The organism is Streptosporangium pseudovulgare (genome assembly GCF_014648055.1).
Taxonomy (GTDB): domain Bacteria; phylum Actinomycetota; class Actinomycetes; order Streptosporangiales; family Streptosporangiaceae; genus Streptosporangium; species Streptosporangium pseudovulgare.
Genome location: NZ_BMQJ01000016.1, coordinates 56,723 through 168,974, shown reverse-complemented (window position 1 = coordinate 168,974; position 112,252 = coordinate 56,723). Strand labels below are relative to the sequence as shown.

The 112,252-nt window shown below is 72.7% G+C and carries 108 protein-coding genes and 2 pseudogenes (2 of these 110 cut by a window edge); 49 read left to right on the top strand and 61 right to left on the bottom strand.

The window, feature by feature from the left end; genetic code table 11:
* The 7 genes from IEZ10_RS28645 to IEZ10_RS28615 all read left to right on the top strand — a co-directional run.
* Positions 1-132, top strand: partial view of a nucleotide disphospho-sugar-binding domain-containing protein gene (locus tag IEZ10_RS28645; RefSeq protein ID WP_189249628.1) — the 3' portion only. It extends 1,077 nt beyond the left edge of the window; only the last 132 of its 1,209 coding nucleotides appear in the window; its start codon lies off the left edge, out of view; its stop codon occupies positions 130-132.
* Between the two features lie 85 nt (positions 133-217).
* Positions 218-706, top strand: coding sequence for a pyridoxamine 5'-phosphate oxidase family protein (locus IEZ10_RS28640; RefSeq protein WP_189249627.1), 489 nt, complete (start codon positions 218-220; stop codon positions 704-706).
* 94 nt (positions 707-800) lie between these two features.
* Entirely contained in the window at positions 801-989 is a 189-nt protein-coding gene (locus IEZ10_RS28635; RefSeq protein WP_189249626.1) for a hypothetical protein, read from the top strand.
* A gap of 241 nt (positions 990-1,230) precedes the next feature.
* A complete protein-coding gene (locus IEZ10_RS39300; protein ID WP_229811745.1) occupies positions 1,231-1,539 on the top strand; it encodes a hypothetical protein in 309 nt (102 codons plus the stop codon).
* A 17-nt stretch (positions 1,540-1,556) separates the two neighbouring features.
* Entirely contained in the window at positions 1,557-2,303 is a 747-nt protein-coding gene (locus IEZ10_RS28625; protein ID WP_189249625.1) for a class I SAM-dependent methyltransferase, read from the top strand.
* Positions 2,304-2,369: 66 nt separating this feature from the next.
* The gene (locus IEZ10_RS28620; protein ID WP_308426315.1) at positions 2,370-3,347 is read left to right on the top strand and encodes a sigma-70 family RNA polymerase sigma factor; all 978 of its coding nucleotides are present in this window, start codon (positions 2,370-2,372) and stop codon (positions 3,345-3,347) included.
* A gap of 57 nt (positions 3,348-3,404) precedes the next feature.
* Entirely contained in the window at positions 3,405-3,962 is a 558-nt protein-coding gene (locus IEZ10_RS28615; protein ID WP_189249623.1) for a dihydrofolate reductase family protein, read from the top strand.
* A gap of 91 nt (positions 3,963-4,053) precedes the next feature.
* Here the strand turns inward: IEZ10_RS28615 and IEZ10_RS28610 are convergent, their stop codons facing one another.
* The 3 genes from IEZ10_RS28610 to IEZ10_RS28600 form a co-directional block, all read right to left on the bottom strand.
* Complete coding sequence (locus IEZ10_RS28610; protein ID WP_189249622.1) at positions 4,054-4,641, bottom strand: HD domain-containing protein; 588 nt, start codon at positions 4,639-4,641, stop codon at positions 4,054-4,056.
* Between the two features lie 120 nt (positions 4,642-4,761).
* Positions 4,762-5,226 (bottom strand): cupin domain-containing protein, encoded by a 465-nt coding sequence (locus tag IEZ10_RS28605; protein WP_189249621.1) that lies wholly within the window; start codon positions 5,224-5,226, stop codon positions 4,762-4,764.
* A gap of 230 nt (positions 5,227-5,456) precedes the next feature.
* Positions 5,457-6,380, bottom strand: a complete 924-nt coding sequence (locus tag IEZ10_RS28600; protein WP_189249620.1) for an NADP-dependent oxidoreductase — start codon at positions 6,378-6,380, stop codon at positions 5,457-5,459.
* A 446-nt stretch (positions 6,381-6,826) separates the two neighbouring features.
* Here IEZ10_RS28600 and rox point away from each other — a divergent pair, with 446 nt between their 5' ends.
* Positions 6,827-8,251 carry a rifampin monooxygenase gene (rox, locus tag IEZ10_RS28595; RefSeq protein ID WP_229811752.1) on the top strand — a complete coding sequence of 475 codons (1,425 nt, stop codon included), beginning with the start codon at positions 6,827-6,829 and terminating at the stop codon, positions 8,249-8,251.
* A 22-nt stretch (positions 8,252-8,273) separates the two neighbouring features.
* Here rox and IEZ10_RS28590 read toward each other — a convergent pair whose 3' ends face one another.
* The 5 genes from IEZ10_RS28590 to IEZ10_RS28570 form a co-directional block, all read right to left on the bottom strand.
* Positions 8,274-8,834 (bottom strand): hypothetical protein, encoded by a 561-nt coding sequence (locus IEZ10_RS28590; RefSeq protein ID WP_189249618.1) that lies wholly within the window; start codon positions 8,832-8,834, stop codon positions 8,274-8,276.
* A gap of 2 nt (positions 8,835-8,836) precedes the next feature.
* Positions 8,837-10,609: a DEAD/DEAH box helicase gene (locus IEZ10_RS28585; protein ID WP_229811743.1), complete on the bottom strand. Its 1,773-nt coding sequence runs from the start codon at positions 10,607-10,609 to the stop codon at positions 8,837-8,839.
* Between the two features lie 31 nt (positions 10,610-10,640).
* Positions 10,641-10,775 carry a hypothetical protein gene (locus IEZ10_RS40095; protein WP_268246384.1) on the bottom strand — a complete coding sequence of 45 codons (135 nt, stop codon included), beginning with the start codon at positions 10,773-10,775 and terminating at the stop codon, positions 10,641-10,643.
* Positions 10,776-11,811: 1,036 nt separating this feature from the next.
* Positions 11,812-12,069 carry a hypothetical protein gene (locus IEZ10_RS28575; protein ID WP_229811742.1) on the bottom strand — a complete coding sequence of 86 codons (258 nt, stop codon included), beginning with the start codon at positions 12,067-12,069 and terminating at the stop codon, positions 11,812-11,814.
* A 336-nt stretch (positions 12,070-12,405) separates the two neighbouring features.
* Complete coding sequence (locus tag IEZ10_RS28570; protein ID WP_189249617.1) at positions 12,406-13,395, bottom strand: threonine ammonia-lyase; 990 nt, start codon at positions 13,393-13,395, stop codon at positions 12,406-12,408.
* Between the two features lie 100 nt (positions 13,396-13,495).
* On the opposite strand from IEZ10_RS28570, the gene IEZ10_RS28565 reads away from it, so the two are divergent.
* Complete coding sequence (locus IEZ10_RS28565; RefSeq protein ID WP_189249616.1) at positions 13,496-14,011, top strand: Lrp/AsnC family transcriptional regulator; 516 nt, start codon at positions 13,496-13,498, stop codon at positions 14,009-14,011.
* Between the two features lie 269 nt (positions 14,012-14,280).
* Here the strand turns inward: IEZ10_RS28565 and IEZ10_RS40090 are convergent, their stop codons facing one another.
* The 3 genes from IEZ10_RS40090 to IEZ10_RS28555 form a co-directional block, all read right to left on the bottom strand.
* A complete protein-coding gene (locus IEZ10_RS40090; protein ID WP_268246383.1) occupies positions 14,281-14,403 on the bottom strand; it encodes a hypothetical protein in 123 nt (40 codons plus the stop codon).
* A 390-nt stretch (positions 14,404-14,793) separates the two neighbouring features.
* Positions 14,794-15,645: an LLM class flavin-dependent oxidoreductase gene (locus IEZ10_RS28560; RefSeq protein WP_189249615.1), complete on the bottom strand. Its 852-nt coding sequence runs from the start codon at positions 15,643-15,645 to the stop codon at positions 14,794-14,796.
* A complete protein-coding gene (locus IEZ10_RS28555; protein ID WP_189249614.1) occupies positions 15,633-16,022 on the bottom strand; it encodes a hemerythrin domain-containing protein in 390 nt (129 codons plus the stop codon). Before IEZ10_RS28555 ends, IEZ10_RS28560 begins: the two co-directional genes overlap by 13 nt.
* A gap of 103 nt (positions 16,023-16,125) precedes the next feature.
* Between IEZ10_RS28555 and IEZ10_RS28550 the strand changes: the two genes are divergently transcribed.
* Entirely contained in the window at positions 16,126-16,485 is a 360-nt protein-coding gene (locus tag IEZ10_RS28550) for a winged helix-turn-helix transcriptional regulator (RefSeq protein ID WP_308426318.1), read from the top strand.
* Positions 16,486-16,888: 403 nt separating this feature from the next.
* Here IEZ10_RS28550 and IEZ10_RS28545 read toward each other — a convergent pair whose 3' ends face one another.
* From IEZ10_RS28545 to IEZ10_RS28535, 4 genes are all read right to left on the bottom strand, one after another.
* Positions 16,889-17,407: a polyketide cyclase gene (locus IEZ10_RS28545; RefSeq protein ID WP_189249612.1), complete on the bottom strand. Its 519-nt coding sequence runs from the start codon at positions 17,405-17,407 to the stop codon at positions 16,889-16,891.
* 770 nt (positions 17,408-18,177) lie between these two features.
* Entirely contained in the window at positions 18,178-18,516 is a 339-nt protein-coding gene (locus IEZ10_RS28540) for an SRPBCC domain-containing protein (protein ID WP_229811741.1), read from the bottom strand.
* Entirely contained in the window at positions 18,452-18,631 is a 180-nt protein-coding gene (locus tag IEZ10_RS39295; protein ID WP_229811740.1) for an SRPBCC family protein, read from the bottom strand. The genes IEZ10_RS28540 and IEZ10_RS39295 overlap by 65 nt, the downstream gene beginning before the upstream one ends.
* The gene (locus IEZ10_RS28535; protein ID WP_189249681.1) at positions 18,628-18,906 is read right to left on the bottom strand and encodes an ArsR/SmtB family transcription factor; all 279 of its coding nucleotides are present in this window, start codon (positions 18,904-18,906) and stop codon (positions 18,628-18,630) included. The genes IEZ10_RS39295 and IEZ10_RS28535 overlap by 4 nt, the downstream gene beginning before the upstream one ends.
* Before the next feature lie 68 nt (positions 18,907-18,974).
* On the opposite strand from IEZ10_RS28535, the gene IEZ10_RS28530 reads away from it, so the two are divergent.
* Genes IEZ10_RS28530 through IEZ10_RS28515 form a run of 4 tightly spaced genes read left to right on the top strand, consistent with a single transcriptional unit; the run spans position 18,975 to position 22,821 of the window.
* Positions 18,975-19,508: a hypothetical protein gene (locus tag IEZ10_RS28530; protein WP_189249611.1), complete on the top strand. Its 534-nt coding sequence runs from the start codon at positions 18,975-18,977 to the stop codon at positions 19,506-19,508.
* A gap of 26 nt (positions 19,509-19,534) precedes the next feature.
* Complete coding sequence (locus IEZ10_RS28525; RefSeq protein WP_189249610.1) at positions 19,535-20,554, top strand: hypothetical protein; 1,020 nt, start codon at positions 19,535-19,537, stop codon at positions 20,552-20,554.
* 22 nt (positions 20,555-20,576) lie between these two features.
* On the top strand, positions 20,577-21,917 hold the full coding sequence (locus IEZ10_RS28520; RefSeq protein ID WP_189249609.1) for a Dyp-type peroxidase: 1,341 nt from the start codon (positions 20,577-20,579) through the stop codon (positions 21,915-21,917).
* A 34-nt stretch (positions 21,918-21,951) separates the two neighbouring features.
* Positions 21,952-22,821, top strand: a complete 870-nt coding sequence (locus IEZ10_RS28515; protein WP_189249608.1) for a bile acid:sodium symporter — start codon at positions 21,952-21,954, stop codon at positions 22,819-22,821.
* 269 nt (positions 22,822-23,090) lie between these two features.
* Here the strand turns inward: IEZ10_RS28515 and IEZ10_RS28510 are convergent, their stop codons facing one another.
* Entirely contained in the window at positions 23,091-23,816 is a 726-nt protein-coding gene (locus IEZ10_RS28510) for an SDR family oxidoreductase (RefSeq protein ID WP_229811738.1), read from the bottom strand.
* 105 nt (positions 23,817-23,921) lie between these two features.
* On the opposite strand from IEZ10_RS28510, the gene IEZ10_RS28505 reads away from it, so the two are divergent.
* Entirely contained in the window at positions 23,922-24,761 is an 840-nt protein-coding gene (locus tag IEZ10_RS28505; RefSeq protein ID WP_189249607.1) for a LysR family transcriptional regulator, read from the top strand.
* A gap of 55 nt (positions 24,762-24,816) precedes the next feature.
* Here IEZ10_RS28505 and IEZ10_RS28500 read toward each other — a convergent pair whose 3' ends face one another.
* Positions 24,817-25,461, bottom strand: coding sequence for a TetR/AcrR family transcriptional regulator (locus IEZ10_RS28500; protein WP_189249606.1), 645 nt, complete (start codon positions 25,459-25,461; stop codon positions 24,817-24,819).
* Positions 25,462-25,598: 137 nt separating this feature from the next.
* On the opposite strand from IEZ10_RS28500, the gene IEZ10_RS28495 reads away from it, so the two are divergent.
* Genes IEZ10_RS28495 through IEZ10_RS28485 form a run of 3 tightly spaced genes read left to right on the top strand, consistent with a single transcriptional unit; the run spans position 25,599 to position 29,769 of the window.
* Complete coding sequence (locus IEZ10_RS28495) at positions 25,599-27,044, top strand: purine-cytosine permease family protein (RefSeq protein WP_189249605.1); 1,446 nt, start codon at positions 25,599-25,601, stop codon at positions 27,042-27,044.
* Positions 27,041-28,672: an amidohydrolase gene (locus IEZ10_RS28490; protein ID WP_189249604.1), complete on the top strand. Its 1,632-nt coding sequence runs from the start codon at positions 27,041-27,043 to the stop codon at positions 28,670-28,672. The genes IEZ10_RS28495 and IEZ10_RS28490 overlap by 4 nt, the downstream gene beginning before the upstream one ends.
* A complete protein-coding gene (locus tag IEZ10_RS28485; protein ID WP_189249603.1) occupies positions 28,669-29,769 on the top strand; it encodes a C45 family autoproteolytic acyltransferase/hydrolase in 1,101 nt (366 codons plus the stop codon). The genes IEZ10_RS28490 and IEZ10_RS28485 overlap by 4 nt, the downstream gene beginning before the upstream one ends.
* Positions 29,770-29,918: 149 nt before the next feature.
* Here the strand turns inward: IEZ10_RS28485 and IEZ10_RS28480 are convergent, their stop codons facing one another.
* On the bottom strand, positions 29,919-30,764 hold the full coding sequence (locus IEZ10_RS28480) for a helix-turn-helix domain-containing protein (protein ID WP_189249602.1): 846 nt from the start codon (positions 30,762-30,764) through the stop codon (positions 29,919-29,921).
* Between the two features lie 241 nt (positions 30,765-31,005).
* Between IEZ10_RS28480 and IEZ10_RS28475 the strand changes: the two genes are divergently transcribed.
* From IEZ10_RS28475 to IEZ10_RS28465, 3 genes and pseudogenes are all read left to right on the top strand, one after another.
* Positions 31,006-31,878, top strand: a complete 873-nt coding sequence (locus IEZ10_RS28475) for a helix-turn-helix transcriptional regulator (RefSeq protein ID WP_189249601.1) — start codon at positions 31,006-31,008, stop codon at positions 31,876-31,878.
* Positions 31,879-32,065: 187 nt separating this feature from the next.
* A pseudogene (locus IEZ10_RS40445) lies at positions 32,066-32,359 on the top strand (SDR family NAD(P)-dependent oxidoreductase); the annotation flags it as partial.
* 73 nt (positions 32,360-32,432) lie between these two features.
* Positions 32,433-32,906: an SDR family oxidoreductase gene (locus IEZ10_RS28465; RefSeq protein WP_308426317.1), complete on the top strand. Its 474-nt coding sequence runs from the start codon at positions 32,433-32,435 to the stop codon at positions 32,904-32,906.
* Positions 32,907-33,204: 298 nt separating this feature from the next.
* On the opposite strand, the gene IEZ10_RS28460 is transcribed toward IEZ10_RS28465, so the two are convergent.
* Positions 33,205-34,224, bottom strand: coding sequence for an LLM class flavin-dependent oxidoreductase (locus IEZ10_RS28460; RefSeq protein WP_189249600.1), 1,020 nt, complete (start codon positions 34,222-34,224; stop codon positions 33,205-33,207).
* A gap of 323 nt (positions 34,225-34,547) precedes the next feature.
* Between IEZ10_RS28460 and IEZ10_RS40335 the strand changes: the two genes are divergently transcribed.
* The 5 genes from IEZ10_RS40335 to IEZ10_RS28435 all read left to right on the top strand — a co-directional run bounded on the left by IEZ10_RS40335 (position 34,548) and on the right by IEZ10_RS28435 (position 42,981).
* The gene (locus IEZ10_RS40335) at positions 34,548-35,936 is read left to right on the top strand and encodes a nucleotide disphospho-sugar-binding domain-containing protein (RefSeq protein ID WP_189249599.1); all 1,389 of its coding nucleotides are present in this window, start codon (positions 34,548-34,550) and stop codon (positions 35,934-35,936) included.
* Positions 35,937-36,172: 236 nt separating this feature from the next.
* Positions 36,173-37,090: an arylamine N-acetyltransferase family protein gene (locus tag IEZ10_RS28450; protein ID WP_229811735.1), complete on the top strand. Its 918-nt coding sequence runs from the start codon at positions 36,173-36,175 to the stop codon at positions 37,088-37,090.
* Positions 37,071-41,264 (top strand): SDR family NAD(P)-dependent oxidoreductase, encoded by a 4,194-nt coding sequence (locus IEZ10_RS28445; RefSeq protein ID WP_189249598.1) that lies wholly within the window; start codon positions 37,071-37,073, stop codon positions 41,262-41,264. Before IEZ10_RS28450 ends, IEZ10_RS28445 begins: the two co-directional genes overlap by 20 nt.
* Positions 41,265-41,307: 43 nt before the next feature.
* Entirely contained in the window at positions 41,308-41,553 is a 246-nt protein-coding gene (locus IEZ10_RS28440) for a hypothetical protein (RefSeq protein ID WP_189249597.1), read from the top strand.
* Positions 41,554-41,649: 96 nt separating this feature from the next.
* Positions 41,650-42,981 (top strand): NAD(P)/FAD-dependent oxidoreductase, encoded by a 1,332-nt coding sequence (locus tag IEZ10_RS28435; protein ID WP_189249596.1) that lies wholly within the window; start codon positions 41,650-41,652, stop codon positions 42,979-42,981.
* A gap of 63 nt (positions 42,982-43,044) precedes the next feature.
* Here IEZ10_RS28435 and IEZ10_RS28430 read toward each other — a convergent pair whose 3' ends face one another.
* Positions 43,045-43,518: a MarR family winged helix-turn-helix transcriptional regulator gene (locus IEZ10_RS28430; RefSeq protein WP_189249595.1), complete on the bottom strand. Its 474-nt coding sequence runs from the start codon at positions 43,516-43,518 to the stop codon at positions 43,045-43,047.
* Between the two features lie 113 nt (positions 43,519-43,631).
* Here IEZ10_RS28430 and IEZ10_RS28425 point away from each other — a divergent pair, with 113 nt between their 5' ends.
* Entirely contained in the window at positions 43,632-44,714 is a 1,083-nt protein-coding gene (locus IEZ10_RS28425; protein ID WP_189249678.1) for an epoxide hydrolase family protein, read from the top strand.
* Positions 44,715-44,860: 146 nt separating this feature from the next.
* On the opposite strand, the gene IEZ10_RS28420 is transcribed toward IEZ10_RS28425, so the two are convergent.
* From IEZ10_RS28420 to IEZ10_RS28410, 3 genes are all read right to left on the bottom strand, one after another.
* Positions 44,861-45,799, bottom strand: coding sequence for an NAD-dependent epimerase/dehydratase family protein (locus tag IEZ10_RS28420; protein ID WP_189249594.1), 939 nt, complete (start codon positions 45,797-45,799; stop codon positions 44,861-44,863).
* Positions 45,800-45,869: 70 nt separating this feature from the next.
* Positions 45,870-46,979, bottom strand: a complete 1,110-nt coding sequence (locus tag IEZ10_RS28415) for a Gfo/Idh/MocA family protein (RefSeq protein WP_229811734.1) — start codon at positions 46,977-46,979, stop codon at positions 45,870-45,872.
* A 14-nt stretch (positions 46,980-46,993) separates the two neighbouring features.
* The gene (locus IEZ10_RS28410; protein ID WP_189249593.1) at positions 46,994-48,451 is read right to left on the bottom strand and encodes an NDP-hexose 2,3-dehydratase family protein; all 1,458 of its coding nucleotides are present in this window, start codon (positions 48,449-48,451) and stop codon (positions 46,994-46,996) included.
* A 260-nt stretch (positions 48,452-48,711) separates the two neighbouring features.
* On the opposite strand from IEZ10_RS28410, the gene IEZ10_RS28405 reads away from it, so the two are divergent.
* The gene (locus IEZ10_RS28405) at positions 48,712-49,347 is read left to right on the top strand and encodes a dTDP-4-dehydrorhamnose 3,5-epimerase family protein (RefSeq protein ID WP_229811733.1); all 636 of its coding nucleotides are present in this window, start codon (positions 48,712-48,714) and stop codon (positions 49,345-49,347) included.
* A gap of 75 nt (positions 49,348-49,422) precedes the next feature.
* Here IEZ10_RS28405 and IEZ10_RS28400 read toward each other — a convergent pair whose 3' ends face one another.
* The gene (locus IEZ10_RS28400) at positions 49,423-50,664 is read right to left on the bottom strand and encodes an MFS transporter (RefSeq protein WP_229811732.1); all 1,242 of its coding nucleotides are present in this window, start codon (positions 50,662-50,664) and stop codon (positions 49,423-49,425) included.
* 107 nt (positions 50,665-50,771) lie between these two features.
* Positions 50,772-51,731, bottom strand: a pseudogene (locus tag IEZ10_RS28395) (helix-turn-helix transcriptional regulator); the annotation flags it as partial.
* An 84-nt stretch (positions 51,732-51,815) separates the two neighbouring features.
* Between IEZ10_RS28395 and IEZ10_RS28390 the strand changes: the two are divergent.
* The 5 genes from IEZ10_RS28390 to IEZ10_RS28370 all read left to right on the top strand — a co-directional run bounded on the left by IEZ10_RS28390 (position 51,816) and on the right by IEZ10_RS28370 (position 54,613).
* Entirely contained in the window at positions 51,816-52,547 is a 732-nt protein-coding gene (locus IEZ10_RS28390) for an SDR family oxidoreductase (RefSeq protein ID WP_189249591.1), read from the top strand.
* 119 nt (positions 52,548-52,666) lie between these two features.
* On the top strand, positions 52,667-52,939 hold the full coding sequence (locus IEZ10_RS28385; RefSeq protein WP_189249590.1) for a hypothetical protein: 273 nt from the start codon (positions 52,667-52,669) through the stop codon (positions 52,937-52,939).
* 86 nt (positions 52,940-53,025) lie between these two features.
* On the top strand, positions 53,026-53,601 hold the full coding sequence (locus tag IEZ10_RS28380) for a TetR/AcrR family transcriptional regulator (protein WP_189249589.1): 576 nt from the start codon (positions 53,026-53,028) through the stop codon (positions 53,599-53,601).
* A gap of 101 nt (positions 53,602-53,702) precedes the next feature.
* Positions 53,703-54,062: a hypothetical protein gene (locus tag IEZ10_RS39275; protein WP_229811731.1), complete on the top strand. Its 360-nt coding sequence runs from the start codon at positions 53,703-53,705 to the stop codon at positions 54,060-54,062.
* Positions 54,063-54,352: 290 nt separating this feature from the next.
* Entirely contained in the window at positions 54,353-54,613 is a 261-nt protein-coding gene (locus tag IEZ10_RS28370) for a hypothetical protein (protein ID WP_189249588.1), read from the top strand.
* A gap of 173 nt (positions 54,614-54,786) precedes the next feature.
* On the opposite strand, the gene IEZ10_RS28365 is transcribed toward IEZ10_RS28370, so the two are convergent.
* Together IEZ10_RS28365 and IEZ10_RS28360 are read right to left on the bottom strand one after the other, a co-directional pair.
* Positions 54,787-55,392: a YdeI/OmpD-associated family protein gene (locus IEZ10_RS28365; protein ID WP_229811730.1), complete on the bottom strand. Its 606-nt coding sequence runs from the start codon at positions 55,390-55,392 to the stop codon at positions 54,787-54,789.
* A gap of 170 nt (positions 55,393-55,562) precedes the next feature.
* A complete protein-coding gene (locus tag IEZ10_RS28360) occupies positions 55,563-56,012 on the bottom strand; it encodes a carboxymuconolactone decarboxylase family protein (protein WP_031171213.1) in 450 nt (149 codons plus the stop codon).
* Positions 56,013-56,187: 175 nt separating this feature from the next.
* Here IEZ10_RS28360 and IEZ10_RS28355 point away from each other — a divergent pair, with 175 nt between their 5' ends.
* Together IEZ10_RS28355 and IEZ10_RS28350 are read left to right on the top strand one after the other, a co-directional pair.
* Positions 56,188-57,138 (top strand): helix-turn-helix transcriptional regulator, encoded by a 951-nt coding sequence (locus IEZ10_RS28355; protein WP_189249587.1) that lies wholly within the window; start codon positions 56,188-56,190, stop codon positions 57,136-57,138.
* Between the two features lie 445 nt (positions 57,139-57,583).
* Positions 57,584-59,047, top strand: a complete 1,464-nt coding sequence (locus IEZ10_RS28350) for an alpha/beta hydrolase (RefSeq protein WP_189249586.1) — start codon at positions 57,584-57,586, stop codon at positions 59,045-59,047.
* A 102-nt stretch (positions 59,048-59,149) separates the two neighbouring features.
* Here the strand turns inward: IEZ10_RS28350 and IEZ10_RS28345 are convergent, their stop codons facing one another.
* Positions 59,150-62,038, bottom strand: coding sequence for an AfsR/SARP family transcriptional regulator (locus tag IEZ10_RS28345; protein WP_189249585.1), 2,889 nt, complete (start codon positions 62,036-62,038; stop codon positions 59,150-59,152).
* A gap of 251 nt (positions 62,039-62,289) precedes the next feature.
* Between IEZ10_RS28345 and IEZ10_RS28340 the strand changes: the two genes are divergently transcribed.
* The 6 genes from IEZ10_RS28340 (at position 62,290) to IEZ10_RS28315 (ending at position 67,988) form a co-directional block, all read left to right on the top strand.
* A complete protein-coding gene (locus IEZ10_RS28340) occupies positions 62,290-63,378 on the top strand; it encodes a HesA/MoeB/ThiF family protein (protein ID WP_189249584.1) in 1,089 nt (362 codons plus the stop codon).
* Positions 63,379-63,382: 4 nt separating this feature from the next.
* Positions 63,383-64,576 carry a hypothetical protein gene (locus IEZ10_RS28335; RefSeq protein WP_189249583.1) on the top strand — a complete coding sequence of 398 codons (1,194 nt, stop codon included), beginning with the start codon at positions 63,383-63,385 and terminating at the stop codon, positions 64,574-64,576.
* A gap of 158 nt (positions 64,577-64,734) precedes the next feature.
* Positions 64,735-65,469, top strand: coding sequence for a hypothetical protein (locus tag IEZ10_RS28330; RefSeq protein ID WP_229811729.1), 735 nt, complete (start codon positions 64,735-64,737; stop codon positions 65,467-65,469).
* A gap of 135 nt (positions 65,470-65,604) precedes the next feature.
* On the top strand, positions 65,605-66,405 hold the full coding sequence (locus IEZ10_RS28325; protein ID WP_229811728.1) for an alpha/beta fold hydrolase: 801 nt from the start codon (positions 65,605-65,607) through the stop codon (positions 66,403-66,405).
* Complete coding sequence (locus tag IEZ10_RS28320) at positions 66,402-66,863, top strand: GbsR/MarR family transcriptional regulator (protein WP_189249581.1); 462 nt, start codon at positions 66,402-66,404, stop codon at positions 66,861-66,863. The genes IEZ10_RS28325 and IEZ10_RS28320 overlap by 4 nt, the downstream gene beginning before the upstream one ends.
* Before the next feature lie 237 nt (positions 66,864-67,100).
* Positions 67,101-67,988 (top strand): LysR family transcriptional regulator, encoded by an 888-nt coding sequence (locus IEZ10_RS28315; RefSeq protein WP_189249580.1) that lies wholly within the window; start codon positions 67,101-67,103, stop codon positions 67,986-67,988.
* A gap of 60 nt (positions 67,989-68,048) precedes the next feature.
* Here the strand turns inward: IEZ10_RS28315 and IEZ10_RS28310 are convergent, their stop codons facing one another.
* The 4 genes from IEZ10_RS28310 to mca form a co-directional block, all read right to left on the bottom strand.
* Positions 68,049-69,464, bottom strand: a complete 1,416-nt coding sequence (locus tag IEZ10_RS28310) for an MFS transporter (protein WP_189249579.1) — start codon at positions 69,462-69,464, stop codon at positions 68,049-68,051.
* Between the two features lie 144 nt (positions 69,465-69,608).
* Positions 69,609-70,085: a nuclear transport factor 2 family protein gene (locus IEZ10_RS28305; protein ID WP_189249578.1), complete on the bottom strand. Its 477-nt coding sequence runs from the start codon at positions 70,083-70,085 to the stop codon at positions 69,609-69,611.
* Positions 70,086-70,138: 53 nt separating this feature from the next.
* The gene (locus IEZ10_RS28300) at positions 70,139-71,038 is read right to left on the bottom strand and encodes an alpha/beta hydrolase (protein WP_189249577.1); all 900 of its coding nucleotides are present in this window, start codon (positions 71,036-71,038) and stop codon (positions 70,139-70,141) included.
* 197 nt (positions 71,039-71,235) lie between these two features.
* The gene (gene mca / locus IEZ10_RS28295) at positions 71,236-72,162 is read right to left on the bottom strand and encodes a mycothiol conjugate amidase Mca (RefSeq protein WP_189249576.1); all 927 of its coding nucleotides are present in this window, start codon (positions 72,160-72,162) and stop codon (positions 71,236-71,238) included.
* 95 nt (positions 72,163-72,257) lie between these two features.
* On the opposite strand from mca, the gene IEZ10_RS40085 reads away from it, so the two are divergent.
* On the top strand, positions 72,258-72,896 hold the full coding sequence (locus IEZ10_RS40085; RefSeq protein ID WP_189249575.1) for a TetR/AcrR family transcriptional regulator: 639 nt from the start codon (positions 72,258-72,260) through the stop codon (positions 72,894-72,896).
* Positions 72,897-73,128: 232 nt separating this feature from the next.
* Complete coding sequence (locus IEZ10_RS28285; RefSeq protein WP_189249574.1) at positions 73,129-73,791, top strand: maltokinase N-terminal cap-like domain-containing protein; 663 nt, start codon at positions 73,129-73,131, stop codon at positions 73,789-73,791.
* A 42-nt stretch (positions 73,792-73,833) separates the two neighbouring features.
* Here IEZ10_RS28285 and IEZ10_RS28280 read toward each other — a convergent pair whose 3' ends face one another.
* The 21 genes from IEZ10_RS28280 to IEZ10_RS28180 form a co-directional block, all read right to left on the bottom strand.
* Positions 73,834-77,631: an ABC transporter ATP-binding protein gene (locus IEZ10_RS28280; protein ID WP_189249573.1), complete on the bottom strand. Its 3,798-nt coding sequence runs from the start codon at positions 77,629-77,631 to the stop codon at positions 73,834-73,836.
* Positions 77,628-78,470, bottom strand: a complete 843-nt coding sequence (locus IEZ10_RS28275) for a VC0807 family protein (protein ID WP_189249572.1) — start codon at positions 78,468-78,470, stop codon at positions 77,628-77,630. Before IEZ10_RS28275 ends, IEZ10_RS28280 begins: the two co-directional genes overlap by 4 nt.
* Positions 78,471-78,483: 13 nt before the next feature.
* Positions 78,484-79,236: a VC0807 family protein gene (locus IEZ10_RS28270; RefSeq protein WP_189249571.1), complete on the bottom strand. Its 753-nt coding sequence runs from the start codon at positions 79,234-79,236 to the stop codon at positions 78,484-78,486.
* Positions 79,233-80,450, bottom strand: a complete 1,218-nt coding sequence (locus tag IEZ10_RS28265; RefSeq protein ID WP_229811727.1) for an FAD-dependent monooxygenase — start codon at positions 80,448-80,450, stop codon at positions 79,233-79,235. The genes IEZ10_RS28270 and IEZ10_RS28265 overlap by 4 nt, the downstream gene beginning before the upstream one ends.
* A 40-nt stretch (positions 80,451-80,490) precedes the next feature.
* Positions 80,491-81,432, bottom strand: coding sequence for an amidohydrolase family protein (locus IEZ10_RS28260; RefSeq protein ID WP_189249570.1), 942 nt, complete (start codon positions 81,430-81,432; stop codon positions 80,491-80,493).
* Between the two features lie 114 nt (positions 81,433-81,546).
* Positions 81,547-83,982 carry a PEP/pyruvate-binding domain-containing protein gene (locus IEZ10_RS28255; protein ID WP_189249569.1) on the bottom strand — a complete coding sequence of 812 codons (2,436 nt, stop codon included), beginning with the start codon at positions 83,980-83,982 and terminating at the stop codon, positions 81,547-81,549.
* Between the two features lie 93 nt (positions 83,983-84,075).
* Positions 84,076-84,273 (bottom strand): ferredoxin, encoded by a 198-nt coding sequence (locus IEZ10_RS28250; RefSeq protein ID WP_189249568.1) that lies wholly within the window; start codon positions 84,271-84,273, stop codon positions 84,076-84,078.
* Positions 84,274-84,439: 166 nt separating this feature from the next.
* Positions 84,440-86,260 (bottom strand): AfsR/SARP family transcriptional regulator, encoded by a 1,821-nt coding sequence (locus IEZ10_RS28245; protein WP_189249567.1) that lies wholly within the window; start codon positions 86,258-86,260, stop codon positions 84,440-84,442.
* Positions 86,257-87,387 carry an aminotransferase class I/II-fold pyridoxal phosphate-dependent enzyme gene (locus IEZ10_RS28240; RefSeq protein ID WP_229811726.1) on the bottom strand — a complete coding sequence of 377 codons (1,131 nt, stop codon included), beginning with the start codon at positions 87,385-87,387 and terminating at the stop codon, positions 86,257-86,259. Before IEZ10_RS28240 ends, IEZ10_RS28245 begins: the two co-directional genes overlap by 4 nt.
* 307 nt (positions 87,388-87,694) lie before the next feature.
* Complete coding sequence (gene rfbH, locus IEZ10_RS28235) at positions 87,695-89,008, bottom strand: lipopolysaccharide biosynthesis protein RfbH (RefSeq protein WP_189249565.1); 1,314 nt, start codon at positions 89,006-89,008, stop codon at positions 87,695-87,697.
* 33 nt (positions 89,009-89,041) lie between these two features.
* Positions 89,042-90,022, bottom strand: coding sequence for an NAD-dependent epimerase/dehydratase family protein (locus IEZ10_RS28230; protein ID WP_189249564.1), 981 nt, complete (start codon positions 90,020-90,022; stop codon positions 89,042-89,044).
* Between the two features lie 21 nt (positions 90,023-90,043).
* A complete protein-coding gene (locus tag IEZ10_RS28225) occupies positions 90,044-90,355 on the bottom strand; it encodes an antibiotic biosynthesis monooxygenase family protein (RefSeq protein WP_189249563.1) in 312 nt (103 codons plus the stop codon).
* Positions 90,345-90,674, bottom strand: a complete 330-nt coding sequence (locus tag IEZ10_RS28220) for an antibiotic biosynthesis monooxygenase family protein (protein ID WP_189249562.1) — start codon at positions 90,672-90,674, stop codon at positions 90,345-90,347. The genes IEZ10_RS28225 and IEZ10_RS28220 overlap by 11 nt, the downstream gene beginning before the upstream one ends.
* A 1-nt stretch (position 90,675) precedes the next feature.
* Complete coding sequence (locus IEZ10_RS28215) at positions 90,676-91,419, bottom strand: SDR family NAD(P)-dependent oxidoreductase (protein WP_189249561.1); 744 nt, start codon at positions 91,417-91,419, stop codon at positions 90,676-90,678.
* A gap of 205 nt (positions 91,420-91,624) precedes the next feature.
* Positions 91,625-92,146, bottom strand: coding sequence for an anthrone oxygenase family protein (locus IEZ10_RS28210; RefSeq protein WP_189249560.1), 522 nt, complete (start codon positions 92,144-92,146; stop codon positions 91,625-91,627).
* Positions 92,143-92,610, bottom strand: a complete 468-nt coding sequence (locus IEZ10_RS28205) for an SRPBCC family protein (RefSeq protein WP_189249559.1) — start codon at positions 92,608-92,610, stop codon at positions 92,143-92,145. Before IEZ10_RS28205 ends, IEZ10_RS28210 begins: the two co-directional genes overlap by 4 nt.
* Positions 92,607-92,873, bottom strand: a complete 267-nt coding sequence (locus IEZ10_RS28200; protein ID WP_189249558.1) for an acyl carrier protein — start codon at positions 92,871-92,873, stop codon at positions 92,607-92,609. Before IEZ10_RS28200 ends, IEZ10_RS28205 begins: the two co-directional genes overlap by 4 nt.
* 105 nt (positions 92,874-92,978) lie before the next feature.
* On the bottom strand, positions 92,979-94,193 hold the full coding sequence (locus IEZ10_RS28195; RefSeq protein ID WP_189249557.1) for a ketosynthase chain-length factor: 1,215 nt from the start codon (positions 94,191-94,193) through the stop codon (positions 92,979-92,981).
* Positions 94,190-95,461: a beta-ketoacyl-[acyl-carrier-protein] synthase family protein gene (locus IEZ10_RS28190; protein ID WP_189249556.1), complete on the bottom strand. Its 1,272-nt coding sequence runs from the start codon at positions 95,459-95,461 to the stop codon at positions 94,190-94,192. Before IEZ10_RS28190 ends, IEZ10_RS28195 begins: the two co-directional genes overlap by 4 nt.
* Complete coding sequence (locus tag IEZ10_RS28185; protein ID WP_189249555.1) at positions 95,461-95,895, bottom strand: cupin domain-containing protein; 435 nt, start codon at positions 95,893-95,895, stop codon at positions 95,461-95,463. Before IEZ10_RS28185 ends, IEZ10_RS28190 begins: the two co-directional genes overlap by 1 nt.
* A 29-nt stretch (positions 95,896-95,924) precedes the next feature.
* Complete coding sequence (locus IEZ10_RS28180; protein WP_189249554.1) at positions 95,925-96,248, bottom strand: TcmI family type II polyketide cyclase; 324 nt, start codon at positions 96,246-96,248, stop codon at positions 95,925-95,927.
* A gap of 223 nt (positions 96,249-96,471) precedes the next feature.
* On the opposite strand from IEZ10_RS28180, the gene IEZ10_RS40440 reads away from it, so the two are divergent.
* Entirely contained in the window at positions 96,472-96,930 is a 459-nt protein-coding gene (locus IEZ10_RS40440; RefSeq protein ID WP_189249553.1) for an arginase family protein, read from the top strand.
* A 43-nt stretch (positions 96,931-96,973) separates the two neighbouring features.
* On the opposite strand, the gene IEZ10_RS28170 is transcribed toward IEZ10_RS40440, so the two are convergent.
* The 8 genes from IEZ10_RS28170 to IEZ10_RS28135 form a co-directional block, all read right to left on the bottom strand.
* On the bottom strand, positions 96,974-97,255 hold the full coding sequence (locus IEZ10_RS28170; protein WP_189249552.1) for a hypothetical protein: 282 nt from the start codon (positions 97,253-97,255) through the stop codon (positions 96,974-96,976).
* Entirely contained in the window at positions 97,252-98,301 is a 1,050-nt protein-coding gene (locus IEZ10_RS28165) for an ABC transporter ATP-binding protein (RefSeq protein WP_229811725.1), read from the bottom strand. The genes IEZ10_RS28170 and IEZ10_RS28165 overlap by 4 nt, the downstream gene beginning before the upstream one ends.
* Positions 98,283-99,044, bottom strand: a complete 762-nt coding sequence (locus IEZ10_RS28160; protein WP_229811749.1) for an ABC transporter permease — start codon at positions 99,042-99,044, stop codon at positions 98,283-98,285. Before IEZ10_RS28160 ends, IEZ10_RS28165 begins: the two co-directional genes overlap by 19 nt.
* A gap of 104 nt (positions 99,045-99,148) precedes the next feature.
* The gene (modA, locus tag IEZ10_RS28155) at positions 99,149-99,937 is read right to left on the bottom strand and encodes a molybdate ABC transporter substrate-binding protein (RefSeq protein WP_373287428.1); all 789 of its coding nucleotides are present in this window, start codon (positions 99,935-99,937) and stop codon (positions 99,149-99,151) included.
* A gap of 12 nt (positions 99,938-99,949) precedes the next feature.
* Positions 99,950-100,360 (bottom strand): TOBE domain-containing protein, encoded by a 411-nt coding sequence (locus IEZ10_RS28150; protein WP_189249549.1) that lies wholly within the window; start codon positions 100,358-100,360, stop codon positions 99,950-99,952.
* Between the two features lie 365 nt (positions 100,361-100,725).
* Entirely contained in the window at positions 100,726-101,682 is a 957-nt protein-coding gene (locus IEZ10_RS28145) for an alpha/beta fold hydrolase (RefSeq protein WP_189249548.1), read from the bottom strand.
* The gene (locus IEZ10_RS28140) at positions 101,679-104,867 is read right to left on the bottom strand and encodes an AMP-binding protein (protein WP_189249547.1); all 3,189 of its coding nucleotides are present in this window, start codon (positions 104,865-104,867) and stop codon (positions 101,679-101,681) included. Before IEZ10_RS28140 ends, IEZ10_RS28145 begins: the two co-directional genes overlap by 4 nt.
* 5 nt (positions 104,868-104,872) lie before the next feature.
* Complete coding sequence (locus IEZ10_RS28135; protein ID WP_189249546.1) at positions 104,873-107,095, bottom strand: condensation domain-containing protein; 2,223 nt, start codon at positions 107,093-107,095, stop codon at positions 104,873-104,875.
* A 266-nt stretch (positions 107,096-107,361) separates the two neighbouring features.
* Here IEZ10_RS28135 and IEZ10_RS28130 point away from each other — a divergent pair, with 266 nt between their 5' ends.
* The 5 genes in view from IEZ10_RS28130 to rfbB are tightly spaced (at most 55 nt apart) and all read left to right on the top strand, a layout consistent with a single transcriptional unit that may run on beyond the window.
* The gene (locus IEZ10_RS28130; RefSeq protein WP_189249545.1) at positions 107,362-108,570 is read left to right on the top strand and encodes a nucleotide disphospho-sugar-binding domain-containing protein; all 1,209 of its coding nucleotides are present in this window, start codon (positions 107,362-107,364) and stop codon (positions 108,568-108,570) included.
* Positions 108,570-109,829, top strand: coding sequence for a glycosyltransferase (locus IEZ10_RS28125; protein ID WP_189249544.1), 1,260 nt, complete (start codon positions 108,570-108,572; stop codon positions 109,827-109,829). The genes IEZ10_RS28130 and IEZ10_RS28125 overlap by 1 nt, the downstream gene beginning before the upstream one ends.
* A gap of 7 nt (positions 109,830-109,836) precedes the next feature.
* Complete coding sequence (locus tag IEZ10_RS28120) at positions 109,837-110,592, top strand: 4'-phosphopantetheinyl transferase family protein (RefSeq protein ID WP_189249543.1); 756 nt, start codon at positions 109,837-109,839, stop codon at positions 110,590-110,592.
* Between the two features lie 55 nt (positions 110,593-110,647).
* The gene (locus IEZ10_RS28115; RefSeq protein WP_189249542.1) at positions 110,648-111,709 is read left to right on the top strand and encodes a glucose-1-phosphate thymidylyltransferase; all 1,062 of its coding nucleotides are present in this window, start codon (positions 110,648-110,650) and stop codon (positions 111,707-111,709) included.
* Positions 111,706-112,252 carry the 5' portion of a dTDP-glucose 4,6-dehydratase gene (rfbB, locus tag IEZ10_RS28110; protein ID WP_189249541.1) on the top strand. Its footprint extends 455 nt past the window's final position, so only the first 547 of its 1,002 coding nucleotides appear in the window; the start codon lies at positions 111,706-111,708; the stop codon falls past the right edge of the window. Before IEZ10_RS28115 ends, rfbB begins: the two co-directional genes overlap by 4 nt.

The following is a 112,252-nucleotide window of genomic DNA, read 5'->3' as shown; positions in this document are numbered from 1 at the left end:
GACCTGCTGGGCTCCGCCGAACGGCGGCGGGCGGTCGCCCGGCTGCGCGCGGAGATGAACGCCCAACCCCGCCCCGCCGACCTGGTGCCGGTGCTGAACCGCCTGGCCGAACGTTCCCCCCAGCCCGTCTGAGCCGCCTGGCCGAACGTTCTCCTCAGCCCGCCTGAGGTACGGCGCCGCCCGTCCTCACCCGCCCGCGAACTCCGAAGGAGCCGCCATGTCCCCGGTCCCCGCGCCCGCCGTTCCCAGAACCGGCCCGCCCGCCGGGCCGCCGCCCCGCCCGGCCGCCCGGCGACGGGCCGACATCGAGGAGATGTTCACCGGCGAGCGGCACCTGTGGCTGGCCACCGCCGGGCCCGACGGCCCGCACATGATCCCGCTGGCCTTCGCCTGGGACGGCACCGACCTGGTCATGATGACCAGGCGCGGCAGCCGTACGGTGGCCAACCTGCGGCGGACCGTCCGCGCCCGCGCGGCCCTGGGCACCGCCCGCGACGTGGTGCTCGTCGATGGGCCGGTGAGCCTGCGCGAACCCGCCGAGCTGCCCGGCCGGGTCCGCGCGCTGTTCGACCGGCTGCCGCTCAATCCCGACCGGGTCCCCGGTGTGATCGCGCTGTGCCTGCGCCCCGAGCGGATCTCCGCCTGGCGCGGCCTGCCGGAGATCCCCGGCAGGACCGTCATGTCCGGCGGCGACTGGCTCGGCTGACGTGCGGGATCCGCGATTCCGTGAGCAAGTGCGTCTGGTCAGGAGCACTGTCCGGGCAAGTCCGCGTGATCATGAGCTTTGATGACGCTCTGCGATGTCGGGCTTACAGGACCGGTGTCGGCGGAGTGCCTTCCACGATGAGTTCGCGGATGAACTCGGCGAGCGCCGTGAAGACGTGGAAGTCGATCAGTTTCGCGTCACGCGGGTCCGCGTCGGCCAAGTGCGCGCCGCGCCGGAATCGACCGTCGCGGCGCGCGCTGTCATCGGCATCAGGGGCCGGTGAAGGACGGATGGCCCGGCGACGGCAGAGGCTGGTACTCTGGCGGCGCAGTGACGACCGGGTCTGCTGCGGAGATCGAAGGAGGTGGGTTGATGACTGTCGTGGAGACCGCTGCCGTGTGCAGTGCCCGGATCATCCTCACTTCCCGGGCCTCGTCCTGACCCGCACCTGCCTTCCTCTCCCCTAGCGGGAGTTCTTGGTCGCACGTGCCGTCCGGAGGGGCCCCTTCCCAAGGGTCTCCGCATTGTTTCATCAACCCGCTTCTCAGCGACCTGCCTTCTTCTCTCCTGCGCGCGTCCTGAATCCGGCCGACTACGGCTGGGACGAGGAACGCGACCGTCCTTCGCCCCCTTCCGTGCCGACGGGCCGGTTCCCGGCCGGGTCGTGTGGGCCGAGCGCGGGCAAGGCCACCCTCGGCAACCGCCTGCTGGGTGAGAACGCCTATGCCGCCTCCCGCACCGACGCGCGGCTGCGCGCCGAGCAGGAACGTCCCAAGAAGGACATCGCGCGCCTGCGACGCGCCATCAACCGCTCTTCCCACCGCAAGGCATGACGGAAAGGAATCCGGTCATGGATCTTCCCCGCATCTTCACCATCCGCGAGAGCAGCCACCGCATCCACAACCCGCTGACCGCCGACAAGCTCGCCGTCCTGGGCCAGGCACTTCACCTGGCCCCCGGGGCACGAGTGCTCGACCTGGCCAGCGGCTCGGGCGAGATGCTGTGCACCTGGGCACGTGACCTGGGCTTCACGGGTACGGGCGTGGACATCAGCACGGTTTTCACCGAGCAGGCCCAGGCACGTGCCATCGAGCTCGGCGTCGCCGACCGGGTTGAGTTCGTCCATGGCGACGCCTCCGGTCATGTCGCGGACGAACCGGTCGATCTCGCCGCCTGCATCGGCGCCACCTGGATCGGGAACGGCGTCGCCGGAACGGCCGAGCTGCTCAGCCGCAGCCTCCGCCCCGGAGGTCTGATGCTGATCGGCGAGCCCTACTGGCGTCGGACTCCGCCGGACCAGGAGACCGCGGAGGCCTGTCACGCCACCGGCCCTGCCGACTTCCGGCCGCTGCCCGAGCTGATCGAGCAGTTCGGGGACCTCGGGTACGACGTCGTGGAAATGATGCTGGCCGACCAGGACAGTTGGGACCGGTACTGCGCGGCACAGTGGCTCAACCTCCGCCGCTGGCTCGACCGGAACCCGGACGACGAACTGGCGCCCGAGGTACGGGCCGAGCTCAGCACCGAGCCCGCACGCTACGCGCGCTACATGCGTGAGTATCTCGGCTGGGGAGTCTTCGCCCTGATGAAGCGCTGATCGTCAGATCCGCGCGGGGCCGGGCGGCACGCCGTCTGTCCCCGCGCGGCTCGCCGTGAGCGTCATGTGGGATGTCGCGTGCGCCATGATGGGGCGGTGGATTTCGAGCCGTATCGGGCCGAGTTGGTGGCGTACTGCTATCGGATGGTGGGTTCATTCCACGAGGCTGAGGACCATGTGCAGGAGACGATGCTGCGGGCGTGGAAGGCCCGAGACCGGTACGACGCCACCCGCGCGTCGCTGCGGACCTGGCTGTATCGGATCGCGACCAACGTCTGCCTGACCGCGCTGGAGGGCCGCGCACGGCGGCCGTTGCCGTCCGGGCTGGGCGCGCCCAGCGATGATCCCGAGGCGCCGCTCGCACCGGCCTTCGACATTCCCTGGCTTCAGCCGTTTCCCGACGCCCGGTTCGAGGTGGGGGTGCGGGCCGACATGCGGCTCGCGCTGGTGGCGGCGATGCAGACGCTGCCGCCGCGGCAGCGGGCCGTGCTCGTGCTGCGCGAGGTACTGGAGTTCAGCGCCGCCGAGGTGGCGGTCCAGCTCGGCACCACGGTCCCGGCCGTCAACAGCGCCCTGCAGCGGGCCCGCGCCGCCCTCGCCGAAGCGGGCGAGGCCACGGACGCCGGCGAGGTCAGCGAGCCGGACGACCCGAAGGTACGCCAGGTGATCGAGCATTACATGCGGGCGTTCGAGGCGGCCGACGTTCCCGCACTCGTGCGGCTCCTCACCGACGACGCCGTCCTGGAGATGCCGCCCGTGCCGCTGTGGTACCGGGGCGGCCACGACTACGGCCTGTTCATGCGTCGCGTGTTCGACATGCGCGGGACCGGCTGGGGCCTCAGGCGCCTCACCGCCAACGGCCAGCCCGCGCTGGCCGCGTACGCCCCCGAGCCCGGTGGCGGGCATCGCCTGCACACGCTCCAGGTCTTCACGGTCACCGGCGGCCGGATCGCGCGCAATGTCGTGTTCGCCGATCCCGGCGTGTTCGAGGCGTTCGGCCTGTCCCAGGAGATTGTTCTCAACACGTTCGACGGGTCGCGATGAGTCCGGCTGATGCCGCCGGTACGTACGGGTGAGCATCCAACGAAAGGGACACCCATCGTGAGCGTCATCGTCATCGAGTTCATCACCCTGGACGGAATCGTGTCCGACCCGGACGGTTCCGCCGGCACGCCGACCGGGGGCTGGGCGTTCCGGCACGGGCCAGAAACGGTCGCCGGGGACAAGTTCCGGCTCGGCGGCGTCCTCGACGACGGCGTCATGCTGCTGGGACGCCGCACCTGGCAGCTGTTCTCACGGCTCTGGCCCGGACGTGACGACCCGTTCTCCGCGCGGATGAACGCCGTGCCGAAACTGGTCGCCTCCCGCACGCTGATCGACACCGCAGCCTGGGCCAACTCCCAGGTCATCGACGGCGATCTCATCGACGCCGTCAAGCGCGAGCAGCGGGATGTGATCATCACCGGAAGCCTGAGCGTCGTCCATGCACTGATGGCCGAGGACCTGATCGACGAATACCGGCTGCTGACCTTCCCCACCATCCTCGGCACCGGCGATCGGCTTTTCCCCGCCGGTGGACCACCCGCCTACCTGGAATGCTCGTCGGCCGCACCGGTCGGCGCCGCCGTCCTGGCCCGGTACGGGCGGGAGGCACGATGACCGCTCGTTTCCCGGCCCGGTACGAGACGTCAGCCGACCCCGCGGCGTTCGATCGGCGCCATCGCGAGGTCCACCGAAGTGACCGTGGAGGTCAGGCGGATGGGCGGCCTTCGAGAGGGTTGGCGGCGATCCGCCCCGCGACGTCGCTCCTGACCGACGCGGCGGCGGCGCTGTCCGGCTTGCGCCTCGCCTGGTCCTCGAAGCACGCCAGGAACTCCGCGCCGAATCCCAGCCGGGGATAGCGGGCGAGCACCTCCGCCCTGGCGTCCGGCGGGAACTCCTCCGGCCGCCGTCCGGCCACCTCCCAGCTTGTGGCGACCTGCAGCAGGTGGGCCTCGGGGTCGACGGCCGGGGACACGTCGTCGCGCATGTGCAGAATGATGATCTCGGTGACCCTGGCGGCCCGCTCCGCCGGCCAGCCGGCCGCCACGCCGAAGACCCAGGCCAGCTGCCCTCCCGCCTCCTCGAACGGCAGCCTGTGGCTGTCGAAGGCCTCCGTCAGCCCGATGTCGTGAAGCAGCGCCGAAACGTGGTAGAGCTCGTCATCGAAGGCGATCCCGTGCGCTGTGCCGTACATCGCTCCCCACAGGTAGGAGCGGACGCAGTGGTTGAACAGCGCGGGCGAGCAGAAACGGGTGACCACCGACAGCGCCGCGGCGGCGGGAGTCTCCGGAAACACGGGTCCAGTTTCTCAGCCGGTCGCCAAGTCTCGATGTCCGGCCTCGGTCGCATGCCGGGGTGGTACCCGATGCGGGGTTCGCGCTGACCGGGCCCGCGCCGTCGCGCCCGGCCGATGGCCCTACCTTGGCGGATCGTCGACCTTGAGCTTGTCCCCCGTGTCGGAGATGAAGACGACCAGCAGCTTCGCCGGTCGTGTCCGGCTGGTGTTCTCGGTGAGCAGATGGTGGGCGCCCGGCCGCTCGACCCAGTTCTCGCCCGGGTGATACGTACGCACCGGCTCGCCACCGAGCCGGCTGCGCACGATGCCCTCCAGTACGTAGGCGTAGACGAAAGCCCTGCCGTGGCGATGCGGTGCCGCGCGTGCGGCGGGCGGGAAGTTCACGATCGCCGCGGTGAACGTCTTGCCCTTGACATCGGGAAGCGCCTGTTCTAGGAGAGGCGACAGCGTCTCGGACGGTGGCTGCGTGACCATGGCGGCCACCGGCGCCTGACCGGTCGCGCGCTCCGCGGTGGGCGCGCACGCCACGGACGCGACCACCGTTCCGGCGGCCAGAAGGCCACCGGCGAACCGTACTCGGATCATGACCGCTCCCATCCTGCTCGGACCTTTCAGGTGCATCGGGTGATCGCGATGCGTCCCGGGTTCCGTCCCCACGCAGCGGAAGTGGTTCGGGTCCCGGTCAGGAGGAGTGATGACTACGCTGTCCAGTCATCTCGGAGGTCAACCGCGGGCGAATTCAAGTCTTGGTGATGGTCTGCTCAAATGCGGCCGAGCCGGTACAACGCCGCCGGCACCTGGGCCGGCCCTGCCGGTTATTCGCCCTCCGTGACCCGGATGATCGTCTTGCCGGGGGTGCGCCGGGCGGGTGCGAACGCGGAGGGCGCCTCGGCGAGCGTCCATACGGCCCCGACGATCGGGTGGAGCCGTCCGTCCCGGACCCGTCGTGCCAGGTCCGCGAGCCGGGCGCGATCGGGCTCGACGACGAAGAACATCGCCCGCCCGTCACGGGGCCGGACCGTGGGCGGTGAGGCGATGGTGACGAGCGTGCCGCCGGCGCGCACCAGCGCGGCCGAGCGGTCCAGGACGTCACCGCCGATCACGTCGAACACCACGTCGACCTGACCGGCGTCTTCAAGGGGATCGGTCTGCAGGTCCAGGAAGGCGCCCACGCCGAGGCCGAGTGCCGTGTCCCTGTCGCCGGCCCTGCCGGTGCCGATCACCCGGGCTCCCGCCTCGCGTGCGAGCTGCGCCGCGATGGAACCGACACCGCCCGCGACGCCGTGGATCAGGACGGTCTGGCCGGCGGCCAGGCGGCCGTGGTCGAACAGTCCCTGCCACGCGGTCAGTCCCGAGATCGGCAGTGCGGCGGCCACGGTGTGGCCGACATCGGCCGGCAACGGCGCGAGGTCGCGGGCTTCCACCGCCACGTACTCGGCCAGCGAGCCGTTGCGGGTCCAGTCGGTCAGCCCGAACACCCGCTGGCCGACGGTCAGGCCGGTCGTTCCGTATCCCAGCTCGGCGACGACACCCGACACCTCGTGCCCGGGCACGCTGGGCGTCCGGTCACGGCCGGCGCGATCGGACCACGTCCCCGGCCAGTCGAGTTCTCCGGGGGTGAACCCCGCGGCATGCACCCGGACGACGACGTCGTTCTCGGCGGCGTGCGGGTACGGCTCTTCCGTCAGGGAAAGCCCGGCCAGACCGGCGGCGCGCTCTCGAACGGTGATGGCTCGCATGACGGGTCCTCGCTCACGGCGGAGATGTCGAACAGGACGAACGTAAAGGCGTTCTCCTCCCGGACGTGTCCTGACACGATGCAACGCGCCGATCCGTTTTCAAAAGTGCTGCCGCACGGGCCCCTTCGGAGTCGTGATCATGTGGCCGGGAAAGAGCTGGACGGGATGATGTCCGGGCTTGTAGCTTGCAGTTGACCGTGACACCGCCCGAGGAGGTGAGACCCATGAACGCTGTATCGATGTGGGTGCTCCCCTTCCCGTCACGGCCGGGCGACTGACGTAGGTGTCGCCGGGAGCGCCTCCCCACAAGGCACTCCCGAAAGGCAACACCTGTGCACTCTCAGTTCACCGCCGATCCGTCGTCGAACGATACGGTCGAGCGCGACCTCACCGTGGGCGACGTCCCCGATCTCCGGCCACCGGCCTCCGGCGCCGATCGCGCGCCCATGTTCGACGTGATCATTGCCGGGTGCGGGCCGACCGGTGCGATGCTGGCCGCCGAACTGCGGCTGCACGACGTGCGGGTACTCGTCCTGGAGAAGGAGACCGAGCCCAAGTCGTTCGTCCGCATAGTCGGTCTGCATATTCGCAGTCTTGAGCTGATGGCGATGCGCGGGCTGCTGGAGCGCGTTCTCCGGCATGGGAGACGGCGTCCGGCCGGCGGTTTCTTCGCCGCCATCCCTAAACCCGCGCCCGAGGGCCTGGATTCCGCGCACGCCTACATGCTGGGCGTTCCGCAGCCGGTCATCGAGCGCCTGCTCGAAGAACATGCGGTCGAACTGGGTGCGCAGGTCCGGCACGGTCGCGCGGTGACCGGTTTCGAGCAGGACGACGAGGGTGTGACCGTCGAGCTGGCCGACGGGGAACGGCTGCGTTCGCGCTATCTCGTCGGCTGTGACGGCGGGCGCAGTACGGTGCGCAAACTGCTCGGTGTCGGCTTCCCCGGCGAGCCCTCGCGGACCGAGACGCTGATGGGCGAGATGGAAGTGGGCCTGCCGCAGGAGGAGATCGCCGCCAAGGTGGCCGGAATCCGCGAGGCCCCTCACCGGTTCTGGCTCCGGCCCTTCGGCGGAGGGGTCTACAGCGTCGTCGTCCCCGCCGCGGGAGTCGGCGACCGCGCGGAACCGCCCACTCTCGAGGATTTCAAGCAACAGCTGCGCACCATCGCCGGAACCGATTTCGGCGTGCACTCCCCGCGCTGGTTGTCCCGCTTCGGGGATGCCACCCGGCTGGCCGAACGTTATCGGGTCGGGCGGGTGCTGCTGGCCGGCGATGCGGCACACATCCACCCGCCCACCGGCGGGCAGGGCCTCAACCTGGGCGTTCAGGACGCGTTCAACCTCGGCTGGAAACTGGCCGCGCGGATCCGCGGCTGGGCGCCGGAAACGCTGCTGGACACCTACCAGGCCGAACGCCGTCCGGTCGCCGAGGAGGTGCTGGACAACACCCGCGCCCAGATGGAGCTGCTGTCCGCCGAACCGGGCCCGCGGGCCGTACGCAGGCTGCTCACCGAACTGATGGACTTCGACGAGGTGAACCGCCGTCTGATCGAGAAGATCACCGCTATCGGCATCCGCTACGACTTCGGCGAAGGCCCCGACCTGCTCGGCCGCCGCCTGCGCGACATCGACGTGAAACAGGGCCGCCTCTACGGTCTGCTGCATCGCGGCCGCGGCCTGCTGCTGGACCGCACCGAACGCCTGACCGTCGGCGGCTGGTCAGACCGGGTCGATCACCTCGCGGATCACACTGCGGCACTGGATGTTCCGTGCGTCCTGCTACGCCCCGACGGCCACGTCGCCTGGGCCGGCGACGATCAGCAGGACCTGGACGACCATCTCTCCCGCTGGTTCGGCGAGCCCGCCGGCTGATTTCGCCGACACCGGGGTCGTGTCACTCGGCCGCGGTGAAGTAGGCGGCCGGGTCAAGGGAGTTGAGCGCGATCCAGCGTTGCGCCGTCGCTTCGGCGGGCGCTTGGCCGCCGCCCGCCGAAGCGCGGAAGAAGCCCTGCACGTCGAGAGCGATGCGGGGATCGTCGTCGATGCGCCGCGCCATGTCGTAGTAGACGGCCAGCTCATGGGCGCACCGCGGGGCGCCGGCCGGGCAGGAGCAGTCGACGCTGTCGAGGACCGGCGCGGGCGGATGGCCCGCGTCGGCGATCGCGCAGTACAGATCGTCGGTGAGCAGGGGCTGAATGCCGCTCAGCCGACGGGAGATCTCGGCCGTCACCCCCGCGGACATCGGCGCGACCTCGATCGTGACCACCGAGGTGCCGCGACCCCGGTGCACGACGGCGCGCACGGTCCGGCCGTCGAACGTGATCTGCACCTTCCCGTCGCGCGCCATGCGCCGCGCGCTCGGCAGCTGGGGATCGGGACGGGTCTGGCGCAACGACTCGGCGAACCGGACCCAGTCCTTGCCCCACTTCGTGTAACCGTAGTCGCGGTCGGCCATGGTCAGTTGACTCGCTTCCGGCGCAGGACCTCGATGAGACGGTCGTCGTCCAGGCGGGTCAGCTCGGCGACGCTGGACATGTCGGTGATGTCCGACAGCGCGGACTTGCGGTCGTGCATGGCCGCGATGTGCTCCTCAACGGTGGTTCCGGTGGTCAGGGTGGTGACGGTGACCGTGCGGGTCTGACCGATCCGGTGGACCCGGTCGGACGCCTGGGCCTCCACGGCCGGGTTCCACCACCGGTCGAAGTGGATGACGTCGGCCGCGCGCGTGAGCGTGAGCCCGGTGCCCCCGGCCTTCAGGCTGAGGACGAGCACCTTCGGACCGTCGTCGGACTGGAACCGGCGGACGATGTCGGCCCGTTGCCCCTGGTTCAGGCCGCCGTGGAAGAACGGCGTACTCACCCCGAACTGTTCGGCGAAGTGCCGGACCAGCAGCTCACCGGTCCGCCGGTACTGGGTGAAGACGAGGGTCGGAGAGTCGTTCTCCAGGTTGTTGGCCACGATGTCGGTGCACAGGTCGAGCTTTCCCGACCTGCCCGACAGCTCACCGAGATCGTCCGTGATCAGGCCCGGATGGTTGCAGACCTGCTTGAGCGAGGTCAGGGCGGCGAGCACCCTGGTCTGCCGCTGGGCGCCACTGCCGAAGCCGTCGTCGATGACCTGCTCCAGCAGCCGGTCGTACAGCCTCTCCTGCTCCTCGGTGAGGTCGCATATGAGATCGGCGTGGATCTTGGGCGGGAGCGACCCCGCGACCTGCGACTTCTTCCGCATCAGCACGACCGGCTCGATGGCCCCGCGCAGCCGGGCGGAAGCGGCCGAGGAGCCGTCCGCGATCTGCCGCACGAAACGACGGCGGAACTGCGTCCGGTTCCCGAACAGGTGCGGTGCGACCAGATTGAGCAGGGCCCACAGCTCGTCGAGGTGATTCTCGACGGGCGTCCCGGTCAGGGCGATCCGCGCGTCGGCCGCGATGGTGCGCGCGGCCTTCGACACCTGCGTACGGGGGTTCTTCAGGGCCTGCGCCTCGTCGAAGACCGCGGTGCTCCACTGGATCCCCGCCAGGGCCGGGCCGTGCGTGCGCAGCGTGGGGTAGCCGGTGAGCACCACCGTGCCGCTGCCCACCGCGGGCAGCGGCCCGCCGCGCCAGATCGTGGTCCGCAGGCCGGGTGCGAACCGTGCGATCTCGTGCGCCCAGTTCCCCACCAACGACGTGGGACAGACCACCAGTTGCGGCCCCTTCTCGGCGCGTCCGGCGACACAGCCGATGGTCTGCAGGGTCTTGCCGAGTCCCATCTCGTCGGCCAGCACCGCGCCGCCGTGCGTGTCGATGGTCTCGCGCAGCCAGCTCACCCCGCGCACCTGATACGGGCGCAGCTTGGCGGTGAGCGCCGTACGCATCTCGGCCCCCACCGAGGTGGTGCGGCGGAAGACGCCGCTCGCGTGTTCCGCCGTCGTGACGACGACACCCGTGGCGTCGGGGACCGCGTGCGCGGCGATCGGCAGAGCCGGCTCGCCGCCCGCGATCCACGACCGCCAGGCGTCCACCGACCGGCCGGGTGAGTCGAGGGGCGCGTCCACGAGCCGGTCCGGCTCGATCAGCACGCAGTCGACGTCGGACACCTTGAGCCCGCCGAGGTCCGGCGTCGGAACGACCAGGGAGACGGTCTCGACGTCACCGACCGGCGGGGCCGCCCCCACGGCGCCGTCGGCCCAGGTCCACAGGGCGAACATGTGCCGGTCGGGCAGGTACGTGGCCTGACTGTCCGACCGCATCTCGGGGAGTTTCTGCCTGGTTCCCATGGCGTCAGCGGGCTCCCACGGCGTCGCCCTCGCGGGCGGTACTCAGGACGGTGTCGTCCAGCCGGATCAGCAGCGAACACACCATGAGAACGGTAAGGATCAACTGCTGCCGGGACTTCGGCAACGTGGATGTAGTCATTAATGCCTTCGGACGCGGTCTGAAAAGCTGGCAAGCGGACCTTAGGCAACCATCGGGCATGTGTCAATTCCTGGGCGGCCGGTAACGGTCGGCGATTCTTCGGCGCTCCCGAGGGCATGCCGCCACGTGTTCTGTCAATTCTTGAAGATGTGAGCGGACCGGCGGTTCGGTGCGCTTCCGTGGGCATGCCGCCAAGCGCCCTGTCAATCTCTGATCCTGTTGTTCGACCTCGCGCGAACTCTGTGCCCCACCCCGTGTTCCGCCTCTGTCCCGCCCCACGTCCCGCGCCGCACCGGCAACGGAGCACGATGGTGAGGTGCCACCGCCGTGCGGCCGCTCCTGGAGCCCGTCCCGGGGGCGCCGGGAGCGGCGGGGCACCCAGACGGCCACCCCGTGCGGGCGGCCCTTTCGGCCTGCCGGTTCAGCGGGCCGAACGTTCTTACCGGCGTATTTTTGAATGGCGGGATTGGAATTCACCCGGGTCGGTGGAACGGAAGTCGCCGGAGCATGCGCGGAGAGGCGGGGGATGAAATGCCGGGAAGTTAATAATCCTGGCGGATCGTCAAGGGATCTTGGGTTGTCGCCCGGACATGGAGAACGGAGGTCCAGTGAGGCCATCTCAGCGACTTCTGTGCGAGGTGGCCGTTTCCGAAATGGGTGGGATAATCTCAATGGGCGCACCGGAGAATGCCCGAGACATAGCTGTCGCTCTCGCTCCGCCATCGGCCCTGCAGGGTGTTGCGGTCAGTCCTCGGCGGGATCCGGGCGCCACCGCAGGATGACGTCAGCCATGGCAGGCGGTATCCGCGCAAAACCGCGTTCCGCCCGTCCTGGTCTCCCCACGCGCGTTGTCGTGCGCGACCCGAGATCGGACGCGCGGCCCGGTTCTGCGGTGGTATGGGTAATGCCGGTCACCCTGCTTGGTCGTTCCGGGAAGCGGGCGACTGCGGCGCCGCGCGAGGGTATCCACATGGAGACTTCCGTTGGGCCCGCGCTTGCGTGCGATGGCGGCAGCGGGTCTTTCGGGCGCGGCCCTTTACCTGAGGTCGGCGAGGAGGTCATCGAGGGCCTGGGTGAGGGCTTCGGAGTTGGCCGGCGTGAACCAGGTGGTGCGGATGCGCTCGTTGTTTCCCTTCGGGGTCTCGTGGTCGGCCGCGAGCTGCTGCAGGGTGCGGGTCTCGTCGCCCAGGGCGCGAGCGACCTCCTGGAAGAGGCCGCGGACGTAGCGGTCCGCGTCGCCGGAGGCGATGCCGTCGCTCGGGTCGGTGTCGGGAGCGCTGCCGCCCGCGCCCATCGCCTGCGGAGTCCGCCGGAGCCGGCGTCACACCGGCCGCGGCCGTCTCCACGACAACGCGACCGCCAGGAGCCCTGCCAGGCAGGGCGCCATGCCGGCCCAGCCCAGCGCCGACGCAGACCGGTCTCACCGGAGGCGTCCCACTGAGGCGCGTCCCGCCGCGGGTCTTCCCGGCGCGCACGACGACGCGCTCATCGGTCACGCGAGCCACCAGGTCATCGGCACGGGAGTGCGGGACGGCCGCACGTGACCGTCCTTTCGAACCGGTCACCGTCCCGTGTTCGACCGACGGGACGGCCTCGGCGCGGCTGCTTCAGGCGGCCATCGGGCTGAGGTTCACATGTCCGGGACGGGCCGTGCGAGCCGGGCCGCGAGTTCGCCGGCCTGTTCGGGACGTGGGTTGGCGCCGGTCAGCACCGTCGCCGGCCGATCGCCGGGGACCGCGCCCTCGGCGATCGCCGCCAGGCCCGCCGCCCCCGCCGGTTCCAGGACGATCCCGAGCGTGCGCGCCGCCAGTTCCATGGCGGCGGCGATGGCCTCGTCCGTCACCAGGACGATCTCGTCCACCAGCGCGCGGGCCCGTCGCACCGAGGCCTCCAGCGGGGTGCGCACCGCGATGCCGTCGGCGAAGGTGCGAGCGTGTTCGATGGTGACCGCACGGCCGACGCGCAGGCTTTCCAGCATCGATGGGGCACCTTCGGCATTGACTCCCACGATCCGGGTGCCGGGTGCGTGCTCCTTCATCCAGCGCGCCACGCCGTTGATCAGCGCGCCGTCGCCGACCGGGAGCACGACGGCGTCGAAGCCTGGACCGCCCGCGCCGCCTGGCGCGCCGCGGGTCAGCTCGACCCCGATCGTCCCGGCGCCCTCGGCGATCGCCGCCTGGAGACCGTCCTGCAGATAGACGCGGTCAGGATGACGCTCGGCGTGGGCGGCCGCGGCCTTCCGCGCCGACGTGCCGTCCGTCCCGGCCATGACGACCCGGGCGCCGAAGGTCTCCATCCGCTCCCGCTTGGCGGGATTGACCGTCTCGGGCACGAACACCTCGACCGTCATCCCGCGGGCCCGTCCCGCGTAGGCGACGGCCTGCCCGAAGTTGCCCGAGCTCGCGCACACCACCGGTGTGCCGGGGGCGAGCGTGCTCAGCATCAGATCGGCGCCCCGGCCCTTGAAGCTGCGCACCGGATTGGCCGTCTCCAGCTTCACCGTCACCGTGCGGCCGCCCAGCGCCCGGCACAGTTGCTCATCGATGTACTGCGGAGTGTTGAGGAACACCGGATCGATCACCTGCATGGCCTTCTCGATCCGCGCCACGTCCAGATCCATGCGCGTCGCCTTTCCTCGGGGCTTCCCGACCCGGCCGACGCTAATCGAGCACCCGATCGAGGCGATTGAGAGTTTCCGCGCCGGAACGCAATAATCTTGCGTGCCCGAACCGCCGCCACCCCGCCTGGACGAGATCGACGTGCAGCTCCTGGACCTCCTCCAGCGCGACGCCGGACGCACCCTGCACGACCTCGGCGAATGGGTCGGGCTCTCACCGAGCGCCGTCCAGCGGCGGATCGCCCGCTACCGCAAGGACGGCCTCATCACCAGGCAGGTCGCCGTCCTCGACCCACACCGCTTCGGCCCCACCGTCCTGGCCGCGGTCCTGGTGACCCTCGACCAGGAATCGTTCGAACACCACCGTGCCTTCGCCGAACGGATGCGCTCCACCCCGCAGGTCCAGCAGTGCTACCAGGTCGCGGGACCGTGGGACTACGTGGTCGTCCTGGCCGCGCGGAGCATGCGCGAATGCAGCCGCCTCGGCAACCGCCTGTTCAAGGCGGACGACAACATCAGGCGCTACGAGACCCTGCTCGTGTTCGACACCGTCAAAACCGGCCTGGCCCTCCCGCTTCCCGCGTCCCAGCCTTCTCGATCACAGGACGGGCGGTCATGAGCGGGGAGGCCCGGGTGAAGACCGGATCGGCGGCGGACGTCACCGTCGCCAACGCCGGCCGGGCGGGCCACACCGGAGCGGCCCGGTCTCCTGCGCGGCGGCCATGAATCCTCCCGGCCGTCGCGGAGCCGGCATCGAGCACCGGGTCGTCCCCGGGTGAGGCGACGTGTCGGCGTTCCCAGGACCATCCGCCCCCGCCCCCGGCAACCGGGCGCCGAAACGTGGAGTGCCGTCACAGGACCTTCGTGACACTGACATCTGCTCCGCATCTAGCCGGTGCCAGTGCCGATCTCCAGGATGCGCATGCCCGTCAGGTCCACCTCCCCCGCGGCGCGCAGGATGTCCCGCTCGATCGCGGCCTGCGCGGTGGTCTGCGGCGGGCTGCCGTGCACCGGGTGGTCGGTGTAGTGCTTAGACGACGACTCATTTGATGAGGCGGCGATGGCAAATATGGAACAGGAGCCAACATCATCGGCCCCCTCCCCCGCCCGATAGATGACCAGGGTGAGGGCGGATCGTTCACCGCCCCCAGCACTTCACCTACGTGCTCGACGCCACCGGTACCGGCGGCCGCCGCGACCGCGGCATCGTCCAGGGCCCCGACACCCACGGCACGACCGCGGTGATCGCCGTCGAAAGCGCCCGCCGTCTCATCGCCGACCCCGCCAAGCCGGGAGTACTCGCACCCGCCCAGGCCTACCACCCGACCGCCTTCCTCTTCCCACATGGGATCCAGTGGATCACCGAGGACGCGCCGGCCCCCGGCCGCGCGGGCCGCGCCCTCACCGGGGAAGGCCGGGCAGCACCCTCTCCGCGAAGAGCTCGGCCTGGCTCAGCACGTCCGCACCGAAGGGCGCGAACACCACCGAGTCGAACCCCAGCTCCGTGGTGTAGCGGCCGATCATGTCCACCCAGAACCCCGGCGGCCCCTGCAGGGGCCGCGTCTCCTCCTCCGAGCCCCGCCCGCCGGCCGTGATCGTCCCGACCACGTTGTAGCTGCGGTGGATCTCGCGTGGATCCCTTCGCGCCGCCATCGCCGCCGCGTCGATGAGCCGCTGCCGCTCGGCGACCTTCGAGGGGGGCACGTAGATGTTCGCGGGGGCCTGCCAGCCGTCGCCGTACCTGCCGGCGAGCGCGAGCGCGCGCGGCCCGTGGGCGCCGACCCAGATCGGCACCTCACGGACCGGGCCGGGCATCGCCTCCTCCAGCCGGTGGTGACGGCCCGCGAAGTTGACGGGTCCCGGCTCCCGCATGAGTCTGAGCACCTGCAGGGCCTCCTCGAACGCTCCGAGTCCCGGTGCGGCCGCGCCGTACGAGGGGGCGTCGCCCGCCGGGCTGCCGGCTCCGACTCCGAGCAGCACCCGCCCGCCGCTGATGACGTCGAGGGTGGCCGCCGCCTTGGCGAGCATGGCCGGCGGCCTGAGCGCCAGGTTGGCCACGTTCGTCAGTACTTTGAGCCTGGTCGTGCGGGCCGCGACGGCGGTCAGCAACGTCCAGATCTCCAGGTGGCCGGGCATGTACGGGTGGTCCTGCATGGCGGCGAAGCCGAAGCCCGCCTCGTCGGCCAGCCGGGCCGCGGCGAACGCCGTCTCGTGGTCGGCGGGGTCGACGTAGAGCCCGATCACGACGGCCACCTGTCCAGTTGTGCGAGCAGCGGCGTGAGCTGCTCCTCCTCCCAGTCGAGGTGCGCGAGCAACTCGTCGGCCAGCCGGTCCAGTTCCTCGCGGAAGTCCGCCGCCCGCTCGATCGCCCGAAGGATCTCCGCGACCTTCGCGTGCTCCTCCTCCAGCCGGTCGATCACCTCTCCGGACGTGGGGAACCGTTCGCGCAGCGCAGTGAACAGGTAGAGGCTCTCCACGGTGTGGTGCGTCTCGACGTGGTGGCAGTAGTACATGCAGCGGACGCGCAGGTCGTGGGTCACCCGTTCCGCGCCCCTGAGTTCCTTCAGCTCGCGTCTCAGCCCGTCGTGCACGGCGATCAGCTCACGCACCAGCGCATGATCTCTCGACATGGCATCTCCTACAGTTATTTCTGGTAACTAACCACACCGCCGACTACTGTCGACAGATCGCACTTTTTCCTGTGTTAGTGACATGGAGAGAACCGTGCAGTTCATGACCGAGACCGAGGCCAACTGCCGGGCCCGCGAGATCCTCGACCGGGTGGGCGACAAGTGGTCGGTCGTCGTGCTCTACCAGCTGAGCACGGGCACCATGCGCTTCACCGAGCTGCTGCGCGCCATCCCCGGCATCAGCCAGCGCATGCTCACCGTCACCCTGCGCGGACTCGAACGCGACGGGCTGGTCCGCAGGACTGTGCATCCGGTCATCCCGCCGCACGTGGACTACGACCTCACCCCGCTCGGCGAGACACTGCGCGAGATCGTCTCCGCCCTGCTCGACTGGACGCACGAACACCTGGAGGAGATCGGCCGGGCACGCGACAGCTACGACGCCGGCGTCCCGACGGGGTGACGACCGGGCATCGTGACATGCCAGGGCGTGATCACGTGCGGAGCGGAGCACGGCCGGCGACAGCGGGGCGGCATCGGCACCGCCCCCCACCACCCCGGGCCCGCCGTACGGCCGGGCCGGACCGGACGGTGTTGTCATGCGGCAGCCGGTGGCGGCACTCGCTGCCCACCCACTTCGGCGTCCGGTGCTCAGGCCTGGGTCGGTGAAGATGAGTGCGTTGGCCGCTGTGATGGATCGCGTGGCTGGACGTCCTGTGCGATCTTCTTACTCTGGGCTGGTCCGGCGTTCGGTGATGACGAGAAGCCGTATCGGTTCTTGGCGGCTTGACCGTTGGGACGGTGGTGCGCTGGATACCTTGGTCTGGCTTCTGTCAGCGGCCGGCAGGTCTTTCGCCGCAAGCTGCTCAACCCGCGCCGAGGCTCGAATGCCGGTGCCGCTCCGCGAGCGACTTCAGGTTCAGCAACTGCCGTCGGGCCATGATCAGATCGCCAACGGACAGCCCGAAGGCCACCCACCGGCTGGTTTGCATGACGACCTTGAGCAGCAGGCGTGTCGTGTCATCGGCCTGCGGCACGAGGACGTAGGACATGAAGGCACCCATGATGGTGCCCGTCATCTGCTTTCCCAGGTCGACCGAGACGATTCGGCCCAGCTTGCGCCCGCCGGCGCAGGTGAATCTTTCTCCGACCCGAGGTGCGGGAAGGCCGACCAGTTCGCGTGGTGAGCGACGGCCGAGGTTGTCGATCCAGTCGTAGGCGTACGGCGCAAGCCGCACTTGTGCCACCCATGGCCACACCGCTTCGGCGGGCGCCGCGACAGTCACGCCCCGCCAGGCCCGCAGTGCGGGCGAGGCGACGAAATCGTCGCACGGGTAGGAGCGCACGGTCTCGTCCTCGTTGACGCCCCACCGGTCACCGATCATGCATCCATCCCCCATCAACGTTCCGCTGCCCGCTGTCCGCTGTCGAAGCTCCATGCGCCCGTCGGGCAGGAGGCACGGATCGCGCCGTTTCCCGCGGTTGTTGCGCAACGTATCCCTGCACGGCCCGACAACTCCCCACCAGCTGGTCATGCTGAGGCGAGCGGGGGCCCACGGTAGCAGCGCTCAATGCGGGCCCGACGGCACGTGCACCGGGTGTGGCCGTGGGAGAGATGCACACCGCGATCGTGGCGCTGAGGGCAGCGGAGACGAACGCGGCGGCGGGAGACGCGGGGTCGGCCAGGGTTCCGGCGAGTGCCGAGCCTCCGGCGTTTCCCGCGCCGAGGGCGGTGATCACCCAGGCGTGGGCCTCGGTGAGCGTTCCCTCCGGCGCCAGCCGGGCGACGAGGGCGAACGCGGAGGCCGGCCCGGCGGCCAGGACCAAAGGAGCCATCCCGCGAAGGGCGGGGGTCAGCGCCAGAGGTAGGTAGCCGACCGCCGACAGGGCCGGCAGGAGGAGCAGGCGGCGATCCTCCCGCTGGGGCACCGGCATGGCGGTGTAGAGGACCCCGCCGGCCGCGAGGCCTACCGCCACGTCCTGGGTCAGGCTCTCGCCCCCGGCGGCATCGTCATCCTTTCCACCTTCGCCCCCGACGGACCCGCCCAGTGCTCGGGCCTGGACGTCGCCCGCTACGACGCCGACGGCCTGGCCGCGCAGCTCGGCGACGACTACACCCTCACCGGCCACCTCCACGAGGGCCGCGGACGTGCGCTCAGTCGAAGAGCGCGGCGTACCGGTCCAGGTAGAGCGGCCAGCCCTGATCGTTGCCGACGCCCTCGGCGAGGGACTCCCAGCCGGGCCCATGCCGGTCGATGTGCCGGTGCTCCAGCTCCACCCGGGTCCGGGCGGGCGACGCTTCGATGAAGCGGACCTCGACCTCGCTGGCGTTCGCGGTGTCGGCCTCGATCTGCCACTGGACGCCGATGTCCCAGGAGAACACCACGCGGGAGGGCGGCTCGTAGGCCAGGACCCGCGCCCACCGGCACTCACTGCCGTCCTCGGCGCTGCCCGCCGACCCTCGCCTCGAAGACAGTCTCGGCGATGGGCGCACCGAGCAGGTTGTGCTCGCGCGGCTTGAAGTCGCCGAACCGCTCGCTGAAGACCTTGAAGGCGTGCTCGACCGGTGCGTCGATCACGACGCTCCGGTTCACGGCCGTCTGTGTCATTGCTGCTCCTCGTGCTGGCCTGGAGCGGCCGGATGGTCCCGCTCGGCCGCGTCCTGGAAACCGGACAGCGCCCGGTCCCAGAACAAGTCGAGCTGATCGCGCAGCGCCGCCACGCTCACCGGATTCAGCCGGTAGATCCGGCGGGTCCCCACAGCGGTCTCGTCCACGAGCCCGGCGTCCTTCAGCACCTTCAGATGCTGCGACACCGCGGGATGGGCGCAGCGGAAGACGGGTGCCGCGTTCGCGTGTGAGATTGGGACTCGGCGCCGCACCATGGGATGATAGGGCCAGTCGGGTCGCTTCACCCTTCCTCCCATGAGCACGTCGACGGGAGAGGACGGCCATGGAGATCAGGCCGCAGGCGGTCGTCATCCCGAAGGAGACCGACCACCTGGAGCAGGGAAAGTACGGGCCCGTCTTCCCACGCAGCCCCGCGTGTTACGGATTCACCATCATCGCCAGGGTCAAGCCCGGCCGGGCCGATGCGATCCGGGGCTACGGCACCACGCTCGCCGAGGCGCTGGAGGACGACCCCGGCCTGCTGGCCCCCCTGAAACTGCACTACCTGCGCTGGGTGCTGTTCGACGACGACACCCGCTTCATGTACCAGGGGATCTTCGACACCGACTTCGACAAGTACACCGAAGACGCCATCGCGCTGTTCACCAGAGCGGGAGTGAACACCGTCTTCGAGAACCTCGAAGGTTTCCCCGAGGACTGGAAGACCAACCCGGAGGCGTTCGTCAGGTTCGTCCGCGCGCATCACTGCCCGAGCTTCATCGAGTACGGCGAGTACCCGTACGTCACCGCCGACGAGATCAAGAAGGCTCTACGGATCAAGGGCGCCCTGTCGGAGATGCTCGACCAACTGCAGTGACGCCCTCGGACAGCGCAGGAGATCAGATGAGTGAGTTCGCAACGGCGCGCACCTACAACCAGAACCACGTGCCGCGCCCGTACGCCCCCGGCCGGCGGCGGATGAGCATCTACGTCGCGTGGAGCTACCCGGCCGAAGCAGGCAGGAACACAGCCGAGCTGGACAACCGGTTCTCCACGATGACCGAGGTGCGCCGCGTACAGTGGCCGGCCTACGAGGACCCGCAATGGTCGGATCCCCTGCGCTTCCAGCAGGGCATCGCGGGCGGCCTGGAACTGTTCTTCTGGGGCTGGCTGCCCTTCCAGCAGTTCGTCCGGGAGGCCACCGGGTATCCGGTGCCGGTGTACCAGCGCGTCGACCAGGCCGGGTTCCACACCCCGCTGGACGAGCGGGTGCTGGCCGACACCGACACCCTGTTCGTGTGGGGGCTGGACCACATGATCACGGGGCAGGAGGCCACGGCCGCGGAGATCGAGGCGGTGCGCGCGTTCCTCACCCGCGAAGGGACCTGCCTGGCCCTGGGGCCGCATCATGACGTCGGCGCGACGGACGACCTGGCGATGCGCGACGTGGAGTACCACCATCACGGCGACGCGCTGGTGCCCCGGCAGCAGCGGTTCGGCAGGTACACCCGGTCGCTGATGGCGGGCCTGGGGCTACCGGTGGAGAACCGTTACGGGCTGCGTCCCGCGGTGATGGGAAAGGGGCAGAACGTCCCGCTGTCCATCGCCAGGGATCTGGACGCCAAGGGGTGGCTGGAAGGGGTCTCCCACTTCAACTTCCACATGCACCTCCCCCACTACGCCGTCACCACCGACGACCCGGAAGCCGTCCAGGTGCTGGGCCGGCAGCCGATCGACCTGACCAGGCCGCCGCACCCGTTCGTCGAGGCCGGGAACACCGAGTTCAACATGTTCCTGTGGCTGCCTCCGCGCGGCGACCGGGCCGGGGATGTGATCTTCGCCGACTCCACGATCTTCAGCTCGCTGTTCGGCATCGACGACAGCCTGCGCGCCTTCTGGAACAACCTCCTCAGAGCCAGGTAGCACGACAGGGAGGCGCAACCCGGTGAACGAACACACTCCGGCCACGCTCGAACTGGACGACATCCAACGCGGAGTCCTCAGCCCGCGGCCGACCCCGTACGCGGCGACCTACATCCTGTTCCGGGTCGACGACCGCGCACAGGGCCGGGAGCTGATGCGGCGCCTGAGCGTGGCGGTGACCTCCGCCGCCGACTCCATGAGCCCTTTGGGGGACACATGGGTCAGCGTCGCGCTCACCTACCAGGGCCTCAAGGCCCTCGGCGTGCCGCAGGCGTCGCTGGACACGTTCGCGTGGGAGTTCAGGCAGGGCATGGCCGCGCGCGCCGCCGCGCTGGGCGACGCCGGCGACAGCGGTCCGGCCCGTTGGGAGCCGCCGCTCGGCACGCCCGACGCGCACGTGCTGCTGGTGGCGCTCGCGCCCGACAGCGCGCGGCTGCAGGCCGCCGTCGACAGCGCCCGCCCGGCCTACGAGGCCCTGCCGGGCGTGACGGCGATCTGGCGGCAGGACTGCCACGCCCTGCCCACCGAGACCGAACCCTTCGGCTACCGCGACGGCGTCAGCCATCCCGCCATCCAGGGCAGCGGCATCGCCGGTTCCAACCCGTTGGAGGCGCCGCTCAAGGCGGGCGAGTTCGTGCTCGGCTACCCCGACGAGCTCGGCGGCGTCCAGGCACCGCAACCCGACGTGCTGGGACGCAACGGCACCTACGTGGCCTTCCGCAAGCTTCACCAGCGGGTCGCGCTGTTCCGGCGCTACCTCAAGGACAACGCCACCGGCCCGGAGGACGAGGAACTGCTGGCCGCGAAGATCATGGGCCGCTGGCGCAGCGGAGCGCCGCTGGCACTGTGCCCGCTCCACGACGACCCGGACCTCGGCGCCGACGCCGCACGCCGCAACGCCTTCCTGTACCAGCAGAACGACCCGGCGGGCTTCACCACTCCCGGCGGCTGCCACATCCGCCGGGCCAACCCTCGTGACGCGGCAGTGGCCGGAGTCCCGAGGCTGCACCGCATGATCAGACGCGGCACCGTCTACGGGCCGCCGCTGCCCGACGGCGTCCTGGACGACGACGGCGCGGACCGGGGGCTGATGTTCGCCTTCATCGGCGCCCACCTCGGGCGGCAGTTCGAGTTCGTCCAGACCGAATGGCTGAACGACGGCGTCTTCTTCGGCGCGGGCCCGGCCAGGGACCCCCTCACCGGCTCCACCGACGGCTCCGGCGATTTCACCATTCCCCGGCGTCCCGTCCGGCGGCGCCTGTGCGGCCTGCCCCGGTTCGTCGTCACACGTGGCGGCGAATACGGCTTCATGCCGAGCCTGACCGCACTGCGCTGGCTCGGCGACCTCACAGACCGAGCGTGATGACGCCGCTCAGGCTCGCCGGCCGGAGGCGTCGATGAACACCCTGCACCTGTTGTTCAACGCCGTCACCGTCATCTTCATCGCGGCCACCATGTTCGCCGCCGGCCTCGGCACGACATGGCCGGACCTGCGGGCCGTCCTCACCGACGGCCCGCTGCTCGCGCTGGTGCTCCTGGTCAACCTGGTCGCCCTGCCACTGCTCGGCTGGGGCATCGCAGCGCTCTTCGGCCTGCCCACGCCGGCGTTCGTGGCGCTACTGCTGATCGCGTCCTCACCCGGCGGGCCGTTCGGCGCCAAGCTCGGCATGGTGCAGCACGGTGACGTGGCGGCGGGAGCGGCGGCGCAGGTCCTGCTGGCCGCCGTCGGCAGCATCACCTTCGGCCCGACGGTGAACGTCCTGCTCGACGCGGCGAACATGGGCGGCGGGGTCTCGCTGGAGGTCGCCACGCTGATGCTGACCGTGGCGGTCCTACAGCTCGTTCCGTTCGCCGTCGGCCTGGTCATGCGCCATCACGTGGCGCCCACGGCACGAGCGTGGCACCCCGCGGCGGCGACCGTGTCGAACGTGACGTTCCTCGCGGTGCTGGCGGGCATGCTCGTGGGCAACTGGCGTGACATCGTCGCGCTGATCGCCTCACTCAGTCTGCTGGCGGGCTCCCTCCTCGCCGCCGCGGCCTTCGTGCTCGGCACGGTACTGGCCACCGGGCCACGGCCACGCCGCACCACCATGGGCGGCGTCGCGGCCGTGCGCAACGCCGGGCCGGCCCTCGCCGCCGTCGGTATCGCCTTCGATGACGAGCCGGCCGTTCTGGGCGCCCTCGCGGCCGTCCTGCTGAGCGGCCTGGCCACGGCCCTGCCCATCGCGACGGTGCTGAGCCGTCGCCGGAACGGCCCCACCCCCTGAAGCCCTCTGCCTCCTCCAGAGGCCGTTCTTGAGACGGCTGGAATGAAGTCGTGGACACGCCCGGCCTGCCGTTGATGGTGATGGTCACCCCAGCCGGACAGCCTGACCGAGATGCCGTACGCGAGATGCCGGTCCGGCCGCGGGGGCCGCATCCGCAGCTCATCTGGTCTGGGGTGACGGCGCCTACGGCGGGACGCTCTTCACGGGGTGTACGTGGGACTGAGGGGCGGCCGCGGTCTGATCGACGGGGAAGGCATCCGAAGGTCAGGTCACCAGGGTACGACCCCGTTCTCGTCGAACAGCCGGCCGGTCGGGCCGTCGTCCGGCAGGGTCGCCAGCCGGATGGCGATCGCCGCGCCCTGCTCAGGGGTCTGGGTTCCGCTGAATCCGTTGAGGTCGGTGGCCACGTAGCCGGGGCAGGCGTTGTTGATCAGGATGTTGGTGCCGCTCAGCTCCTTGGCGTACTGGACGGTGACGGCGTTGAGGTAGGTTTTCGTCGGCGCGTAGGCCCCGCTGATCCCCCCGAGGTCGACGCCGGGCGCGGTCTGCAGTGTCAGGGAGCCGACGTGGCTGGACTGGTTGACGATCCGCGGGTGCTTCGAGCGGCGCAGCAGCGGCAGCATCGCGTTGGTGACCCTGATGACGCCGATGACGTTGGTCTCCACCAGTCGCCGCACGGTCTCGAGGTCGATGGTCGTGGGTTCCTCCGGCCAGCCGCCGGCAACGCCGGCGTTGTTGACCAGTACGTCGAGCCGTCCTGCCCGCTCCTCGATCAGTCGGACCGCGGCGGTCACGCTCCCGCCGTCGGTCACGTCCAGGGGTACGCCGAACGCGTCGGCGCCAGCCGCGCGCAACGTGGCCACGGCGTCCTCCCGGCGCTGCTCGTCCCGGGCGCCGACACCGACACTCCAGCCCCGCGCACCCAGCCCGGCCGCGATCTCGTACCCGATTCCCTTGTTCGCGCCAGTGACCAGCGCGATCGCCTTCTCGCTCATGACAGCGAGCATGCCCGCGCCGCAGTCGGGCACCAACACCACCTCGGTAGTGCAGCGATACCCGAGCGATATCGATCCGGCGTCTGCCGTCATTAGCCTGGGCTCATGGAAATACGCGAGCTGCGGTACTTCGTCGCCGTCGCCGAGGAGCTGCACTTCGGCAAGGCTGCCCAGCGCCTCGGGATAGCCCAGCCGCCCCTGTCCCGCACGATCGTCCAGCTCGAACGGCGGCTCGGAACCGCACTGCTGGAACGCAACAGCCGCAAGGTCACGCTCACCGAGGCCGGATGCGTACTGCTGGCCGAAGGGCGCGCGATCCTCAGCGCGGTGACCGCAGCTGAGCGGCGTACCCAACGGGCCGCGGCAGCACGCCCCAGTCTCGTCCTCGCCGTCAAATCCGGCACCGCCGGCGAGCTGCTGACGAAACTGCTCGACGCCTACGCCGCGGAACCCGGCGCAGCCACCGTCGAGCTGCTGCTCTGCGAGGCACACCAGCACCAGCGGCTGCTGCAGGACGGGCAAGCCGACGTGGCTCTGCTACACCTGCCCTTCGACTCAGCAGCCGGGCTCGACACCGAAACCCTGTACACCGAGGGACAAGTCGCGGTCCTGCCGGCCTCACACCCGCTCGCCGGCCGCTCCGAGGTCCGGATGGCCGACGTCACCGCACTGCCGAAGCTCCCGATGGCCCGCTGGCCCGGTCCCGGCGGCAGCTATCCAGAAGGGCCGGGCGCAGAGGTACGGAACCTGACACAGCTCTTCCAGCTGATCGCGCTCGGCCGTACCACCGCGGTCATTCCCGAGTCGGCCGGCGCCGACCTGCGCCGGGACCTCGCCGCAGTGCCGGTCCTGGACGCTCCGCCCGTGACAACGGTGATCGCCTGGCCGCCGCACAGCCGCCTTCGTGCCGTTGCCGACCTGATCCGCGTTGCAACACGTCTTTGAACTCGGATGAGGAGGGCGGCCACCCAACGACAGCCCCGATCAGGCACCTGTCAGCTCAATGCTCCTGCATCCTCGTGCTGCCGCGAAGACCTCCTTGCGGCAATCCGAGTTCCCGCTCCGCGATGGTGAACACCAGATCCACGGTCGCCGGGTGCGGGGCCGAATCATCGTTCGAGTACGAGTCGAGTCCGTCGATCACGACGAGAATCACCACGCACGCGCTCTCGGGATCATCGGTGATGAAATCGCCGGTACGCACGCCCTCTCTGATCACGGCGGTCAGGGCATCGCGGGTGATGGTCTCCTGCTCGGCGACGATCTGCCGCAACCTGGGGCGGTACCGGGAGAGGTGCCGCGCGTTGAGCCAGAGCCGCCCGAGGTTGAGGAACTGGGGGTCGTTGATGCGTTGCAGGAACCGGGCGAGTTGTTCCCGCGGTTCCAGATCCCGCTCTGCGGGCGGCAGCAACGCCTCACGTTCTTGCGAGGCCGCGCTCTCGAACGCCTCGCAGAGGAGCACGTCGATGGTCGCGAAGTAGTGGCTGATCAGTCCGGGTCTCACGCCGAGCGCGTCCGCCACGGACTTCATCGTCACACGTTCCAGGCCGTGCTCCAGGGCGAGGCGTCCCGCGGTCTGAAGAATCTCCGTTCGACGTTGGACGGGGTCCTTGCGAGTGCGAGGAGCGCGAGGGCTTGACGTCATATAGATCACACTATTGAATTGGCAGCCAATAGTCTATTGGCGTCAGCACCAACAGGCTGTGGTCATAGCGGCTCATCCACTCGTACGCGGAAGGCGGCGAGGACTCCATCGTCTCGCTTCGTTGAAGGAAGTACCTGATGACTCAGCCCTGCACCGCCCGCGACGCGAACCCCGAAGCCGCAAGCCTCGATCGCGCCGGACGCATCGAAACCCGCGGCATCGATGTCGTCCCGGACAGCGAGCGGCATGGATCGCCACGAGAACTCTTCGCCATCTGGGCGGCACCGAATGTCAGCTACCTGAGTTTCGTCGTCGGCGCCGCCCTCATCCTCATGGGGCTGTCCCTGGTCGAGTCCGTCGTGGTGATCATCGCCGGCAACCTGCTGTGGATCATCACGGGATTCATCTCCGTCAGCGGACCCGTCGCGGGCACCACCGGCTCGGTCGTTTCCCGCGCCATGTACGGGGTCCTCGGGAACAAGGTCGTGATCGCCGTCACCGGCTGGCTGATCTCGGCACTGTATCTCGCCTTGAACTGGTCGGCGGCGTCCGTGGCCGGCATCGGACTGGCCAAGCAGATCGGTCTGCCGGACTCCGCCGCGCTGGACGCGGTGGTGATCTGTGTGATCGCCGCCGCCACAGTGCTCATCGCCATCTACGGGCATGCCACGATCGTCCGCCTGTACACGGCGCTGACCGTCCTGCTGACCATCGTGTTCCTCGTGATCTCAGCCCTTGTGCTCAGCCGCACCGACTGGTCGTACGCGCCGGCCGAGCCGCTCACCGGGCTCACCCACCTCGTGGTCCTGGCCTCGGGATTCACCATCGTCGCGTCGACCCCGCTGTCGTACGGCAACAGCCCGGACCTCGCCCGCTACCTGCCACGGAACACAAGCGGCACGGCCATCACCCTGTGGGCCGCCGCCGGCGCGTTCCTGCCGAGCATCGTGTTCACTTCCATCGGCGCGTTCGCCGCGACGACCCTGGACATGAGCGACCCGCAGGCGGCCCTGGAGAGCATCATGCCCGCCTGGTTCGCGCCGATCTTCGTCATCGCCGTCGTGGTGAACACCATGGCGAACAACGGCATGACCGCCTACAGCGCCGGCCTGTCGATGCAGTCGATCGGCGTACCTCTCCCCCGTGTGCCGGCCGTGCTGGTCGTCGGCGTCATCGGCACCGCCATGACCCTGTTCGCGATCCTGGTCTTCGACTTCCTCGCCACCGTCAACACGATGCTGGAACTGGTCGTCGTCATCACCGGCCCCTGCATGGCCGTCTACGCCACCGACATCATCCTGCGCCGGAACCGCTACGACGGTGTGGCACTCCACGACCAGAGCCGCACCGGCCCCTTCTGGTATCGGGGCGGCGTGAACTGGGCGGGCGCCCTGGCCACCGTACTGGGCGCCGTGGCGGCCACCCTGTGCGCGAGCTCCAGCTTCTGGTCCGGACCGATCTCCGCGCGCATGGGCGATCTGAACCTCGCGCTGCCCGTCGGCGTCCTGGGGGCGGCTCTCCTCTACTGGGTTTTTTCGAAGGCACTGCGGACGATCCCCGCCAACGGAACAGGAGCAGCATGATCGCCGATCACATCCTCCGCGCCGCGGGGATCGAGAACTTCGACGACACCTGCGAACCGGGCGCGGCCCACGCCCTGGCCATCAAGGACGGCACGATCATCGCCGTCGGCGGCGACGAGATCCTCGACCACCTTCACGGGCACGACACCGTGCTCCATGAGTTCCCCGGTGCGACGATCACCCCGGGGCTGACCGACGCCCACGCCCACCCTGTGTGGGGATCGATCGAGATCGGAGGCGGCCTGGATCTCGGGAGCGCCCGGACGCTCGACGAGGCGTGCGCCGTGATCGAGCAACGACTTCACCGGCTCCCGGAAGGAGCATGGATCACCGGATTCAATCTCGACATCAACGTATTCGGCGGTGATCCCACCGGCGCGGTGTTCGAGGAGCGTTTCCCGGGCGCCCTGATCTCACTGATGACCCGCGACGCTCATGCCCTGGTCGTCAGCCCGGCCGTCGTGGACGGGATCGGACTCACCGGAAATGAGACCTTCGACGACGCGTCACAGGTCGTCGTCGGCGCAGACGGGAAACCCGCCGGCTTCATCGTCGAACTGCAGGCGATGGCCCTCGTCCTCGATCACTATCCGGACATCCCGGTCGTCACCGCGGCCGGCTACGTCGCGCATCAGCTGCGCCTGCTGGCCGCGACCGGTCTGACCGGCCTGCACGCCCTGGACTTCACCGACCCGTCCGAGGCGGTCTACCGGGAGATCGAGGCCACCGGTGAGCTGCCGGTACGGGTGCGGTGTTCACCGCTGGTCCCCGCCGACTCCGGTCGCGGCGTGTGGGAGACGATCGCGGCGCAACAATCACTGGCCGGGCGACGCTGGTCTGTCGAGGGCGTGAAGTTCATGCTGGACGGCACCGCGGACAACGGATCAGCCTGGTTCGAGCACCCCGACGTCTTCGGGCAGAACCAGAAGCCTCTGTGGAAGGACGTCGGAGCATACCGAGACGCCGTTCGCTTCTTCACGGAGCGCGGAATCCCGACCGCCACCCACGCGATCGGCGACCAGGCGGTCCGCTTCGCGCTCGACGTGATCGAGGAGGTCGGCCGTCCAGAGGCCGGCCCGCACCGGATCGAACACATCGAGTCCATCCCCGACGACCTGCTGGACCGTTTCGCCGCGCTCGGCGTCGTGGCGAGCCTCCAACCCGTCCACGGGACACGGATGACGAACCCCGACCAGAGCGACAACTGGTCACACCGCATCGGACCGGAACGGGTCGCTCACGGATGGCGTACCAGGGATCTGATCGACCATGGAGCCGTGGTCGCGCTCGGGTCGGACTGGCCCATCGGTCTCGGCGACCCCCGGGTCGCGCTGGCCGACGCCCAGCTGCGACGTCCCGTTGACGCCCCCGCGGCGACGCCGGTCCAACCCGATCAGCGCATCACGGCCCGTGAAGCCTACGCGGGAATGACGCGAGCCACCGCGTTCGCGGCCGGTGCCCAGCACCGTCTGGGCCGCATCGCCCCCGGCTATCTCGCCGACCTGACCGTCTTCGCCGACAATCCCCTGGCCCTGTCCCCCGAGCAGCAGGCCATGAACCCGGTACTGGCGACCGTGGTGGATGGTGAAGTGCTGCTCCACACCCTGAACGAGGCCCCCACGAAATGACGCAGATTCCGTTTCATCGCCCCGAGGCCAGGTTGCACGTCACGGCCGAGGACACCCGGCCACGTCACCGCGGCCGGAGTCGCGGCAGGCAGCTCGCCGCCACCCTGCCCGGCGCCATCGACGCCTACGACCGCCTCTTCGCCGCCGGCGGCATCGACCCCGACGTTGTCCGGGACGACGCCCACCGTACTCTCGACGCCGTCAACGCCTTCCGGCCGAACCTGGCCGAGCAGATCGAAGGCATCGCGGATGGTGCCGGCGTCGAGACCTGGCGCGTCGCGGCCCTGAACGCGCGCACCGAGATCCTCGCCCGCAGCCGCACCGTCCCACCCGGCGAGTGCTCGACGATCGTGCGGGAAGTCACCGACGCCGAGGGCGGGCGCACTCACCTCGGTGTGCAGACGTGGGACTGGCACGTCGAACTCAGCCCCTACTGGCACACCATCGATTCCGGCGGTGGCGCCCACCGCTACGTCGGCATCACCGAACACGGGATCCTCGCCAAGATCGGGGTCAACAGCGCAGGACTCGCACTCCATTTCAACATCCTCGGGCATCAGGATGACCGCACCGGCGGCATCCCCATGCACGTCCTGGCAGCGCTCCTTCTCGAAGAGGCCGATCACGTTGATCACGCACTCGAGATCCTCCACGAGGCCCCCATCACTTCATCGGGGTCCTTCATGCTGTTCGAGCAGGAACGCGCCGTGCTGCTCGACCTCAGCCCTGCCGGAGTGTTCGAGGTACCTGCGGTGGCGCCCGGGACATGTCTTCGCACCAACCACTTCCTCACGCCGACTCCCGCCCGGCACGAGAAGACCTGGCTCTACCAGCCGGACTCCGGCGAGCGCTTCACCTTTCTGAAGGACCGCCTCGCACGCACCAGACCGGCCAGTGCCGATGAGATGCTCCAGCAACTCGTCACCGGCCCCGGCGAACCCGGAGTGACGCTCCTCCCCGATATGAGCAGGGAACTCGGGCTGCGCTGGGCCAGCCTCGCCACGGTGCATCTCGACCCGGCGGCGCGAACTGCCCGGGTGCTCGACGGCACTCCAGCCGAACACGGTGACCGCCCCTGGTACGACCTTCACGCCTAGGGTCTGTTTTGTGGATCACTGACCCGCAGGCCGCTCTTCGCCGGGGATCGTCCAGTGCCCGACCAACTCGTCGATACGCATCGGGGGGTGCGTCATGTCCGCCCGGCATCGACCAGGCGAGTCACAACAGGATCAACGCCGTTCGGGGCTCACTGGCTTCTTACCGGCTCCCCAGGCCGGGTGGCCAGCGTGCCCAGCAGGGCCAGGGCTTGGGCCGAGCGGGAGTCCGGCTCGGCCGGATGGGCGACGAGCCGCAGGCCCGGCGCGCTGGCGATGGGAAAGGTCTCGGTGCGCAGGTGCAGGTCACCGACGTCGGGGTGGTAGAAGTGGCTGCCGGGCGTGAGCCTGCCGGGTGGCTCGGCCGCGGCCCACACCCGGCGGAAGCCGGGGCTGCTGATCGCCAGTTCGCCGACGAGTTCGCGCAGGTAGCGCTCGTCGGGGGTTTGGCGGGCCGCGTGGCGCAGGTCGTGCACGGCCGCTCGGGCGGTGCGGGCCCAATCACCGAAGAACTCCCGTCCTGCCGGGTCGAGGAAGATCATGCGCAGCAGGTTGCCGCTGAAGATGAAGCGGTTGTGGAGCACGTTCGCCAGCGGGTTGCGGACGAGTACGTCGCCGGACCAGCCCAGGATGTAGGCCGGGGCCACCGTCCAGTCGTTGAGCAGGGCCAGCACTTCGGGTACGACGCGCTCGACGCGGTCGGGGCGGCGGCGCCCGGCGGTGGGCCGGGCCAGCCGGTACAGCTCCACCAGGGCCTGCTCCTCCAGGCGCAGTGCCCGGGCCAGGCTTTCCACGGTCTGGCGGGTGGGACGCTCCCGGCCCTGTTCGAGCCGGGCGTAGTAGCCGACGCTGAGGCCGGCCAGGTGGGCGACCTCGTCGCGGCGCAGCCCGGGGACCAGCCGGCGGCCGCCTGCCGGCAGCCCGGCCTGCTCGGGCCGCACGAGCGCGCGGCGCTCCCGCAGAAACCGCCCGAGCAGGTCGTTGCACTCACTATCCATGACAGCTGAGGGTAGGCAACGCGCCGCCGCGGAGCCTGGGTGCGTTGTTCCCAGCCTGAGCGCCTGCGGCGGAACGCTCATCGGGGCAGGCGGAATGCGCGGTGATGCGCCGGGGCCGAGCTTTCTGAAGGACTCCGCACGTTGAAAGGACGGACATGACAGCCCGCACGAGCACGCTCGGTACGGTCATGCAGGCCGCGCCGGCCATGGGCCGGACCAAGGGCCCGGCTGGGGGCGCGGCATGACCGGAACCCCGCTGGGCGACTTCTTGCGCGCCCGCCGCGACGCGCTCAAGCCGCAAGATGTCGGCCTGCCCGAGTACGGCCGCCGCCGGGTCAAGGGCCTGCGCCGCGAGGAGGTGGCGATGCTGGCCGGCATGAGCAGCGACTACTACGTACGGCTGGAGCAGGGCCGCGAGTCCAGCCCCTCACCTCAGGTGGTCGACGCGGTCGCGCGGGCGCTGCGACTGGATGTGCCCGCCACCGAGCACCTGTGGCGGCTGGTCCAGTCGCCGGAGTCGCGCACCTGGCGGCGCGCGCAGGACACCACCGTCAGCCCGCAACTGCTGCAGCTCATGGCCGGCTGGTCCACCTCGCCCGCCTTCACGCTCGGCCCCGCGCTGGACATTCTGGCCTGCAACCCCATGGCCGCCGCGCTGCACGAGGGCTTCCACCCGCCCGACAACCTGGCCCGCATGGTGTTCGCCGATCCGGCCGGACGCGAGTTCTACCAGGAGTGGGAGCGGGCGGCGCACTCGTGCGTGGCGGAGATCCGTGCCGCCTACGGCCACGACCCCGACAATCGGCGCATCGCCGAGGTCGTGGCGGACCTGTCGGCCGTCAGTGACGAGTTCGCCGAGCTGTGGGGCCGCCACGACGTCAAACCCAAGACCCAGGAAGGCAAGCACCTGCGCCATCCGGTCGTGGGCGACCTGCACATCCTGTTCTCGGCGTTCACCGTCAACGGCGCGCCGCACCAGCAGCTCGTCGTCTATCAGGCCGAGCCGGCCACGCCCACCGCGCAGGCGTTCGAGCGGCTGCGCGCCCGCGCCGACGAAGCGCTGTCGAAGGCGCTGCAGGACCCCGATCAGGCGCTGGCCGGAAGAGCCGACTGACCCACCACCCCACGACACGAGAGGCCGGGGCCATGCCCCGGCCTCTTACGGATGCGCGGCCGGTCCGCCGCGCGGCCCGGTTCCTAGGTATGTCCCTCCCAGGAAACTCGCGACCTTCTCCCGCCCCGCTGACCTGGACAAAACTCCTAAATGTCAGTCAAACGGAACGGAAGCGAAGGACACCGTCATGGCCACCTGGTTCATCACTGGAGCATCCCGCGGGCTCGGCGCCGAGATCGCCCGCTCCGCCCTCGCCCAGGACGACAACGTCGTCATCGCGGTCCGCAACCCGGCCCGCGTTCCCGACGATCTCGCCAAAGCCGGCAACGTGCTCACCGTCGCCCTCGACGTCACCGACAGCGCGGCCATCCCGGCCGCCGTCCAGGCCGCCGTCGACCGGTTCGGCCGGATCGACGTGCTGGTCAACAACGCAGGCCGTGGCCTGCTCGGCGCGCTGGAGGAGATCAGCGACGCCGAGGCCCGCTCTCTGTTCGACCTGAACGTCTTCGCCCTCATCGACATGACCCGCGCGGTGCAACGCAGGCGTCCAGCTCATCTCACCGATCACCGACCTGCGCCAGGACGACTGGCAGCGCCAGATCGACCTGAACATCACCGGCGTCATGAACGTCATCGGCGCCTTCCTGCCGCACCTGACCGCCGCCGCCGAGGCCGGTCGGCCCGCGGACCTGATCACCACCTCCTCGATCGCGGCGACCCGGATCCTGGAGAAGTTCTCCGTCTACTCCGGCACCAAGGCCTACATCAGCCACCTCACCCGGCTGCTGCGCGTCGAACTCGGGCCCAAGAACATCCGGGTGGCCACGATCGAGCCCGGCATGGTCGACACCGAGCTGCCCAGTCACGTCACCGACCCCGACGCCAGCGCCCTGATGGAGGGGCTGCTCACCGAGATCGACCCGCTGCGGTCGGCGGACGTGGCTGAGACGGTGGCGTTCATCGCCGCCTCGCCCCGCCACGTCAACCTCACCGAGATCACCGTCCTGCCCACCGCGCAGGCCGTCTGACCTGGCCTCCTGCCCGGCTCCCCCGCGAGGAGCCGGGCTGGCCCCCTCCCCAAGCCGGGCGAGGAGACCTCCGCTCCGGCGACAGCTTCAGCGGCTGGACCAAGACCTTCACAGACCCCCGCCTCTGCGCCGCAATCGTCGACCGACTCACCTTCGGCGGCGACTCATCGAAACCGGCACCGGCTCCTACCGCCTCACTGCCGCGGCGGCGTGCCGGTCTGCTGAGAAGCGGGGCCGGGCAGGTCAAAGCCGTCGTAGGGTCATCAGCCGGTCCGTGACGGAGCCGGGCCCGGCCGGTTCACCCCCGCTGCAGCCGCAGCGCCTCCTCGGCCACCCGCAGGGTCTCCAGGTGGCCGTCCAGGGAGGTGGCCAGCGAGGTCAGCCCGAGCGTGGTCACCCCGGCCGCCGCGTACTCGGCCATCCGCGCCGAGATCCGCTTGGCGTCGCCGACCAGCGAGGTCCGGTCGATCAGCTCGAACGGCACCGCCCGCGCCGCCCCGGCCCGGTCCCCGGCGTGGCAGCGGTCGTGGATCTCCTCGGCCGCCGCGCCGAACCCCATCGAGGCCGCCAGCGTGAAGTAGACGCTCCGCTCCCTGCTGCCCATGCCGATGAAGTTGGCGAAGTACGGCCGCAGCGGCTCGGCCGCCCTCTCCGGGTCGTCACCCACGCCGATCGGGATCGACGGCATCACCTCGAAGCCCTCAAGTCCCTTGCCGGCCCGCGCCCGCCCGGCGCGCACGTGCCCCAGCGACTCCGCCAGCCGCTCCGGCGGGCAGAACACCCCGATCCAGCCGTCGGCGATCTCCCCGGCCAGCTCCAGGCTGCGCCGTCCCACCCCGGCGAGGTAGATCGGAATGTCGGCGCGGACCGGGGCGGCCCGCAGGTGCGCGGCCTCCCGGGTGCCCGGCGGCGGGAGCCGGAAGTGCTCGCCGCTGTAGCGCACCGGGCCGCCGGTCAGCGCCAGCCGTACCACCTCGACGTACTCGCGGGCGCGGGCCAGCGGCGCGTCGAAGTCGACGCCGTACCAGCCGCGCGAGACGTCCGGGTTGGACACCCCGAGGCCCAGGCAGAACCGGCCGCCGGACAGCCCGTCCAGCGTCGCCGCGGCCAGCGCCGTCATCACCGGGGTGCGGGCCGGGATCTGCATCACCCCCGGCGCGAGGCGGATCCGCTCGGTGGACGCGGCGACCGCGCCCAGCACGCTGACCGCGTCGGACCGGAACCCCTCCGGCGCCAGCGCGTAGGCGAAGCCGAGCCGCTCGGCCTCCCGGGCCACCGGCACCGCGCCGTCGTAGTTGAGGAAAATCCCCAGTTCCATGAACCGCTCCCTTTTCTCGCGGATGTCCTGCGGACGTTCCGCGGACGCTCTCCGGGCGTTCCCGCCGGCCCGGACGTGGCCCGCCGGGCCCGCCTCGACCTGTCCGCGCGGACACCGTCGCCGGGACACCGTCACCGGGACGACGACGGCGTCCGCGCGTTGCTCGCGCCACTGTGCGCCACGCCGCTCGAGGATCGCCCGAGCGATCGAGCGGCGCTTGAGGGCGCCGCGAGTCCGGACGCCCACGATGGCCCGGTCGCCACCCCGGGACGGGCCGCGGCGACCGGTCACCGATCCGCCGTCACACCGATACGGAGGCAGGCGTGCGAGTTCTCGCCGCGACCTGGGACATGCCCGGGCACTTCAATCCGCTGGTTCCGCTGTGCTGGGCGCTGCGCGCCGCCGGCCACGAGGTGGTCGTCGTCAGCAACCCCGGCCTCGTCCCGGCCATCGTCCAGGCGGGGCTGCCCGCCCTGCCGGCCGGCGACCCCGGTTTCGACTCCTACGCCGTGCTGCGCGAGCAACTCGCCGCCCGGTCCTGGCGACCGGTCCCGCCCGCCGACACCGCGGCCACCGGTACGGCGAACGCCTCAGGTACGGCGGGCGGCCCGGCGAACACCACCGCGAACACCGCGGGTACGACGGGCGGTCCGGCGGGCGCGGGCGAGACGGACGGCTCCGCGGCGGCGCGGCCCTCCGCAGACGGAAGCACCGGAGCAAACGCCGGGGGAAGCGCCGGTGGAAGCACCGGTGGAGATGCCGGGGGAAGCGCCGACCACACCCGCCGCCGCCTGCACGGGTTCCGCGTCGCCACCCGCTCCGCGCTGGCCCAGGCCGACGACGCCGCCGCGTTCGCCCGCCACTGGCGTCCCGACCTGGTGCTGTTCGAGCCGGTGGCGTTCGTCGGCCCGCTCATCGGCAAGCTGTGCGGCGTCCCGGCGGTGCGGGTGCTGTGGAGCGTCGACTTCACCGGACCGATGGCCAGGTTCGAGGCCGACGTGGTCGGCGACCTGCTGGACCGCTTCGGCCTGGAGCGGCTCGACGTCAACGGCGACCTGACCCTCGACCCCTGCCCGCCGGAGCTGCAGTACGACCTGGACCTGCCGCGCAGGCGCTTCCGTTTCGTGCCCTACAACGGCGCCTCGGTGCTGCCGGCCGACCTGGAGCCGCCCACCGGCCTGCCGCGGGTCTGCGTCACCTGGGGCACCTCGCAGGAACGGCTCGGCTTCGACCGGATGATGATCGCCCCCCGGGTCGTCGAGGCCCTGGCCGGTCTGAAGGCGGAGGTCGTGGTCGCGGTGACCGACGGGCAGCGGGCGGCGTTCGACCCGCTGCCGGACAACGTCCTGCGGATCGGCCGGATGCCGCTGGACGCGCTGCTGCGCGACTGCGACCTGCTCGTCCAGCAGGGCGGCGCGGGCGGCACGATGACCGCGCTGGTCAACGGCGTGCCGCAGCTCGTCGTGCCGCACATGCCGGACGAGATCTTCCACGGCCGCCAGGTCGAGCGCGGCGGGGTGGGCCGCTGCCTGCCCGGCGCCGAGGCCACCGTCGAGGCCCTGCGCGAGCAGATCACCGCCGTGCTGGACGACCCCTCCTACCGCGACACGGCCCGCCGGCTGCGCGAGGACATGCTCGCCCTGCCCACCCCGGCGCAGCTGGTGCCCGAGCTGGAGGAACTTGCCCGCGCCGGCGTCCGGCCCGGAGCCTGACCCCAGGCCCAGCGCCCAAGTCCAGTGTCCCGGCCCGGTGTCCCGGCCCGGTGTCCCGGCCCGGTGTCCCGTCCCGGCCCCGACCCCGTCCCGGCCCCGGTCTCGGGCGCGGTCTCGGGCGCGGGGCCGGGACCGGGGCTCGGCACGGGGCTCGGCGCGGGGGTCGGGGCGGGGATCGAGCCGGGCTCCACCGCGGCTCGCGCCGGCCTCTAGCGGCCCTTCCTAGCCTCGCAGGCGTGAGTGGCATCGACATCTCCGCATACCTCGCCCGGCTCGGCCTCCCCGCGGCCCCGCCGTCGGCCGGCGCGCTGGCCGCACTGCACGCCGCGCACGTCGAACGGGTGCCGTTCGAGACGCTGGACCGGCCGCCGGACATCGACCCGCGGCGGTCGCTGACCCGCATCGTCGGCCAGGGCCGCGGTGGGGTCTGCTACCACCTCAACGGAGCCTTCCACCTGCTGCTGCGCGAGCTGGGCTACCGGGTCGGCATGCACGCCGCCGGCGTGCAGAGCGGCTACAACCCCAACCCGGCCGGCGCCAACGGGACCCACAACGTGCTGACCGTCTCCGGCCTGCCCGCGCCCGGCAACCCCGGCGGCCGCTGGATCCTGGACGTCGGCTCCGGCGAGGGCTTCCACCGGCCGCTGCCGCTGGCGCCCGGCACCTACACCCAGGGCCCCTTCACCTACCGGGTCCGCCCCTCCGAGGCCACCCCCGGCGGCTGGCGCGTCGACTACGACCGGCTGGAGTCGTGCAGCGGCGTCGACTTCACCCTGGAGGAGGCCACCACCGAGCAGTTCGCCGCCACCTTCGACCGGCTCGCCGACCAGGAGATGTCGATCTTCTTCGTCTACGGCTGGGTCAAGCGGCACCACGCCACCGGGTTCGACGAGCTGATCGGCTGCCAGCTCAGCGCCGTGGGGCCCGCGGGCCGCACCACCCGCACGCTCACCACCGCCGAGGACTACCTGGCCGCGCTGTCGCAGATCTTCGGGCTGACCCTGCCGCACCTGACCGACGAGGAGCGCCACGGCATCTGGGAGCGGTTCCACCACATCTGGACCACCCGGGACTTCAGGAAGGACATGTTCCCGGCCGGGAACCGACGGCATCGACCGCAAGGAGACAGAAACCGTGAACTCTCGCCTCAATGACCTCGAACCGCTGCTGCTCGGTCTCGACGGCGTGCTCGACGGTGTCGTCCTGCGACGGAGCCGGCCGGACCGGCCCGCCGAAGACGACCCCGGCCGTCCTCTCGGCGGAGGCGGCTCCGGCCCCGCGGCCGCCGGGACCGCCCCGGCGCTCACGGTGGCCTACCCGGTCGCCGCGCACGACACCGACCTCGGGGAGCTGCGCGAAAGGGTCACCGAAGCTCTGGCCGGGCACGCGGCCGGTGCCGTGGCGACCGTACCGGTCCGGCGCGTCCCGCGTACCGGCGACGGCGAGCCGGACCTCGCGGCGCTGACCCGGATCCCGGTGCCGGCCGCCGAGGCACTGGACGCCTTCGCCGCGCGGTGGGGCGTGCGCGCCGAACCGGTACCGGTCGGCGAGGAGGCGCCGCGGGTCGTCCTGGCCGACGACGACGCCCCCGCCCGCACCACCGGCACGGGCACGGCACCGGACACCCCGGACGGCGTGGACGGCGCGGCCCGGCCCTCCCTGGCCGAGGGGCCGCCGCTGGAGCGGCTCGCCGGCGACCCCGAGACCGTCACCGAGGCCGTCGTCTCGGCCGCCGAGCGCTTCCCCCACCTGGGCGTGCGGGCCGTCACCCGCGACGGCGACACCTTCGTCGGCTACCCCGAGCTGCTGCGGCGCGGCCGGAGGATCCTCGGCGGCATGCGCGAGCGCGGCATGCGGCCCGGCTCCCCGGCCATCCTGCTGGTGCCGAACCTCACCGACTACTTCCCGGCCGTGTGGGCGTGCGTGCTGGGCGGCGTCACCTGCGTGACCGTCACCGCGCCGCCCTCCTTCGACGACCGCCACCCGGTGCTCGACAAGCTGATGCACGCCTGGCGCGCCCTCGGCCGCCCGCCGATCATCACCGACGACGCCTCCGCCGACGGCGTGGCCGGTCTGGCAGCCCTCTACGGCGAACCCGAGCTGAACTGGCTGTCGGTCGCCGAGCTGGAGGTCTCCCCCGAGAGCGACGACGTCCACCCCGCCCGGCCGTCCGACGTGGCGATCATGGCCCTGTCGTCCGGCAGCACCGGCGCCTCCAAGGTCATCCCGGTGACGCACCGCGCCATCGTGGAGAACGCCCTGTCGGCCCGCCAGGTGGACCTGGTGCGGCCCGGCGAGACGAGCTTCAACTGGCTGCCGTTCGACCACGTCGCGCCGCTGGTGATGTACCTGCTGCGCGACGTCGTCCTGGGCTGCGACGGCGTCCACGCCCCCACCGGCCACATCGCCGAGCAGCCGCTGCGCTGGCTGGACGTGCTGAGCCGGTACGGCGTGCACCACACCTGGTCGGCCAACTTCGCCTACCGGCTGGTCGCCGACGCCCTGCGCGACCTGCGCCGGGACGGCGGCGACCCGACCGGCAGGTGGGACCTGTCGTCGGTGCGCACCATGCTCAACGCCGGGGAGCAGTGCCTGCCCGCGGTGATGCGCGACTTCCTCGCCCAGGTCGCGCCGCTCGGCATCGACGAGCGCGCCGTCGTCCACATGTGGGGCATGGCCGAGACCGCCACCGGCGCCACCTGCAAGTTCTTCGCCGAACCGGCCAGTGTGCTGCGCGTCGCCAAGTCCTCGCTCAACGGCACGCTGCGCCTGGCCGGCCCCGGCGACGCCGCGGCCGACCGCCTGGAGTTCATGAGCATGGGCCCGGCCGCCCCCGGGGCGAGCCTGCGCGTGGCCGACGACGAGGGCCGCGTGCTGCCCGAGGGGGTGATCGGCCGCTTCCAGGTCAGATCCGCCCGCGTCACCCCCGGCTACCTGGACAACCCGGCCGCCAACGCCGAGGCGTTCACCGCCGACGGCTGGTTCGACACCGGCGACCTGGCCTTCATGCTCGACGGCGAGGTCGTCATCAGCGGACGCGCCAAGGAGCTCATCGTCATCAACGGCGAGAAGTACTACTGCCACGAGATCGAGGACGTCGTCGGCGGTCTGGACGGGGTGGCCCCCGGGCTGGTGGCCGCCTGCGGCGTGCCCGACCCGGCCACCGGCAGCGAGGTGCTGGCCGTCTTCTTCGTTCCCCGCCCCACCCCCGGCGAGGAGGCCGCGGACCCCGGAGGCCGGCCGCCGGCCGCCGTCGTGGAGACCGTCGAACGGGTCCACCGGGCCGTCGCCGAGCGGATCCGGCTGACCGCCGCCCACGCGCTGCCCATCACCGAGGCGGAGTTCCCCCGCACCACCAGCGGGAAGATCCAGCGCGCCGCCCTGGTGCGGCGCATGGAGTCCGGCGACTTCGACGAGACGGTCCGCGCGATCGCCGCGGCCCGCGGCACCGCGGCCACCGTGCCGGACTGCCTGTCGCGGCCCGTCTGGCGCGCCGCCGAGCCCCGCCCGGTCGCCGCGCCGGTCGCGGACGGCGTCACCGTGGTGTTCGCCGACGACCTCGGGCTGGCCGCCGCGCTGGAGCCGCCCGGCCCCGTCGTCGTCGTCCGCCCCGGCCCGCGCTTCAGCACCCTGGACGACGGCGGCTACACCATCGACCCCGCCTCCGCCGTCGACTGGTACGCCCTGCGCGACGCCCTGCGACTGCGCCGGACGCCGCCCGCGACCCTGCTGTACCTGTGGAGCTACCTGCCCACGCCCGACCCGGCCGGTCCCCGCGAGCGGGTCGAGGAGGCGCTGCGCCGCTGCGGACGCGACCTGCTGACGGCCTGCCGGACCTTCCTGTCCGGTGGGCCGGGCGACCCGCGGCTGGTCACCGTCAGCCGTGGGCTGCGGCCGGTCACCGGCGAGGAGGACCTGTGCTACCCCGCCGCCCAGGCCGCGCTCCTCGGCGCGGTCGCCGGGCGGGAGAACCCCGCGAGCCGCGCCTGCCACGTCGACCTGGCCGGCGCCTCACCCGCCGAGGACGCCCGCGACCTGCTGGCGGCCCTGTCCGACCACGCCGCCGGGCAGGGCGAGGTGGCCTGGCGGCGCGGCCGGCCGTACACCGTGCAGCTGGAGCCGCTGACCGGCGCCGGTACCGACATCGGTGAAGGCGCCGGAGCCACCGGGACGGGCCGGGCCACCCGGGCCGCCGGGGGGCGGGACGCGGTGCGCCGCGGCGGCCGCTACCTGGTCACCGGCGGCGCGGGCGGCGTCGGCGCCCCGCTGGTCGCCTCCCTCGCCGACCGCTACGGCGCCCGCTTCCTCCTCGTCGGGCGGCGTGACCCGGAACGGGACGCCGCGCTGCGGACCGTCCTCTCGGGCCTGACCGCCCCCGGCCGCGACGTGCGCTACCGCGGCGTGGACGTCCGCGACGCCGAGGACCTGGAACGGGCCGCCGCCGAGGCCGAGGCCGCCTGGGGCGGGCCGCTGGACGGCGTGCTGCACCTGGCCGGCGACTACCGCTTCCGGCCGATCGCCGAGGAGGACCCCGCCGACTGGGACCCCGCCCGGCAGCCCAAGGTCACCGGCCTGCTGAACCTCGCCGACCTGGTACGGCGCCGCCCCGGCGCCCGCCTGGTCACCTTCTCCTCGCTGCTGGGCCACCTCGCCTCGGCCGGCTGCGCCGCCTACGGCGCGGGCAACGCCTTCGCCGACGCGTTCACCGAGCACCTCGTCGCCCGCGCCGGCGTCATCGCGCACAGCCTGGCCTGGGGCCTGTGGCGGGGGCTCGGCGTCAACGAGGACAACCCCTACGAGGCGGCCGCCGTCCGGCGCGGCGTGCTGTCCCTGCCGGCCGACCAGGGTCACCTGCTCACCCGGGTCCTGCTGCGCCGGCCGCCCGGGGTCCTCTACGCCGGGCTCAACCCCCGCGCCGCGGAGATCCGCACCCGGATGAGCGGCACCGGCCCGCTGGAGCGCCTGTCGTGCCCCTCCCCCGGCCTTCCGGGGGAACCACCGGTCTACACCGACCCGTTCGGCGTCACGGCCGAGGTGGTCCGCGAGGAGAACGCGTCCCCGGCGGACGGGGACGGGTCCCTCACCCCGGCCGAGAGCGCCGCCTGGGAGACCCTGCGGCAGACGATGACCGACTTCACGGGCCGGCCGGTGCAGCCCGGCGACCGGCTCTACGAGCTGGGCGTCAGCTCCATCCAGCTGTTGCAGCTGCGCGCCCGGCTGGAGGCGGCGCTGGGGGTGGACGTGCCCAACGCCGCCCTGTTCGAGCAGCCCACGCTGTTCGACCTGGCCTGTTCCCTCACCCGCCGGCCCTCTCCCTCCCCCGCCTGACCACCCGCCCCGGCCCCCGCGCCGTACAGATCGGAGAGAACCCGTGGGTCCCCTTACCCGCGAGATCCTGACCAGCTGGCTCCACACGTTCTGGGGCGCGCCCACCTGGCCCCTCGACGACCCCGACGACCTCGACCACTCCGCCGTTCCCGCCGTTCCCGACCGTGGACACCCCGCCCCCGGCCCGGCCCGCCTCGCGGCCGCCACCGGCGGCGACGTCCCGCTGTACCGATCCCCGAGCGGTCCTTCAGGGGCCGCGGGGATCCTTCCGGAAGACGCGCGCCCGTGACCGCTCGCCTAAGCGTGACCGCTCGCCTGAGCGTGGCCGCTCCCGCGCCCGTGATCGCACCCGTGAATGCTCCTAGCCGCAACGAGGGGAAGTCCAATGTCTAGCCGACAGTTCGACGTCATCGTGATCGGCGGAGGCCCTGCCGGCAGCTCCGCGGCCGGCCTGCTCGCGAAGAAGGGCGTCAGCGTCCTGCTGCTGGAACGCGAGAAGTTCCCCCGCTACCACATCGGCGAGTCCCTGATCACCGGATGCATCGACGTGCTGGAGGAGCTCGGCCTCCGTGACCGCGTCGAGGCGCTCGGCTTCGTCAGGAAGTACGGCGGCAGCCTCGTCTGGGGCAAGGACGGGCGGTGGAACTTCTCGTTCGACCACGGCCAGCCCGAGTACCCCCACGCCTACAACGTCCGCCGCGCCGACTTCGACGCGCTGCTGCTGACCCGGGCCAGGGAGCTGGGCGCCGAGGTGGTCGAGGAGGCCGTCGTCAAGGAGCCCGTCATCGAGGACGGCCGCGTCACCGGCGTCCGCTACGCCGTGCGCGGCGGCGGCGAGCAGGAGGTCCGCGCCTCCTTCGTGCTGGACGCCTCCGGCCAGGGGCGCGCCCTGGGCCGCCATGTGTCCGAGGTCCAGTGGCACGACGACCTGCGCAACGTCGCCGTGTGGACCTACTACCAGAACGGCGAGAGCCTCACCGGCGACGAGGCCGGCAACATCTTCATCGAGCACGTCCCCGGCGGCTGGTTCTGGTACATCCCGCTCAACGACGGCACCCACAGCGTCGGCTTCGTCACCCCCGTGGACGAGGCCAAGGCGAGCGGGCTGGATCTGCCCGCGCTGTTCGCCGCCAAGCTCGCCGGGTCGGTCCACGTCAAGCACCTGCTGGCCGAGGGCAGGCAGGTCAGCGCCTTCCGCAACGCCCGCGACTGGTCCTACACCTGCGAGCGGTTCACCGGTCCCGGCTGGATGCTCGTCGGCGACGCGGCGGGGTTCGTCGACCCGCTGTTCTCCACCGGCGTGACCCTGGCCATGATGGCGGCGCGGGCCGCCGCCGACGCCGTGCCGCACATCCTCGCCGACCCGGCCAGGGAGGAGGCCGTCCGCGAGCGGTACGAGAACTCCTACCGGGAGTTCCTGGGGAACATCATCTCCTTCGTCCGCTTCTTCTACGACGCCGGGCTGGACCGGAAGGCCTACTACGAGTACGCCCAGGCGCTGGTGGACCCGAAGAAGCTGTTCTTCCCGCGCGAGGACTTCGTGACGCTGATCTCCGGCCTCAACCGGCTGCGTCCCATCTTCGACCTGTCCGACGACCCGGCCCCGGCCGCCGCCGGCGCCACCGACGCCGCCCCCGCCGGATCCGGCTCCGAGGCGGGTCCGGCCGACGCCGTCCCCGACACCGTCCCCGACGAGCCGGTGCCCGCCCCCGCCTGACCCCCGTACCGCCTGACCCCCGTCAGGCGGCGGGACGGGCCTTGATCACCCACGCGCTCCCGGTCAGCGCCCCGGCTCTTCGGGGATGCGGGTCCGCCGGTCATGGTGATCCCGCAGCCTGGACAGCAGCTCGGCCAACCGCTGTCGCTCCTCGGGCGACAGCGGAGCCAGCAGTTCGTCCTGGCATTCGGCCAGCCGCTTCTCCAGCCGCCGCAGCTGCCGCTTGCCCGCCGAGGTCAGCGAGATGATGTTGCGCCGCCGGTCGGAGGGGTCCGGGGCGCGTTCGACCAGTTCGCGATCGGCGAGCTCGTTGATCGTCGCGACCATGTCACTGAGGTGGATGCCACTACGGCGGCCCAGCGCGGCCTGACTGGCCGGGCCGGACTCCTCCAGCGTCGCCAGCAGGCGGTAGTGGTAGCCGCGGGCGCCGACGGACGAGAACCCGTCGCTCACCAGGCGGTGCGCGTGGTGGGCGGTCTGGCTGAGCAGCCAGCTGGGCAGGCCCTCCCACCGGGCGGGTGTCTCCTCGCTCTCCATGCGGCAAGTCTAACGAGTCGTTCGGCGCGCTAATGATTGTGTTATCGTTCGGGAGGTAAACGTTAGGAATACAAACATTGGGCTGCCGAATGAACCCCTCCGCGACCGAGGCCATGATCAGGCCGTTCCGCATCGACATCCCCCAGGCTGACCTCGACGACCTGGCCGACCGGCTCGCCCGCACCCGCTGGCCCAACGAGGTCGCCGACGCCGGGTGGGACTACGGCTTCCCGCTGGCGCGGCTCAAGGAGCTCGCCGAACACTGGCAGACCGGGTACGACTGGCGCGAGCACGAGGCCCGGCTCAACGAGCTCCCGCACTTCACCACCGAGATCGAGGGGCAGAACATCCACTTCGTCCACGTCCGGTCCGCGAAGCCGGACGCGCTCGCGCTGATCCTCACCCACGGCTGGCCCGGCTCGTTCCTGGAGTTCCTCGACGTCATCGAGCCGCTGTCGCGCGAGTTCCATCTGGTGATCCCGTCCATCCCGGGCTACGGCTTCTCCGGGCCGACCCATGAGCGCGGCTGGGACATCGTCCGGGTCGCGCGGGCCTGGGCCGAGCTGATGCGCCGTCTCGGGTACGAGCGCTACGGCGCGCAGGGCGGCGACTTCGGCGCGGGCATCTCCCTGGCGCTCGGCGCGGTGGCACCCGAGCGGGTCGTCGGGGTGCACGTCAACTACCTCCCGACCCGGCCGGTCCCGGACGCCGGCCTCGAACTGTCCGAGGCGGACGAGGCCCGGCTGGACAAGGTCAGGCGGCTGATGGCGAACCGCCCGCCGTACCAGGCCCTGCAGGCCCTCACCCCACAGACCATCGGCTACGCGCTGACCGACTCGCCGGTCGGCCAGCTGGTCTGGATCGCCGAGCGCTTCGCGCACTGGACCGACCCCCGCTCGCACATCGGTGACGATCGGATGCTCACCGACGTCTCGCTGTACTGGCTGACCGCCACCGCGGCCTCCTCGGCGCGGCTGCACCACGACGCCCCGCGGGGGACCGAGCCGTGCCCGGTGCCGGTCGGCGTGGCGGTGTTCGCGCACGACATCACACAGTCGGTGCGGCCGCTGGCCGAGCGGCTGTACGACATCAGGCACTGGTCGGAGTTCGAGCGCGGCGGCCACTTCGCCGCGATGGAGGTGCCGGAGCTGCTCGCCGAGGACGTCCGGGACTTCTTCCTCACCCGCATCGGGTAGGGCCACCGGGTCGTCACCCACCGGAGAACACCGGAGGACACCGGAGGACACCGGGGGACGCTGCCGGCCGCGAACTCCCGGGCACCCGAGAGCTTCGCGGCCGGCAGACCGTCCGCCTCCGTCGAGCGGGTCTTTCCCCAGCCGGCTCACCGCCGCGCGCCGTCGAGCAGGTCCTTCCAGAAGTCGTCGAGCGCGTCCCGCAGCGTCCGCCGGGCCGTCCAGCCCAGCACCCGCCGCGCCGTCGCGGGATCGACCTGGAGCCATTCGGCGATCGCCCCGGGCGAGACCTGCGCCGCCGAGGCGGGCTCACGCTCGACGATCTCGGCGCGGACCCCGCTGACCTCGATCAGGTCGCCCACCAGCCGTCTGATCGGCACGGCCCGGCCGGTCCCGATGTTGACGACCCGGCCGCTCGCGTCGGCGCCGGCCGCGGCCACGACGGCCTCGGCCAGGTCGCGCACGTCCAGGTAGTCGCGCACCGCCCGCAGCGGCGCCAGCTCCAGCGTCGCGGACCGGCCCCGCCGTACGGCGTCCAGCAGCGCGTGGCCCACCTTGCCCAGCAGGCTGGAGGGATGGGCCCCGGGGCCGACGGAGTTGGTCACCCGCAGCACCACCGCGTCGGCGTCCGCGTCGAGGACCGCGCGGGTGGCGGCGTACTTGGTGCGGCCGTAACCGCCGACCGGGTCGATCGGGGCGTCCTCGGTCAGCGGCCTGCCCTCGGGCAGCGGGCCGTACTCCAGGACGGTGCCGAGCTGCACCAGCCGCGGCCGCCGTGCGGCGAGGTCCGCGGCGGCCAGCACCCGCTCGGTCACGGTGACGAAGGAGTGGCGCATCCGCTCCTCGCCCAGGCCCCAGTAGTCACCGGCCGCGTTGACCACCGCGGTGGCGCGGTGCCGGTCGAGGGCCGCGGCCAGGGCGCGCGGCGGGGCGGCGGTGAGGTCGAGCGCGACGTCGGCCGCGGCGGTGCGGCCGACGGTGAGCGCCTCCCAGCCGGCGGCGGCGAAGGCGGCGTGGACGTGCCGGCCCACGAAGCCGGTTCCCCCCAGGACGACGACTCGTTTCTCCGGGTCGTGGTGAGCGCGCACCGTGCCTCCTTTGCGGTCGGATATCGGTCGGGTGCCGGTCAGGTGCCGGTCAGGCACGGCCGGCTGCCGGTCAGGCGGGGACCCGCCGGGCCGTCTCGCGGATGCGGTCGACCAGCCGCGCCTGGGCCAGCGACGCGGCGGCGTCGCCGTGGCGCTCCCCGGTGCGCACCGCCCGGGCGAAGCTCCGCAGCAGCGCGGCGAACTGGTCGTCGGCCCGCAGCGGCAGCTCACCGGTCCGGCCGTCGAGTCCGGTACGGCGGGCCACCGGCGTCAGGTCGGCGGGCGGGGTGAAGGCGCGGTCCAGCAGCAGCCCGCCCCGGCTGCCGCGGATCTCGTAGGAGCTGCGGTAGGGCCGGTCGAAGCCGAACTCCACCTGCGCGGTCACCCCGCGCGGGGAGACCAGCAGGGCGGCGCCGCCCACGTCGACCTCGTCGCCGCAGCGCAGCACCGCCCCCAGCACCTCCAGGTCGCCGCCGAGCAGGTGTTGGGCGGCGCGCAGCGGGTAGACGCCGGTGTCCAGCAGCGCGCCGCCGCCGAGGCCGGCCCGGTAGCGGATGTCGCCGGCGTCGCGGGGCGGCACGGTGAAGGCGGCGGTGAACGCCAGCGGGGTGCCGAGGGCGCCGCCGTCCAGCAGCCGGCGCACCTCCTCGTGCTGGGCGTGGTGGACGAACATCATCGCCTCCATCAGCACCAGGCCCCGCTCGTCGGCCAGCCGCTGCAGGCGGGCGGTGTCGGCGGCGCAGGTGGTGAGGGGCTTCTCCGCCAGCACGTGCCGGCCGGCCCGCAGCGCCCGCTCGGCCCAGGGGGCGTGCAGGGCGTTGGGCAGCGGCAGGTAGACGGCCTCGACGTCGTCGCGGAGCAGCGCGGTCTCGTAGTCGCCGGCGGCCTCCACGCCGAACTCGGCGGCGAGCCGTCCGGTCTCGGCCGGACGGCGGCCGGCCACCACGACCGGTTCCACCCCGGCGACCCGGGTCATGGCGGGCAGCATGCGGCGCCGGGCGATGTCGGCGGCGCCGAGCACCGCCATCCGCACGGGCCGGGACGCCACGTCCACGCCGCCCATGGCGCTCAGGCCCTCCATGGCGTTCACATCGCCCGTGGCGCTCATGTCGCCCGCGTCGCTCAGGTTCCCCGCGGCGTTCACGTCGGTCACGGCGTACACGTCACCCGCGGCGCTCATGCCGTCCACGGTCCTCACGCCAGCGACAACAGACCGGCGAAGAGGCTGCGCGCCTGGATGCTGACGTAGTAGCTGTGCCGCAGCAGCGCGCTCACCTGCCGCGGGGTCATCCAGCAGAACTCCGGCGGCGTCTCCAGCGGGAAGCCCTCCCCGACATCGATGATCATGCTGCGGTTCTCGGCGTGGTAGAACCGGCCGCCCTCCTCCGACTGCACGGTGTCGTAACGCAGCCGGGCGGGGTCAGGCCGCAGCGCCTCCTCGCGGTAGCGGGGGACGCGCTCGGGCGGCAGCCCGGCGTAGTTGCCCGGCTGGAGCTGGACGGTGGGGGCCAGCTCCACCACGTCGCGCGACCCGGCCTCGGCCCGGGCGTGGACCAGCAGGTGCGTCACGCCGCCGATCGGCCGGGTGAGGAACGCGTTGACGCCCCGCTCGACCGGCTGGACCAGCGGCTGGGTCCAGGCGGGAACCTCCCGGTTGCCGGCGTGCACCTCGGTGGCGATCACCCTGAAGTACCGGCCGCTCTCGTGGGCGATCTGGTGGTCGTCCCGGTGCCAGCCCTTGACGGTGTCGAGCCCGTCCTGCCGCTGGACCAGCTCGTGGCGGGACTTGAGGTCGGTGAGCCAGTGCAGGATGTGGGCGTCGGTGTGCAGCGCCCACACCGACGGCGACAGCGACGCGCGCAGCGCCGCCCGATAGTGGTCCGGGTCGTCCCCGATCCCGTCGCCGTCGCCGTCCGGAAGCCGCGGAATGCACGACAGGACCGTCCGCGCGTCCATGTTGATCACATTGTCCCGGCGGAGCAGCCGGTGGATCTGCCCCAGCGTCAGCCAGCGGAAGTCAGGGTGCTCGGGCACATCACCGGTCGTCTCCACCACCATGTTGCGGTTGCGCTTGCGCAGGAACCACGACCCCTGCTCGGACTGCAGCACGTCGACGAGCACGGCGGCGCGGGAGCGGTCGGTGAAGAACTCCAGGTAGTCGATCGGCCGGCCGCCGTGCACGCCGGTGTAGTTGCTGCGGGTGGCCTGCACCGTGGGCGACAGCTGGATGGTGTTGACGTTGCCCGGCTCCATCTTGGCCTGCATGAGGAAGTGCGGGACACCGTCGAACTCCTTGACCAGGAGACCGAGGATGCCGATCTCCGGCTGGTTGATGATCGGCTGGGACCAGTCGCCGCCGCCTTCGAAGTCGGTGCGCACGTGCAGGCCCTCGATGCTGAAGAACCGGCCGCTGTCGTGCGTCAGGTTGCCGGTGCCGGGCCGGAAACGCCAGCCGCGCAGTCCGGAGAACGGGATCGGGGCCACCGAGAAGCGGTTGGCCCGGTGCTGCTCGGCCAGCCACGCGTCGAGGTGGTCGTTGGAGGAGACCCAGCTGTCGGTCACGCGCGCCGACCGGGCGAACCGGCGGGCGAGGTCGAGGCCGCCGACCGCGGCGGGCTGGGCGGGGTGCCGGGTCAAGGTGGCGTTGCTCATGGACGTTCCCATCCTGACGGTGGCGAACAGGGCGACGCCCCAAGCGTCGGCGCACCCGGTCGAGAACCGCTCGCGGATCCATCAGAGCCGCGGCGCGCGGGCCGGTACCGTCCGGGGCCGGCGGATGTCACCCGGAGACCGCCGCGAACCCCGCCGGGCCGCCGCCCGGCCCCGAGCGGCCCCGAGCGGCTCCGCGCGGCTCCGCGCGGCTCCGACCGGTACTCGAACCGGCTTCGAGCACGCCCTCCTAACCTGCCGCCATGGCTGTTCGCGACGTTCACACCCGCAGCATGCATGTCCGGCAGATGGCCGTACCCGGGGCGTTCCTGGTCACGGCCGAGAGGTTCGACGACGAGCGCGGCACGTTCTACGAGGCCTACCGGGAGGACGTCCTGGCCGAGGCGCTGGGCTACCCTCCGAAGGTGGTGCAGACCAACTTCTCGGTGTCGCGCCGCGGGGTGCTGCGCGGCGTCCACGGCGCGGTGGTCCCGCCGGGGCTGGCGAAGCTCGTGACGTGCGTGCGCGGCGCGGTGCTCGACGCGGTGGTCGACCTGCGGGCCGGCTCCCCCACCTTCGGCCGGTACGAGGTGACCGTGCTCGACCACCGCAGCCGGGCCTGCGTCTACCTCGCCGAGGGACTGGGCCACGCGTTCCTGGCGCTGGAGGACGACACCTGCGTGCAGTACCAGTGCTCGGAGACCTACCGCCCGCAGGACGTGATCACGGTGAACCCGCTCGACCCGGAGATCGGGCTGCCGTTCCGGACGCCGGAGCCGCCGATCCTGTCGCCGGGGGACGCGGCGGCGCCGACCCTGCGGGAGGCGCTGGAGCGCGGCCTGCTGCCCTCCTACCAGGACTGCCTGGACCACCACCGGGCGCCCGCCGCCGGGCGCTGATCCGCGGCGGCCCTCAGCACCCGTCGACCCGGCGTCGGCTCGGCCGGTGGCGGGTGCGGGCCCGATGCGGCCCGGTCACGCGCGATGGTAGGCGAGCAGCGCGCCCGCGGCGAGCGCGCACGCACCGGCGACCACGGCCATCACGGTGCCGTAGCCGGCGACCTGGGCCAGGGCGATCGCGCCCAGCGGGGCGGCGGCCCTGTTCGCGACCGAGAACAGCGCGACGCGGCCCGACAGGCCGGCGTAGGCGGCGGTGCCGTAACGTTCGGCCAGCAGGTGCGGCAGGGTGATGGTGCCCACCCCGAACCCGGCCCCGAAGGCCAGCACGCAGCCGATCGCCCCGGCCGGGGTGCGCCCGGCCAGCGGCAGCAGCGCCGCCCCCGCGCCCTGCAGCACGAACACCGCCGCCGCCACCGGCGCGGCCGGCCAGCGGCGGCGCAACGTCGTGGTGACCAGGCGCCCCGTCACCGACAGCACCCCCAGCAGGCCGGCGACGGTGGCGGCGAAGGCGGGGGGATGCCCGAGGCGGATCAGGTAGGTGACGAGCAGCACGGCGATGGTGGCCACCGCGCCGCTGTGCGCGGTGAACGCCAGGACCAGCAGCCGGAACGGCCGTGTCCGCGCCACGGCCCGCACCGGTTCGCCTCGCCGGGCGGGCTTGACCGCGGCGGTGTGCCGGCGCCGCAGCACCAGGGCGTGCAGCGGCACGGCGCAGGCACCGTAGATGACGGCGAGGACGACCAGGGCCATGCGCCAGCCGTAACGCTGGACCAGCATCCCGCTCAGGGGAAGGAAGATCGAGGAGGCGAATCCGGCCACGATGGTCACCGCCAGCAGCGCGTTCGCCCGCCGACCGGCCTCGGGCCCGTCGAACCAGGCGACGATGACGGCGAAGGCCGGCTCGTAGAGCACCAGCGCCGAGGCGACGCCGATCGCGGCGAGCACCCCGTACAGCTGGGGCAGACTGCTCACCTGGGACCACGCCAGGAGGGCGAGTGTGGCCAGCACCGACCCGGCGCTCATCGGCACCCGGCCGCCGTGGGCGTCCAGCAACCGGCCGACCAGCGGCGCGCACGCCGCGGTGGTCAGCACCGCCAGCGTGAACGCGGCGGCCACCTGCGGGCCGGTGGCGTGCAGGTCGGCGGTCATCGGGATGAGGAAGACCGAGAAGGCGTAGTAGAGCGCGCCGTAGCCGATGGTCTGGGTGACGGCCAGCGCCGCCACGATGCGCCGGCCGTGGGAGAGGCGGGACCGGCCGTCGTCACCGGCCGGGACGGCGGCGCGGGCGGCCCCGCTCATGTCGTGCCCGGAGGACACGTGCCGCGCTCCTCCTCGCGTTCCCTCCGGCGCTCCTTCCCGCCGTCCCTCTCGCGGTCCTTCCGGTGATCCCGAAGGTGAGCCGGTCGTGCCGGCCGACGCCGTACCGCCCCGCTCACGGCGTCGGCGCAGTGCCGCGACACCTGCCGCAGCGCCTCCAGCAACGCGGCCGGCCCGTCCACGGTGAACGGCAGGCCGAGTGCGGCGAGATAGACGGCCAGCGTCAGCGGAGTGGCGGCGCCGATGTGCAGGAGGCACCGTTCGTCGTCGAGATGTTCGACCCTGGCCACCGGCGGCACCCGCTCGCTGACGGCCGAGGCCGGGGCGTGCACCGTCGCGACCGTGCGGCAGGGGCCCAGTGTCGAGGCCACTCCCCTGGTCACGACGTCGATCGCGTCTTCCGGCGGCAGCCACCGGCCGGGGAAGACCGGCCCCAGGGGCGTGCGCGGCGTGAGCCGGTCGATGCGGAACGTCCGCCAGTCGTCGCGGTCGACGTCCCACGCCACCAGGTACCAGCGCCGCCCGGTCGGCACGAGCCGGTACGGCTCGGCGTCCCGCACGGTGGCGTTCCCGTCATGGTCTCGGTAGTCGAACCGCACCCGCCGCCGGTCCCGGCAGGCCGCGGCCAGCGTGGCCAGCACGCCGACGTCCACCGCCGGATGATTTCCGGGCATCGGTACCGTGGAGGCCGCCAGCGCGGCCACGCGGGGACGCAGCCGGGCCGGCAGCACCAGTTCGAGCTTGGCCAGCGCGCGCAGTGACGTCTCCTCGATGCCGTCCACCGCCTGGGCCGCCGCCGTACGCAGGCCGATCGCCACCGCGACGGCCTCCTCGTCGTCGAGCAGCAGAGGCGGCAGCCGGGCGCCGGGGCCCAGCCGGTAACCGCCCGCCGTACCGGAGACGGCCGACACCGGGTACCCGAGGTCGCGGAGGCGTTCGATGTCGGAGCGGATGGTCCTGGTGCTGACACCGAGCCGGTCCGCCAGCTCCGGTCCCGGCCAGTCGGTGCGGGACTGCAGCAGTGACAGCAGCCGCAGCAACCGCCCCGCGGGATCTCTCGTGGTCATGGCATCCAGCTTCCCCCACGTCGCGGAAGCTCTGCTTCCGCGACGCCTGCCATGGTGAGGCACCTCCTAGGGAAAGGGACATCCATGCATGCGGCAGTGGTGACGGGCGGGTCACGCGGGATCGGACGGGCCGTGGTCGAACGGCTCACGGACGACGGCGCCACGGTGGTGTTCAGCTACGCCGCCGACGAACGGGCGGCCCGGCAGGTGGAGGAGGCGTGCGGCGGGCGGGCCGTCGCCGTGCGCGCGGACGCGGCCGACCCGGACCAGGTGGAGCGGTTGTTCGCCGCGGCGGACGAGGTGTTCGCCGCCAGGTCCGCGGGTCCGCTGTCGGCGCTGGTGAACAACGCGGGCGTCATGGACCACACGCCGATCGACGAGCTCACTCCGGAGGTGTTCGAGCGGGTGATGGCGGTCAACGGGCGCGGTGCGTTCTTCGCGGTACGGGCGGCTGCGCGCAGGATGGCCGACGGCGGCCGCATCGTGACCGTCTCCTCCGTCGGCACCGCCTGGCCCAGCCCGGGAGAGTCGGTCTACGCCGCGAGCAAGGCGGCGGTCGAGCAGCTCACCCGGGTCGCCTCCCGGGAACTGGGGCAGCGTGGGATCACGGTCAACACGGTGTCGCCCGGTCCGACGGACACCGACATGCTGCGCGCGGGATTCCCGCCGGAGGCGGTGGCCGGGGTGGCGCACATGACGGCCCTGGGCCGGGTGGGCAGGCCCGCCGACATCGCCGCCGTCGTCGCGCTGCTGCTCAGCCCGGACGCGGCGTGGCTGACCGGCCAGAACCTCACGGCCGACGGCGGCCTGGTGTGACGCCGGCCACGCCCTCCGCCGGGCTCCCCCGCACCGGACCGGCCGCCACCCCGCCCGCGCCCACACAGGCTCCGCCGCCGCACCGTCCGGCGCCGGCCGCCGCACTCAGCAGGACACAGTTGCGCAGGGCGCTCACCGCCGGACGGCTCAGCCTGGCCGAGGTCTTCCGGCGCGACGACGAGATCACCCGCCGCACCCCGATCCGCCGGATCCTGCTCGCCCTGCCCGGCGCCACCCCCGTCACCGTCCACGGCCTGCTGCTGAGCACCGGACTCGATGGCAGGCAGTGGGTCGCCGACCTCACCGAACGGCAACGGCGCGCCCTGCTGACCGCCCTCGCCCGAAGACGCGATCCCCCGCCGATCCCGGCCGCCGACCCCGCGTCCGGTTGAGGGCCGCCGAGGGGCGAGGCGGTCGCCTCGCCCCTCAGGACACCAAGGGCATACGCCGTACACCCCGATGGTTTAGGTTGTACACCATGAGCGCGACAAGGGAGCGGGTCGCCGAGGCCGCGCGGACGATCCTCGTCGGCGAGGGGGCCGACGCGGTGACCATGCGGAGAGTGGCGGAGATGGTCGGCGTCACCGCCATGGCGATCTACAAGCACTATCCCGGCCGCGAGGCCCTCCTCGCGGCCGTGGCGGACCGTACCTTCGACGAACTGGGCGAAGACTGGGGAACGAAGGTCCCGGACGGCGACTGGGAGACCCGCTTGATGTGCCTGCTGGAGGACTTCCTGGACTTCGCCCTCGGCCGCCCGCATCTGTACACGTTCCTGATGACCGACCGGCGCGACCGGGCCAGGCGCTTCCCCGACGACTTCCGGCGGAACGGGTCACCGGCGTTCGCCCGCGTCGTCGAGCTGGCCGAGGAAGGCATGCGCCTGGGCCTGCTGCGCCCCGACGACCCGCTGGAGACCGCCCTGGCCCTGACCTCGCCCGTCCAGGGACTCGTCCAGCTGTATCTCGGCGGACGCATCGGCCTGGAGGAGGACGACTTCAGAGCCCTCTGCGCACGCACGGTGAGGAGGAACCTCCGCGGCCTCCGGGTTTAGGGCCACCGTCGCCGCCGGCGCGTCGCTCGTCCCGGCCGCGGTGACGGCGTCCGCCGCCTCGCCTCCGCCGCCGGGAAGGGCCGCCGAAGCGGATGAGGCCCGTGCGGTGGCTCACCGTCGACCGGCGGACGGGCTGCCTCCGGATCCTGCAACGATCCTTCTCGCCCCCTTTTCTTAACGGCACCCCGTCCAAAGGTCACGGGGCCGTGTTATTTTCCTGCTGCCTGTGGCAGCCGGCGGATGGGGCGATGATGTTCCGGTACGAGTTCGGCATTGTCGAGTGGTTATGGGATCTGGAGACCATCCGGGTCAACATGCCCGGGAGTGACGAGCTTAAGTTCTCCGGCAGCTACGACGAGGTGGTCGCGGTGCTTTCCGAACTCGGCGGTCAGGGGTGGGACGTGGCCACGTGCGCGGCCAACGGCAACTGGTTGTTCTGGACTCTGCGGCGCCAGCGCTGAGAGGTCTCGGTGGCATCGGCGAACTGACGGCCAGGAAACATATCCGGCCGAAGACCGCCAGGCCGGGCGTACGGTCTTTGCCGACCTGTTTCCGGCGTCGCCCGGCCCGCTCCGGAGAACCGGACCAGATCTTCGAGGCGGTACGCGCGGTCATCGCCGAAACCGGCGCGCTGTGGGAAGCCGGGCGCCGGTGATCGCGGATGCCGTCCTATATGCGAAGGGCATATTGGGTGTGAGGCTCCGCCTGGATCGATACGCTCCGATATCGGGACCACGCGGAGGGTGAGAGCATGGCGAAGTGCAACGGTTGCGGCAAAGAGGTGTCGGAGGGAAGGCTCTGCGCATTGTGCGCCGCGAAAATGGTCAATTACCACAATGGGGACTACGACGACGAAAACGACCCCGCTGTGAAGCTCTACCACGAGACCGCCGCCAAAATGAACTCGCCGAAACCTCCCTCGGGCGGGTGCGCTCTCGTCGTGCTCGCCATCACGTCCCTTTCCGCCGTCCTCGCGGCCGCGGGGATCGGTATAGAGAACCTCATCGGCTGAGCTTGCCGACCGGACGGAGGCGGCCGGCGCCCCTTGCGCCCGGCCGCTGTTGAGCCGAGCCTGCGCCCATGACGGGTTCTCGGGGCTGGGTAAGGTTCCGGGTCCGGCCGAACGCCGAGCCGCCATGTGCGTGGGCTTGGAGGAGCGAGGCGGGGAGAGGAGTGGGACGGCCTTCAACCGCCGAGGGTGCGCTTTTGCGGGTGGATCGCCTCGCCGCGGGCGAGCATGTCAACGAACTGGGTGATACGGCGGGCTCGGGTCTCGGCGCGTTTGGCGTTCGCGATCCGATAGAGAACGGCGTAGCGGTTTTGGGAGGTGAGGATGTCGAACATCGCTTGTGCCTGGGGTTTCGCGGCCAATGCGGCGGCCAGGTCGGCTGGTACCTCGATGCCGGCCTGTCCCGCGTAGGCCGTGTCCCAGCGGCCGTCGGCCTTGGCGCGTTCGACTTCGGCCATTCCGGCCGGATGCATCCGGCCCTCGCTGATCAGCCGGGTGACGATGGAAACATTCCGCGCTGACCAGGGACTTCGCCTTCCGCGAGGGGTGAAGCGCCGGCAGAAGGTGATCTCATCCCGCCGTCGTAGCCGACCATCGATCCAGCCGTGGCACAGGGCTTCGTCGAGCGCCTGGTCATAGGTCAGGCTGGTGGGGCGGGTCGTGTTCTGCTTGGCGAGGACCAGCCACACCCCTGCCGAGCTGTCGTGGTGTCCGCTGAGCCACTCCCGCCAGGCTCGGGCATCGGTAACGGTCAGTTCCAGTGGTTCGTTGCTCATCGTCATGTGCCCCTGATGATCATCAAAGGTATGGTTGCCGGCGGTCACCCGAAGGTGGGCGCCCAGGACGGGGGCCTGCCGGAAGTGGCGCTGGATCGGTCAACGGTGGAGCCGGCCGATCACGTCCTTCGCCACGTCGCCACCGCGGCCTCTGGACGGATGACGCCCGCCCGCCTTCACCAGGTCTTGCCGGCCTGCTCCCGGATCGTGTGGTTGATCCGGTTGAAGAAATTGGTGATTGCGATGTTCAGGATGATCGCGGACATCTGGTTCTCGTCGAAGTGGGTGGCAGCAGCGTCCCAGATCTCGTCGGTCACGCCCGGCGCGCCGTCCTGGATCCGGGTGGCGGCCTCGGTCAGCGCGAGCGCCGCCCGCTCCTCCTCGGTGAAGAACGGGGTCTCGCGCCAGGTGACCACGTTGTGCAGCCGCTCCTCGGTCTCTCCATGCTTCTTCGCCGACTGGACGCCGGCGAACACACACGGGCTGCAGCCGTTGATCTGGCTGGCCCGCAGATGGACCAGCTCGAGCACGAGCGGGTCGACGCCACCGGCGTGAATCGCCTTGTGGAGATGCTGGATCGCTGTGATCACGTCGGGATTCGCCACGCTCTTCATGCGTGCTTCCATGGGTCCTGCCCCTCGTCGGTTACGTGCGCCCATCCGGGCCCGCCATCTAACGCACCTTGGCGGAGGTCATCGTCGTCGTAATGGACTTTTCGGCCGAGGAGTTCTCGGTGATGCCGGCGACGTTACGGTATGACCCGGTCGGAAACGGTCCTGGTTATCGAGCAGACTGTCAGCCGTGGTCAACACCTCGGCGCGGCTGCTGCGGCTGCTGTCTTTGCTGTCAACGCGGCGGTCCTGGACGTGCGCTGATCTGGCCGCCCAACTGGGGATCACCGAACGGACGGTTCGCCGGGACATCGCCCGGCTACGTGAACTCGGCTACGGCATCGAATCGGAGATGGGCCCATGGGGCGGCTACCACCTCGGGCCCGGAACCAGCATTCCGCCACTGATCCTTGACGAGGAGGAGGCCCTCGCGGTCACCGTCGGGCTGCGCACCGCCGCCTTCAGCGGAGTCTCCGGCAGCGACCAGGCAGCCCTGTCGGCGCTGCTGAAACTACGCCAGGTGCTGCCGGCCAGGATCGCCGACCGGCTCGGCGAGCTGGACGCCGCGTTCACCCACACCGCACGACCCGACGACAGCCAGATCTCCCCCGCGTTGCTGCTCGACCTGGCCACCGCGTGCCGACGAGGCGAACGCACCCGGTTGACCTACCGCGACAGGGGCGGAACGACGTCCACTCGCCGGGTGGACCCCTACCGGCTCATCTACACCGGCCGCCGCTGGTATCTCCTCGCCTACGACCTGACGCGGCAGGACTGGCGCACCTTCCGTACCGATCGCATCATCGATGCCACGGCCACCGGGCAGGCCACTGCCCTGCCCGACCCACCGGATCCAGCACAGATGGTCAGCACGGGCATCGCGCTGAAGCCCTACGCGGTGCGGGTGACCATCCGACTGGCCGTACCGGCCGATGAGGCCCGCAGGCTGGTGCCGCCAACGGTCGGCGTCCACCACCCGGACGGCGATGACGCCACGATCATCGACATCGGCGGGCCAGACGCCGACGGCCTGGCCCGCTACCTGCTCAGCCTCGGCCGACCACTCCGGATACTGCACCCGGAAGAGGTCCGCCAGGCATTCCTCACCCGCACACGACAACTCCTCGAGGACAACCAGTGACACGAACACCCGCCGATCGCCGACACGGCTACCTGCAGTGACGGATGTCGCCGGCCATCACGAAGTGAGACTGTGATCTTGACTGTCCCAATCGAGGTTCGCTCAACGAGACACGCCGCACTGCCGGTCCGCGGTTGGTCTTTCGGCCAGGACTACCGGGACCCCATGAAGGAGCGGCGTGAGCCGGCCCTCCGGTTCGGCAGGACACCCGACGGCTGTCTGACCTGCCCGCACCCGCGCGGAGCCGTCTTACGGATTCGAAGCCTCCGGCCGGCCTGAAGATCCGGACTCCGTACAGGCTCTGGTGCTGCCATGTCACCGACTGGGCGTTCTGTCCCGTTCGTGATGACGTCATGGGTCTTCGATGACCAGGTCTCTGGGTTGGGGGTCAGCGGTGCGGCAGTCTCGGTGACGCAAGCCGAACGATCACTAAAAGGAAATCCTGATGCGAACCCTCGCGAGACTGTCAGCCGTCGGAGCGTCCACCGCCATCCTCGCCACGGCTCTGATGACCCCCGCCCAGGCGGCGGGCACCTCGTGGGCCGCCTGCCCCGCGGGCTCCGGCGTGGATCCGCGCCAGGAATGCGCCACCCTGCAGGTCCCCATGGACTACCGGAAGCCCGGCGGGCCGACGATCTCGCTGGCCGTGTCGCGGATCAAGACCGCCAAGCCCGCGTCGCGCCGTGGCGTGCTGCTGCTCATCCCCGGCGGACCGGGCAGTCCCGGCCTGAACCGCCCCAGCGTCCAGGTCAAGAAACTGCCGCAGGACGTGCTCGACCGCTACGACATCATCGGGTTCGACCCACGCGGCGTGGGCCAGAGCTCACCCGTCTCATGCGATCTCGCAACCGGCGACCTGTCGGTCACCAAGCTCAAGCCGTATCCCGACGCCGACGGCGGCATCGCGGACAACCTCGCCTGGTCACGCAGGATCGCCGAGGCCTGCGCCCGCAACGGCGGACCGCTCATCCGGCACATCAGCACCCGCAACGAGGCCCGCGACATCGACAGCATCCGCCAGGCGCTCGGCGAGAAGAAGATCTCCTACTGGGGCGTCTCCTACGGCACCTACGCGGGCGCCGTCTACGCCACCATGTTCCCGCAGCGCACCGACCGGGTCATCCTGGACAGCAACGACGATCCCGATCCGCGCCGCGTGGCGCGCCGGTGGCTGGCCAACTACACCGTCGGCGTGGAAGACCGCTTCCCCGACTTCGCCGCCTGGGCCGCGACCCGCGACGGCGAGTACGGCCTCGGCACCGACCCGGCGCAGGTCCGCCGGACCTTCCTCGACCTCGCCGCCGAGCTGGACCGCAATCCCCTGCCCTGGCCGGGCGCCAATCCGGAAGAGCTGAACGGCAACCTCCTGCGCGAGACCATGCTCAACGCCCTGTACTCCGACGCGAACTTCCCCATGCTCGCCACCCTCATGCACGCCGCCCTGACCGCCGGCGAATTGCCCCCGTCGAACACGCCCCCGGCCGCCGCCATGCAGAACACCGCCGCCACCGCCGGCGCCACCATGTGCAACGACGTCGAATGGCCGGGCTCGACCAGCGGGTACGAGCGCCAGGTGGCGAACAGCCGGTCCGCCCACCCGCTGACCGCGGGCATGCCCGTCAACGCGGGGCCGTGCCAGTTCTGGCCCTTCAAGCCCGCCGAACCCCCCGTGCGCGTCACCTCGCGTGGACCCGCCAACGTCCTGCTCATCCAGAACCTGCGTGACCCCTCCACGCCCTACAGCGGAGCGCTGAAGATGCGCCAGGCGTTCGGGCAGCGGGCTCGCATGGTGGCCGTCGACTCCGGCGGCCACGGTGTCTACCTCGCCAACGGCAACGCCTGCGGCGACCGGACCGTCACCTCCTTCCTGACCACCGGAAACCTGCCCACCCGCGACGAGCGTTGCTGATCGCATCGCCGGGCACGCCGGAGGAGGAGACGTCACACACCCTGGCCGGGCCCCTACGCCCGGCCGCGCGGGCCGTGGCGCGACCACAGGCACCGCGACCGGTCAGCCGAGGGCGGCCCGGGAGCGGGCGATCTGGTCGCTGGCGCGGGCGGACCAGACGTGTTCGTTGAGCGGGTCGAGCCGGTGGAGGCAGGTGGTGAAGTGGGCCAGCGCGGCCCGCTCGTCGCCCCGCCACCGGCTGATCTCGCCCAGCGTGTAGGAGATCAGTGCCTCTCCCCGGGTGTCTCCGGCGTTGACGAACATCTCCGCACACCGGGCGAGAAGGCCGGTGGCGGTGTCATGGCGGCCCAGCGCGGCCTCGGCCTGGGCCAGCCGATGCAGCGCCAGCCGTTCGCCGGTGGTCCACCGCAGGTCCCGGCAGAGGTCCAGGCAGGCCCGGTAGTGGCCGATCGCCTCCTCGACGTGGCCCGTCTCGTAGCAGGCGATGCCGAGCATTCGTAGAAAACGGGCCCGGTGGACGGCGCTGTGCCCCTCCGCGTGGGCGAGGGCCCGGCGGCAGGTCGCCGCGGCGGCGTCGTGGCGGCCCAGGTAGAACTGGACCCCGGCGACCTCGGTCCACGCGCTCAGCAGGCCGTGCCGGTCGCCCAGCGCGTCGAACCGTTCGGCGGCCAGGGTGGCGGCGGCGAGCGCGGACCCCAGGTCCGCCTCCAGGGTGGCGGCGACCCCGAGCAACGCGTACGCGGCGGCGTGCTGATCCCCGGCCTGTGAGCAGCGGTCGAGCAGGCGGCGGAACTCGTCGGCGACCACGCCGGCGCGTCTGCGGTCCACCTCGGCGTCGGCGCGCACCAGTCGCAGGCGCGTCTCGGCGGTGGCGTCACCCGCCGCGGCGGCGGCGTCGGCGGCCGTCCCCAGCATGCGGACGGCGTCGTCGTGGAAACCGCGCACGATCAGGAACGGCGCCAGCGCGCAGGCGAGTTCGGCCGCCTCGCGCACCAGCCCGGTGCGGGCGGCGGTCTCGGCCACGGCGACGAGCACGCCGCGCTCCGCCGTCAGCCAGGCGCCGCCCTCCGGACAGGGCGGCGTCCGGGCCGGGACACCGGGCGGCGGCGGGGCGAAGGCGAGGGGCAGCTCGCGAGCGGCCTCGGCGGCGTGGCCCCGGGCCGTGGCGGCGACCCGGCGCAGCGCCGCCGCCCGGCTCTGTCCGCTCTCCTCGGCGGCGAACAGCTCGGCGGCGAAGCCGCGCAGCAGGTCGTGCATGCGGTAGCGGGGTTCGGCCGCGGCGTCGGCGTCACCGGCGGTGACCAGCCCGGCGGCGGCCAGCTCCTCCAGGGAGCCGTCCACGTCGTGCGTGGTCGCGCCCGCCAGCGCGGCCACCGTCCAGGCGGCCACGCCGTCGACGGCCACCGATCCGAGCAGCCGGAACGCGCGCCGCGCGGGCGCCGACAGCGCCGCGTAGCTCGCCTCGAACGTGGCGCGGACGTCCAGGTGGCCCGCGCGCAGTTCGTTCAGCGCCGAGGCGTCGGCGAGCCGCCGCGCCAGCTCGGCCAGCGGCCAGGCCGGACGGGTCACCAGCCGCGCCCCGGCGATGCGCAGCGCGAGTGGCAACCGGCCGCAGGCGCGTACGATCGCCTCCGCCGATCCGGGGTCGCTCGCCACCCGCTTCACCCCGGCCACGCCGGCGAGCAGGTCATGGGCGTCGGCGGCCGGCGGCACGTCCAGCGCGTACGCGATCGCGCCGGGCAGCGCGGGCAGCGGCCCACGAGAGGTGACGAGGACCGCCGATCCGGGGGTCCCGGGGATCAGCGGTTCCACCTGGGCCTCGCCGGCCGCGTCGTCCAGCAGCACGAGCACCGCCCGGTCGGCGACCTTGGCCCGGTACATCGCCGCCCGCTCCCCGACGGAGGAGGGCATGCCGGCGGAGTCCACGCCGAGCGCCCGCAACAGCTCCGCGAGCGCGTCGGACGGGTCGCGGGGCGACGCCGAGGCGTCGCACAGCCGGACGAACAGCTGGCCGTCGGGATACCGCTCCCGCACCAGATGCGCGACGTGGACCGCCAGCGTGCTCTTCCCGACCCCGGGCGGCCCCGACACCGTCACGATCACCGGTGCCGTCCCGGTGCCGTCCAGCGCGGCGACCAGGTCGCGGGTCTCGCCCTCGCGGCCGGCGAAGTCGGCGATGTCGGCCGGGAGCAGGCAGAGCCCCGTCCAGGCGGGTTCCCGGACCGTCTCCAGCCAGGCCGGTTCGCGGATCGTCTCCAGTGCGGGAGCCGGGACGGGGGCGTCGTCGAGGATCGCCGCCTGCAGGCCGCGTAGTTCCTGGGAGGGTTCCACGCCCAGCTCGGCGACGAGCGTCGAGCGGGCCCGCCGGTACGCCTCCAGCGCCTCGGCGCGCCGGCCCGCCCGGTGCAGCGCCAGCATGAGCCGGTGCCACAGGCGTTCGTTGAGCGGCGCGGCCTCCACCAGCGGCGTCAGCTCACCGACGAGCTCGTCGTGCAGGCCGAGCCGCAGGCGCACGTCGATCCAGCCGAGCCGGGCGTTCTCCCGGCGCTCCTCCAGCTCGGCGATGCGCGCCTGCGTCGTCGCGGCCAGCGGCACGTCCTCGGCCGGCCGGCCGCGCCACAGCGCCAGCCCCTCCGCGAACAGCCGGTTCGCCGCGGCGGCGTCGCCGCGCGCCGCCTCCAGCCGGGCCTGCCGCACGGCCTCGTCGAAGGCGAGCAGATCGAGCCGGTCGGGGCCCAGACACAGGCGGTAGCCGTACGGCACGGTCTCGACCTCGATCGCGGCGCGGCGCAGCGCGGTCAGATACGTCTGGAGGTTCGGCAGGGCGGACCGGGGCGGGTCGTCCCACACCGAGGCGATCAGCCGGTCCCTGGACAGGACGGTGTCCGGATGGAGCAGGAAGACGCCGAGCACCGCACGGGCCTTGGAAGCCAGCCGGATCGGCTGCCCGGCGTCGGTGACCCGGACCGGCCCGAGGACCGCGAAATCCACCTCGTCTCCCCGAACGATCAGCGGTTCTGTCCCTTCTATGGCGACCATATGCGGTTTATGTGGGCGAAGGGAGGACCTTGATCAAGGACATCGGAAAGAAGGAGGTGGACAAGGTGAAGATCGAGGTTCGCAAGGTCGAGGCCGTCAAGGCGACCCAGTTCATGACCTGAGGCACCGCCTCTCAGTAGGCCGGGAGGCGGCTCTGGCCGCCTCCCGGCCCTCTCCCTCCCGACGAGCGATGCGGATGAGCGATGCAGGTGATGTTGAAAGAGTGCGCCTGGGAGTCTCTCGGTGACGAACTGGTGGTGGTCCACGACCCGCGCGAGGCGTACACGCTGGCCGATCCGGACGGCCGGATCGCGGCGCTCCTCGACGAGCTGGCCCGCGGACCGGCCACGGCGGAGGAACTGAGCGCGGCGCTGAGCGCGCGGGGCGTACCCGTCACGGAGGACGACGTCCGCGACGGTCTCGCCGGGCTCGACTCCCTCGGCCTGGTCGAGGACGCCGCCGGACGCCTGCTGGGCGACCCGGACGCCGACGAGCGGCACTTCTCCAACCTGACGTTCTTCGGGGTCTTCGCCCGCCTCGGCAGGCCGCGGGCGGAGTTCGTCCGGCGGCTGCGCGACTCCCACGTCCTCGTGCTCGGCGCGGGCGGCGGCGGCTCGTCCCTCGTGCAGTGCCTGGCCGGGCTCGGCGTCGGCGCGCTGACACTGGTGGACCGCGACGACATCGCCCCGCGCAACTTCGCCCGCCAGTTCCTCTACCGGCACGCCGACATCGGCCGCTCGAAGGTGGACCGCGCCGCCGAATGGGTGCGCGAGTACGACCCGGGCATCGAGGTCCGCGCCGTGGACCGGTGGATCTCCGGCCCGGACGACCTCAAGGACCTCACCGAGGACGCCCACCTGATCGCCGGCGGCCTCGACGGCGACCCGGACGCGAACCTGTGGGTCAACGAGGCGGCGCTGCGCGCGGGCGTCCCCTGGGTCGCCGGCGGGATGACCCGCACCCAGCTCATCTACTTCTCCGTCGACCCGGGCGTGAGCGCCTGCCTGCGCTGCGACGAGTCCGACCTCCCCGATCCGCGGGAGCGCACGACCGCGGCGGTCGCCCAGCGGCTCACCCGCGGGCTGCGGCTCGCCAACGGCCTCACCGGGCCGATGGCGATGCAGGTCGGGTCGCTGGTCGCCTACGAGGCCATGCGCTACCTGACCGGCGTCGAGCAGCCGCGCGCGGCCGGGTCCCGGGTCGTCATCGACCTGCTCGACGGGCTCGTCCCGGTGTGGCAGCCGTTCCCCCGCGACCCCGGCTGCCCGGCGTGCGCGCTGGCCCGGCGGTGAGCCGATGAGCGGCACGGTCCGGCTGCGCCCGCTCAGCGTGGTCGAGGAGGGCGACGAGGTCCTGGTCGGCGATCCCGCCACCGGCACCTTCGTGTCCATGCCCGCCGTGGGCGGAGTGGTGATCTCGGCGCTGCTGCGCGGCGCGACCGAGGAGGAGGCCGCGGGCGAGGCCGAGGCGTTCGCCGGTGAGCCCGTGGACATGCCGTCGTTCGTGGCGACCCTCGCCGAGCTGGGATTCGTCGACGACCGGCCCGACGCGGAACGCCGGGTCGTGCGCACCGCGCCCATCCAGATGCGGCGCTGGATGGCGGGGGTGAGCCGGCGCGCGGCCCGCCCCTTCTTCGGACCGGTGGCCTGGATCTGCTACGCCGTCCTCGCACTGTTCTGCCTGGTCGTCTTCGCCGTCTCGCCGTCCCTGTTCCCGGACCCGGCCCAGGACGCGTTCCTGCTCGACGACATCGGGCTGAGCGCGCTGCTGCTCATGCCGTTCGTCCTGGTCTCGACGTTTCTGCACGAGTGCGGGCACTGGCTCGCCGCCCGGGCGGTCGGCGTCGAGTCCCGGTTCGGGGTGGACCGGCGGATGATGCTGCTCGTCCTGGAGACCGATCTCTCCCAGCTCTGGACGGTGCCGCGCCGTCGCCGCTACGGGCCGCTGCTCGGCGGGATGGCGGTGGACGTGGTCCTGCTCAGCCTGCTGCTGGGCGCCCGTCTGCTGATCCGGCAGGGAGTGTGGTCGCCGGACCCCGTGGTGGACGCGACGCTCTCGACGTGGGTGTTCGTGAAGCTGGCGGGCCTGCTGTGGCAGTGCATGGTCTTCCTGCGCACCGACCTGTACGGGGTGCTGGTCAACGCGCTCGGCTGCCGCGACCTGTGGCGGGTCAAGACGCTGCTGCTGCGGCGCGCGTTCGGCGGGCTCACCCCGGCGCAGACGGCGGAGCTGGACTCGGCCGCGCCCGCCGACGTGCGGGCCGGGCGGTGGTTCCGGTGGGTGTGGCTGGCCGGGTTCGCCGTGGTGCTGGCCTGGTTCGTCTTCTTCGTGGCCCCCGTCGCGGTGGCCGTGCTGGCGTGGGCGGCCGAGGGGCTGCTGCTCGGACCGCTCAGCTCGCGGTTCTGGTACGCGCTGCTGTGCGCGGTCCTGCTGCTCGGCCCGTACCTCCTGGCCGTCTCCCTGGCCGTCCGGGAGTACGTCCGGCGGTAGCCTCCTCGCCGTGCGCCCGGACGGACGGCTCACCCGCCACCGGCCGGTCGTCCTCACCGTCGGCCGGCGCCGGTGACGTGGAGCCGGGAGACCGATCGCTCGTCTCGGATCCGATATCGCCGTCTTCTGGGAGGACAGCGGGCCGATGTGGAAGGATCTTGTCCCATGGCACCGCCTCCATCCGCCGCCCCGAGCGCGCTCCGGACCTGATGGCGGGCAGGCGCGCCGCGCGGGCCGGCCGGTCGATCGACGTCACCCGCCTTCCCGAGGACGTCCGGGCGCTCATCGACGCCCTCGAACCCGGGCAGGAGCTGGCCGTCACCCGGGACGGCGAATCGATCGCGGTGATCTCCAGCACCGTTCGCGTGCTCCACGGCGCCATCATCGACGCCGCCGTCGCGGAGGAGGCAGACGAGGCTCCTCCGGCCGACTACGACGGCGTGACGGTCGTCGCCACGGCGATGAAGCTGTCGGCGTCGGCCCGGGTGTCGCTGTCCGAAAAGCTCGGCCCGGACTACGTCGTGCTCGACATGCACGCCGCTCCCAGGACGGCCGACGTACTGCTGACACCGCCGATCAGCCCTCAGCTGATCGGGAGCCTCCGATCGATGTTCCCGGAAGCCCGGCTCGTCATCACCGAGATCGACGACGACGAGCTCGGGGTCAGCTACCACGGCCCGGTACGGCGCATGCTGGACGCCGGCGCGGAGGCGTACCTGCCGCCGGCGACCATCCCCCACCTGGCGACGCAGCTCGACCACACCATCACCCGGCTGCGCCAGATCACCGGCGGCGCAACCGGCGCGCCGGAGATCGAGCCCGCCGCGGCGGCGCCGGGTGACGACGGGGACGGCATTCCGGCGGCGCGGCAGATATCCGGTGGATCCGCGTGACGTGTCGCAGGTGACCCGCGCGTTCGGCGGCCTGTGACGCAGGCCGGACGTATCGCCGGCCTGCTCGCCGTGGTCGGGTCGCCGATTCGCAACGGTCATATTCGCTATATTTAGATTATGGTAAATCTAACCTCCGTGCTTTCCCTCCGTGGCTGTGACCTGCGGTACGCCGACAGCGGCGGTGACGGCGTGCCACTGGTGTTCACCCACGGGGCCGGAGCCGACCACGTGATGTTCGACGCCCAGCGGGAGTACCTGCTGGAGCGCGGACATCGCGTCGTCACCTGGGACCTGCGGGGCCACGGCCTCTCCCGCCCGGCCGGAGCACGGTTCACCGCGGAGGAGGCGGTCGCCGACCTGTGCGCGCTGATCGAGCACCTGGGAGTGGACCGGCCGGTGCTCGTGGGACAGTCCCTCGGCGGCAACGTCAGCCAGGCCGTCGTCCGGCGGCACCCCGGTCTCGCCCGGGCCCTGATCGTCATCGGCGCGACACCGAACACGGCGCCGTTGTCCCGGAGGGAACGCCTGCTGCTGCGGGCGGCCGCGCCGACGCTGTCGATGATCCCGGCGAAGGTTCTCCCGCGGATGATGGCCGAAGCCTCCGCGATCACCCCGGACGCGCGAGCGGATGCCCGGCGGGCCTTCGGTCGGTTGCCGAAGAAGGAGTTCGTCCAGGTGTGGCGGGCGACCGTCGAACTCCTCACCCCGGACCCGGGCTATCGCACGCCGGTGCCCCTGTGCCTGATCCGTGGCGAGCGGGACCGCACCGGCAACATCGCCGCGGCCATGCCCCGGTGGGCCGAGGCCGAGGGCGTCGAGGAGATCGTCATCCCCGGCGCGGGCCACATCGCCAACCAGGACGACCCATGCGCGGTCAACGCGGCGATCGACGCGTTCCTGCGTACGGTCCCGGCTGCGAAGCAGGCGCGGCGATGAGCGCGGCCGGGCGCCGGGCGTTCATCACCTCGGTGGGTGACCTGCTGGCCTCCTGGAACCTGCCGCACGCGACCGGGCGCGCCTACGGGCTGCTGCTCCTCAGCGAGGAGCCGATCTCCCTCGACACGATCGCCGCCGAGCTCGAGCTGAGCAAGGGGGCGGTGAGCACCGCGGTGCGGCAGCTGGATTCCTGGGGACTGGCCAGGGTGATCCCGCAGCCCGGCAGCCGGCGGCTCCTGGTCGAGGCCACGGGAGGGATCGAGTCGCTGCTGGAGGCCAGCCAGGCACGGGCCAGGACCCTGATCGCCGCCCTGCGCGAGGGCGAGGCCCTGGTGCGGGGCGGCCCGGCACGGGAGCGGCTTCATGATGTGATCGACCTTTTCGCCGGCTATGTCGACGTCGGAGGTCGGATCCTCGCCGGACACCGCCACCGGCGGACAGGGTCCGCCGGGACCTGACGTGATCCTTCGGAACGGTTCCGCGCCGGAGGTACCGCCGCGTCCGGTCCGGGCGTTCATTTCGCCGTTCATCTTCGACTATGGTTCATCGGCACCGCACATCACGTTCGATGAACGGAAGGCGGCCGTCACGGCACTCATCGGCCTGCTCTGGGGCGGCGCCGATGAGCGGAGGACCCGGCGGCGGAGCCGTGGGCCGGAGTGGCGGTAGCGAGGCCGCGGAAGGCGCGGGGTTCGGTGGAGCGGCATGAGATCGAGACGTTCCTGGCCCTGGCCGAAGAGCTCAACTTCACGCGCACGGCCGAACGTCTGCTCGTCTCGCCGGGCCGGGTCAGCCAGACGATCAAGAAACTGGAACGCCGCATCGGCGGCCCGTTGTTCGAACGCAGCAGCCGTCACGTGGCCCTCACCCCGGTCGGCCGACGACTCCACGCCGAACTGCTCCCCGCGTATCGACAGGTTCAGCAGGCCGTCGCCAACGCGTCAGCAGCCTACCGGGGCCTCGGCGGTGTGCTGCGCGCCGGCTTCTCCGCCCTATGGTGCGGCGACCTCATCGTGCGGGCGGCGGAGGTGCTCCAGGCGCGCCATCCCCAGTGCACCGTCGAGATCCATCGAATGACGTTCGCCGCCGCCTTCACAGGGTTGCGGGGCGACGAACTCGACATACTGGTCAAAGAACTTCCGGTCGACGGACCCGACGTCATCGCCGGGCCTGTTCTCTTCTCCGAACGCCGCTCCCTCGTGGTGCCCGCCTCCCACCGGCTCGCGGCCCGGGAGACGGTCTCGCTGGAGGATCTCGCCCTCCTGCCGCTGATCACGCCCGTCGGTGCGTCCCAGGACTTCCTCGATGCCCACTATCCACGTCGTACACCGGGCGGCCGATCCGTCCCCCAAGGCCCGGCCGCCTTCGGCTGGGAGGAGATGCTGTCGCTGGTCGGGGCGGGCAAAGGGGGCACTCCGGTCGGTGCGATGGCGGCTGACTACCACGCCCGGCCGGACATCGCCTACCTCTCGTTCGACGACGCACCGCCTGTCGACTATGCGCCGATGTGGCTGAAAGGCCATGAATCCGCAAGGCTCCAAACCTTCGTGGAAATCCTCCTTGAGCTCGCCCCCACCCGGTGAGACGGACTTCCGGTCAGACGGCGTGCGGAACAAGCCGGCCCCGCCGTGACACCGCCCGGCTCACGCCTTCGCATCCCGGCGCCCATTCCGCGGCAGCGTCAGCGTCGTGCCCGCCGTCAGTGCGAGCCCGGCCGCCGCGAGCAGCATGCCCCACCGCATGCCCGCCAGGAAGGTGTCCGCGCTCGCCAGCAGTGCCCCGAAGACGGCCACCGCGATGGCTCCGCCGGCCTGGCGGCCGGTGTTGAGCACGGCGGAGGCGGTGCCCGCCCGGTCCGCGGGCACCGCGTCGAGCAGCATCGCCGTCAGCGCCGGCACCGTCAGCGCCCCGCCGAGGCCGACCGGCACCATCAGCGCCGCGACCACCCACACATGGGTGTGCGCGCCGACGGTGAGCAGAGTCAGCAGCCCGGCCGTCCCGACCAACTGTCCCGCCACCATCGGCGCGCGCGGGCCGAACCGTCCCGCCAGCCTCGCCGAGGCGAGGTTCACCACGGCGACCAGTGCCGTCATCGGGATGAACATCAGGCCCGCGTGCAGCGCCGACTGGCCGCGCTCCTGCTGCAGGTACAGGCTGAAGACGAACACCCCGCCGTAGTAGGAGGCGTTGAGCATGAAGCCCACCACCAATGACACCGCCACCACCCGCGAGCGGAACAGCGGCAGCGGCAGCATCGGGTGCGCGCCCCGAGCCTGCACGGTGAGGAAGGCGACCGCCGCGACCACGGCCACCAGCAGCGACACCACCACGAGCGGCCGGCCGAAGCCCCCGTCGCCGCCCTCGATCACACCGTAGGTCAGCGCGCCCATCGCGGCCACCGCCGTCACCTGACCGGCCATGTCCAGCCGTGCGGGCAGCCGCGGGGAGGCCGGCACGCGGGTGAGCAGGGCGAGCGCCAGCAGACCCGCGGGGAGATTGACGAAGAAGATCCACCGCCAGCCGGCCGAGGCGGTGAGCGCCCCGCCGAGCACCGGCCCGGTCGCGACCGCGACCGCGCCGCCCACGGTCCAGACGGCGATCGCCCGCGCCCGTTTCGCCTGGTCGGGGAAGCCCTGCCGGACCAGGGCCAGTGATGCCGGCATCATGACCGCCGCCGCGGCCCCCTGCACCAGCCGGGCGACCACCAGCACGCTGAGGTCGGGTGCGAGCCCGCACGCGGCCGAGGCCAGCGCGAAGAGCACCAGTCCGCCGCCGTAGGCGTTCCGGGCCCCGATGCGGTCGGACAGGGCTCCCGCGGAGAGCATCAGGGCGGCGAACACCAGCGTGTATCCGTCCACCATCCACTGCAGGCCGGACATGCCGCCGCCGAGGCTGCGGCCGATGTCGGGCAGTGCGACGGTGACGATCAACGCGTCCAGCGAGATGAGGAAGAAGCCCAGCAGGGCGGCGCCGAGCACCACGGGGGATCCGCCGCGGGCCGCCTGTGGTGCGGCGGCCGCGGCACCGGAGGCCGGAGAGGGCCTGAGCCGGGATTTCATGACACTCCTGAGACGTTCTTGAGGGCGTGCGACCGAAGGGGCGGCCGCTGACAGCCCGGCTGGTGGCCGGAGCGGCCTGGCGCGGTGAAGCGAGGGGACGCCGGGCGGCGCGGACCGCGCCGCCCGGCCCAGCGGTATGTGCGGTCAGCTTGCCGCCTGTGCGGGCAGATCCTTGTTGCCGTCGCCCCAGGTCGCCGTCATCACCACCGTGGTGATCAGCCATCGGCCGCCGACGCGGGCCAGTTCCCAGCGGTAGTCGCCGCCGAGCGTCCACAGCGGCGACCCATGGGCGGTGGCGAGGCGGTGCGTGGCCTGGAAGGACGCGGTGCACACGGCGTGGTCCCCGTCGACGCGGACCAGGTGGTTGGCGATCAGGTGCTGGGTGGCGTCGTAGCCGCCGAGTGTCGCCGACCAGGCGTCGACGATCTCCTGAGGAGTGAGCCGGACCGGTTCGCCGCCGCCCAGGCTGGTGTAGTCGAGGAGCACCTTGTCGGCGAACAGGTCGCGCAGGAGCTCCCATTCACGCCGGTCGGCGTGCACGGCCATCCGGGTGCAGGTTTCGGCGATCTCGATCCTGGTCTCGGCCGAGGACGGCGCGGTGGTCGGAAGGGAATCGGTCATGGCGAGGTGGTCTCCTGCCGGGGCGATGAAGAGGGATCGCGGCTGCGGGGTGTTCACAGCGTGCGGGCGAAATGCTCGGCCGCCGCGTCCGCGGCGAAGCCGACCTGGGACGGCTGGTCGTAGAAGTCGAACTGGGTGCCGTCGGTCCACAGGAAGTGCCGGGGCCCGGTGAGGCCGTCGTGGAAGCGTCGGGCGCCGTCCGGGATCGCGGCGTCCTCGCTGTGCACGAGCAGCACGGGCGCGGTCACCTTCGGCGCGATCGCGATGGCGTCGAAGTCCAGCCACCCGGTCCAGGCCATGACGGCGAACCGGTTGGGCCACCGCGGGATCCCGCCGCGCCGGGGGTTGAGGTAGAAGTCGATGTCGAAGGGCATGGCCGCGTCCGGGTCGCTGCCGCTGACCACCGGGACGTAGGCGACCTCTCCGGTCTCCTCGTACCTGCGCCGTGCCTCGGCGGCCGCCGCCTTCTTCGCCTCGACGCCCTCCGGACCGCCGTAGTTGTCCTCGCGGATACGGCGGTCGTGCAGCCACGGCGCCACCAGGGCGAGCGACCCCACCCGTGGGTCCTGGGCGGCCAAGGCGCTCACGTACATCGCGCCGGCGCACACGCCCAGCGCGCCGATCTGTGCCTGGCTCACCGCTGGATGCCCGGTCAGGAAGTCGGCCGCCGCCCGGAGGTCGTGGACCTTCGCCTCCGGCGACTCGACGTCGCGCGGCTCACCGCCCGACTCGCCGTACCCGGTGAAGTCGAACGACAGGGCCGCGAAGCCACGCCGGGCCAGTTCCTCGGCGTACCGGTCGGCCATCTGTTCCTTGACGCTGGTCCAGGTTCCGGCGACCACGACACCCGGAGCCTGAGCGGTGTCGTCGGGGCCGGCGTTGTCGGGGAGGAAGAGGTGCCCGGCGAGCTTCGCCGCATCACCGGCGAAGCCGACGTGTTCACGCAGGGGCATGTCGGGACTCCTTCGGAGCAGGAAGGGGATATGGCATGTCGGCGATCGGCCGCCGCGCGACGGGCGACTGAGCAGGCCGTCGCCTGAGCACGCCGCGTTGATGGACGGGCGGGATCGCCCGATCGCCGCTCACGACACGTTGGCAGCCGGCGCTCCGGCCCGGCAACACCCAATGCCTCAAGGCACGTTTAGCGCGGCTAACAGCCTGCGGCCGGGCGCGGGCGGTGGGAAGCGGCGCCTTCGGCGTCCTGGGGGCGCAGGCCGGCGAAGAGATCGTCCTCGGGCAGGACCACCTCGACGTGCGAGCGCGCCAGGTGGTAGTCCTCGGTGGGCCAGGCCTCCCGCTCGACGTCCCGGTCGTGCAGCATGAACCCGCCGTCCGGGTCGATCTGGGTGGCGTGCGCGAGCAGCGCCCGGTCCCTGACCTCGAAGTACTCCGCGCAGGGCACGCGCGTGGTGAACTCCGGCCCGGGAGCGTCGTCGGGGAACTCGGCCAGTACGGCGTGCATGGCCGAATCCAGGCCGCGCGCGGTGAGCGCGTCGTGCATCGTCCGGAACCACGCCTTCGACAGGGCGCCGTGGTAGTACAGCTTGGCCGGCCTCCAGGGCTCGCCGGCCCCGGGGAAACGGCCGGGGTCGCCGGCCGCCTCGAAGGCGGCCACCGTCACCCGGTGGGTTCCGACGTGGTCGGGATGCGGGTAGCCGCCGGTCTCGTCGTAGGTCACGACGACGTGCGGGCGGAACTCGCGGATCAGCGCCACGAGCCGGCCCGCCGCCTCCTCCAGCGGAGTGACGGCGAAGCAGTCCTCGGGTAGCGGCTCACCCGCGGCGGGGAGCCCGGAGTCGGTGAATCCCAGGAAACGCTGCCGCACGCCGAGGATCTTCCGGGCGGCGGCCATCTCCGCCCGCCGGATCCGGGCGAGGTCCTCCCGCACGCCCGGCCGGTCCATCGCGGGGTTGAGCACGTCGCCGCGCTCTCCTCCGGTGCAGGTGACCACCAGGACGTCCGCGCCCTCGGTGGCGTATTTGGCCAGTGTGGCGGCGCCCTTGCTCGACTCGTCGTCGGGATGGGCGTGCACGCTCATCAGGCGCAGCGGTTCTCCCGGGGTGATGCGCAGGTTCATGCGGGTTCCTCTCGTTCGGGGTGCGGCCAAATTTATGCCGAGCCTAAATTTGTGTCAATCACATATTTGTGTCGGCCCATGAGAGGATGGGCGCCATGACCGCAGGACTCCGCGAGCTGAAGAAACAGCAGACCCGTCAGTCGATCTCCGACACCGCGACCCGGCTGTTCATCGAGCACGGCTTCGAGAAGGTGACCATCGCCGAGATCGCGGCCGCGGCCCAGGTGGCCAAGATGACCGTCACCAACTACTTCCCGCGCAAGGAAGACCTCGCCCTCGACACCCACGAGACCTTCATCGCGAGCCTGGCCCGCACCGTCGCCGCCCGGGCCGAGGGCGAGTCGGCGCTGGCCGCCCTGCGCCGGGAGTTCATGGCCGCCGTCGAGCGGCACGACGCCGTGACCGGTTTCTCCGGCCCGGACTTCGCCCGGATGATCGCCGACAGCCCCACCCTCACCGCCCGGCTTCGCGAGCTGCACGAACTGCGCGAGGACGCCCTCGCCCGGGTGCTCGCCGCCGACACCGAAGCCGCCCCCGGCGACCTCACGCCCCGGGCCGCGGCCGCCCTGCTCACCACCGCCCACCGCACCCTGTTCCAGCAGGTCATGGACCTGTCCCTGGCGGGCAGGGACAACCGGGAGATCGCGGCCGTCGTGGCCGGCGCCGCCCACCGGGTCTTCGACCTGCTGGAACCGTCCCTGGCCGGCTACGCGGTGCGCCCCCGGCCGTCATGACGACCGGATGCGCCCCTCCGGCTCACCGTCATCGGCGCGGCACCTCACCGGCACGCCCCGGAACGGCCGCCACGCGGTCACCGCGGTGTGGCGACGCCACCCGGGCCAGGCGCGCCCGGTCACTCCTTGATCGATATCGTGTTCGGCGCTGGACCACTCCGGCCTTCCGCTCGTCAGGTTCCGGCCTCGACGATGTGGAGATCGTCCTCTTCGACGAAAGAGAATCCTCGGCATGGCCGTCATCCACCGCACCTCCCTCAAGCCGACCAAGCTGGAACTGCTCACCTCCTGGCTCCCCTCCCGGCCGTGGTACTCCGGCGGCGCGGGCGCACCACAGCTGACCAAGGCCGGCGGCTTCCGGCTGGACGACCCCCAAGGTGAGGTCGGCATCGAGTTCATGGTGGTCACCGACTCCTCCGGCGCTCACCCGGCCGGCTACCTGGTGCCGCTCACCTATCGCGGCGCCCCGCTCGACGGAGCCGAGCACGCCCTCATCGGCACCACGGAGCACGGGGTGCTGGGACGGCGCTGGGTCTACGACGGCTGCCACGATCCGGTGCTGGTCGCCCAGCTGCTGGCCCTGATCGAGGGCCGGGTCCAGGCCCAGGACCAGAGCGTCAGCGACACCCCCGACAGGGAGGTCACCCGCTCCTTCAGCGGTGACGGCCTCGCCTCCGCGGGCTTCCCCGCCACTGCGATCGACGATCACGAGGGCACCGAGCTGCCGGCCCCGGATGGTACGGCCCTGCGTCTGCACCGGGTCCTGCGTCCGGCCCCGGACAACGCGCCGCTCCCGCCGGACGCGACGGGGCATGTCGCCGGCTCCTGGCGGACGCCGGACGGCACCGGCGCGGGGGGCCTGTTCGTCGTCGTGCGCACCGGTCCTCGCGGCTGAGAGGCGCCGCCTCCCCCGAACTCCGGCGGGGCCCGGCCGGGCTCACCGCGTGGCGGTCCGGTGCCACATCGCGGCGTAGTGGCCGCCCGCGGCGATCAGCTCCTCGTGGGTGCCGGTCTCGGCCAGGCGGCCGCCGGCCAGTACGGCGACGCGGTCGGCGGCGCGGGCGTCGGTGAGATGGTGGGTGACCATGACCGTGGTGTGCGCGGCGGCGGCCCGGCCGATCGCCGCCGTGGCCCGCGGGTCGGCGTGGGCGCCCGCCTCGTCCAGCAGCAGCAGGCCGGGACGGACCAGCAGGGCCCGGGCCAGGCAGATGAGCTGCCGCTGCCCGACGGGCACCGAGCCGGCCCCTTCGGTGACCACGTGGTCGTAGCCGCCGGGCAGCGCGGCGATCATCTCGTGGGCGCCCGCGGCGCGGGCCGCCGCGCGGACCTCCTCGTCGGTCGCGCCGGGCCTGCCGTAGGCGATGTTGTCGCGGACGCTGCGGGCGAACAGGAACGGCTCCTGTGGCACGTACCCCAGCCGGGCGCCGCGGCCGTCCGGGACGCCCGGCCCCGTCCCGCCGCCGAGGCGCAGCCGGCCCGCCGTCGGGTCGTGGAAGCGGGCGATGAGCTTGACCAGGGTGGACTTGCCGGCTCCGGAGGGCCCGACGACCGCCAGGGTCTCCCCCGGGCGGACGGCCAGGTCGATGCCGGTCAGCACGTCGCGGGCGGCGCCCGGGTAGCGGAAGCCGACCCCGGCCAGCTCCAGGCCCCCGTGCGGAGGACGCGGCGGCTCGCCGTCCCCGGCGGGCGCGGCGGTCGGCGGCTCGGCGAGCAGCCCGTCGATCCGGTCCAGTGAGACGCGGGCCTGCTGCCAGGCGTCGAAGAACCCGAACGCCTGCTGCAGCGGGGTGAAGATCAGGGCCAGGTACAGCACGGAGGCCACCAGCTCACCGGGGGCCAGCTCGCCGGAGGCGACCAGGGACGCGCCGATGACCAGCAGCAGCGCCGTACCGGCCTCGGCCAGCAGTTCCAGCAGCGGGAAGAAGGTGGCGATCAGGCGCTGGGTGGCCAGCCTGGCCCGGGCGTAGCCGTCCGCGGCGCGGCTGAACTCGGCCTGCCTGCGATCCTGCTGGCCGAACGCCTGGGACTCGCGGGTGCCCGCCAGGCTCTGCTCCAGGTGGGCGGTGACCTCGGCGGTGTGCTCGCGGGCCCGCCGGTAGTTCGCGACGGAGCGGCGGCCGCACAGCGCGACGAGCGCCAGCAGCGGGACGAGTACGGCCAGCACCACCGCGGCGAGCAGGAGGTCGACGGCCGCCAGCACGGCCAGCGCCGTGACCGCGGTGAGGACCGCCACCACCGTTGTGGCCAGACCGGAGGAGATGACCTCCGACAGCGTGTCCACGTCGGTCACGACGGTGGTGAGGAGGTCGGCGCCGCGGCGGCGCTCGTGGGCCTCGACGGGAAGCCGCTGCACGTGCGCCCAGACCCGCAGCCGCAGGGCGTGGACGATCCGCTGGCCGACCGTGCCGGAGACCACCAGGGCGGCCCAGGTGATCAGGTACCCGGCCGCGGCCACGGCCAGGAACCGGCCGGAGGCGGTCAGCAGCGCCCCCGCGGAGCCGCTGACCATGCCCTCGTCGACGCCGCTGCCGGTGAGGTACGGCCCGGCCGCGCCGGTGAGGGCGCCCAGCGCCACCAGGGCGAGGACGGCCGCCGGTCCGCGCCGGTCTCCGCGGAGGAGTTCACGCGCCGACAGCCGCGCCGGCCGCCCGGCCGCCCGTCCGGGGACGTCCGGTCGCCCGGTGCCGTCCCCCGGGAGCCGGGCGGCGGGCGGCTCGTCTCCGGGCCCCTCCCCCGGTTCCGCCGACGCGGCGGGCGGGAGCCGTCCCGGGAGGTCCTCGACGGCACGGCGGGGCGCCGGCACGGCCGGGACCGGCTCGGCCGGAGGCGGTTCGGCCGGGACCTGCTCGGCGGGAGCCGACTCGGCCGGAACGGGTTCGGCCGAGTCGGGCTCGGCCGGGGCGGGCTCGGCCAGCGCCTCGCGGTAGTGCTCCGACCTGGCCCACAGCTCCTCATGAGCGCCCTCGTCGGCCACCCTGCCGTCCCTGAGCAGCACGACCCGGCCGGCCAGGGCGAGCGTCGCCGGGCGGCGGGTGATGAGCAGCGTGGTGCGGCCCCGGACGGCCCGCCGCAGCGTGCCGGCCATCCGCCGCTCCAGCGCGGGATCGACCGCACTGGTGACGTCGTCCAGCACCAGCACGCGCGGCCGGGTCAGCAGGGCCCGGGCCAGCGCGACCCGCTGGCGCTGGCCGCCGGACAGGGCGGAGCCGCGCTCGCCGACGGCGGTGCCGTACCCGGCGGGCAGTCCGGCGACGAACTCGTGCAGCCCGGCCGCGACGGCCGCGGCCTCGATCTCGTCGTCACCCGCGTCCGGCCGGCCGTAGGCGATGTTCTCCCTGATCGTCCCGGTGAACAGGAAGGGGTCCTCGAAGGCCATGCCGATCTGCGCGCGCAGCGACTCCAGGGTCACCCGGCCGACGTCCGCGCCGTCCAGCAGGACGCGGCCGTCCCGCACGTCGTGGAAGCGGGCCGCCAGCAGGCCCACGGTGGACCTGCCGCTGCCGGGGGCGCCGACCAGGGCGACGGTCTCCCCCGGCCGCAGGCGCAGGCTGAACCCGTCGAGGACGGGCGGCCGGCCCGGGTGGCCGAACACCACCCGGTCGAAGACCAGCTCGCCGGGGCCGGGCGGCAGCGGGCGGGCGTCCGGCCGGTCGGCGACGGTGGGCAGCGCGTCGAGCACCTCGAAGACGCGGACGGCGGAGGCGCGGGCGCGGTGGGCCAGCACGACCATTCCGGCGATCATGTTCGCCGGGTTGACCAGGAGCGCGAGATAGCTGGTGAAGGCCAGGTAGGCGCCGACGGTGATCTGGTGGCGCAGCACGAGCCACCCGCCGGCCGGCAGCATCAGCGCCTGGCCGAACACCGGGATCGCGGTCAGCAGCGCCTGGCTGCGGCCCTGGACCCGTACCGCGCGCACCCGGGCCCGCAGCAGCTCCGCGGAGCTCACGGTGATCCGCGCCAGCTCGCGGTCCTCCTGGCCGAACGCCCTGACCACCCGGATGCCGCCCAGCGCCTGGTCCACGGCGTGGGTCAGCTCGCCCTGGCGGTGCTGCGCCTCGGCGGTGGCGGGTGTGAGTCTCCGGCGGGTCCTGACGGTCACCAGCGCCATGGCGGGTACGGCCGAGGCGGCGCACAGCGCCAGCGGCCAGGAGATGGACGCCATCATCGCGAACCCGAAGACGGTGAACAGCACCGCGCCGGACAGCTGCGGCACCATCCCCAGGACCCGGACCAGCGCCCCGGTGTCGGAGGTCACCCGGGAGACGATCTGGCCGACGGTCAGCTCGTGCCGGGCCCGCGGGTCCAGCCGCTGGGCGCGGTCGTGGACGGCGGCGCGCAGCCGGTACTGCACCCGGGTGATGACCTCGGCCTGCAGCGCCAGGCACAGCCGCCGGGCGGCGAACGCCCCGGCGGACAGCAGCAGGAAGACGGCGAGCCAGGGCAGCAGCGGGGTACGGCGGGCCAGCACCGCCTCGTCCAGGATGCGCTGCTGCACCACGGGGACCGCGGCGGCGAGCAGCGCGCTGAACCCGGCCGCGGCGAACGCCGGTGCCAGGCGGCGGCGCTGGTCGCGCAGGTGGGGCCACAGCCGCCGCACCCAGCCCGCCCCGCCGTCCCCGTCCGATCTGACGGCCCCGTCGGCCCCGCCGTCCCCGCCGGATCCCGCCGCGCCGGTGGCGACGGGCGGGGCGGCGACGGGCGGAACGGCCGCCACGTCGCCGGGCAGGGAGGTCATGCGCCGGGCCAGGCCGGCGACACGGCGGCGGGGCCAGTGGGCACGAGGGTCACGGCGGGCACGGCGGGCACGGCCGTCTGGCTCTCCCGCGCGTCCCGCTCCGCCGTACCCGCGGGTGCGGCGTCGCCGGCGGCGGCCGGGACCACGGCCTCGGAGGCCCCGGTCGCTCCGGTCGCCCCGGTCGTCCCGGCGGGCTCGGCGGCGGCCCTGGCGTGCAGCGCCGTCAGCAGCGGCGCGCTGAGCGGCCGGGTCACCAGGATCAGGATCACCAGCCCGCCCAGGGTCGGCACCTGCCCGGCCACCACCGCCACGGCCAGCGGCACGTTGTAGACGATCACGACGCGCAGCACCGCGCTGGTCAGGAAGCCGACCCCCCAGAGCAGGTTGATCAGCCGCAGCCGGCGGGCGAAGGCCGCGTCGTTCTCCCAGCAGTCCTCCCAGCCGGCCGTCAGCCGCTCGTCGCCCTTGGTGACGAAGGGCGTCACGACGTCGTTCAGCACGGTCCGGCCGAAGAACGTGGTGAGGATCCCGTAGGCCCCGCCGAGGGCGGGGATGACGGCGCTCTTGGCCAGCAGCAGCCGGGGGTCGCCGGTGACGAACACCAGCAGCAGGGTCGCGGCGAGGATCAGCAGCATCATCGCCGGGAAGGCGCTGAGGCGCCGCTCGCGCACGCTGCGGTAGAGCGTGCGCCCCCCGGCGACGACGGCGCCGGCCGTCAGCGCGACGACGGGGCTCAGGCCGAACAGGAAGTGCAGCAGGAAGAAGCCGACCGCCGGAGCGGCCATGTCGAGCAGCAGCGGCAGGGTGGCCCGCAGGCGCGGGTTGTGGACCAGGGACATGGCGGATCGCCTTTCACCGTGGGGGAATCGGCTGGGAGCCCTCCGCCGCGGGGCGGCCGTTCCCGGCGTCCCCGGTCTCTCCGGTCTCTCCGGGAGCGCCGGAACCGGCCGGGTTCGTCTGCCGCTGGACGCCGTCGACGATGCGGCGCAGGGCGGGCACCTGCAGCCGGAACGACAGCAGGACCAGCGCGAGCAGCACGATTCCCGGCAGCTGGGAGAGCAGGAAGGACTGTTCGATCTCGGCGGCGGAGTAGTGGTAGACCACGACCACCCGCAGGATCGACTCCGCCAGCAGGAACACCGCGAAGGTGGCGGTCATCAGGCGCTGGCGGGCGCGGAAGGACGGCGAGACCGTCCAGGCGGCCCGGTAGGCGGCGGTGCGCACCGGGTCGCCGCGGGTGGCCAGCGGCTGCGCGGCGACGTAGGTCGCGGGCCGGCCGACGAAGCAGGTCAGGAGGAGGAACACCGCGGCCAGGGCGGTGTAGAACGACGGCTTGATCGCGACGATCCGGGGATCGTCGGTGACGAACAGCAGGGCGACCGACAGCGCGATCTCCAGCAGGACCAGCACGCCGAACATGTCGAGCTTGCGACGGCGGACGGTGTGCACCGTGACCGACACGCCGGTGGCCAGGCCCGCCAGCGTCAGGGCCCAGAAGTCGCCCACCCCGAACCGCTTGAGCAGCAGGTAGAGCACGATCGGTACCACGACGTCGGTGAGCAGGGGCAGAAGCAGGCGGAACCTGTCGGTGAACGCGTTGGTCATGCGTGGGCGCCTTCCGTGGAGGGGGTACGGGTGCCGAAAAGAGTCTCCGCGCCCCACAGCGAACTGCTGATCGCCTCGTAGGCGTAGTCGCGCATCTGGGCTTCGTAGTGGTTGATCGCCGAGATCAGGCCGCGCCGTCCGGCGTCGGCGTCGGCCAGCGCCGCGGCCAGCAGCGCCGCGTCGCGCAGGGCGGCGTTGGCGCCCAGCCCGCCGACGGGTGTCATGGCGTGGATGCAGTCGCCCAGGACGGTGACGTTGTCCGACGGCCACGCGGGGGTGGGGATCATGGTCTGGATCGCCAGGGCCACCGTCGTCTCCGGGCGGGACTCGGCGATGATGCGGCGCAGCAGCGGGTGCCACGCGCGGGTCGCCTCGGCGGCCAGGCCGTACAGCTCGGCCGGCGCGGCGGCGCGCAGGGCCCCGGGCGGGAGCGGTTGCGTCTCGGCCGAGGCCAGGAGGGTCCACTGCAGGTAGGCGGGCACCGGCTGCAGGGCGGTGCCCGGGGCGGTCTGCGCCAGCGCGTCGGCGGTGGGCATCTGCGGCTGGAAGGCGCCCAGCACCATGGTCCAGCCCTCCGGCGACAGCACCGGGCGGGCGCCGCCCAGCAGCTCGGGCGGGATCCACGTGAGGGCCTCGTCGTCCAGGGGCAGGTGGCCGTAGACGCCGCTCAGGTCCAGGTCCAGCACCTCGGCCTGGGGCAGCCGGCGGCGTCGGACCGCCGAGCCGACGCCGTCGGCGGCGACCAGCACGTCGCCGGTCGCGCTGCCGCCGTCGGCCAGCAGCACCCGCACCTGGTCGCCGACGTGCTCGTAGTCGACGACCGGCTGGCCGAACCGTACGGCGTCGCCCAGTCCGGTGAACAGGATCTCGCGCAGGGTGCGGCGGTCGACGACCATGGCGGCCGCCGCGGGGTCGAGCGGCAGGTCCGGCGGCCGGGCCGTGACGACCTCGTTGAGCAGGTGGTCGTAGACGGCGCCGCGCGGGGTGTAGAGCCTTCCGGCGGTGGCCTGGGCGAGGTCGTAGAGGCCGGCGGGTAAGCAGGAGACCAGGGCGCCGCGACCGGACCGGTCGACGCGTAACCGGAATCCCCGCTGCCAGGGACCCAGGTCGTGCTCGCTTTCGAACACCTCGACGCTGACGCCGCGCTTGCGCAGCCCCTGTGCCAGGCACAGGCCGCCGATGCCGCCACCGGCGATGATCACTCGCAGGCCCACTGCATTCTCCAGGTAGTAGTCGGTTCGTCGGCTCCGCCGGTCAGACGCAGGCGGCCAGCCGCCGTGCGACGCCGGGGAACAGACCGAGTGCGTTGTCGCGGTCGATGAGGGCGCGGCTCGGCTCCGGCAGGTCCCAGCGGCCGGAGTCGAGATTGCGCACGCACTCGGTGACCGCGGCGCGCGGGGCCGCGCACCAGTCGGTGCCGAAGAGGATCCGGTCGGCCGAGACGGTCTCCAGCAGGCTCGGCAGGGCCGACGGGCCGGTCAGCGCCAGGTCGTAGTGGAAGCGCCGCAGCCCGGCGGTGATCCGCTCGGGGTCGGCGCCGAAGAACGGCGGGCCGAGCAGCTCCACCCGGGAGGCCGCGTACGGCAGGAAGCCGCCGCCGTGCGACAGGATGAAGGAGATGTCCGGGTAGCGGTCCAGCGCCCCGGACAGGATGAGGTTCAGCGCGCCGCGGGTGGTGTCGAGCAGGAAGTCGGCCAGCACGGACGGCACCGGGACGGGTCCCGCGCCGGGCAGCGGCATGGGGTGGACCAGCACGACGGCGCGGCGGCGGTTCAGCTCGGCGAACAGCGGGTCGTACGGCGCGTCGCCCAGGTAGGCGTCCCCGGCGTGCGGGACCAGCACCACGCCGTCGGCGTGCAGCTCGTCGTAGACGTACTCCAGCTCGGCCAGGGCGGCGTCCACGTACGGCATGGGCAGCGCGGCCAGCAGGCCGAACCGGGCGGGATGGTCGGCGACCAGTTCGGCGGTCGACTCGTTGGAGGCGCGGTTGAGTGCGGTGGCGGCGTCCCGGCCGGGTGAGAAGTCGGGGATGGCGTTGGACAGCAGCGCGAACTCGGTGGAGGTCTCCTCCATCACCTCCAGCGTCTCCGCGAGCGACCAGGGGATGACGTGCGGGGCGCCGGCCCGGCGCATCAGCTCGGCCTTCTTGGGCGGGATGGCGTGGTGGTGGACGTCGATCCGGCGGGGATCGGGCATCGGGGGGCTCCTTGCCGGGGTCGCTCGGTCACGGATCGTCGGATGCGGGTCACACGGCCGCCCCGGCCGGGTCGCCCTGTGGCGGGTCTCCCGGGCGCGGGGCGCCGGCGCGGGTCACGGGTCGCCGGCGGGCCGGACCAGGCCGGTGGTGCCGTCGACGGTCAGCAGCTGGTCGTCGCGGAAGGCGGTGGTGGCGGTACCGGTGGCCACCACGGCGGGCACGCCGTACTCGCGGGCGATGATCGCCGGGTGCGACAGCAGGCTGCCGCGGTCGGTGACCAGCGCGCCGACGCTGGGGAACAGCACCGCCCACTGGGCCGTGGTCTCCGGGCAGACCAGCACGTCGCCGCGGCGCAGTTTGCCGAACTCGGTGACGGAGGTGATGACGCGGGCCGGCCCGGTGTAGCGGCCGGCGGAGGCGGCGACCCCGCGCAGCGCGCCGGCCTCGGCCTGCCCCGCGCCGCCGGGGCCGCCGAACAGCCGCATCGACCACTGCATGACCGCCATGACGTGCTCGGCGCCCGCGGAGGGCGGCGCCATGCCGGGCGCGAGGGCCATCGGGGCGGGCGGGGTGCCGTAGAAGGGCGGGCCGGGGTGGGCCAGCGCCCAGGCGTGCTCGCCGCGGCCGCGGCCGACCTGGTCGTGGCGGGGCCGGTGGTCGGTCAGGGCGGCCAGCGCCTCGGGGTGCTCCAGGAAGAACACGTCCCCGGCGTCGCCGACCGTGCCTGCGGCGGCCAGCCGGCGGCCGATCTCCAGGGCTGCGTAGCGCACCAGCGCCCACAGCGACACGGCGTAGAAGACCTTCTCGTCGCGGACCGGGCCGCCCAGGTCGCTGCCGGCCAGCGCCGCCGCGAAGCGCTCGCGCTCGGCGTCGGTACGGCCGGCCAGCGCCTCCCGGGCCTCCTCCATGGCCTCCTGCCGGCGGGCGTCCAGGCGGGCGCGTTCGGCGGCCAGGTCGTAGGGGGCGTCCAGCTGGGCGCGCACCAGGTTGAGCAGCACCTCGGGCTGCTCGGCGAGGGTGGGGTCGGTGAGGGTGAAGCCGATGGTCCGGTGGCCGTAGTCGCGCACGTAGTCGTCGAAGGCGTCGGCGAATCCGGGGTCGGTCTCGCGGAGCCGCCCGGGGGTGAGCGGCTCGCCGGACTCCAGCAGGGCGCGCGTCGCGGGCCGGGCGGCGGCGGTCCTGGCCAGGTCGCCCAGCCCGGTGGTGGCCGGCACGTGGTCGCCGGTCAGGCCGCCGCGCAGCCGCAGCGTCCGCGCGGGGTCCCAGCCGAGGAGTTCGGCGCAGGCGACGCCGAGTCGCCCGAACAGGAAGACGGCGGCTCCGGTGAGCCGGAAGTAGACGTCGTGCATGCGGGCGAAGTGCCGCATCAGCTCGCCGAAGTGGGCGGCGAGGTCGACGTCGGACAGCGCGGCCGGGTCGATCCGGCGCAGGCCGGCCAGGTCGGCGGCGACGCGCGGTTTGATCTCCTTGTTCCACTCGCGGATCAGCCGCTCGGGCTCGTCGTCCTCGATCCGCGCGGCGATCTTCTCGACGCGGGCGACCATGTCGGTGATGGTGTCGGGCGGGGTGGTGACGTAGGTCCAGCCGCCGATGGCGCGGGCGCTGGGCGTCACGCCGGTGCTGAAGGCGAAGACGTGGCGGGCCGCGTCGCTGAAGACGGGCATGAAGACCGAGCGCTGCAGCGGGACCCAGGGCCGGTCGGTGTTGCGGTCGCGGCTGGAGAAGCCGGGCGGCGGCTCCCCGATGGCGATCGGGATCTGCTGTTGCGGCCGTCCGGGCAGGCCGGTGATCGGACGGGCCTGCACCAGCCACACCCGCTCGTCGTCGATGACCCATTCGATGTCCTGGGGGGCGCCCAGGTGGGCGGCGACGGACCGGGCGAGGCCGGCCACCTCGCGCGCCTGTTCGGGGGTCAGGGCGTCCTGGTCGCCGGAGGTGTGCTCGGCGTGCTCGCCGCGCACCACCCACTCGTCGGCGGTGACCTCGCCGGACATGAGGCGCTCGCCCAGGCCGCGGACCGCGCTGATGACGACCTCGCCGTCGTCGCCGGTCACCGGGTTGACGCTGAAGGCGGCCCCGGCCGCGCGGGCGGCGACCATCCGCTGCACCAGCACGCCGACGCCCTCCGGCGCGTCACCGCCGCGGTAGGCCCTGACCCGCTCGGAGAACCCGGAGGCCCAGCAGGTCCGCACCGCCTCCGCCAGCGCGTCCGGGCCGCGCACGTCGAGCACCGACTCGTACTGGCCGGCGTAGGACATCCCGGCCAGGTCCTCGGCGACGCCGGAGGAGCGCACCGCGACCGCCTCGGCGCCCAGCCGGTCCAGGGCGGCGGCCAGCTCCCCGGCCAGCCCGTCCGGCAGGGGCGCGTCGGCGGTCCACCGGCCGGCGCCGGCCGCCGCCAGGCTGTCCTCCAGCGCCCCGGTGGTCACCGCGAACCCGTCGGGCACGGCGAACCCGGCGCGGCCGAGCTCTCCGAGCACGGCGGCCTTGCGGCCGACCCCGGACACGTCGTCCAGCCCGATCCGCGACAGCGCCAGCACGTAGCTCACGTCAGCACTCCTCTCGACGAACGTCGCTCCCCGCCACTTCAACAGGTCCACCTCGAGGATGACTTGAGCGGCACTCGAACGGGGGTCGAATGATCATTTCTGTGAGATCGTTATCGCCTGGACCGGGCAGCCGGTGGCGGCCCGGCTGACGGCGGCGCGCCGCTCCTCGGCGGGGCCGGGGTCGCGCAGCAGGACGTGACCCTCCTCCTCGCACTGGCCGAAGACGTCGGGCGCGGCCATGACGCACTGGCCGGAGCCGATGCAGCGCTGCTGGTCGACGGTGAGGCGCATCCGGGGTCCTCCTTTCCGGTTCCTCGCGGCGGGGGCCGCGGCAGGGGTCATGACGGGGCTGTCAGGGGGTTCGCGGTGGTGGTCACGGCGGGGCCGGCACAGATGTCACGGGACTCCCCCGGCCCGGTACGGAGGTCACGGCGCTCCCCCGGTCCGGTACCGGAGGTCACGGCGCTCCCCCGGCCGGTGCGGCCTGCGTCAGGGCGTAGGACATCACCGGCTCGGGCAGGGTGAAGGCCGTCTCCTCCCGGCAGAGGGCGTCCAGTCCCTCGGGGCGCAGGAACCGCTGCTCCACGAGCTGCTCGATGAGGGACTCGGCGTCGTTGAGGTCGGTGCCCAGCAGCGCGGCGGCGCGGCTGGCGGTCAGCGTGCCGGCGTCGTGCTCGGCCAGCAGCCGCAGGGTCCGCTGGGCGCGGGGGTTGAGCCGCAGGTAGCCGGGGGCCAGGCGGGCGGCGACGTCGAACCCGCCGAAGCGCAGCTCGGTCAGCAGCCGGCGCCGGTCGCCGAGCCGGTCGGCGAGTCTGCGCAGCGGGTAGTTGGGGTCGGTGCCGAGCTTGGCCCCGGCGGTGCGGACGGCCAGCGGCAGCCGGCCGCACCGTTCGACGATGGCCAGGGCCGCCTCCTCCTCGGCCTCCACGCGGGCGCGGCCGATGGCCGTGCACAGCATCCGCAGGCACTCCTCGGGGCTGAGGGCGCCGACCTCCAGCTGGCGGGCGCCGGGCAGAGAGGACAGGCCGTTGGAGCCGGTCACCAGCACGGCGCACCGGGAGCCGCCGGGCAGCAGGGGCAGCGCCTGCGCCGCCGAGACGGCGTCGTCGAGCAGGACCAGCAGCCTGGACTCGGCGGTGCGGCTGCGGAACAGCTGGGTGCGCTCCTCCAGCGTGGCCGGCAGCTGCGCGGTGTCGATGCCGATGGCCTGCAGGAAGGAGCCCAGCACGGTGAAGGGGTCGACGGCGCCGGCGCGGCTGCCGCCCAGGTCGGCGAAGAGCTGGCCGTCGGGGAACTGCACCCGCACCCGGTGGGCCACCCGGGTGGCCAGCGTCGTCTTGCCCGCTCCGGACATCCCGGTGATGGAGACCAGGCGCAGCGCGGTGCTCTGCGGGGTGTCGGTCAGCAGCGTGGTCAGGGTCTTGACGAGCTGGTCGCGGCCGGCGAGGTCGGCGATGTCGGGGGGAAGCTGGGCCGGGGTGACGAACGAGGCGGCCCTGGCCGGGGGCGGCGTCTCGGCGGCGGACGGCGACAGTTCGGCGTTGAGCAGTTCCCGTTGCAGCTCGCGCAGGGCGGTGGAGGGTTCGATGCCGAGCTCCTCGCGCAGGTTGCGGCGCAGCGTCTGGTAGACCTCCAGCGCCTCGGAGCGCCGTCCCGACCGCTGCAGGCTGATCATCAGCTTGGCGTGGAAGCCCTCGTGGAAGGGGTGGTGGCAGATGAGCAGCTTGAGCTCGGAGATCAGCTCCCGGTGCAGCCTGAGCTGCAGCCGGGCCTCCACCCGCATCTCCAGCGCCTGCAGCACATCCTCGGCGACCTGGTTGACCTGGGCGCTGAGCACCGGGCCCAGGTCAACGTCCACCAGCGGGGCGGCCGGGCACATCGCCAGCGCCCGGTTGAGCGCCTCCAGCGCCTCGCGGGTCTCCCCCTCGCCGAGCAGGGCGCGGGCCTGTTCGACCAGTTCGTCGAAGACGTCCTTGTCGAGCGCCTGGGGTTCCAGGTGCAGGATGTAGCCGAGCGGCTTGGTCTCCAGCACCTTCTCGCCGCCGCGGTCGACCGCGGTCAGCGTGCGGCGCACCTGGTAGACGTAGGTCTGCAGGGTGGCCAGCGCGCTGACCGGCGGGTTGGCGCCCCACAGCTCCTCGATCAGGGTGCCGGTGGTGACGACCCGGCCCCGGCGCAGCGCCATCAGGGCCAGGACGCTGCGCAGCTTGGGCGCGCTGGGGGTGACGTCGACGCCTTCGTAGGTGGCCTTGAGCGCACCCAGTACCGAGACCTTCATCGGGCGCCCACCTCCATGGGGACGCGCTCGGCGATGGCCTGGCTGTTGACGACGACGACCCGGATGATCTCGCAGATCTTCGCGACCTGCGTCCGGGTGACGCTCATCCCGGTCGGCAGGGCCAGCACCCGTTCCGACAGGTGCTCGGTGGCCGGCAGCGGGGGCCGGTCCGCGTACGGCGCCATCCGGTGGCAGCCGGGGTGGAAGTAGCGGCGGGCCAGCACGTTCTCCTGGTGCAGCAGGTGCCGCAGGGTGTCGCGGCTGATCCCGGCCCGCCGCGGGTCGACCTCGATGACGACGTACTGGTAGTTGTGGCGTTCGCCCTCGTCGAAGGGGATCAGCCGGATGCCCGGCACGCCGGCCAGCCCCGCCCGGTAGCGGCGGTAGTTGTCCAGGTTGCGGGCGACGAAGCGGTCGATGCTGTCGAGCGAGGTCAGCCCCATGGCGGCGGACGCCTCGTTCATCTTGGCGTTGATGCCGACGTGGCTCACCTCGTCCTCGGCGGTGATGCCGAAGTTCCTGATGCTCTGCACCCGCCGGGCCAGGGACTCGTCGTTCGTCACCAGGGCGCCGCCCTCGAAGGCGTTGACGAACTTGGTGGAGTGGAAGCTGAAGATCTCGGCGTCGCCGAACCCGCCGACCGGGCGGCCGCCCCGGGTGCAGGCGAAGGCGTGGGAGGCGTCGAAGAACAGCGCCAGCCCGTGCCGGCGGGCGACGGCCTCCAGCCGTTCGGCGGGCGCCGTCCTGCCCCACAGGTGGACGGCCAGGATGGCGCTGGTGCGCGGCCCGATGAGGGTCCGGGCGTGGTCGGGGTCGATCTGGCCGGTCAGCGGGTCGACGTCGCAGAACACCGGGGTCAGCCCGAGCCAGGAGACGACGTGGGCGGTGGCGGCGAACGTCAGCGACGGGACGATGATCTCGCCGGTGAGGTCGGCCGCCCGGATCGCCAGTTGCAGGGCGGAGGTGGCGTTGCAGGTCGCCACGGCGTACCGGGTGCCGGCCGCCTGGGCGACGCGTCGTTCGAACTCCTTGGCCAGGGGCCCGTCGTTGGACAGCCAGCCTCTGGCGAAGGCCGCGTCCAGGCGGGCGGAGAAGCGTTCGCGGTCGCCGATGTTGGGCGCTCCCACCCGGAGAGGGTGCTCGAAGGCCGGCGCTCCACCGAACCCCGCTAAATCCTCCAAAATGCGCTTCACAGACTCACCGTCGCATTCCACGGAGATCACCTATCTCTGATGCGTCCGATGGTGGTCCCCCGTACTCGCGGGCCGCTGTGGCGCTGCTCGGACCGAACTTGAGCGAAACTCGATCAGACCACCGCGAATCGGACAAAGCCAAGGCCGCGGGCGGCGGCGAGCCGGCCCACGGCCTTGACGATCGGCGCATCCGGCGGATATGGCCCGCCCACGGCGTCGCCGGTCGGCGGGTACGGCCCGCTCAGGGCCTGCCGCGCCCGGCGACGAACTCCCTGATCGAGCCGACCATGTAGTCGGTCATCTCGGCGGTGATGCCCGGATAGACCCCGACCCAGAACGTCCGCTCGGTGATGAGGTCACTGTTGGCCAGGTCCCCCACCTTCACGTGCGGCGCGTCCCGGTAGGCGGGCTGACGGGTCAGGTTGCCGGCGAACAGCAGCCGGGTGGCGATGCGCCGCGACTCCAGGAAGTCGACCAGCTCGCGGCGGGTGAACGGCGCCTCCGGCAGCACGGTGACGACGAACCCGAACCAGCTCGGGTCGCTGCCCGGCGTGGCCCGCGGCAGCAGCAGGCCCGGCACCCCGTCCAGCCCTTCGCGCAGCCGGCGCCAGTTGCGCCGCCGCGCCTCGACGAAGTCCGGCAGCTTCCTCAGCTGGCTCAGCCCCAGCCCGGCCTGGATGTCGGTGGTCTTCAGGTTGTAGCCGACGTGGGAGAAGATGTACTTGTGGTCGTAGCCGGACGGCAGCGCCCCCATGTCGTGGCTGAAACGGCGCAGGCAGCGGTTGTCCTCGCCCGGCTCACACCAGCAGTCCCGCCCCCAGTCGCGCATCGACTCCACCACCCGCGCCAGCGCCAGGTTGTCGGTCAGCACGCAGCCGCCCTCGCCCATGGTGATGTGGTGGGCCGGATAGAAGCTGACGGTGGCCAGGTCGCCGAAGGTGCCGGTGTTGCGGCCCTGATAGGTGGAGCAGACCGCGTCGCAGTTGTCCTCCACGAGGAACAGGTCGTGCTCCTCGGCGAAACGGGCGATCTCGGCGACCGGGAACGGGTTGCCCAGCGTGTGGGCCATCATGATGGCCCTGGTCCGCGGCGTCAGCGCCGCCTCGACCCGCTCCAGGGTCGTGTTGTAGGTGCCGAGCTCCACGTCGACGAAGACCGGGACCAGGCCGTGCTGCAGGATCGGGTTGACCGTGGTCGGGAAGCTCGCCGCGACCGTGATGACCTCGTCGCCCGGCCGCAGCCGCCGGTCCTCCAGCTCCGGCGCGGTCAGGGCGGCCACGGCCAGCAGGTTGGCCGAGGACCCGGAGTTGGTCAGATGCGCCTTGCGCAACCCCAGCGTCTTGGCGAACAGCCGCTCGAAGCGCAGGGCGGTCGCGCCCGAGGCGATGCGCATCTCGATGGCCTGCTCGGCCAGGGCTACGCGGTCGTCTTCGTCCAGGACGGCGCCTGAGGTCTGGATCGGCGTGACGCCGGGGACGAAGACCGGTGCGGTCGTCCGCTCATGATGGAGTTTGCGGACGTGCTCAATGAGGATCTGCTTGACCTGATCAGCCACGGCCGGATGCCCTCCATTTCGATGCGTTTGCGGTCAGCCTGACGCGGCCCGCCGGTGAAGCGCTGGAGTATCGCTGGCAGTTCGCCAGAGGGCGTGCAGCGACTCCCCCGGCCTGTGCTGGGGGATCCAGCGCAGCGTGCGGCGCGCGGCGGAGACGTCGACGAGCTGCGGGCCGGAGTCGGCGTCGCGCCGCCCCGCCGGGCGGGGCACGGTGACCGTCCGCACCGGCACCCCGCTGATCCGGATGAGCCGGTCGACCAGGCCGGCGACCGAGGACGGGCGCCCCCGGGCGACGTTGAGGACCGGCGGGGTGGCGGAGATCTTCACCGCCTTGACCACGGCGCAGGCCGCGTCCCGCACGTCCAGGAAGTCCCGCTCCCCCGACAGCTCGGGCACCTCCAGGGTCTCGGGTCGCCGCGCCAGCCGCCCGGCCAGCCCGCCGAACAGGCTCTCGGCCGGCGCGTGCGGGCCGATCGTGGCGCTCAGCCGCAGCACCACCCCGTCGAGGCGGCGGGCGGCCACCGCGTCGGTGACGATCCGGGTGCCGGCCAGCTTGGAGCGCGCGTACGGCGTCACCGGGTGCTCGGGGGTGTCCTCCGTCAGCACCCGGCAGCCGGCGGGCTGCGCGCCGTACTCGTAGACCGAGCCCAGGTGGACCAGGCGGATGTGCTCGCGGCCCGCGGTGATCACGCCCACCAGGCGCGCGACGAGCTCCCGGTTGGAGCGCGCCATGTCGTGCTCGGTGACCCGCCACAGCGCGCCGGCCGCGTTGACCACGACGCGGGGCCGTACCAGGTCCAGGAAGCGGCCCAGGTCCGCGGTCGTGGCCGCGGCCAGGTCGGCGAGGTACAGGTGGCAGCCGGGCGGCAGCGCCGCCGCCCGGCGGGCCACCGCCGTCACCTCGTAGCCCGCCTCGGCCAGGCCGGCGCAGACGAACCGGCCGAGGTAGCCCGTCCCGCCGACCACCAGCGCGGCCGGGCGGGACGGCCGTGCGATGTCGTCCGTGAAGTCCATGAGGCGCTCCTGTCCGCCGCGTCAGCTGTAGTCCGCGACGACCTCGTAGATGCCGAACGTCTCGGCGCGCCCGCGGTCCTGCAGAGGCCGCAGCGGCGAGGTGGTCCCCCGGTGGCCCGCGCCCTCCTCCCAGGCGCGGAAGGAGGCCATGTCGCGCCACCTGCTCAGCACGACGAAGCCACCGGTACGGCGGGCGTCGCCCAGCAGCTCGTTGCCGAGCAGGCCGGGTGTGCCGGCCAGCCGGCCGCTGACGGCGTGGTAGGCCCGCTCCACCGCGCCGGGGTCCCCGGCGGGCGCCGCGGCGTACAGCAGGACCCTGACCTCACCGACCATCGCCGGCCCCGGCCATGGAGTGGACGACGTTCATGGTGACCATCGAGCCGCTGCTGCGGTAGGGGTGCAGCGTCCTGCGGTGCTCCAGGTGCTGGTCGCTGCGCTCGTACTCGCGGAAGCGCGCCTCGTCGGTCCAGTCGCTGACGATGTAGTAGACGCCCTCCTCCTCGGCGCTCTTCGACAGCCACTGGCCCAGGTTGGCCGGCTGGCCGGTGATCACATCGGCGCCGGCCAGCCAGGCCCGCTCGAACTCCTCCTCGCGCCCCGGCACCAGCTCCATGCGCAGCAGCACCCGGAAGGCCGTCTGACGCCCCGCCATCTCAGATCCCCCCGTCGACGTTGACGGTCTCGCCGGTGATGTAGCCGGCCAGGTCGCTGGCCAGGAACAGCACCGTGTTGGCGATCTCCTCGGTACGGCCCAGCCGCCGCACCGCCGTCATCTGCCGATAGCGCGCCAGCACCTCCGGTGAGAGCTCGGCCTCGGTGGCGATGACGCCGGGCGCCACCACGTTCACCCTGATCCCGCGCGGGCCCAGCTCCTTGGCCAGCGAGCGGCACAGCCCGGCCAGGCCCGCCTTGGCGGCGGTGTAGTGGGCGCGCAGCGGGATGCCGACGGTCGCGACCCGGGAGCCGACGTTGACCACCGAGGCCGACTCGCCGAACAGCGGCAGCGCCTTCTGCGTGACGAGGTAGGCGGCGGTGAGGTTGGTGTCCACCACCCGGTGCCACTCCTCGACGGGCAGGTCGGCGAAGGGGACGTGGCTGATGACGCCGGCGTTGTTGACCACCACGTCCAGCCGGCCCAGCCGGGTGCGGCACTCGCCGATGAGGCGGTCGATCTCCTCGGGGCTGCCGACGTCGGCGCGCACCACGTGGTGGTCGCCGCCGATGGCCTTCAGCTCCCGTTCGAGGGTCCCGACGTGCTCGCTTTCGTTGCGGTAGCAGGTCAGCACGTCGGCGCCGGCCCGGGCCAGGGCGAGGACGACGCCCCGCCCGATGCCCCGCGTGCCGCCGGTCACGAGCACTTTCTTTCCCGCCAGTGAGATTCCTGCGTTCGCCGTCATGGCGCTTCGGCTCCTTCGGTCGTTCGGGTGCGGTCGGTGGGTCCGTTCAGGGATCCGTACGGGGATCCGTACGGGGATCCGCACGGGGGTCCGCACGGTGGGTCGTTCGGCGGGCGCGGCCGGAGCCGGCCGCGCGGTCGTGCGATCGTGCGTCATGCGTCGTGCGGTCGTGCGCCGATGCGGTGTCGGTGTGGTGCCGGTGCGGTCAGGCCAGTTGCGAGGTCGTGACGACGTTGACGAGGAAGGCCAGCAGCGCCAGCGAGGTGCGGAAGGCGTTCCACGCCCGCCAGCGGCGGCGGGGGTCGATGGACTCCCAGTCGCGCGGCTGCCGGTCGGGGTCCAGTGCCCTGACCATCCGGTTGACCGGGACGTTCCGGGTGACGGAGACGCCCATGACGGCCGCCTGCAGCAGCGCCGCGGCGGCGAAGGCCCACCGGGCGGAGCCCTCGACCAGCACCGCGGCCAGCACCACGTCCAGCACGAGCGTGGCCCCGTTGGTGATCGGCATGATCGGGTCGAACCGCGGCCACATGAACTGCACGAGCTGGACGTAGCGGCCGTAGGGCAGGCTGAGCATCATCGGGGCGATGCCGATGACGGTGGACAGCATGATCCCGGCGGCGACGCCGTTGGCCAGCACGGCCACCGCCGCGACGGTCTCGCCGTCGACGAGACCGCCGGCGGTGGTGCCGGCCAGGACGCCGGCCGCGTGCGCGGCGACGCTCATGACACCGGGCTCGCCGTCCGGGCCGCCCGCTCGACCAGGCTCTTGATGCGGCCCATCTCCCGGACGCTGTTGCGGTTGATCCGCTCGGTCATCCGCTCGTCGTCGACGGGCGCCTGGGGCTTCATGTGGAAGTCCTGGGTCCAGCGCATCCGCACCCCGCCGGGCGTCTCGGTGTACTCCCAGCGGATGTCCATGTACTCGAACGGCCCGGTCTCCACCCGGCGGGCCCGCACGGTGCGGGTCACCGGGTCGGGGGTGCGCTCCGACACCCAGCTCCACACCTTCCCCTGCTCGTCGGGGCGCATGGTCAGGCGGAACCGCACGGTGTCGCCGTCGCGGTACAGGATCTCGGCGGAGGCGTACTCGGTGAACAGCCCCGGCCAGGACTCCACGTCGTTGGTCATCGACCAGACCAGGTCGAGGGGGGCGTCGATCACGACCTCGTTGTCGGTGTGGCCGCTCATGCCGCGACCCCCTCCTCCAGCAGGCCGTTGATGTACTCCAGCGTCCGGCGCGGGGTGGCCATCGTCTCGTCGAGGGATTCGTCGGGGACCTTGACCGGGTACCTCGCCTCGATCTCGCGGGCGACGTTCATCACGGCCAGCGAGTCGAACCCCAGGTCGCCCATGGGCTCGTCCAGGATGTCCTGCTCCAGGTCGATCGACTCGTCGTAGCCGACCGCCAGCAGCATGCACTCCCTGAGGTCGTCCAGCGTCAACTGCGTCATCTTCTCCTCCTGTCCGATCGGGCCGATCGGGCTGTTCTGGCTTTTCGGGTTGTTCGGGCTGTCCGAGGTGTGTGGGATGCCGGGTCTGATGGGGCCGTCACCGGCTCAGGGCGCGGTGAGGACCATCGCCGAGTTGAAGCCGCCCGCGCCGCGCGCCAGCACCAGCGCCGTGCGAACCCGGGCGTCCCGCGGCCCGCCGTACACCAGGTCGATGTCGCAGGCGGGGTCGAGGTGCGCGGTGCCGACCGTCGGCGGGATCACCGCGTCCCGGATCGACAGCAGCGCGGCGGCGGCGTCCAGCGCCGACCCGCCGGCGTACAGCCGTCCGGTCATGGTCTTGGGGGCGGTCACCGGGACGCCGCGCGGGCCGAACACGGCGGTGATCGCCTCGGCCTCGGCCCGGTCCTGCTCCGGGACCCCGGCGGCGTCGGCGAAGACGACGTCCACCTCCTCCGGGGCGCGGCCCGCGTCGGCCAGGGCCTGGACGATGGCCCGGCGCAGCGCCGGGGGCCGTCCGCTGCCCGGCCGGGGGTCGAACGTCGCGGCGTACCCGGCGATCTCCCCGTAGGGGTTCGCCGCGCGCGAGCGCGCCGACTCGGCGGTCTCGACGACCAGGATCGCGCCGCCCTCGCCCGGCACGTGGCCGCGGGCCCGCCGGTCGAAGGGCAGGTAGCACTCGTCGGGGTTGCGCGCGTCCGACAGGCGGCCGCTCTTGATCTGGCAGACCAGCGCGTACGGCGACAGCGGCGCCTCGGTGCCGCCGGAGACGACGACGCCGCCGTCCTCGCGCAGCACCCGCCGGGCCTGGCCGAGGGCGTCCAGCCCGCCGGCCTGCTCGGAGACGACGACGCCGCAGCGGCCGCGCGCCTTCTCCCTGATCGAGATCTGCCCGGTGGTGGCGGCGTAGAACCAGGCGATCGACTGGTAGACGCCGACGGCGCCGGGCCCCTGCGACCACAGCCGCCCGATCTCGCGCTGGCCGAACTCGTTGCCGCCCGAGGAGCTGGCCGTGACCACGCCGACGCCGTACTCCGGCATCCCGGCGGCCTCGACGCCGGCGTCACGCAACGCCATGGTGGTCGCCGCCAGCCCGAACTGGGTCCAGCGGTCGGTCTGGACGATGAGCCGGCCGGGCACGAACTCGGCGGCGGCGAACTCCTCGACCGACCCGGCCAGGGTGGTGGAGTAGCCGGAGGGGTCGAAGGCGCTGATCTGGTCGATCCCGCTCTTTCCGGCCAGGGTGGCGCTCCAGTACGCCTCGGCGCCCACGCCGTTCGGCGCGATGATCCCCAGGCCGGTCACCAGTGCTCGTGTGCTCATGTCTCCCGCCGCTCCGGTCGTCGCAGCAACATCGCCGTCTGGAAGCCGCCGAACCCGCTGCCGACGGTCAGCGCCACGTCCACCCGCCGCCTGCGGGCGACCTTGGGCACGTAGTCGAGGTCGCACGCCTCCTCGCCGTTCTCCAGGTTGGCCGTGGGCGGCACCACGCCGTGCTCGATCGCCAGGGCGCACGCGGCGATCTCGATCGAGCCGATGGCGCCCAGGGAGTGGCCGACCATGGACTTGATGGAGCTGACCGGCACCCGGTAGGCGTGCTCGCCCAGGCTCGCCTTGAACGCGGCGGTCTCGTGGCGGTCGTTCTGCTTGGTGCCCGAGCCGTGGGCGTTGACGTAGTCCACGTCCTCGGGCCGGAGGTCCGCCCGGCGTAGCGCCACGGTGATCGCCTCGGCCATCTCCCGTCCGTCGGGCCGCAGACCCGTCATGTGGTAGGCGTTGCCGCGGCTGGCGAACCCGGCGATCTCGCTGTAGACGCGCGCGCCGCGCCGGGCGGCCGCCCCGGCCTCCTCCAGGACGAACACCGCCGAGCCCTCGCCGATGACGAACCCGTCGCGGTCGCGGTCGAACGGCCGGGAGGCGTGCCCGGGGTCGTCGTTGTTGGGCGAAGTGGCCTTGATGGCGTCGAAGCAGGCCACGCTGATCGGGGAGATCGGCGCGTCCGTCGCGCCGGCCACGACGACGTCGGCGCTGCCGTCCTCGATGAGCTGTACGGCGTGCCCGACCGCGTCCAGGCCGGAGGTGCAGCCCGTGGAGATCAGCGCGACCGGTCCCTCGGCGCCGCAGCGCCAGGCCACGTCGCGGGCGATGCTGCTGGGCACCAGGTAGTCGTACAGGTGCGCGGAAGCCCTGGACTCGTCCACCAGCCAGGTCCGGCCGCCGTCGCTGACCGCGAGGTAGCCCTCCTCCAGCCGCATCGTGCAGCCGACCGCGCTGCCGATGACGACCCCGAGGCGCCCCGGGTCCGCCGCGGAGAGGTCGAGGCCGCTGTCGGCGATCGCCTCGTCGGCGCTGACCAGCGCGAACTGGGTGGCGCGGTCCTTGGTGGCGGCCTCCTCGGCGGTCAGGCCGCAGGCCACGGGGTCGAAGTCGCACTCGGCGGCGATGCGGGACCGGAAACCCTCCGCGTCGAACAGCGACAGCGCCCGCGTCGCGGTGCGCCCGCCGGTCAGCAGGTCCCAGAACCGCGCCACGCCCACCCCGCCGGGCGCGACCACGCCGATGCCGGTGATGACGGCTCTGCGGCGGCCCATCACACCCTCGCGATCTCGGGGTGCGGCGCCTCCGGGTGCGGCAGCTCCTCGGTGTCGACGTGCCCCAGGCTCGGCTCGGGCGCCAGCGGGCACAGGTGGAAGACCACCTCGGCCGGTTCGGCGGCGAGGTTCGTCACCCGGTGCCGGGCGCCGATCGGGACCAGCAGCCCCTCCCCCGCCGCCACCGGCGTGTCGGCGCCGTCCACCCGGACGGTGACCGCGCCGCGGACGACGTAGAGGAACTCCTCCGAGTACGGGTGGTAGTGCTCGGAGACGTACTCGCCGCCGAGCAGGGTCAGCACGCCCAGGAAGCCCGTCGTGGCGCCGGCCGTCTTCGGGCCGAGCACGACGCGGATGTCGCCTCCGCGGCGGCGGTTGGCCGGGACGTCGCACAGCCGCACTGCTCGCGGCGCGGCCCGGGGCGGCTCGGTCATGGGTCCTCCTCGCGTCGTTCTGTGGTCGCTCACGGGCGCCGCCACTCGTAGAAGGGGGCGGCCATGGCGTCGGCGGGCTCGCGCCAGCCGGGGTCGTAGGGCCGCACGTACTCGGCGAGGCCCTCGTCGACCGAGCGGAACAGCGGGTGACTCCGCACGTCGCGCAGCGGCCCCGACAGCTCCTCGTCGGTCTCCACCAGGTGGAAGTACAGGTCGTGGAAGGCGAACAGGGTGCGCCGGGTCACGCCCAGCATGTGAGGGAGCTCGGTGGCGTCCGACTCGGCGAACAGCCGGGCGACCGGTTCGGTGTGCCGCCGCTCCAGCCGGGCCACGATGAGCTTGCGGTGGGACAATCTGCGGCCTCCTCTGCTCCGCCGGCCCGCTCGCGGCCGGCCACCCGCAAGTAGCTGATGGGCAAATGCTGACCGCGCCCGGTGGTGGCCGGATCGAAGATGCCTTGCGCCGCTCTGGCGAGCCGTCGGAACCCGGCACCGCCGTCGCCGCGCGGCGGCGTGACAGGCGCAAGGGGGCCACCGGAATACGGCGGAAACGGGCCGCGGGCTTGGTCGCTGATCGTTGAGATCCCGGCGTTCCGGCTGCTACCAGACCAGGAGGCTTGAGGAACAACAGAACGCCGGTGGCGGTGACCGCCGGAGTACCGCGCCGGTTGGTCGACGCGTTCGGGGCCCGCGGAGACCGCGCAGGTTCAGGGATGTTCACAGCCGCCCCGCTCAAGCGGGGAGGGGCCGGTCCCACGTTCCGGCCGCCGGACTGGCCGAGCTTGCGGAGACCGTCCACGCACCCGCCGTCTACATCCACATCGATCTCGACGTCCTCGACCCCGCCGAGTTCGGATCGGTCGGCTTTCCCGAACCCGGTGGCGTCACCCCGGACGCGCTTCTCGCAGCCGTCCGAGCCCTCAGTGCCCGCAGCACCGTCGCGGGCCTCGGCATCACCGAATACCAGCTCGGCGACCCACGCGACGAAGAAATCCTGGCTTCTCTCGTCCCGGCGCTCGTGAAGGCCGTGCGATGACCGGCGGTATTCCGGCGGCACCCCCAGGGCGGCCTTCGCCGTCTCAGTGTTCCCGGTGGCGGTCGGCGAGGGCGGCCCCGGGTTCCCGGGGCACGCCGGGGCAGGCGGCTCCTAGGCGGTCCTCGTCGGTCCAGTGCAGGACGACGTACGGCTCGGCGTGCCCGTGGTAGCGGACGCGTTCACCGGTGACGCGGTAGCCGGCGTCGCGCGCCGGCTCGTCGGGTGAGCGGCGCGGAATCGGCACGGCCAGCAGGCCGACGTCCTGGTCGATCCGGGTGAGCAGGCCGTGGCAGGGCCCGCCGAGGCAGATCGCGGGGCGGTTCATGCCGGGTAGGCGTGGGTCTCGGTGGCCTTGACCGAGGCCCAGACCCGCAGGCCGGGGGTCAGGTCGAGGTCGGCCAGGGCGGCGGGGGTGATGTCGGCGAAGGCGGTGACGGGGCCGTCGAGGTGGACGCGGACGTTGTCGCCGTGGCGTTCGACCCCGCCGATGACGGCCTGCCACAGGTTGCGCGGGCTGCCGTCGGGGCGGGAGCGGTAGAGGGCGACGGCGGCGGGCGGGAACGCGACGAACACCGCCCCGTCCAGCCGCTCGGACGTGCTGAGCGGCAGTTCGCCGACCCTGACCCGCGTGCCGTCGGCCACGCCGCGGTACAGGTTGAGCCCGACCAGGCGGGCGACGTAGTCGGTGCGCGGGTGCCGGGCGACCTCGGCCGGGGTGCCCTGCTGGACGACCGTGCCGTTCTCGATGACGATCAGACGGTCTGCCAGCACCATGGCGTCCAGCGGGTCGTGGGTGACCAGGACGGTGGCGCCGTCGAAGTCGGCCAGGTGGCGGCGCAGCCGGGAGCGGATCTCCAGCCGGGTGTGGGCGTCGAGGGCGGCCAGCGGCTCGTCCAGCAGCAGCAGGCGCGGCCGTACGGCCAGCGCGCGGGCCAGCGCGACCCGCTGCGCCTGCCCGCCCGACAGCTCCCGGGGCCTGGCGGCGGCACGGTCGGCCAGGCCGACGCGTTCCAGCAGCTCGGCGGCCACCCGCCGGGACTCGGTCTTGGAGAACCCCTGGCAGCGGGGGCCGAAGGCCACGTTGTCCAGCGCCGTCAGGTGCGGGAAGAGCAGGTAGTCCTGGAAGACCACGCCGATCGGCCGCCCCTCGGCGGGCAGGGTGTGCAGCGCCCGGCCGTCCAGGCTGATCCGCCCGGCGGCCGTCATGGCGGTGAGCCCGGCCAGGGCGCGCAGGGCGGTGGTCTTGCCCGCGCCGTTCGGGCCGAGCAGCGCGACCACCTCGCCCGGCGCGACCTCCAGCGTCAGGTCCAGCTCGAAGGCGGGCCGGGTGACGACCAGGCGGGCCCGCAGGCTCATGACGCGCTCACCCATCGATCGCGCAGGCTGGCCAGGATGACGACGGAGACGGCCAGCAGGACCACGCTGAGCACGATCGCCGCCTCCGGCTCGGTCTCCAGGGCCAGGTAGACCGCCAGCGGCATGGTGCGGGTGGTGCCGGGGAAGTTGCCCGCGAAGGTGATGGTGGCGCCGAACTCGCCCAGGGCCCGGGCCCAGCACAGCACCGCTCCGGCCACCACGCCGGGCGCGATCATCGGCAGTGTGACGCGGCGGAACACGGTCCACCGCGAGGCCCCCAGCGTGGCCGCGGCCTCCTCGAAACGCCGGTCCGCGCCGCGCAGCGCGCCCTCGACGCTGATGACCAGGAACGGCATCGCCACGAACGCCTCGGCGACGATCACGCCGGCGGTGGTGAACGGCAGCGTGACGCCGAACGTGGCCTCCAGCCACTGCCCGATCAGGCCGCGCCGGCCCAGCACCAGCAGCAGCGCCACGCCGCCGACCACGGGCGGCAGCACCAGCGGTACGGTGACCAGGGCGCGCACCAGGCGGCGGCCGGGGAACTCCACCCGGGCCAGCAGCCAGGCCAGCGGCACGCCGAGCAGCAGGCAGGCGGCGGTGGCGACGGTGGCGCACACCAGTGACAGCCGCAGCGCCTCCAGCACGTGCGGCTCGGCCAGCCGCTGCGGCAGCGTCGGCCACGGTGCGCGGATCAGCAGCCCGGCCAGCGGCAGTACCAGGAACGCCAGCCCGAGCAGCGCGGGCAGCAGGAGCATCCACGGCAGGCGGCCGGAAAGCCGGCCGGGCGACGGCGACGGGCGGCCGGTGAAGCCGCGGCGCGGCTTCACCGGCCTGATGTGCTCGGTGGTGGCCATGCGGATCAGGGCGCCTCGAAGCCGGCCTTGGTCAGCACGTCCCTGCCCTGCTGCGACAGCACCAGGTCCACGAACTGCTCGGCCAGATCACCGGCCGGCGCCTTGGCGAGCGTCGCGATCGGATAGTCGTTGATCGCCTTGTCCGCCTCCGGGAACCCGATGCCGGTCACCTTGCCCGCCGAGGCGATCACGTCGGTCCTGTAGACCAGCGCCGCGTCCACCTCGCCCAGCTCGACCTTGGTGAGGGTGGCCTTGACGTCCTGTTCCAGGGTGACGGGGGTGACCTTGAGCCCGGCCGCGTCCAGCGCCTTGACCGCCGCGGCGCCGCAGGGCACCTGCTCGGCGCACAGCGCCACCTTCACCTTCGCGTCGGTCAGGTCCGCGAGGTCGTCCACCTTGGCCGGGTTGTCCTTCGGCACGGCGATCTGCAGCGTGTTACGCGCGAACGTGGCCGGCGCGCCCGCCAGGGACGCGTCCGTCACGGTCTTCATGGTGGCCGGGCTGGCGGCGGCGAACACGTCCACCGGGGCGCCCTGGGCGATCTGCTGCGCCAGTGTCGCGCTGGAGCCGAAGTTGAACTTCACCGTGGTGCCCGGGTGGGCGGCCTCGAAGGTCCTGCCGAGCTCGGTGAAGGTGCCGGTCAGTGACGCCGCCGCGAACACCGTCACCTCCCCGGCCCCCGCGCCGGCGGCCGGGGCCGTCGAGGCGTCCGGTCCGCCGGAGCCGCACCCCGACAATCCCAGCACGAGTACGGCGGGCAGGGCCACGGCCCATCGGGAAAGACGCCTGAACACCAAGGGGGCTCCTCACGGATGACTGGCCACGCGCTCGTGGCCGGGGATCTCCACGACGACGTTGGTGGACTTGATCACGGCGACCGCCACCACCCCCGGCTCCAGGCCCAGTTCGTCGGCGGCCTGGCGGCTCATCAGGGACACCACCCGGAACGGCCCGGCGGCGATCTCCACCTGTGCCATCACCGCGTCCCTGATCACCTCGGTCACGATCCCGCGGAAGCGGTTACGCGCCGAGGAGCGGCCGTCGTCGACCGACTCGACCTGGGTGCGGGCGAAGGCGGCCAGGTCGGCGCCGTTCACCTGCCGGTGGCCGTGCTCGTCCCGCTCGGCCCGCAGCCGGCCCGCGTCCACCCACCGGCGGACGGTGTCGGCGCTGACCCCGAGCAGCGCCGCGGCCTCGCTGATCCGAAACGTCATCACAACCCCTCACCTTACCCCTCGCACATTCCAGCCTGAATACCTGTCTTCCTCCGCAACAGCGGCCTAACCTACGGATCTGGTGTTGCATCCGCGAGATCAGGTGAGATCGTCGCGAACGCCGGTTCTCCGTGTCGCCGGGCCGTCACGTCCGTGGTCGTGACCGTCTCACCGGTCACGCTCCCGCCCGCCGCCACCGGTGCCACCGAGGCTGTCGAGGCCGCCGCCGTTGCCGGCCCATCCTCCCGGTAACGGGCCGTCATCGGCACCACCGGCGTCCCCGCTCCGGCCTGGCCGTGACGGGAGGCACACCGCCGCGGCGGGCCGGCCTCTCCGGCCGGCCCGCCGCGGGGCGAGGGATGTCGGTCTCAGCCGAGGAAGAAGTCCGCCAGGATCTCCCCGATCTCGTCGGTGGCCTTGATCAGGGCGTTGGCGTGCGCGACGTCACGGATCATCTCGAAGCGGGCGTCGCGGATCAGCCCGGCGGCCTGCCGTACGGCCTCCGGCGGCAGCAGCAGGTCGTGCTCGAAGGCCATCAGCAGGCACGGCACGTCGATCTTGTCCCAGAGGGCGTGGCGGTCGGCGCGGACCAGCCACTCGTCGCCCGCCCGGCCCTGGTCGTGGAACCCGTCGGGGTAGCCGCCCCGGCGGGTGATGAACGACAGCCCGGTGCGCGCCATCGGGGTGTCGTCCCGCAGATCCTCGGCGGAGACGGTGATGAGCAGCTCCAGCAGCCGGTTCACCGCGTCGGAGCGCGACGACGAGCGCGCCTCGGCGTAGGCCCGCTGGAAGGCGGTCGGGACCGAGGTGGAGGCGATGAGCGCGGCCCGGGTCACCACGTCGGGCCGCAGCGCCGCGAGGCACTCCCCCACCATGCCGCCCAGCGAGACGCCGGCCAGGCCGGTCCGGTCCCAGCCGAGACGCCGCAGCAGCGCGAGCAGATCCTCGGCGAGCCGCGGCACCGAGTACGGGCCGGGCGGCGCGGAGGAGTCACCGGCGCCGCGCTGGTCGTAGCAGAGCACCTGCAGGCCCGCCTCCACCAGCGCCGGCACCACGGTGAGCTGCCACATGGCACGCGTCATGCCCTGGCCGCAGACCAGCACCAGCCGGGGGCGGCCGTCCTCGCCGTGGACGTCGTAGGGCAGGACGGCTCCGCCCACCTCGGCCCGGCCGCCCGCCACACCGGCCGCACCGGTCATGCCCGCCGTGCCGGGACGGGTCGCTCCGGTCATGTCCGCCGTGCCGGGACCGTTCGTTCCGGCCCTGCCCGCCGTACCGTGACCGGCCGCTTTCTCCGCGCCGGGCGCGCCGGCCGTCGCGTTCACCGCGCCACCACGGCGTGCGCGGCGGCGAGGGTCTCCAGCTCCGCGCGCCACAGCGCGGCCAGCTCCTGGGCGCCGGCGGAGGAGATGACGTCGCCGCGGTACCACAGCCGCACCTCCAGCCCGGTGCCGCACCACAGCTCCAGGGTCACCTCGAAGCTGGAGGCGGTGCGCTGGTGGCGGCGCTCGGCGCAGGCGACGCCGTCGAACTCCAGGGTGGGCGGGACGTTGTTCTGCACGACGAACCCGGCCTGGCAGAACGGGTTGCGGCTGCGGTCGCGCGGGGCGTCCTCGCGCAACAGCCGCTCCATCGGGGTGAACTGGAAGCGCAGCGCCTGGCCGAGCTGCTCGGCGGCCGCGGCGATGTCGGCCGCCGGGTCGGTGTCGTGGCCGCCGGTGAACCGGACCGCCACGGCCGAGGCGAAGCAGCCGATCACATCCTGCGCCGCCGGGGTGGTACGGCCCGCGACGGGGATGCCGACGGCGAAGTCGTCGGCGGCGGTGAAGCGGCGCAGCGCCCGTGCCCAGGCCGCCAGCAGCGTCGCCTGGAGCGTGCCGCCGTGCGGCGCCGCGGCCCGTTCGGCGGCGGCCCGCAGCGCGTCGGGCACGTCGATCCACACCTCCCGCACCGGGCCGAGCGGGGCCAGCTCGCCCTCGGCGACCAGCGGCAGGTCGGGCACGCCGACCAGCCGCCGCCCCCAGGCGGCGAGGTCCGCCCGGTCCCGCTCGGTCTCGCCGAGGTCCTGGTCGAGCCAGGTGTCGGCGAAGCGCAGCGGGGCGCGGTAGGGGACGGCCCGGCCCGCGGCGTGCGCCCGGTAGGCGTCCGACAGGTCGCGGCACAGCAGCCCGGCCGACCAGCCGTCGAAGGCGGTGTGGTGCACCGAGATCGCCAGGATGTGCTCGTCCGCGCCGACCGGGACGACCAGCGCCCGGATCGGGATGTCGGCCTCCAGGTCGAACGGCCCGGCCAGGAACTCCCGGACCTTCCACTCGGCCACCCGCTCCTCGCACGGAGCGCCGACGGTCAGCGGGTCGGGCACGTGCCTGGCGGCCACCACGTCGGCCCGCACGTCCCGCGCCCCGACCCGCACCAGGCGGGTGCGCAGCGCCTCGTGCCGGCCGACCACGGTGCGCAGCGCGGCGGCCAGCGCGGCGACGTCCAGCGGTCCGCTCAGCCGGAACTCGAAGGGGCAGCGGGTGTCGTCGGTGCCGGGGTTCATCATCTCCAGGTACCAGAACCGCCACTGCGGCACGGGCAGCCCGGCCAGCCAGCGCTCGGCCGACGGCTTCGCCGACCGCCTCGCCCGGCGGGCGTCCGCGCCGGAGGAATCCCGCGCGGCCGCGGCGGCCTCGACGGCCGCGGCGATGGCGCGGGGGGTGGCGGCCTGCATGACCTCCATCGCGTTGACCTTGACGGAGGCGTGCCGGCTGAGCCGGTGCGCGAGCTGGATGGCCATGATGGAGGTGCCGCCGAGCTCGAAGATGTCGTCGCCGGGGCCGAGCCGCACGTCGAGCAGTTCCTGGGCCATGGCGGTCACGTCGCGCACCAGCACCGAGTCCGCCTCCGCGCCGGAGCCGCCAGCACCCACGCCCGCGCCGGAGCCGGCGGCATCGGCGGTGGCGGCGCGGGCGGCCCGCTCGGCCCGGTGCCGCGCGGCGAGCCCGGCCAGCGCGGCGTGGTCGGTCTTGCCGTTGGCGTTCAGCGGCAGCTCGGTGACCGAGAACAGCTGGTCGGGCACGAACGCCGCCGGCAGGTGGTCGCGCAGCGCCCGCCTGATCCCGGCCAGCTCGGCCTCACCGAGGTTCCCGCCGACGCAGGCGGCCAGGTGGGTCTTGACGGGTTCGCCGTACGGCAGCGGCACCACGGCCACCTGGGCGGCGCCGCAGACGCGGCCGATGACCGCCTCGATCTCCGCGGGTTCCACCCGGACCCCGCGGATCTTCACCTGCCGGTCCTTACGGCCGGCGAAGACCAGGCCGCGGTCACCGTCCAGGCGGCCCAGGTCACCGGTGAGGTAGACCCGCACCGGCACGGCGTCCCCGTCCTCCGGCTCCAGATGCACGAAGGCCGCCCGGGTGGCCTCCTCGTCGTTGACGTACCCGGCCGACAGGCCGTCGCCGGAGACGGCGATCTCACCGGTCCCGCCGGGCGGGACCGGCCGCAGCCGCTCGTCGAGGAGGTACACGGCGGTGCCGGTGACCGGCAGGCCGATCGGCACGTCCCCGCCGGGGCCGTCTTCGAAGTCGTCGCCGGTGACCGGGTACGCGGTGGTGTAGACGCAGCTCTCGACCGGCCCGTAGACGTGCAGCAGACGCAGGTCCGGGTGCTCGGCGCGGCAGCGGGCGAAGCAGCCGGGAGTGGCGCGCTCACCGCCGACCATGAGCGTCTCCAGCCCGGCGAAGGCCCCCGGGTCGGTCTCGGCGACCACGTTGAACAGGGCGGTGGTCAGGAACAGGGTGGTCGCCCCGGCGGAGACGGCCTCGCGCACGTCCTGCGGCGAGAAGTGCCTGCCGTCGTGCAGCATCGAGGTGCCGCCGTGAGCCAGCGGGCACCACAGCTCCATCGCGAAGGCGTCCCACGGGCAGGGCGCGGTCTGCGGCATCCGGGTGCCACCTCCGAAACCGAGCACCGGGTCCAGCGCGATCCGGACGATCGCCTTGTGCGAGGCCGCCACCGCCTTGGGCTCGCCGGTGCTGCCGGAGGTCAGGAAGACGCAGCAGGGGTCGTCGAAGTCGCCGCCGGCGGGGGTGAACGGGCCGGCCTGCACCCCGGCGAGCAACCCGGCGGCGTCCAGCGCGGTCGCTCCACCGGGGGCGCCCTCGCCGGGCTCGTCGGTCAGGTACCAGCGAGCACGGGTCCGGCCGACGAGCTGGGCGCGGCGGGCCTCCGGCCAGTCCGGGTCGACCGCCGCGTAGACGGCGCCGCACTTCAGTACGGCCAGCAGCGCCTGGACCAGCAGCGGGCCGCGCGGTATCCGCACCACCACGACGTCACCGCGGCCGACACCGGACCGCGCGAGCCCGGCCGCCACCGTGTCGGAGGCGCGGACCAGCTCCCGGTAGCTGACGGACGTGCCCCGCCAGGTCAGGGCGGTGGCGTCGGGGGTGGTCCGGGCCCAGTGGTCCACCCGCTGGTCGAGACGGCGCACATCGTCACGGGCCAACACGGCCCCCCGCAGAATCTTCATGGGTCCTACCTAGGTGAGCTGTGACGGTTGGGTGAGACGGCCAGGTGTTCGAGTTGCCGTAGGTCGTGTCCGCCGTCCGGGGAGGTGGGGATCGCATCGACGATCGCCCACCGGGACGGCAGCATGTAGCGGGGCAGCCCCTCGGCGGTGAACGGGACCAGGACGCCGAGCGGGTCGTCGAGCGGGCGGCTCAGGACGACGGCGGCCAGCAGCAGGCGGTGCGCCGGGTCGTCGGCGCCGGTCCCGGCGACGACGGCGTCGGCCACGTCGGGGTGGCTGCGGATGCGGTCGCGGATCTCGGTGAGGTCCAAGCGGTGCCCGAAGACCGTGACCTGCTCGTCGCGGCGGCCCAGCAGCCGCAGCCGTCCGGCGCCGTCCCAGCGGGCCAGGTCGCCCGAGCGGCGCAGCGCGGCCGGGCCGGCGTCGGCGTGCCACAGCTCGCCGACGCCCCCCGGGGGCACCAGCCCGCCGCGCTCGTCGAGGATGACCAGGCCGCCCCCGGGGGACCGGGCGTCGCGGCGGCGGCGCAGCCACCGCCGCTGGCGGGCCGGGATGGTCCGCACCCGGGCGAGAGACCGGCCGTGGCCGGAGTCGAACCCGTGCAGGGCGGCCCGCAGCGCCTCGGCCAGGACGCGCGCCTCGGCCGCGGTCAGGACGGCGGTGGCGTGGTCCAGCGCCAGCCGGGGCGAGGGATCCCAGCGCAGCACCGAAAGACCGGCGTCCGCGGCGACCAGGCCGGTGAACGCCTCGTGGTAGCGGACGGTCAGCCCGCCCGCCCGCACCTGCTCCGGCAGGACCGTCTCCTGCGCCGAGAAGGTGATCTGCAGCAGCGGGACGCGCCGCCGGTCCGCCATGGCCCGGCCGCCGGGCAGGCCGCGGCTGATGACGCCCAGCGGGACGTCGGCGGACGTCACCCCCTCGGCGACGGCCCGCGCGGTCCGCCGCAGGTACTCCTCGACCGGTTCGGCGTCGTCGATCACGCACCGGATCGGCACCGTCCTGACGCACGGGGCGACCAGCCGCGTCGCGGAGGCCCGGTCGCGACGCGCGACGCCGACGCCGACCAGGAACCGGTCCAGGGCGCAGCGGCGGGCCACGACCAGCTGCCAGGCGGCCAGCAGCACCGCGGTGACGGTGACACCGGCGCGTCCGGCGGCGCGTTCCGCGGCGTCGCGGGTCCGGGCGTCGAGGGTGAACGTCAGCCGGCTGCCCCGGAAGTCGAACTCCGCCGGTCGGGGCAGGTCGCCGGGCAGCTCCACGATGGGCGGGAAGCCGCCGAGCTGCTCGACGCGCCGCCGGGCCAGCCGGTCGAGGTCGCCGGTCGCGGCCAGGTCCGCCCACCGGTCCAGCAGCAGGTCCGGGCTGGGCGCCGGGGCCTCACCGCCGGGACCGGGTACGGCGGAGCCACCGGATGCGGCCCCGGGACCGGATATGGCGGCGGTGTCGGGGCCGGGCGGGACGGCCCGGCCGGCGGGGCCGGCGGGGGCGGTCAGCGCCGCGTAACGGCCGGTCAGTTCGCGCCAGAGCAGCCCGATCGACCAGCCGTCGGCCAGCGCGCGGTGCACGACCAGCGACAGCAGGTGGTGGCGGTCGGCGAACCGGGTGAGCACGAAGGCGACGGCGGGCCGCTCGCCGTCCGCCAGCAGGTCCGCGGAGGTGCGGGCCAGTTCGGCGTGCACCGCCGCCACCGGGTCGCCGCCGGCCGTACCGGGGGGTTCGAGGCGCACGAGGCCGGGCCGCCAGTCCGGCAGCACGTGCCGCAGGTGCCCGTCCTCGGTCTCCTCGAAGACCGTGCGCAGCGACTCGTGCCGCGCGACCAGCAGGCGCACCGCCTCCCGCAGCGCGTCCTCGTCCAGCGGGCCGGTCAGCTCGGCGCCGCTGACATGGTGCATCGGGGCGCCGATCAGCCGTTCGGCGCTGAGGAAGCTCTCCTGTTCCGGCAGCACGGGGCGGCGGTCGGCCGCGGGGGCGGGCGGCGGCACGCGGGCGGGCGCGCAGGCGGCCAGCACGGTGGACAGCGGCGCCATGCCCAGCAGGTGACCCACGTCGACGGTGAGGCCGAGCTCCTCCTCGGCCCGGTCGACGACCTCCATCGCGTCCAGCGATGTGCCGCCCAGGCCGAAGAAGCTCTCGCCGAGCCGCGCGGCGACCTCCTCGGCCGGCATCTCCAGCACAGATGCGAGCACGTCCAGCAGCGATCCGGCACCGGGAGCGGGATCAGGCGTCATGGCGTCCCTCCGTCGTCAGGCACACGGCAGATCGTGGGAGGCCCGACTCGAATCCCACTCAAGCGGGCGTCGGCCGCGGCCCGGCGGTGCCCGGATGGTGTCCGCGCCCGCCGGGTCGGGCGATCCTCCAGCGGCCCCCAACGATCCCTTGACCGCTCCTCGAACCGGCCGGGTGACAGTGGCGACGCGTCCGGCCCCGGAGCCGTGCCCCCGCGGCGGCGGGGCCGGGACGCGGGTTCCTTCCACGTTCGAGACGGAGGTGGCAGATGCGCGTCCTGTTCGTTACCTGGGCCTGGCATTCGCACTTCTACCCGTGCGTCCAGCTCGGCTGGGCGCTGCGGGCCGCCGGCCACGAGGTCGTGGTGGCCAGTCAACCGGCCCTGACCGACGTCATCGCCGCGTCCGGCCTGCCCGCCGTGGCGGTCGGCCACGACGTGGACGTCGGCGCCATGGCCGGACGGTACTTCTCCTGGCTCATGCGCCAGGAGCGGCCCGTGGAGTGGGAGGAGATGCGCGCCTGGGGAGTGGGCAACGTCATCACCTACAAGCGCATCGCCCAGGCGATGACCGCGGACACGCTGCGCTTCGCCCGCGGTTGGCGGCCCGACCTGGTGGTCTTCGACCCCACGACGTACGCCGGGCCGCTGACCGCGGCGGCGCTCGGAGTCCCGGCCGCCCGGCACATCTGGGGCATGGACTACACCTGCCGGACCCGGGAGTTCGAGGACGAGGCGCTCGCGGACATGTGCGCGGAGCTGGGCATAGGCGGGGTGGAGACCCTCGGCGACGTCACCGTGGACCCGTGCCCGCCCTCACTGCAGGTGCCGACGCCGAAGCCGGTGCGCCGGCTGACGATGCGCCACGTCCCCTACAACGGCCCGGCCACCGTACCGGAGTGGCTGACGCGGCCCGCGTCGCGGCGGCGGGTCGCGGTGCTGGGCAGCAGCGCCGTCGCCAGCTGGGGTGGACAGGAGCCGTCGCTGCTCCCCCATGTCATGGCGGCCCTGGCCGACACCGACGTGGAGATCGTCGCCATCGGCGAGGACCCCGGCGGCGGGCACCGGCTGCCGGACGGCGCCACGGCCCGGCTGCGGCTGGTCGACCGGCTCGCCCTGCACCTGCTGCTGCCGACCTGCTCGGCCCTGATCCACCAGGGCGGCGGCGGCGCGGTGATGACGGCGCTGGCCGCCGGGGTGCCGCAGCTGATCCTGCCGCGCTTCACCGACCACGTGTTCAACGCCCGCCGGGTCGCCGAGGCCGGCGCCGCCCGGCAGATCTTCGCCGGTGACGGCGACCCCGCTCTGATCCGCGCCGAGCTGGACCTGCTGCTGGGCGACAACGGTCACCTGCGGGCCGCCGAGAAGCTGAGCCGGGAGATGGCCGAGCAGCCCTCCGCCGCCGAGGTGGTGGACCGGCTGGCCGGCCTGGCGGGGCAGGCGGGGCAGGCGGCGGGGCTCGCGGCGGCGAGGTCGTGATGGCGCGCATCCTGTTCACCACCCAGCCCGCCAGCGGCCACCTGCGCCCCCTGGTGCCCGTCGCCCAGGCGGCCCGCGACCGCGGTCACACGGTCGCGGTGTGCGCCCCGGCCTGCATGGCCGAGGAGATCCGCGGCTTCGGGCTGGAGCACCTGACCGGCGGCTACGACTGGCGCTACGAGATCTACCGGACGCTCCCACCCGGCTACCGCGACCAGGACTTCGCGACGGCGGCCGACACCTTCCGCGCCCTGGGCGAGCCGCTGACCCGCGCGTTCGCCGGGCACATCGCCCGCGGCACCGCCGCCGACATCCTGAAGCTCGCCCCCGAGTGGCGGCCCGACCTCATCGTGCGCGAGCTCGACGAGCTGGGCGGCTACCTCGCGGCCGAGGCGCTGGGCGTCCCGCACGTCCCGGTCATCTCCTTCGGCGGGCTGGACGGCGTCACCGGTGAGGTCCTCGGCCCCGTCCTGGACGAGGGCCGCGCCGAGCTGGGGCTGCCGCCCGACCCGGAGGGGCGGAACCTGTACCGGTATTTCACCGCGAGCTTCCTGCCCGCCGCGTTCGGCGAGTCGGAGATGATCCTGCCCGGGACGCGCTGCTACCGGCACGTCAACAGCCATCCGGACGACCTGCCGCTGCCGCCGTGGTTCGCCGGGCTGGACCCGGCCCGGCCGCTGGTCTTCGCCGGTTTCGGCACGGTCGTCTACAGCCTGCCCGGTTCCGGGGAGTTCGTCGCCCGGGTCATCGAGGAGCTGGGCGAACTGGACTGCACGACCATCCTGGCGGTCGGCTCCGGAGCCGACCCGGCGCGTTACGCCGCGCCGGACAACGTCCGCCTGGTGGACTTCGCCGACCAGGCGCTGATCCTGCAGAGCTGCGACCTGTTCGTCACCCACGGCGGGCTCAACAGCATCAAGGAGGCCCTGTGCCTGGGCGTGCCGATGGTCGCGCTGCCGGTCCTGGACGACCACCGGCACAACGCCGCGCTCTGTGCCGGGCTGGGCCTGTCGCGCACGGTGCCGCTGACCGCGCTGACCGCGCTGACCGGGCCGCCCGCACCCCCGGGGCCGCCTGAGCCGTACGGCTCCGGAGCGGCGGGCCGGGCGCGTCCGCTGGCCGCGGCGGTGCGCGCCGTACTGGACGACCCCGCGCACCGGGCCGCCGCCCGTCGCGTCCAGCGCCACCTGCACGCCCTGCCGCCGGTCGAGCGGCTCGTCGACGACCTGGAAGCCCTGATCGCCACCGAGGAAGGCTGAGCCCGCCGTGCCCCTCATCACCGACCCCGCGGCACCGCGCCGGCCGGAGGACCCCTCCGGCCCGGCGCCACGGTGCGAAGTGTGGTGGGCGCGGCCGGCGGACCAGCACGAGGGCCTGCTCAGCCTGCTGCAGGATGTGGAGCTGGAGCGGCGGTCGGCCTACCGGCGGCCGGAGGACCGCGCCCGCTTCACCGTCGGCGCCGCGCTCATCCGGCTGACCGCCGCGCGGCTGCTGGACTGCGACCCCGTCGACCTGCGGATCGTCCGCGACTGCCCCGACTGCCGGCTCCCGCACGGCCGTCCCCGCGTGGAGCACCGCGACCTGGAGCTGGCCGTCTCCCACTCCGCCGACCTCGTCATGATCGGGCTGTCCACGTCCGCGCCGATGGGCGTGGACGTGGAGAAGATCGATCCGGCCAAGTCACGCAAGCTCGCCCGCCGCGTGCTCAGCGTCACCGAGCTGGCGAAGTTCCAGACGCTGACCGACGACGAGCGGACCCGGATGTTCTTCCAGGCGTGGACCCGCAAGGAGGCGGTGCTGAAGTCCACCGGCGACGGGCTGCGCATGCCGATGAACGCCGTGGACTTCGACGAGCAGGGCCGCCTGCTGGCCTACCCGGGCCGGCCCGACCTCGCGGGCAACGCCTGCGTCATCGACCTGACCCCACGGGCCGAGGGCTACCGGGCCGCGCTGGCGATCCTGAGACCGCCGCCCGCGGAGGTGGTGCATTACGACGCGCAGGGACTCCTGCGGTCCTGGTGATCCGGGGAGGGGCGCAACCGCCGCCCCTCCCCGGACCGAGCGAGAGGTGAGGCACGTGAAGGCACTGGTCCTGGCGGGCGGCTCGGGGACGCGGTTACGTCCTCTGAGTCACGCCATCCCCAAACAACTCATACCGGTGGCCGGCAAGCCGGTGCTGGCGCACTGCCTGGAGAACATCGCGGCGATCGGCGTCACCGACGTCGGCCTGATCGTGGGCGACCGCGGCGACGAGATGCGCGCCCAGCTCGGCGACGGCGCCGCGCTGGGGCTGCGCATCACCTACATCCGCCAGCACGCGCCGCTGGGCCTGGCCCACTGCGTGCGGCTCGCCGCGGACTTCCTCGGCGACGACGACTTCGTCATGTACCTGGGCGACAACATCCTGGCCGACGGCATCGCCGAGGTCGCCGCGGACTTCGCCGCCAACCGGCCCGCCGCGCAGATCCTGCTGGTCAAGGTGGCCAACCCCCGCGAGTACGGCGTGGCCGAGCTGGACGCCGACGGACGGGTGACGGGGCTGGCCGAGAAACCCGCCGAGCCGCGCAGCGACCTGGCGCTGACCGGCGTGTACTTCTTCACCCCCGCCATCCACGAGGCGGTCCGGGCCATCGCGCCCAGCCCGCGCGGCGAACTGGAGATCACCGATGCCATCGCCTGGCTGGTCGCGCGGGGGCTGCGGGTCGACGCCAGTCAGTTCCACGGGTACTGGAAGGACACCGGCAAGATCGACGACCTGCTGGAGTGCAACCGCGTCCTGATGGAACGCCGCCGCGGCGAGGTGCGCGGCACCGTCGACGCGACCAGCCGGCTGTACGGCGAGGTCGTGGTCGAGCCCGGCGCCCGGATCGTCGGCTCCGTCGTCACCGGTCCGGCCGTCATCGGCGCCGGGACGCTGGTCCGCGACAGCCTGATCGGCCCCTACACCGCGCTGGGCCGCAACTGCACCCTGCTCGGCGCGGGCATCGAGCACTCCATCGTCCTGGACGGGGTGTCGGTGCGGCGGGTCCGCGGCATCTACGGCTCACTGATCGGCCGCGAGGCGGCGGTGTGCTCCGCCATCGACGACGGTCACCGCCGCCTGGTCATCGGCGACCACGCCACAGTGGAGGTAGCGTGAACATCCTGGTAACCGGCGGAGCCGGCTTCATCGGCTCCCACTACGTCCGGACCCTTCTCGAAGACGGATACCCCGGTTTCACCGGCGCGCGCGTCACCGTCGTGGACGCGCTCACCTACGCGGGCAACCGCGCCAACCTGCCCGCCGCCCATCCCCGGCTGACCTTCGTCCAGGGCGACGTCTGCGACCTCGCGTTGCTGCGCGAGGTCCTGCCCGGCCACGACGCCGTCGTCCACTTCGCCGCCGAGTCGCACGTGGACCGCTCGGTGTACGGCGCCGCCGAGTTCGTCCGCAGCAACGTGGGCGGCACCGCCACCGTGCTGGAGGCCGCCCGCCTGACCGGGACCCCCCGGGTGGTGTGCGTCTCCACCGACGAGGTGTACGGCTCGATCGCCACCGGCTCCTGGACCGAGGACTTCCCGCTGCTGCCCAACTCGCCGTACGCGGCCAGCAAGGCGGGCGCCGACCTGATCGCCCGCGCGTACTGGCGGACCTACGGCATGGACGTCCTGGTCACCCGCTGCTGCAACAACTACGGCCCCT

Excerpts from the sequence above, each read along its gene's own strand:
- IEZ10_RS39295 (WP_229811740.1), bottom strand. The coding sequence starts at position 18,631 with ATGACACAGACGGCCGTGAACCGGAGCGTCGTGATCGACGCACCGGTC.
- IEZ10_RS28305 (WP_189249578.1), bottom strand. The coding sequence starts at position 70,085 with ATGACCGATTCCCTTCCGACCACCGCGCCGTCCTCGGCCGAGACCAGG.
- IEZ10_RS28530 (WP_189249611.1), top strand. The coding sequence starts at position 18,975 with ATGGAGATCAGGCCGCAGGCGGTCGTCATCCCGAAGGAGACCGACCAC.
- IEZ10_RS28480 (WP_189249602.1), bottom strand. The coding sequence starts at position 30,764 with ATGGATAGTGAGTGCAACGACCTGCTCGGGCGGTTTCTGCGGGAGCGC.
- IEZ10_RS28185 (WP_189249555.1), bottom strand. The coding sequence starts at position 95,895 with ATGACCGAGCCGCCCCGGGCCGCGCCGCGAGCAGTGCGGCTGTGCGAC.
- IEZ10_RS28360 (WP_031171213.1), bottom strand. The coding sequence starts at position 56,012 with ATGGAAGCACGCATGAAGAGCGTGGCGAATCCCGACGTGATCACAGCG.
- IEZ10_RS28135 (WP_189249546.1), bottom strand. The coding sequence starts at position 107,095 with ATGACGCCTGATCCCGCTCCCGGTGCCGGATCGCTGCTGGACGTGCTC.
- IEZ10_RS28460 (WP_189249600.1), bottom strand. The coding sequence starts at position 34,224 with ATGGAACTGGGGATTTTCCTCAACTACGACGGCGCGGTGCCGGTGGCC.
- IEZ10_RS28320 (WP_189249581.1), top strand. The coding sequence starts at position 66,402 with ATGAGCGCGGCCGGGCGCCGGGCGTTCATCACCTCGGTGGGTGACCTG.
- IEZ10_RS28535 (WP_189249681.1), bottom strand. The coding sequence starts at position 18,906 with ATGGTGCGGCGCCGAGTCCCAATCTCACACGCGAACGCGGCACCCGTC.
- IEZ10_RS28585 (WP_229811743.1), bottom strand. The coding sequence starts at position 10,609 with ATGCGGTCGGACAGTCAGGCCACGTACCTGCCCGACCGGCACATGTTC.
- IEZ10_RS28405 (WP_229811733.1), top strand. The coding sequence starts at position 48,712 with ATGGCTGTTCGCGACGTTCACACCCGCAGCATGCATGTCCGGCAGATG.
- IEZ10_RS28280 (WP_189249573.1), bottom strand. The coding sequence starts at position 77,631 with ATGACCTCCCTGCCCGGCGACGTGGCGGCCGTTCCGCCCGTCGCCGCC.
- IEZ10_RS28140 (WP_189249547.1), bottom strand. The coding sequence starts at position 104,867 with ATGAAGATTCTGCGGGGGGCCGTGTTGGCCCGTGACGATGTGCGCCGT.
- IEZ10_RS28335 (WP_189249583.1), top strand. The coding sequence starts at position 63,383 with ATGAGCGGCACGGTCCGGCTGCGCCCGCTCAGCGTGGTCGAGGAGGGC.
- IEZ10_RS28260 (WP_189249570.1), bottom strand. The coding sequence starts at position 81,432 with ATGCCCGATCCCCGCCGGATCGACGTCCACCACCACGCCATCCCGCCC.
- IEZ10_RS28415 (WP_229811734.1), bottom strand. The coding sequence starts at position 46,979 with ATGAGCGCCGCGGGTGACGTGTACGCCGTGACCGACGTGAACGCCGCG.
- IEZ10_RS28160 (WP_229811749.1), bottom strand. The coding sequence starts at position 99,044 with ATGCTCCTGCTGCCCGCGCTGCTCGGGCTGGCGTTCCTGGTACTGCCG.
- IEZ10_RS28475 (WP_189249601.1), top strand. The coding sequence starts at position 31,006 with ATGACCGGAACCCCGCTGGGCGACTTCTTGCGCGCCCGCCGCGACGCG.
- IEZ10_RS28245 (WP_189249567.1), bottom strand. The coding sequence starts at position 86,260 with ATGAAGGTCTCGGTACTGGGTGCGCTCAAGGCCACCTACGAAGGCGTC.
- IEZ10_RS28515 (WP_189249608.1), top strand. The coding sequence starts at position 21,952 with ATGAACACCCTGCACCTGTTGTTCAACGCCGTCACCGTCATCTTCATC.
- IEZ10_RS28605 (WP_189249621.1), bottom strand. The coding sequence starts at position 5,226 with ATGATCCGAGTACGGTTCGCCGGTGGCCTTCTGGCCGCCGGAACGGTG.
- mca (WP_189249576.1), bottom strand. The coding sequence starts at position 72,162 with ATGAACCTGCGCATCACCCCGGGAGAACCGCTGCGCCTGATGAGCGTG.
- IEZ10_RS28170 (WP_189249552.1), bottom strand. The coding sequence starts at position 97,255 with ATGAACCGCCCCGCGATCTGCCTCGGCGGGCCCTGCCACGGCCTGCTC.
- IEZ10_RS28430 (WP_189249595.1), bottom strand. The coding sequence starts at position 43,518 with ATGGAGAGCGAGGAGACACCCGCCCGGTGGGAGGGCCTGCCCAGCTGG.
- IEZ10_RS28230 (WP_189249564.1), bottom strand. The coding sequence starts at position 90,022 with ATGGACTTCACGGACGACATCGCACGGCCGTCCCGCCCGGCCGCGCTG.
- IEZ10_RS28425 (WP_189249678.1), top strand. The coding sequence starts at position 43,632 with ATGATCAGGCCGTTCCGCATCGACATCCCCCAGGCTGACCTCGACGAC.
- IEZ10_RS28435 (WP_189249596.1), top strand. The coding sequence starts at position 41,650 with ATGTCTAGCCGACAGTTCGACGTCATCGTGATCGGCGGAGGCCCTGCC.
- IEZ10_RS28500 (WP_189249606.1), bottom strand. The coding sequence starts at position 25,461 with ATGACGTCAAGCCCTCGCGCTCCTCGCACTCGCAAGGACCCCGTCCAA.
- IEZ10_RS28545 (WP_189249612.1), bottom strand. The coding sequence starts at position 17,407 with ATGATCGGTGACCGGTGGGGCGTCAACGAGGACGAGACCGTGCGCTCC.
- IEZ10_RS28490 (WP_189249604.1), top strand. The coding sequence starts at position 27,041 with ATGATCGCCGATCACATCCTCCGCGCCGCGGGGATCGAGAACTTCGAC.
- IEZ10_RS28225 (WP_189249563.1), bottom strand. The coding sequence starts at position 90,355 with ATGGTCGGTGAGGTCAGGGTCCTGCTGTACGCCGCGGCGCCCGCCGGG.
- IEZ10_RS28555 (WP_189249614.1), bottom strand. The coding sequence starts at position 16,022 with ATGTCGAGAGATCATGCGCTGGTGCGTGAGCTGATCGCCGTGCACGAC.
- IEZ10_RS28495 (WP_189249605.1), top strand. The coding sequence starts at position 25,599 with ATGACTCAGCCCTGCACCGCCCGCGACGCGAACCCCGAAGCCGCAAGC.
- IEZ10_RS28285 (WP_189249574.1), top strand. The coding sequence starts at position 73,129 with ATGGCCGTCATCCACCGCACCTCCCTCAAGCCGACCAAGCTGGAACTG.
- IEZ10_RS28275 (WP_189249572.1), bottom strand. The coding sequence starts at position 78,470 with ATGTCCCTGGTCCACAACCCGCGCCTGCGGGCCACCCTGCCGCTGCTG.
- IEZ10_RS28570 (WP_189249617.1), bottom strand. The coding sequence starts at position 13,395 with ATGGATCTGGACGTGGCGCGGATCGAGAAGGCCATGCAGGTGATCGAT.
- IEZ10_RS28365 (WP_229811730.1), bottom strand. The coding sequence starts at position 55,392 with ATGACGATGAGCAACGAACCACTGGAACTGACCGTTACCGATGCCCGA.
- IEZ10_RS28525 (WP_189249610.1), top strand. The coding sequence starts at position 19,535 with ATGAGTGAGTTCGCAACGGCGCGCACCTACAACCAGAACCACGTGCCG.
- IEZ10_RS40095 (WP_268246384.1), bottom strand. The coding sequence starts at position 10,775 with ATGACTACATCCACGTTGCCGAAGTCCCGGCAGCAGTTGATCCTTACC.
- IEZ10_RS28505 (WP_189249607.1), top strand. The coding sequence starts at position 23,922 with ATGGAAATACGCGAGCTGCGGTACTTCGTCGCCGTCGCCGAGGAGCTG.
- IEZ10_RS28350 (WP_189249586.1), top strand. The coding sequence starts at position 57,584 with ATGCGAACCCTCGCGAGACTGTCAGCCGTCGGAGCGTCCACCGCCATC.
- IEZ10_RS28550 (WP_308426318.1), top strand. The coding sequence starts at position 16,126 with ATGACCGAGACCGAGGCCAACTGCCGGGCCCGCGAGATCCTCGACCGG.
- IEZ10_RS28250 (WP_189249568.1), bottom strand. The coding sequence starts at position 84,273 with ATGCGCCTCACCGTCGACCAGCAGCGCTGCATCGGCTCCGGCCAGTGC.
- IEZ10_RS28410 (WP_189249593.1), bottom strand. The coding sequence starts at position 48,451 with ATGAGCAACGCCACCTTGACCCGGCACCCCGCCCAGCCCGCCGCGGTC.
- IEZ10_RS28270 (WP_189249571.1), bottom strand. The coding sequence starts at position 79,236 with ATGACCAACGCGTTCACCGACAGGTTCCGCCTGCTTCTGCCCCTGCTC.
- IEZ10_RS28590 (WP_189249618.1), bottom strand. The coding sequence starts at position 8,834 with ATGGCCGACCGCGACTACGGTTACACGAAGTGGGGCAAGGACTGGGTC.
- IEZ10_RS28625 (WP_189249625.1), top strand. The coding sequence starts at position 1,557 with ATGGATCTTCCCCGCATCTTCACCATCCGCGAGAGCAGCCACCGCATC.
- IEZ10_RS28215 (WP_189249561.1), bottom strand. The coding sequence starts at position 91,419 with ATGACGGCGAACGCAGGAATCTCACTGGCGGGAAAGAAAGTGCTCGTG.
- IEZ10_RS28195 (WP_189249557.1), bottom strand. The coding sequence starts at position 94,193 with ATGAGCACACGAGCACTGGTGACCGGCCTGGGGATCATCGCGCCGAAC.
- IEZ10_RS28310 (WP_189249579.1), bottom strand. The coding sequence starts at position 69,464 with ATGAAATCCCGGCTCAGGCCCTCTCCGGCCTCCGGTGCCGCGGCCGCC.
- IEZ10_RS28370 (WP_189249588.1), top strand. The coding sequence starts at position 54,353 with ATGGCGAAGTGCAACGGTTGCGGCAAAGAGGTGTCGGAGGGAAGGCTC.
- IEZ10_RS28640 (WP_189249627.1), top strand. The coding sequence starts at position 218 with ATGTCCCCGGTCCCCGCGCCCGCCGTTCCCAGAACCGGCCCGCCCGCC.
- IEZ10_RS28485 (WP_189249603.1), top strand. The coding sequence starts at position 28,669 with ATGACGCAGATTCCGTTTCATCGCCCCGAGGCCAGGTTGCACGTCACG.
- IEZ10_RS28510 (WP_229811738.1), bottom strand. The coding sequence starts at position 23,816 with ATGAGCGAGAAGGCGATCGCGCTGGTCACTGGCGCGAACAAGGGAATC.
- IEZ10_RS28205 (WP_189249559.1), bottom strand. The coding sequence starts at position 92,610 with ATGAGCGGCCACACCGACAACGAGGTCGTGATCGACGCCCCCCTCGAC.
- IEZ10_RS28200 (WP_189249558.1), bottom strand. The coding sequence starts at position 92,873 with ATGACGCAGTTGACGCTGGACGACCTCAGGGAGTGCATGCTGCTGGCG.
- IEZ10_RS28210 (WP_189249560.1), bottom strand. The coding sequence starts at position 92,146 with ATGAGCGTCGCCGCGCACGCGGCCGGCGTCCTGGCCGGCACCACCGCC.
- IEZ10_RS28600 (WP_189249620.1), bottom strand. The coding sequence starts at position 6,380 with ATGCGAGCCATCACCGTTCGAGAGCGCGCCGCCGGTCTGGCCGGGCTT.
- IEZ10_RS28575 (WP_229811742.1), bottom strand. The coding sequence starts at position 12,069 with ATGGGCGCGGGCGGCAGCGCTCCCGACACCGACCCGAGCGACGGCATC.
- IEZ10_RS28390 (WP_189249591.1), top strand. The coding sequence starts at position 51,816 with ATGCATGCGGCAGTGGTGACGGGCGGGTCACGCGGGATCGGACGGGCC.
- IEZ10_RS28380 (WP_189249589.1), top strand. The coding sequence starts at position 53,026 with ATGAGCGCGACAAGGGAGCGGGTCGCCGAGGCCGCGCGGACGATCCTC.
- IEZ10_RS28635 (WP_189249626.1), top strand. The coding sequence starts at position 801 with ATGTCGGGCTTACAGGACCGGTGTCGGCGGAGTGCCTTCCACGATGAG.
- IEZ10_RS28340 (WP_189249584.1), top strand. The coding sequence starts at position 62,290 with ATGCAGGTGATGTTGAAAGAGTGCGCCTGGGAGTCTCTCGGTGACGAA.
- rox (WP_229811752.1), top strand. The coding sequence starts at position 6,827 with ATGTTCGACGTGATCATTGCCGGGTGCGGGCCGACCGGTGCGATGCTG.
- IEZ10_RS40085 (WP_189249575.1), top strand. The coding sequence starts at position 72,258 with ATGACCGCAGGACTCCGCGAGCTGAAGAAACAGCAGACCCGTCAGTCG.
- IEZ10_RS28300 (WP_189249577.1), bottom strand. The coding sequence starts at position 71,038 with ATGCCCCTGCGTGAACACGTCGGCTTCGCCGGTGATGCGGCGAAGCTC.
- IEZ10_RS28190 (WP_189249556.1), bottom strand. The coding sequence starts at position 95,461 with ATGGGCCGCCGCAGAGCCGTCATCACCGGCATCGGCGTGGTCGCGCCC.
- IEZ10_RS28220 (WP_189249562.1), bottom strand. The coding sequence starts at position 90,674 with ATGGCGGGGCGTCAGACGGCCTTCCGGGTGCTGCTGCGCATGGAGCTG.
- IEZ10_RS28125 (WP_189249544.1), top strand. The coding sequence starts at position 108,570 with ATGGCGCGCATCCTGTTCACCACCCAGCCCGCCAGCGGCCACCTGCGC.
- IEZ10_RS28165 (WP_229811725.1), bottom strand. The coding sequence starts at position 98,301 with ATGGGTGAGCGCGTCATGAGCCTGCGGGCCCGCCTGGTCGTCACCCGG.
- IEZ10_RS28130 (WP_189249545.1), top strand. The coding sequence starts at position 107,362 with ATGCGCGTCCTGTTCGTTACCTGGGCCTGGCATTCGCACTTCTACCCG.